Below are 103929 nucleotides of genomic sequence, written 5' to 3'. Positions count from 1 at the left end.
ACCGCATGAGCGTCGACAACCTCGCCGACTGGATCGCCACCCGCGGCTACACCGCCTGACCAGCAGCCCCGCACCACGCAACGACGACAAGGGCCGACCCCCACCCGGGGGGCCGGCCCTTTCGTCATACCGTTGTCGGGCGTCGAGCTAGCCGGAGGCGCCACGCCGCCGAGCCGGGACGTTGCGCCGAGCCCGGGGACCAGCCCTCTCGCCATGCAGCGCCAGCCCTCCCGCCCGGGTCGACCCCGTCCGGGCACCCGCCGCCGGTCGCTTCCCGGGTCCCCCGTTCGCTGCTCGTCCGGCTCAGGACCGGCGGTTGCGCTCCTGGATGAGCCGCTCGTCGAGCCGACCCAACTCGTAGATCGCGTTGAGTTCCGTCGGCAGGTGGGTCACGTTGTCGGCCACGGGTTCCTCGTACGGGTCCGGGGTGAGGGCCGCCGGACTGGCCGCGCCACTCGCCGACCCGGCCGCGCCGGTCGCCGGGCCAGCCGTACCGGTCGCTGCGACGGCAGGCTGGCGACGCCGGGTCAGGACGAGCAGCACGGACAGCACCAGGACACCCAGCGCCAGGCAGTAGACCAGCCACCGGTCCACTCCCCCGTCGTCCTCGCGGGGCGGGGCCGCGACCGTCGAGGGAGCGTCGGAGGCGGCGCCCGGCCCGTTCGCGGGCGGCGCCTCACCCTCCCGTGCCGCCGGGCGTCCGGCGGTCCCGTCGCGGGAACTCACGGGTGCGGATCCGGCGACGCTGGCGCTGGCGGGCGCGGACCGGCCGGGCGCCACCGGGGCGACCGAGGGGCCGACCGGGCCCGGGGCGGGCGCCGTCGAGTGGGACGGGACGGGCGTCGGGGAGGCGCCCGGGGTGGCCTTCCCACCGCCGTCGAGCAGGTCGTCGACGACCCGCCCGACGCCGTCGAGCAGGTCACCCACCGGGCCGCCGGAGGGCGTCGGCGCGGGAGCCAACGCCAGGGTCAGGGCGAGCGCGGCCACGACACGCATGGTTCACCTCGGAAGGGGTCGATGTGCCAGGCACCGTACCGCACTCCGGGTGGTCGCCGCGTGACGCCCCGGCGGCACGGCCCCCGAAGACAGACGTACGGGGGACGCCGTCAGCGGCGTCCCCCGTACCGGGGTGGGTCAGACCGGCAGGCCACCGACCTGGGTGTTGATCCAGGTCCGGATGGACGGCAGGTCCACGTAGATGGACGGGCCGGTGGCGCAGGTGGAGTTGTTGTTGCCGGCCCGGCTGGTGGCGCCGATCAGGGCCCACGCCCCGTTGATCCGGCGCACCTGCGGGCCGCCCGAGTCGCCGTAGCAGGCGCCCGCGTTGCCGTTGGTGTTGTTGGTGCAGATCTCGTACGGGCCGTTGATGCCGAGGCAGCGGCTGTCCGCGACGATCGAGGTGTCCAGCTCGTGCGCGACGGTCGGGGCGCTACCGCAACCCCGGGGGGCGCAGGTCTGGCCCCAGCCGATGATCCGGGTGGCGGTGCCGACCGCGCCGGAGGTGCTCGGGATCGGCGCCGGGGCGTAGCTGACCGAGCTGGACAGCTGGAGCAGCTTGACGTCGACGCTCGGGTGGTTCACCGCCCGGATCACCGAGACGACGGTGCCGCCGCTGTTGCGGTAGATGCTGCCGACCCGCACCGAGGAGGGAGTCCCGCAGTGCTTGGCGGTGACCGCCCAGTTCGCCTTGATCAGCGTGCCGGTGCAGCCGGAGACGTACACCATCCACGGGTAGTTCTCGGTGGCCGGCCGGCCGTTGACCACCAGCGGCGAGATGTCGTCGGTGTCGTTCCACGTGAAGGTGCCGGTCGGCGCCTCCGCCGCGGCGAGACCGCCGGCGAAGAGCTGGTCCACCCGGGACGCCTCGGCGGCGCTCGGGTAGGCGTTGGTGCAGGAGACCGGCGCGCTGCTGCCGGACATCAGGTCGGAGCAGAGCCCCGTACGCCGGTCGGGCAGGCCGAGGATGTGGCCGAGCTCGTGGGTGGCGATGCGGGTGCGGTTGTACCCCTGGTTGACGGCGGTCCAGCCCATCCAGACCCGGCCGGCGCCGAGGCTGGTGACCTGGGCGCGCGGCCAGCCACTGTCGACGTAGATGGTGACGTTACCCGGCGTGCGGGGGACCAGCCGGACGTTGCTGACCTGGCTGTTCCAGATGGTCGCGGCCTGGTCGAAGTTGGTGCGGAACTCGCCGGCGCGGCTCGCGTCGTAGTAGACGGTGCGGGCGGCGGCGGACGCGCTCGTGTCGGTGGCGACCTGCATTCCGGTTGCGGCCAGCACCGCCGCCAGCGCGGCGGTCGCCGCGCGCAGCAGTTGTCGTCGGAACATACACGCACTCCCTGAGTTGGCCGGCGGCGTGCCACCGCCGGTCATCGATGTACGTGAATGCTAGAGCGAGGGCCGTCGATATGCGGCATAACGGAATCGTCATACCGGCCGCACCGCCGCGCGCCGCACGGACCGGATCGGCGCGCAGTCGCGGCGGGCCGCATCGGGCCCGGCCACGCGGCTCGGCCCCGACCGCCGCCGGCCCGGCCGCAGCCTGCTCCGGCCGCCGGGAGGACCGCCCTCCGCCCCCCTCGGCGCCGCGAGCGGATCGCCCCCGGCGCCGGCGCTCATCCGGCCGACGACGCGGCGGTCCGCTCCGACGAGCGGACGGCCCGGCCGACGTCGCCGGCCGCCAGCGCGAACAGCGCGAGTGCGCCGGCGAGGGCCGCGTCCACCCCGATCACGAATCCCCGCTCCGACCCGGCCGGCGCCACGGCGACACCGGTGGCAAGCGCCACCGCCGCCGCGAGCGCCATGCCCAGGCGGGCCGACGCCTCCCACCTCACGGCCCACCGGCTCCCCGACGACCGGCCCGCCGCGAGGCCCGCGCGCAGTCGCCACGCGGCGGCGGCGATGAGCAACGCACCGAGCGCACCGGCGGCCCCGATCACCAGCCACGGCACGGCGAACGCCCCCGCCCGCCCGGCGGGCGACGACACGCCGCCCGCCGCGAGCAGCGCGAAGCCGACCGAGAGCCCGACATGCACGAGGATCACCCGCGACAGGCGACGCCGCAGCTCACTCAACTCGGTGACGGGTGTCGACACTGCCGCCTCCAATGCTCGGGTCCACCCCGCATCGTGCCACGTCGCATGCCACCCCACCCAGAGGTGACCGGCCTCGACGTTTGACAGCCAATCGACGCACTGCTATCTGTTAATACAGTTTCCTGAAGCTCCCGGTGGCCGTCCGGCCGTCGTACGGGGCCGCGGGGCCCACCGACCGGAGGCGGCGCGCCGCCATCCCACCCGAGGAGCGCCATGCCTCGCAAGCGGACAGTCGCCCAGCTCTCGGGGGCACTCGCCGTCACCGTCGCCGCGATCGGCTACGGCCTGCCCTCGGCCAGCGCCGCGGCGGCCGGGACGGTCACCGGCCTCGGCGGCAAGTGCGTCGACGTCGCCGGGGCCAACCCCGCCAACGGCACGCCGATCCAGCTCTGGGACTGCAACGGCACCGCAGCCCAGGTCTGGACGGTCGGCAACGCCGACGGATCGGTCCGCGCGCTCGGCAAGTGCCTGGACGTCACCGCCGCGTCGACCGCCGACGGCGCCAAGGTGCAGCTGTACGACTGCAACGGCACCGGCGCACAGAAGTGGACCGCCAGCAACGGCGCGCTGGTCAACTCCGGCGCGGGCAAGTGCCTCGACGTCACGGACTGGAGCACGGCCAACGGCACCCGGTTGCAGATCTGGAGCTGCTCCGGCACCGCCAACCAGCGGTGGGCCCTGCCCGGCGGCGGCGCCACGCCCACCCCGTCCGCCCCGGCCGGCGCTCCCCTCGACGACCCGGCCAAGAAGGACGTCGCCATGCAACTCGTGTCGGCGGCGGAGAACTCCTCGCTCGACTGGCGCGCGCAGTTCTCCTACATCGAGGACATCGGCGACGGGCGGGGCTACACGGCCGGCATCATCGGCTTCTGCTCCGGCACCGGCGACATGCTCGAACTGGTGGAGGCGTACACGCGGACCAAGCCCGGCAACGTGCTGGCCGGCTACCTGCCGGCGCTGCGCGCCGTCAACGGCAGCGACTCGCACGCCGGCCTCGACCCGTACTTCCCCCGCGACTGGCGCACCGCCGCCGCAGATCCCGTGTTCCGGGCCGCGCAGGAGGCCGAGCGGGACCGCGTCTACTTCAACCCGTCCGTCCGCGACGGCAAGGCCGACGGGGTGCGGGCGCTCGGGCAGTTCGCCTACTACGACGCGGCGGTGATGCACGGCTACGAGGGCATGCGCGCGATCCGCAGCCGCGCCCTGGCCCGGGCGAAGCCCCCGGCCCAGGGCGGCGACGAGCGGACCTGGCTGCACGCCTTCCTCGACGAGCGGGTCGCCGAGATGAGGAAGGAACCCGCCCACTCGGACACCTCCCGCGTGGACACCGCGCAGCGGGTCTTCCTGAACAACGGCAACTTCAACCTGAACACGCCGCTGGTGTTCGCCGTCTACGGCGACCAGTACCGCATCGGCTGACGTCCCCGGTCACGACTCCGATGCGACGCCGGCGGGGGCGGCGGTCTCCCGCAGCCGGCCGTCGGCGAGCCGCAACCAGCGGTCCACACCGATCGACGCGAGGAACCGCGCGTCGTGGCTGACCACCACGAACGCGCCCTCGTACGCGTCGAGCGCGCTCTCCAACTGCGCGACGCTGACCAGGTCCAGGTTGTTGGTCGGTTCGTCCAGCAGGAGCAACTGCGGTGCCGGTTCGGCGAACAGCACGCAGGCCAGGGTGGCGCGCAGTCGCTCGCCGCCGGAGAGCGCCCCGACCGGAAGGTGGGCGCGGGGGCCCCGGAACAGGAAGCGGGCGAGCAGGGTCATCCGCTGCGCCTCCGGCGTCGTCGGGGCGTACGCGGCCAGGCTCTCCGCCACCGTGCGCTCGGGGTCGAGCAGGTCCAGCCGCTGCGACAGGTACGCGATGCGGCCGTCGGCCCGCCTGGTCCGGCCCCCTTCCGGCTGCACGTCGCCGGTGACCAGGCGCAGCAGGGTGGACTTGCCGGCGCCGTTCGGGCCGGTGAGCGCGATCCGCTCGGGCCCCCGGATCGTCAACTCCAGCCCGTCGCCGGCGAAGAGGGCACGCCCGCCGTAGCGCACCTGCATCCCCTCGCCGTCGAAGACCGTACGCCCGGCCGGAACGTTCGTGCCGGGTAGCTCCAGCGTGATCCGCTGCTCCTCGCGCAGGGCTCGACCCGCCTCGTCGAGCCGGGCCTTGGCGTCGCCGACCCGCGCGGCGTGCGTTTCGTTCGCGCGGCCCGCCGACTCCTGCGCGCTCCGCTTCATCCCACCGGCGACGATCTTCGGCAGACCGGCGCTCTTGAGGTTGCGGGCGGCGTTGCCGGCCCGCCGCTCGGCCCGCTCGCGGGCCTGCTGCATCTCCCGCTTCTCCCGCTTGACCTCCTGCTCGGCGTGACGGACGTTCTTCTCCGCGACCTCCCGCTCGGCGCGCACCGCCTCCTCGTACGCGGTGTAGTTCCCGCCGTAGGAGCGGATCTCGGCGCGGTCGAGTTCGAGGATGCGGTCCATCCCGTCCAGCAGCGCCCGGTCGTGGCTGACCAGCAGCAGGCAACCGGTCCAGTCCGCCAGCACGGCGTGCAACGTGCGGCGGGCGTCGAGGTCCAGGTTGTTGGTGGGCTCGTCGAGGAGGAGGACGTCGGGGCGCCGCAGCAGTTGCGCCGCCAGGCCGAGGGAGACCACCTGCCCGCCGCTGAGGGTGTGCAGCCGGCGGTCGAGGGACACGTCGTCGAGGCCGAGGCGGTCCAACTGGGCGCGGGTGCGCTCCTCGACGTCCCAGTCGGTGCCGATGGTGGTGAAGTGCTCCTCGTCGGCGTCCCCGGACTCGATGGCGCGCAGCGCGGCGAGGACCGGCGCGACACCCATGACCTCGGCAACCGTCAGGTCACCGGTCAGCGGGAGGCTCTGCGGCAGGTAGCCGAGCACGCCGTCGACGGTCACGGAGCCGCCCGTGGGCCGACATTCACCGGCGATCAGCCGGAGCAGCGTGGTCTTGCCGGCGCCGTTGGGCGCGACGAGGCCGGTGCGGCCGGCGCCCACGGTGAACGACAGCCCCTCGAAGACCGGGGTGTCGTCCGGCCAGGAGAAGGAGAGGCGCGAGCAGACGATGGAGGGTTGCGACATGGGGAGACCCTTGCGGTGACGTGGGCGCGCCCGGCGCCCGGGAGACGGGATGCGGCAACGACGCCCTGGGCCCACGGCGGCGGTCGAACGCCTGCCGGTGGCCGGGCACCATCCGGTGTCACCCGGAGATGTCGTCGTCACCCGCCATGTCTGGTCTCCCTGTCCCGATCACTGCCGCCCATCCTAACAGCGCGTGTCCGACGCGACGGGTACGCGCGCCGGCGTCAGAGACCCGCGCAGGGCGCGTCGCCCAGCGCGCAGTCCTCGGGCGCCCTGGTGAGCGGGTCGACGTCGCGGACCGCGAACGTGAACGTGCGGGAGCGACCGGCCGGCACGGACGGCCCGGTGAAGGTGACGACCTGCCCCTCCTGCCGCCAGTCGGCCCCGCTGACGTCGGTGAGCGAGCCGCCCTCGGCCAGCGTGACGACCACCTTCCAGCCGTTCACCGGCGCGCCGCCGGGATTGTCGACGACCACCTCGCCCGTGTAGCCGAGCAGCCGCGTCGACACGGTCTCGTAGCGGGCGGTCAGGGCGGGCGCCGACGGCGCGCCCGAGCTGGGCGTACGCGACGGCGTGGCCGAGGGGGTCGCCGACGGCGTGCGGCTCGGGCGGGACGGGCTCGGTGAGGCGCTGCGCGTGGGGCGGGCGGAGGGCGTCGGCTGCGGCGTACGGCTCGGGGTGGCCGTGGCGGTCGACGACGGTGCCGGAGCCGGGCCGGCGACCGGCTCCGGGTCGGCGGGCGGCACGGCCCACACCGCCGCCCCGGCGACCAGCACGACGCCGACCAGCCCGCCGACCAGCAGCGGCCAGCGGCGGCGGCCCGGGGCCGGCTCGTCGTCGACGCCCTCGGTCACGGGCATCTCGGCGGTCATCCCCGCCTCGCCCCGGCGCAGGTCGACCTGCCGGAAGGCCAGCCAGTCGAGGATCGCCGGCAGCCGCCCCGTCAGCGCCTGCCGGTAGGACTCCTCGCGGCCCTCGCGCTGTTCCTCGGCCCAACCGCCGTGCTCCAGCACCTCACGCACCGACAGCCGGCAGCCCTCGGCGGTGGGGGCGACGACACAGGTCAGCCGGCTGCGTCGGCCGCCCTCGAGGCACCGCAACGCGATCAGCTCCGGCTCCCGCCGGTCGGTCACCTCCGCGTCGACGGCGGCGTCGAACCCGGGCAGGCCCGCCGTGAACAGCAGCAGCCGGCCGCGCGCCCCGGCCATCGGCTCGACCTCGGTGAACCACCGGGCGAGCAGGGTGCGATCCGTCAATGCGTGCCACACCCGGTCCGCCGGGTGGAACAGGTCGACCTGTACGTCGATCTCGGTCACGGCGAGACTCTACGGGTATCGATCGGGGGCCGGCCCGGACGGGGGGATCCCCACCGGACGCCGGCCGCGCCGCCCGGGCCGTACGACCGGCGCCCGCCCCCGTCCGGGCGCCGGTCGACGCTCAGCCCTTCACGCAGACCACCTGCTTGAGGTGCGCGACCACCTCGACCAGGTCCTCCTGCTGCGCCATCACCTGGGTGATGTCCTTGTACGCGCCGGGGATCTCGTCGACCACGCCGGCGTCCTTGCGGCACTCCACGCCGGCCGTCTGCGCGGCCAGGTCGGCGGTGCTGTACGTGCGCTTCGCCTGCGCCCGCGACATGCGCCGCCCCGCCCCGTGCGAGGCGGAGCAGTACGCGTCCGGGTTGCCCTTGCCCCGCACGACGTACGAGCCGGTGCCCATCGAGCCCGGGATGACGCCCAGGTCCCCCCGGCCGGCCCGGATCGCCCCCTTGCGGGTGACCAGCACGTCGACGCCGTCGTAGCTCTCCTCCGCCACGTAGTTGTGGTGGCAGCTGATCGGCTCGTCGTAGCCGACCTGCGGGAACTGCTCCCGCACCACGCCGCAGAGCAGGGCGAGCATGACCGCCCGGTTGCGCCGCGCGTACTCCTGCGCCCACCACAGGTCCCGGCGGTAGGCGTCCATCTCCGGCGTGCCGGCGAGGAACACCGCGAGGTCCCGGTCGGGCAGGTCGGCGTTGTGCGGCAGCCGCCGGGCGACGGCGATGTGCCGCTCCGCCAGCTCCTTGCCGATGTTGCGGGAGCCGGAGTGCAGCATCAGCCACACCCGTCCGTCGTCGGCGCCGCCCTGCTCCAGGCAGACCTCGATGAAGTGGTTGCCGCCGCCGAGCGTGCCGAGCTGCCGCTGGGCTCGCGTCTCCAGTTGCGCCACCCGCCGGTCGAGGTCGGCGAACCGGCGCCAGAAGTCGTCCCAGCCGGCCTGCTCCAGCCCACGGATCCGGCGCGGGTCGACCGGCTTCTCCCGCTGGTTGAACCCGACCGGGATGGTGGCCTCGATCGCCGAGCGCAGCCCAGCCAGGTCGTCGGGGAAATCGGCGGCGGTCAGCGTGGTGCGCACCGCCGACATGCCGCAGCCGATGTCGACGCCGACGGCGGCCGGCGAGACGGCCTGCCGCATCGCGATGACCGAGCCGACCGTGGCGCCCTTGCCGAAGTGCACGTCCGGCATGACCGCGACGCCCTGCACCCAGGGCAGCGCACCGATGTTGCGCAGCTGCTGGGCGGCCTGCGGCTCGATGGCGTACGGGTCGGTCCAGACCCGTACCGGCGCGCGGGTGCCCGCGAGCGGGGTGTAGCTCATCGTCGTCTCCTCGTGTCGTCGGCTGGTCGTCGCCGTAACGGCGGAACCGGAAGGGATCGACGGCCGCCCGGGAGTCGAACCCGGTGGGAGTGGCCGCTCGGCCTCTCCCGCGCCCGGCGCGCGGCCGGCCCGAAGGGCGGGGCCCGACGGGTGCGGCGGTCGACCTGACTCGCACCGGGTGGACGAAAGAGCCGCCCGTTCCCCGGTGGGGTGGGCGGCTGCGCGTATGCGTCGGCGCTAGCCGCGCCACCACCCCTGTCGCCGGCCCCGTTCGGGGCGGCGCCGCCAGTGGGCCCGTCCGCCTGTGGACAGCGCGGCCCCACCACGCGGCGTCGGCCACGTGGCGTCGGTGCGGGTGCGCTGCGACACGGCGTACTCCCCTGGGGTGGTTCGGTTGACCTTGCGCCGATGACGGTAGGCGGGCCGCAGGGGCCGCGCAATGGATATTCGGGGACACACGTGCCCGGCGGCGAGGATGAGAACTTCCCTAAACTTCCCTATGGGGGCTAGATTGGGTGCCGATGAGTGAGGAAATGTTCTCAGTCGAGCAGGTGGCCGAACGGTTGGGACTGCACGTGCGCACCGTGCGTGGCTACATCCGCGCCGGTCGGCTCAGGGCGGTGCGGATCGGCAAGCAGTACCGGATCGCCCGCGCCGACCTCGACGCGCTGACAGGCCGGCCGGCGCCCGCCGGCGGCGCGGCGGTGGAGGTGTCGAGCATCCTGCAGATCGACGGCGTCGACCGGGCCGCGGCCGACCGGCTGGCCACGCTCGTCCTGGCCACGGCGAACACCAACCACCAGCCCGCACACCCGCTGCGCATCCAGACCGTCCACGACGAGGAGCGAAACCGCATGAAGATCGTGATACTGGGCGGCGCCTCGGCCACCGCCGACGTGCTGCGTCTCGTCGACGCCGTGCTCGACGGCGACAACGGCCTGCTCACCGGGGAGGCCGGCGGTGCCTGACGTCATCCAGGAGCGGGCCGGGGTGCCGGTGCTGGTGTGCGACCCGGACGGTCCCCCCGTGGCCACCGAGCAGGACGCGCTGGACCTGATCGGCGCGGCCTTCCTCGGCGCCCAACTGGTGGCCGTGCCGGCGAGCCGGCTCGACCCCTCCTTCTTCGCCCTCGGCACCCGCTTCGCCGGCGAGGTCATGCAGAAGTTCGTCAACTACCGCATCCGCCTGGTCGTCGTCGGCGACATCGCCGCGCATCTCGCGGCCAGCTCGGCCCTGCGCGCCCTCGTCCACGAGTCGAACCGGTCCGGGCACGTGTGGTTCGTCCCCGACCTCGACGCCCTCGACGCCCGGCTGGCGCCGGCGGCGGGGCGCGGGCCGGACGGGGCACCGACGCGCGGCTGACCGCCCCGGGGTTGCCGGCCGGCGGGGCGGGTAACCGGCGCGGATGAGGCCCGGGGCAGAGCCCGTGGACGTCGACGAGCCGCTGGCCGTCGACGTACCGCCCGCACCGCACGACGCCAGCGGCGAACGCGTGCCGACCCGCGACCTGGCCGGGCTGGCGCCGGCGGCGCGCCCGGCGCGGCGGTGGACGCCGCGCCGGGTGGTCGCCACGCCGGCCGCACTCGCCCATCCGCACGGCCGGCGGATCGCCGAGCGGGTCGAGGCCCTGGGCATCGAGGTCGAGCGGCTGCGCGCCAACCGGCTCACCGGTGTCCGGGGCGACACGGAACGGCAGACGTACGCGCGGGCGAAGGCGACCATGGCGATCGTGGTCAGCCCGCCGTCGCGCCGCAGGCTGCAACCCATCGCGCCCAGCGCCGACTGGCGCTTCGACCTGGCGGAGGGCTGCCCCGCCCACTGCCAGTACTGCTACCTGGCCGGCTCGCTGTCGGGGCCGCCGGTGACGCGGGTCTACGCCGACCTGGACGACATCCTCGCCGGCCTGGCCGACTACGCCGGGCGGGGCACGGTGACCAGCCGCAGCACCGCGCGGGCCGGCGAGGGCACCACCTTCGAGGCGTCCTGCTACACCGATCCGCTGGCCCTGGAGCACCTCACCGGCAGCTGGCGGCGGGCCGTGGAGCACTTCGCCGGCTGGGACGCCCCGGTGCAGCTGCGCTGGACCACCAAGTACGCCGACGTCGACACGTTCGTCGGGCTGCCGCACGCCGGCCGCACCCGGGTGCGGTTCAGTGTCAACTGCCGCCCGGTCAGCGAGCGGATGGAGGGCGGCACCGCCACGGTCGCGGACCGGCTGTCGGCGCTGCGTCGACTCGCCCTCGACGGCTACCCCGTGGGCCTGACCGTCGCGCCGATCATGCCGCTGCCCGGCTGGCGGGAGCACTACGGCGAACTGCTCGACGCGGTGGCCGGCGCCGTCGCCGGAGTGCCCGGGCTCGACCTGACCGCCGAGCTGATCACCCACCGCTTCACCCCGGGCAGCAGGGAGGTGCTGCTGGGCTGGTACCCACGTACCCGGCTGGAGATGGACGAGTCCGCCCGCACCCGCAGGTACGGCAGGTTCGGCGCGGTGAAGTACGTCTACCCGCGCGACACCATGGCGGAGCTGCGCTCCTGGTTCGAGCGCGAGCTGGCGGCCCGGCTGCCGGCCTGCCGGGTCCTGTACTGGACCTGACGATCCGCTACGGTCGACGACCGTGGCCCTGACGCGTGTCGACCTCTACTCCGAGGTGCTCGGTCTCAGCACCTCGATGACGGTGATCCTGCCCCAGCAGACCACCACGCAGATCGGCATGTCCGGCAGCGCCGGGCAGGGCGACCCGCCCGTGCTCTACCTGCTGCACGGCCTGTCCGACGACGACACGATCTGGCTGCGCCGCACCTCGATCGAGCGGTACGTGGCGCCGCTCGGCCTGGCCGTGGTGATGCCGCAGGTGGGGCGCAGCTTCTACGCCGACGAGGAGCACGGCAACCGGTACTGGACCTTCCTCACCGAGGAGTTGCCCCGGCTGTGCCACGGGTTCTTCCGGCTCTCCGCGCGCCGGGAGGACACCTTCGTCGCCGGACTCTCGATGGGCGGCTACGGCGCGCTGAAGTGGGCGCTGCGCGAGCCGGGCCGCTTCGCGGCGGCGGCGAGCCTCTCCGGCGCGCTCGACGTGGCCGCCCGCCGCCACGCCACGACCGCGCCCCTCGACCCCGCCGTCTGGCACACCGCCTTCGGCGAGCGCACCGTCGCGGGCAGCGACGACGACCTCCTCGCCCTGCTCGGCAGGGCCACGCGCGACGACCTGCCCGCGCTGCGCGTCGCCTGCGGCACCGAGGACTTCCTGTACGAGGACAACCTGACCTTCGTGGCGGCGGCCCACGAGCGGGGCGTGCCGCTCACCGTGGACTTCTCCCCCGGCGCGCACGACTGGGCGTACTGGGACGCGAAGATCCAGGACGTGCTGGCCTGGCTGCCGCTGCGCACCGGCGGCTGAGCGCACGGGGCGCGGAAGCCGCCAGCCGGCTCAGGCGCCGACAGCGCCGTCGATGCCCTCGCGCAGCAGGTCGGCGTGACCGTTGTGGCGGGCGTACTCGTGGATCAGGTGCAGCATCACCAGCCGCAGGGACACGTCCTCGCCGGACCTGGCGTGGCGGCCGGTCACGTCGAGCGACTCGGCCGCGCGCTCGATGCGGCGGGAGTGCGCCACCTCCCGCTGCCAGGCGTCGAAGGCATCGGCGCGGGTGGCGCCGCTCGCGTCGTACGCCACCTGGAAGTCACCGGAGTCCGACCAGACCAGCGGCACGTCCTCGCCGTCGATGGTGCGGCGGAACCAGGCCCGCTCCACCTCCGCCATGTGCCGGACCAGGCCGAGCAGCGACAGGGTGGACGGGGGCATCGACTGCCGGCGCAGGTCCTCGTCGGACAGGCCGTCGCACTTCATCGCGAGGGTCGCCCGGTGGTAGTCGAGGAAGGCGCGCAGCATCTCGCGCTCACCCCCGGTGACGGGCGGCCCGATCCGTTCGGTGGCCACGGCCCACTCCCCCTCGCGTGACGGCACACCCGCCGTCCGACGGTCGCTCGGCTGCGCGGCGGGACCCCGCCGCAGGGTGATCATGCCGGACGTCGGCGGGGACGCGGTACGCGGCCGCCGCCCTCCGACCCGTGGCACCCCGAAGGTCCCGACCGGACGCGCCACGACCCCGTGATCAGGCCAGGAGCAGAAGGCCATCCTGTTTGTCCGGTAGTGCTCCCGTAGAACGACTGATGACCTGCGAATATGACGAAATTCGTCGCTCAGAGGCGATAATTTGACGAGTTAGCCAGGATCTATGGACATGAACCGCCGGCACTCGTAGGGTCTCACCATCTTCCGATGATCCTGGAGATGACGTGAACACTGCCGCCACGGAAATTCCCGCCAACTTGGCGACCGACCTCCACGCCGCCGCCACCGTGGTGGACGGGAGCACGGTCATCGAGCTCAGCGACGCCCACCTCGACCGGATCCGGCGAGGCGGCGTCACCGCTGTCAACCACACCGTCACCAGGCCGTACGCGGACACGGTCACCGCCCTGCGGGAGGTGAACCGGTGCCGCAGGTGGATCGACGAACACTCCGACGACGTGCTGCTCGCGCTGACCGTCGCCGACATCGAACGGGCCAAGGCCGAGGGCAAGGAGGCCGTCATCTTCGGTCCGCAGGACACGGAGATGATCGGCGTCGATCTCGACCTGCTCGGCACCTTCTACGATCTCGGCGTCCGCATCCTGCAACTGACCTACCAGCGGCAGAACCTGCTCGGCGCCGGCTGCGGCGAGGAGACCGACTCGGGTCTGACGCACCGGGGTCGCCGCTTCGTCCAGGCGATGGACGAGCTGGGCATCCTGGTCGACGTCTCGCACTGTGGCGAGCGCACCGGCCTGGACGCCATGGAGGCGTCCGCCAAGCCGGTCGTCGTCACCCATTCCTTCTGCGACGCGATGTCGCCGCACATCCGGGCCAAGTCCGACGGATACCTGCGCAGTCTCGCCGAGCAGGGCGGCGTCATGGGCATCACCACCTTGTCAGGTTTCCTGTACTACCCGGAGGACCCGTCCCGGCGTCCGGATCTCGCCCGCTTCGTCGAGCACGTCAGCCGCGTGGTGGAGGTGGCCGGCATCGACCACGTCGCGATCGCCACCGACTACGACGAGACGTGGACCGAGCCGATGCGGATCGCGCAGTTGAAGTCCATCGCCCAGTCGAAGTCCAAGGAGCACCAGAACCTCCTCGGCGACTTCGGCTGGGCCGAGCGTCGGGCGATCGGGATGGACGACGCCGCGGACTTCCCCAACTTCACCCAGGCGCTGCTGGACGGCGGCTTCTCGCCGGCGGACGTGACCAAGGTCCTCGGCGGCAACTGGCTCCGGGTCTACGGACAGACGTGGAAACCGGCCTGACCTGTAAGTGCTGATCGTGATACCAGCCAAGGAGACCCATGCGAACTCGTGTTTTGACCAAGGTGCTGGCAGTGGGCGTCATCTCGGCGCTCGCCGCCGGCTGCGGAGGCGGTGAGCCTCCGTCCAAGAACAGCGGCAGCAGCTCCAACGACGGCCTGAGCGGCAACGTCCGCCTTCAGGACGAGTCGCAGCCGGCAGGCACCCCGAAGTCCGGCGGTCGGCTCCGGGTCATGATCCGGCTGGACGCGAACGAACTCGACCCGCACCGCATGTCGGAGACCTCGGCCTTCGTCATCAACGAGCAGATCTACGAGTCGCTGGTGCAGTCGTACCGGGGCGAGATCAAGCCGGCCATCGCGGAGTCGTGGACGCAGAGCACCGACGGCCTGTCGGTGACGTTCAAGCTGCGCGACAACGCCGTCTTCCACAGCGGGCGCAAGGTGACCGCGGCGGACGTGAAGTACTCGATCGAACGGACCAAGGACCCGGCGACCCGGGCGCCACGGGCCCGTAGCTACGAGGGCATCACCTCGGTCACGGCGCTCGACGAACGTACCGTCGAGATGAAGCTGGCCAAACCGAACGCCGCGATCCTGACCCTGCTCTCCACCGCCGCCTCGTCGATCGTGGACCGCACGGTGGCCGAGGCGGGCGGCCTCAACGGCAGCGTCGACGGCGGCAGCGGCCCCTTCAAGATGGCCTCGCGGGTCACCGGCCAGGCCATCAAGCTCGACAAGCACGCCCAGTACTGGGAGCCGGGCGTCCCCTACCTCGACGGGATGGACTTCACGTTCAACCCGGACGACAACGCCCGCGCCGCGGCGGTTCGCAGCGGCACCGTCGACTTCCTCTGGCGTCCCGCGCCCGAGTTCATCGACGCGCTCAAGCGCGACGAGAAGCTCAAGTGGTACGGCGGCTCCGGGTCGCTCTCGCTGCACCTGCGGCTCAACACCTCCAAGGCCCCGTACGACAACGTCAAGGTCCGGCAGGCCATCTTCCTCGCGCTCGACCGCCAGGAGATCCTCAACGTGGCCAACTCCGGCTTCGGGACCGCGCTCAACGCCGGATACCTGCCACCGGACCGGTTCGGCGCGGTGCAGGAGCCGATCTACGGCAAGGCCGACATCGAGAAGGCCAAGGCGCTGCTGGCCGAGGCCGGGTACCCGAACGGCTTCGAGGCCAAGCTCATGGTCATCGCCACGTCGGCGTTCCAGGTGCGCTCGGCCGAGGTGGAGCAGCAGCAGCTCGCCAAGATCGGCATCAAGGTGACCATCGAGTCGGTCGAGTCGACCATCGCCGACACGAAGACGAAGTCCGCCGACTTCGACATGTACCAGTCCGGCTTCGGTCTGACCTACGACCCGGACGAGCGGTTCACCGCCAGCTTCCTCTCCGGCGGCGGCCTGAACTACGGCAACTGGACCGATCAGGAGTACGAGAACCTCGTCGTGCAGGCCCGCTCGGAGATGGACAAGGACAAGCGCGCCGCGCTCTACCAGCAGGCCGAGAAGATCCTGGCCGACCGCGGGCCGGTGGCCATGACCTTCCTGAACGCGGACTTCGACGTGGTGCAGAAGGACGTCATGGGATACCAGGGCGACCCGACACCGACGTACCGCTTCTACCGGCACATCTGGCTCGACCGCTGACGCCGTGGCGGGGACGCCGGCCTCCCGGCGCCCCCGCCACCCCCGCAGGACGACGAAAGGCAGGCCCATGACGGCTGTACCGCTGACCGACCGCTACGTCATCGCCGCCCGGCTCAAGGGCTATCTCAACAAGCACGGCGAGTCGGTGGCGCTGCTGACCGAGGCGCTCGAGCTGGAGCCGGGCAGCGCACGCCTGCTGCGCTTCCGTGGGCACCGGCGCATCTCGATCGGCGACTACGCCGGCGCCATCGCCGACCTGCGCGCCGCGGCCGACCAGCTGCCCGGCGTCGAGGACGAGTACGAGATGTACCAGCCCGAGGTGGAGAAGGACGTCGTCAGCCTGATCCTCGGCAGGCCCGAGCAGGTACGCCCGCAGCACCTCACCGACACCATGGCCGCCCAGGACCCGCAGGCCCTCGGCCGGTACCACACGACGCTGCACGCCGGCATCTGGTACCACCTCGGGGTCGCCCAGTACCTGAGCGGTGACTTCGAGGGCTGCCTGCCCAGCTTCCGCGCGGCCGAGGAGTCCTCCCGGCACCAGGAGGGCACCGTGGCGTCGCAGGACTGGCAGTACATGGCGCTGCGCCGCCTCGGCCGGCCGGCCGAGGCCGAGGAGGTGCTCGACCGGTTCCGCAAGATCGCCCTGGTCCAGGAGGACCACCTGGTCGGCTACGAGGGCCGGATGCAGCTCTACACCGGCGACATCACCCCTGAGCAGCTGTGGGCCATGTGTGACGGCAACGACCTGAAGACCGTCACACAGGGCTACGGTCTGGGCAACTGGCACTACTACCAGGGCGACATCGAGAAGGCCCGCGAGGTCTTCGACGGGGTGCTGCGGACCGGTGTCACGCACGCCTTCGCCTACCTCGCGGTCAAGGCCGAGTACGCCAACAATCCCGACTTCGCCGCGGCGGCGACGACAAAGGAGAACTGAGGACGATGGCAATCATCCGTGCCGAGATCGGCAAGCGTGACCAGGAGACCAAGAACGCGATCATCGCCGAGCTGACCGACGTGCTGGTCAAGTACGGCTCCCCGCGGGAGAACACCCACGTCCTGCTGTACGAGGTCTCGTACGACAACTGGGCCAAGGGCGGCCTGACCTACAACGAGCGGAAGAAGCAGGCGCAGGAGTCGTCATGACCACCGCCACCGGGGGACCCCACGTCCTGATCACGCCGAACCTGGCCGAGCTGCTGCCGCAGCTGCGCGAGCGCTATCCACAGTGCCGGTTCACGTCGGTGCCGGAGGACGAGCCGGTACGTGCGGAGTACCTCGACGCCGAGGTGATCCTACGCAGCGCGATGAACGAGGACACCTTCGACGAGCTGCTCAGCAAGTGCGACGGCCTGCGCTGGGTCCAGATCACCGCCGCCGGCTTCGACTGGGTGGGCGGCGACATCATGCGCCGCCGCCTCGACGAAGGGCTGGTCTACACCCGATCCGGGAACTCCTACAACGTGCCGATCGCCGAGTACGTCATCGGTGCGGTGCTGCTGCACCAGCGGGCGTTTCCCGAGCTGCGCGAGGCCCAGGAGCGCCGGGAGTGGGTGCGCATCGTCGGCCGGGACCTCATCGGCAGCACCATGCTGGTCTTCGGCACCGGCGGGATCGGGCGCGAGGTGGCCTGGCGCGCCAGGGCACTGGGCGTCACCGTGATCGGGGTCAACCGTGCGGGTACGCCCGCCGAGGGCTTCGACCGGGTGGTCTCGTTCGCCGACCACCTCGCGCAGCTGCCCGAGGCCGACTCCGTGGTGCTGGCCATGCCACTGACCAGGGAGAACCGGTACTTCTTCGACGCTGAGCACTTCGCGGCGATGAAGGAGACCGGCATCCTGGTCAACGTCGGGCGGGGTGCGCTGGTCGTCGAGGACGCCCTCGTCGACGCCATGCGGCAGGGCCGGATCGCCGGTGCCGTGCTCGACGTGTTCGAGGAGGAGCCGCTGCCCCCGGAGCACCGGTTGTGGGGGCTGCCCCGCACGACGCTCACCCCGCACACGTCGTTCCGGGGTTCGGGCAACCTGCAGCGGCTCTACGCGGACTTCTGCGCCAACTTCGACCTGTACCTGGCCGGTGAGCCGTTGACCGGCACGAAGCGTCAGCCCGAGCTGGGGTACTGACCGACCCGTCCGCGTCGTGAGGCGGCGGAGCACCTGGATACGGATGCTCCGCCGCCTCACGTCGTGCCCGGCCGCTGCCGCCCGGCGTCCGGGGGGACGCGGCGCCTGATGTCGTCAACGACTCAGCTCGACAGGGCGGACACGCCGTACGCGTCCCGCAGACACGCCGGCGGCCGACCCGGTCGATCGGGTGGGCCGCCGGCGTCCTGCGGTCCTGCCGGGGATCACCCGAGCAACGAGCGGGCCGCCGCCAGCACGTCGTCCTCGCCCAGCAGCACCTGGTCGGCGGCCGGGCCCAGGGGAACGTAGCTGTCGACGCTGTTGACGCGCGAGATCGGGCCGGTGAAGCCGCGGTCAACCAGCGCGGCCACCACCGCCTCGGAGACGCCACCACTGGTGCGGCTCTCGTCGACGACGAGCACCCGCGAGACCCCGGCGAGCGCGGCGCGCAGGCTCACGGCCGGCAGCGGCGACAGCCACTGCAGGTCGATGACCCGGGTGCTGACCTGTCGTTCCCGGGCCAGCGTCGCGGCCACCCGCAGGCTCATCGGAACGCCGTTGCCGAAGGTGACCATCGCCAGGTCCGTGCCCTCGCACACCGTCCGCACCTGGCCGAGCGGGTTCTCCGTCGCCGCCCAGTCGGCCGGCTCCGGATAGTCGGCGAGCCAGCCGCCGTCGCCGTCGGTGTGCAGGTCACGCCGATGGTAGAGCGCGATCGGCTCCAGGAAGACACACACCCGCCCCTCCTGCTCGGCCAGGGCGAGACACTGGCGCAGCAGGGCGGGAGCGGTGGCCGGGTGTGCGGCGACCGCGAAGGCCAGCCCGGGGATGTCCCGCAGCACCGCCACCGAGTTGTCGTTGTGGAAGTGCCCGCCGAACCCCTTCTGGTAGGCCAGGCCGGCGATCCGCACCACCATGCCGTTGGAGTACTGCCCGTCGGAGAAGAAACGCAGCGACGCGGCCTCACCGCGCAGCTGGTCCTCCGCGTTGTGCAGGTAGGCCAGGTACTGGATCTCCGGGATCGGCAGCGTGCCGGCCAGGGCCCCGCCGAGCGCCACCCCGAGGATGGTCTGTTCGTCGAGGAGGGTGTCGAAGACCCGGCTGGCCCCGAAGACCTTCCGCAGCCCCCGGGTGACGCCGTAGACGCCACCCTTGCGCGCCACGTCCTCGCCGAAGACCTGAGCCTGCGGCCAGGTCAGCAGCGCGTCGTGCAGGGCGGCGTTGATCGACTGGGCCAGGGTGAGCGGGCCGCGGGACTCGGGGGGTCTGCCGCCGAACGCCCTCTCCCGTCCGGCACCGGCACGGCGCGCGGCGGCGCCGACCCGGTCCACCCGCCGGGCGGTCAACGGTGCGGTCACCGCCGCCGGGTCGTCCAGTCGCCCGACCCGGCCCAGCATCAGCTCGGCCTGCTCCATCACCCGCTTGCGGGAGTGCTCGTAGCGGTCGAGGGTCTCGGCCGGGCTGAGTATCCCGCGCCGCGCGAGCAGGGCCGCGGTCGCCAGGATCGGATCGCGGGCGTGGTCGGCGAGGATCTCCGCGCGGGCGCGGTAGGCAAGTTCGGCGTCGGAACCGGCGTGGCCCATGAACCGTACGGTGCTCAGGTGCAGCACGGCGGGCCGGCGCCGGGTACGCACCTGGTGCGCCACGTCGGCCGCGGTGGCCAGCAGGCCTGCGGGATCGGTGCCGTCGGCGTACGCGTAGTCGATGCCGGGCAGGGCCGACAGCATCCGGCGCACCCAGCCCCGCGGGGAGCGGGTGCTGATGCCGATGCCGTTGTCCTCGCAGACGAACAGCAGCGGTACCGGGATGCCCTGGTGGGCGCTGTAGCCCACCGCGTTGAGGGCGCCCGCCGCCGTGGAGTGGTTGGCAGAGGCGTCGCCGAAGCTGCACACCACCACGGCGTCGGCCGGGTATCCGGTGTCGGTGACGCCCCGGTCGAGCGCGAACGCCAGGCCCATGGCCCGCGGCAGGTGGGAGGCGATCGTCGACGTCTGCGGGATGATGTTCAGGTCCCGGTGGCCGAAGACCTTGTGCCGACCACCGGAGATCGGGTCCTGCCGGGACGCCGCCGCCGAGTGCAGCACGTCCGCGATCGGCGTGGAGCCGGCGACCTGACCGGCCCGCGCGGCGTAGAAGCCGCCGGAACGGTAGTGCAGCAGGGCGGGATCGGTCGGGCGCAGCGCCAGCGCGACGGCGGCGTTGCTCTCGTGCCCGCTGGAGCCGATCGTGTAGAACCCCTCCTGCCGGGCCTGCAACCAGCGCAGCGCGAGGTCGAGGTGCCGGCTCTGGATCTGGGCGTCGAGGTAGTCCAGCAGCAGGCCGGGGTCCACGTCGACGTCCGGGGAGGTCTGCTCGGGCAGCGACTGACCCGCGGACCACTCGGTGAGGCGGCGGACCAGATGCTCGTCGATGGATTCCACGCGGTTGTGCTCCTTGCGGGTCAGCGACTGGAACGGCCCCGCAGCCGCGGGTCCAGAACGTCGCGAAGGGTGTCGCCCAGGAGGTTGAAACCGAGAACGGCGATCATGATGCAGACCCCTGGTACGACCGACGGCCAGATCGACATCTCCATGAAGGACTTGCCGTTCGAGAGCATCGAGCCCCAGGACGGTTGGGGCGGCTGCACGCCGAGCCCGAGGTAGCCCAGGGACGCCTCGATCAGGATCGCGTAGGCGATGCTCGTGGTGAACTGCACCGCGATCGGGGCGACCGAGTTGGGCAGGATGTACTTGAGGATGAGCCGGGTGTTGCTCAGCCCGACCGCCTGGCCCGACTCCACGTACGGCTCCCGGCGCACCGACATCGCGGTGCCGCGCACGATCCGGGCGAAGCTGGGGATGAAGACGATGACCAGGGCCAGGACGAGGTTCTCCGTGCCCGGCCCGCGGGCGGCCACGACCGCGAGGGCCAGCAGCAGGGTGGGGAAGGAGAACATGATGTCGGTCGCCGGGGTGATGATCGCGTCGAGTACGCCCCGGTAGAAGCCGGCGAGCAGCCCCAGCAGGACGCCGATGGCCCCGGCGCAGGTCACCACGATCAGGCTCACCGTCAACGAGGTGCGCGCGCCGTAGAGCGCCCGGCTGAGCAGGTCGCGCCCGGCCTCGTCGGCGCCGAGCGGGAAATCGCCCCCGGGCGGGGCGAGCCGCTGGTCGGACATCGCGGTCGGGTCGTACGGGGAGATCAGCGGGGCCAACGCGGCGGCCGCCATCATCAGCACCACGATGACCAGCCCGACCAGGCCGACCTTGTCACGCGTCAGCAACCTCAGCAGGTGCCCGCCACGACGCCCGACAGACTTCAGGGAGGCGCCCTCCTGCTGCTTGCCGGGACGTTGGCGGGGGCCGGGAACGACTTCAGTGACCACTGCGCAACCTCGGATCCAGGTAGGTGTAGAGCAGGTCGACGAGGAGGTTGACCACGACGTAGAAGAAGGCCAGGAAGAGCAGGGTCCCCTGGACGACGGGGTAGTCACGCTGGCTGATCCCACGGATGACCATGGTGCCGAGCCCCGGCCAGGCGAAGACCTGTTCCACGATGACCGTGCCGCCCAGCAACGCCCCGGCCTGGATGCCCAGCACGGTCACCACCGGGATGAGCGAGTTGCGCAGGGCGTGCCGGACCATGACCCCGCGTTCGCCCAGCCCCTTGGCGCGGGCGGTGCGGACGTAGTCCTGGTTGAGCACCTCCAGCATGCTGGACCGGGTCATCCGCATGCTGATCGCCGCGAGACTGGCGCCGAGGGTGACCGAGGGGAGGACGAGGTACTTCAGGCTGCCCAGGAAGCCCTCGCCCTCCCCGGCGCCCTGTGACGGCAGCCAGCCCAGCGAGACCGAGAAGATGTACACCAACAGGATGCCGAGCCAGAAGTTCGGCAGCGACAGCCCGATCAGCGACGCGACCCGGGTGCTGGCGTCGAGCAGGCCGTTGCGCTTGGTGGCGCTGAGCACACCGAGCGGGATCGAGATGAGGATCGAGACCAGCAGCGCCGAGACGGCCAGCAACAGCGTGGACGGGAAGCGCTGCATGATCTCTTCGAGCACCGGCTGACCGGTGCGCATCGAGGTGCCGAGGTCGCCCTGCAGGAGGGCGCCCAACCACCGCACGAACTGTTCGTACACGGGCATGTCCAGCCCGAAGTAGCGGCGCATCTCCGCCTCGATCGCGGGGTCGCCGAAGTCCTGCCCCATGATCGAGCTGATCACGTCGCCGGGGATCATGCGGATCACCAGGAACGAGATCACCGAGATCCCGAACAGGACCGGAATAACCGATACAAGGCGGATCAGCGTGATGCGCAGCATGTCTTGCCTCTTTCGGTCTGGTCAGACTTCAGAACCGGGCGCGCCAGGATCCGAGCTCGCGTCCCAGGCGGACTCCTCGTCGCCGGTGACAGCGATGTCGCGGGCCCACTCGTGCGCACGCTTGGCGACCCGCAGCACCATCACCGAGCGGCTCTCCATCACCCCGTCGAGGTGGCCCAGCCGCTCCGTCCAGAACCGGCGCATGGCGTTGCTGGAGGCGAAGTAGCCGACGGCGATGACGTCGAACTGCCCGGTCACGTGGTAGACGTACGCGATCTCGGGCATGCCCGCAAGCTTGTCGATGAGCTGTTCGGTGCTGCCCGGCGCACTCTGGATCTCGAAGAGTGTGTGCACCGGACGCCCCATGAACGCGGCGCTGGGAATCGCGGCGAACTGCAACTGCCCGTCCGCGATCAACCTTTCCATCCGTCGTCGGACCGACCCTTCCGACAGACCGACCTTGGCGGCCAGCGCCACGTTCGTCTGTCGCGGGTCCTGGACGAGTTCCCGGATGATGCTGCGATCTTTTTCGATCGAGCTCTTGGATGCCAACGTTGCTCCAACTTCACTGGGTGGCGGTATTCGTCGCTGCCGGGAGCCTAGACGACGAACATCGTCTGTGCAACACTCCTGGTTGACGAATGGCGACGTTCAAGCGTCCAGACTGCGGGGTGGGTTCGATGGCCTTGTTGGAGGTGCGGGACCTGCGTACCGAATTCCGTGCGGCACGGGGTTCGGTGACGGCGGTCGACGGGGTCTCGTTCACCGTCGACGCCGGCGAGACGGTGGCACTGGTGGGCGAGTCCGGCTGCGGAAAGTCGGCCACCGCGCAGTCCATCATGGGCCTGATCGTGCCGCCGGCCGGACAGGTGACCGGCGGACAGGTCCTCTTCGAAGGACGGGACCTGGTGCGCCTGCGCCCTCGCGAGCTGCGGGCCGTCCGCGGCAAGGGCATCTCGATGATCTTCCAGGACCCGATGACCTCACTGAACCCGGTGCTGACCGTGGGGAAGCAACTCACCGAGACCCTGGAGCTGCACCTTGGACTCAGCCGCAGGGCTGCGCGTACGCGAGCCGTCGAACTGCTGGAGATGGTGCGCATCCCGGCCGCGGAGACCCGGCTGAGTTCCTATCCGCACCAACTCTCCGGTGGCATGCGGCAACGCGTGATGATCGCGATGGCCCTCTCCTGCCAGCCCCGGCTGATTCTCGCCGACGAGATCACCACCGCACTCGACGTGACCATCCAGGCGCAGATCCTGGAACTGCTACGGGAACTGGCCCGGGAGACCCGGACCGCCGTCCTGCTCATCACCCACGACCTCGGGGTGGTGGCCGGCATGGCGGAACGGGTCAACGTGATGTACGCCGGGCAGATCGTGGAGCGGGCCGAGACGGTCGACCTGTTCCACCGTCCGCAGATGCCCTACACGTGGGGGCTGCTGGGGTCGGTGCCCCGGCTGGACCTCGTCCGTGGCGGCAAGCTGCGCCCGATCGCCGGGCGCCCGCCGGAGCTGTCGGAGATGCCCCCCGGCTGCCGGTTCGCGCCCCGCTGCGCGCACGTCCGGGAGACGTGCCAGGGAGACGCACCCGACCTCATCACCACGTGGGAGAAGCCGGACCGGGGCCAGCTGACCCGCTGCTGGGGCATGCGACCGGAAAGCGAGGGCGGCTGGCTCTCCACCCAGGACCGGCACCCCTATCTCTCGACAGAGGAGAGCTGATGACCGAATCCCCTGTCGCCGCTTCCGAGCACGCCCTGCTGCGGGTGCGCGACCTGGCGGTCGACTTCAAGGTGCCCGCGCGTGGCAAGCTGCGTCCGGCCCGCCTGCGCGCCGTGTCCGGGGTGGACCTCGACGTCCGGCGGGGCGAGATCATCGGAGTGGTTGGTGAGTCCGGCTGCGGCAAGTCCACCACCGGGCGGGCCATCCTCCAGCTCCTCAAACCCACCAGCGGAACGGTGACCTTCGACGGCACCGAGCTGACCACCCTGAGCCGGGGCCGGATGCGGGCGATGCGCCGGCGGATGCAGATGATCTTCCAGGACCCGTACGCGTCGCTGAACCCGCGCATGACCATCGGCGAACTCATCGAGGAGCCGCTGCTCGTGCACGCGGACCTCTCCGCCGCCGGGCGGCGGGCCAAGGCGGTGGACACCATGCAGCTGGTCGGGCTCAGCGAGCAGTGGCGCGACCGCTATCCGCACGAGTTCTCCGGCGGCCAGCGACAACGGGTGGGCATCGCGCGGGCGCTGGTCAGCAACCCGGACTTCATCGTCGCCGACGAGCCGGTCTCCGCGCTCGACGTCTCGGTCCAGGCCCAGATCGTCAACCTGCTCGAACAACTGCAGGAGGAGCTGGGTCTGACGATGATGTTCATCGCCCACGACCTGGCCGTCGTGCGGCACCTCTGCGACCGCATCGCCGTGATGTACCTCGGCACCGTCGTCGAGGTGGGCGAGTGCGAGGACATGTACCGCAGGCCGCAGCATCCCTACACCAAGGCACTGTTGTCGGCGGTGCCGATCCCCGATCCGCTGGTCGAGACCGAGCGCCAGCGCGTGATCCTCACCGGAGACGTGCCGAGCCCGCTCAGCCCACCCAGCGGATGCCGCTTCCGCACCCGGTGCTGGAAGGCGCAGGAGATCTGCGCGGTGCAGGAGCCGGTGCTCACGACGGCAGCCGGCAGCGGCCACCAGGTCGCCTGCCACTTCCCCGAGGAGCCCGGCCCGATGGACCAGACCCTCGCCGCCGCGGCCGGTGGCCGATGAGCGTGACCGTGCATCTCAATCTCGTCGACGGCGAGTGGGTCGACGGGGAACGCCGGTCCAACGGCAACCCCGCCCGCCCCGGCGAAGTCGTCAGCGAGTACGCCGTGGCCGACCGGGACACCGCCCGCGCGGCGATCGAAGCCGCCCGCCGTGCGCAGCCCGGCTGGGCCAGCCAACCCGTCGGGTCCCGCATGGCCGTCCTGGACGACATCGGCACCACCATCCTGCGCCGCACCGAGGAACTCGCGGTCCTGCTCTCGCGGGAGGAGGGCAAGCTGCTCAGCGAGGCGCGCGGAGAGGTCACCCGCGCCGGCCAGACCTTCCGCTACTACGCCCACCAACTGCTGCAACCGCAGGGCGAGGTCTACTCCTCCACCCGCCCCGGCGTCCACGCCGAGGTCCGGCGCCGCCCGCTGGGCGTGGTCGGGATCATCACACCCTGGAACTACCCCCTCGCCATCCCGGCCTGGAAGGTCGCGCCCGCGCTCGCCTACGGCAACGCGGTCGTGCTCAAACCCGCCGAACTGGTCACCGCCTCGGCCGGGGAACTCGCCCGGATCATCGCCGGATCCGCGCTGCCGCCCGGCGTGTTCAACCTCGTCATGGGCGCCGGGCGGGTCGTCGGCGAGGAGCTGCTGACCTCGACCGGGATCGACGGCGTCTCCTTCACCGGAGGCACCGGCACCGGCGGCCACGTGGCACGGCAGTGCCTCGCGCACGGCAACAAGCGGTTCCAGCTGGAGATGGGTGGCAAGAACCCCCTCGTCGTGCTCGACGACGCCGATCTGGAGGTCGCGGTGCGCTGCGCCCTGGACGGCAGCTTCTTCAGCACCGGCCAGCGCTGTACGGCGTCGAGCCGGCTGATCGTGCAGGCGGGCATCCACGACCGGTTCGTCGACGCGCTGGCCGCGGCGGCCGGCGCGCTACGGGTCGGCGACCCACTCGACCCCCAAAGCGAGCTGGGCCCGGTGGTGAGCCCCGAACAGCTCGCCCAGAACCTCGACTACGTCCGGATCGGGCGCGACGAGGGCGCGAGGGTGGTGGCCGGCGGGACGCACCACCCGGACGAGGGGCAGTTCATGCGGCCCACCCTCTTCGCGGGCGCACGCAACGACATGCGGTTGGCCCGGGAGGAGATCTTCGGCCCGGTCTCCTGCGTGATCGAGGTCGACGACCTCGACGAGGCGATCAGCGTCGCCGGCGACACCGACTACGGGCTCTCCGCCGGCATCGTGACCACGTCGCTGTCGGCGGCCGAACGGTTCAAACGCGACGCCCGCGCCGGCATCGTCTCGGTCAACCTGCCCACCGCCGGGACCGAGCTGCACCTGCCCTTCGGCGGCACCGGCGCCTCCAACCACGGCCCCCGGGAGCAGGGCGGCTACGCGCGGGACTTCTACTCCGTACCGGTGACCTGCTACACCGGCTGGTGAGGACGCCATGACACCGAAGATCCTGCTCACCGAGCCGATCGCCACGCCCGGCATGGAGCTGCTGCGGGCGGCGGGCGAGGTGCACGTCGCCCACGCCACCGACCCGGCGACACTCGCCGCCGGGCCACTGACCACCGCCGACGCCCTCGTGGTGCGCTCCTCACCGGTGACTGCCGACATGCTCGAAGCGGGCCGCCGGCTCAGGGTCGTCGGCCGCCACGGCGCCGGGCTGGACGGCATCGACCTCGCCGCCGCCGACCGCCTGGGCATCCCGGTGGTCAGCACGCCGGGCGCCAACGCCGAATCGGTCGCCGAGTTCGTCATCCTGGCCGCCCTCACCCTCGCCCGGCAGGCGCCGTCGGCCGCCGCGTCGTTGACCCGGGGCGCCTTCCCGGCCGGCCGGTCGCTGCCGTCCGCGGTCGTCGCGGCCGGGCTCACCGGGACCATGCTGGCCGGCCGCACGCTGGGCCTCGTCGGGCTCGGCGCGATCGGCCGGGGCGTCGCGGCCCGCGCGCAGGGCCTGGGCATGAACGTGATCGGGTACGACGTCGCGACGGCCACCCCGCCCCCGGGCGTACGCCTCGTCGCGCTGGACGACCTGCTGCGCGAGGCCGACGTGGTGAGCCTGCACGTGCCCCAGACCCCGCAGACGACCGGCCTGATCGGCGTCGCCGCGCTCGCCCGGATGCGGCCGGACGCCCTGCTGGTCAACACCGCGCGGGCCGGGGTCGTGGACAGCGGGGCCGTACTCGCCGCGCTCGACGCCGGGCGACTGCGGGGCTACGCGGTCGACGTCTTCGCGCCCGAGCCGCCCCGCCCCGACGATCCGCTCCTGCACCATCGGAGGGTCTTCGCCACCCCGCACATGGCGGCGATGACCCACGACGCGCTGGACGCGATGGCCGTCGCCGTCGCGCGTAGCGTGATCGCGCACCTGCAAGCCCCGGGAGGAAACCAACCGTGACCCTGTCCATCCCCTCGCCCGCGCTCGCGTACTTCGGCGTCGACGCCCTGATCGACGACGACACCCGGGACCTCCAGGCCGCCGTCCGCGGCTTCGTCGACCGGCGGATCCGACCGGAGATCGCCACCTGGTACGAGCAGGGCCGCCTGCCCGTACGGGAGCTGGCCCGCGAACTCGGCGAACTCGGCGTGCTCGGCATGCACCTGAGCGGCTACGGCTGCGCCGGCACCTCCGCCGTCGCGTACGGGCTGGCCTGCTTCGAACTGGAGGCGGGCGACTCGGGGCTGCGCTCCCTGGTCTCGGTGCAGGGATCGCTCGCCATGTACGCCATCTGGCGCTTCGGCTCCGAGGAGCAGAAGCAGCAGTGGCTGCCCCGGATGGCCGCCGGCGAGGCGATCGGCTGCTTCGGCCTGACCGAACCGGACTTCGGCTCCGACCCGGCCGGGATGCGCACCAGGGCCCGCCGCGACGGGGACGACTGGGTGCTCAACGGCACCAAGATGTGGATCACGAACGGCTCCGTCGCGGACGTCGCCGTGGTGTGGGCCCGCACCGACGAGGGCGTACGCGGCTTCCTCGTCCCCGCCGGCACCCCCGGCTTCACTGCCCCCGAGATCACCCGCAAGCTCTCCCTGCGCGCCTCGGTCACCTCGGAACTCGTCCTCGACGACGTGCGGCTGCCCGCCGACGCGATGCTGCCGGAGGCCGCCGGCCTGTCCGGGCCGCTGACGTGCCTCAACGAGGCCCGCTTCGGCATCGTGTTCGGGGCGCTGGGCGCGGCCCACGACTGCCTGGAGACGACGATCGCGTACGCCCGCAGCCGGCAGATCTTCGACAAGCCGCTGGCCGCGTACCAGGCCACCCAGCTCAAGCTCGCCGACATGGGGCTGGAGTTGGGCAAGGGAATGCTGCTGGCGTTGCAGATCGGTGCGCTGAAGGACGCCGGCACGCTCGACCACCGGCAGATCAGCCTGGGCAAGCTCAACAGCGTGCGGGAGTCCATCGCCATCGCCCGCGAGTGCCGCGCGATCCTCGGCGCGGCCGGGATCACCCTCGACTACCCGGTCATTCGGCACTCGGCCAACCTCGAGTCCGTGCTCACCTACGAGGGCACGTCCGAGGTGCATCAGCTGATCATCGGGCAGGTGCTGACGGGTCACGCCGCCTTCAAGTGAGCGGGGCGCGCAGGCACCTCGTGTCGCCTCGTCGCCGGCGATGGGTGGCCACGAGGTCTCCGGTACGGGTTCTTCCTGGTCGTTGAACCACCTACCGGAGACCCCGTGGAAGGCGCGTGAGGCTGATGAACCACTGTCGCCGTTTATGAAACAGACCGTAGTCGGCGTGGTGCGGCGCGACCACGGCAGCCGTCACGCCGGCACGCCCGACACGACGTCCGCGACATTGCCCTGGTAGCAGGTGGTGGTGGAGATGCTGGGGGCGGTGACCACCGGGCCGTAGACCACGTATCGCTGGCCTGTCTGCGCGTTGCGGCACTGGATCTGGACCCGGTAGGTGCCGGTGTCGCACTGGGCGGTACCACGGCCGTAGTAGTGGTTGCTCCCCTGGTGGACCCACTCCGCCCAAGAGACGCAACCGGTGACGCCGGCCGTGGGCAGTGGGTCCTCGACGGGGTACACGCCCTCGGCGACGTTACCGCTGTAGCAGGTGGCGGTGGCCGTGCCCGGCGCGTTCACCGCATAGCCACCGTAGATGACGTAGCCCACGCCCGTCTGCAGGTTGCGGCACTGAAGCTTGACCTTGTAGCGGCCGGTGGCGCACTGCACGTTGCCCCGACCGTAGTAGTAGCTGTTGCCGCCCTCCTGCACCCACTGCACCCACGTCGTGCAGCCGGTGGGGGCGACCTGGACGCCGAGGTCGGATTGCGCCACCACGTGGGCCGGTGCCGGGGCGGCCTGCGCGGGTGCGGCCACGGCGGAAAGGCCGAGGACAGCGGCTGCGACCAGCGAAAGCGGATGCCTGATCAAGTCTGTCTCCTGATTAGGGATAGAGGGGTCTTGCCCGCACGGCAGGGACAATATCAGGAAAAGCTTCGAACAACGTCTATGCGACGTCACCGTAGTTCGTCGAGGACTCGAATCTTGGCGTAGTGCCGGTCGACCTGTCTCTGACGGCGGGACAGGCGGTGCGGCGGCGTTTGAACGGAGTCCGGACGGCGCCGCGTGTGACGGGGCGGGACCCTAGCCGCCCGCCGGCTCGGCCGAGGAGCGGGCCACGGGCACGTCGAAGTAGGTGTCCGGCCAGGGTTCGTCGCGGTAGCGGTAGTGCCACCACTCGCGGTCGTAGTTGACGAAGCCCCCGTCGGTCATGAGCTGCCGCAGCAGCCGCCGGTTGTCCCGGGCCACGCCGGTGACCTGCGGCGAGTCGGTGTGCGCGAGCGGGTCGAAGCAGTCGAAGCCGGTGCCCATGTCGACGCCGTTGTCGGCGAACCGCTGGCCCTTCGGGGCGGTGCAGGAGACCAGGGGCTGGCCCGGGGCGTACGGGGGCTGGGTGGGGGTCGGCACGTCGACCAGGGTCAGGTCGAGCGTGCTGCCCCGGCTGTGGGCGGTGGGGGCGCCGATGTAGCCCTCGTCGAACAGCTCGGACTTGGCCACCCGGGGATAGAACTCGGCCTTCATCCGCTGCTCCCCGGGCTGCCCGGCCCACTCGACGAAGTCGTCGGCGGCCCGCCGGGGGCGGTAGCAGTCGTACACCTTCAGGCTGCGGCCCCGGGCCAGCGCGGCGTCCTGCACCCGGCGCAGCGCCTCGGCGGCCGGGCGGCTGAGCAGGCAGAGGGGTTCGGCATAGCCGGCGACCGGGCGTCCGACGAAGTTGTGCGCGCCCGCGTACCGGATGTCGGTGCGGATGCGCGGGTCGACGTCGGTGAGGACGACGAGGCCCGGCCCGCGCGGCGTGACCGCCGACGCCGACGTCCGCGGAGCGGACGATGGCGGGGCGGACGGTGGCGGCGTCGGTGAGGCGGCCGGTGGCGGCGCGGCGGACGGCGACGGCGACGGCGCGGGCCGGGTGCAGCCGGGCGCGAGCGCCACGATCACGACGGCCGCCGCGACGGCCCGCCCACGGGCGGTCGCGGTTCGCCGGCGGATCCGCGCTGGGCTGGCCACGCCCCCTGTCTATCAGGCTGCGGGCCGTCGGGCGCCCGGTCCGGCGACAGGTGTACGCGCAGGAAGCGCACGGCCGCCTCGTCGTCGTCGATCCCGCCGGCCTCGTGACCGTTGTACCGCCAGACCGACACCTCCGTCGGCCCCCGCCAGGCGTTGACGGCGGCGAAGACGGTCGACGGCGGCACGATCTCGTCCATCAGCGCGACGGAGAAGCGGCCCGGCAGGTGGCACCGGCGGGCGAAGTTGACCCCGTCGACGTAGGCCAGGGTGGCCAGCACCCGCTCCTCGGCGTGCCGGTGGATCGCCAGGAAGTCACGGACCTCCCGGTAGGGGTACGCGTCGGTGACCGTGATCGCGCGCGGGATGTCGCACAGGAAGGGCACGCCCGCCACGACGGCCCGCAGGTCGGGCCGCAGCGCCGCCACGGCCAGCGCCGCCGCCCCGCCCTGGCTGTGCCCGAGGACCGCGACCCGCGCCGGATCGACCGCCGGCAGGGTCCGGGCCGCGTCCACCGCCCGCACCGCGTCGGTGAGGAACCGCCGGTAGTAGTACGTGCGGGGGTCCGTCACGCCCCGGGTGAGCACCCCCGGCGCCTCGGGGCCGGCGGCGGCCGGATCCGGGGTGTCCCCCCGGGCCCAGCCCGCCCCCTGCCCCCGGGTGTCCATCTGCAGGTGTGCGAAGCCGGCCGAGGCCCAGAGCAGGTTCTCCAGCGGGTGGCCCCGGCCGCCGCCGTAGCCGGCGTACTGCACGACGGTGGGCAGCGGCGGCTCGACGCCGCGCGGCAGCCGCAGCCAGGCCCGCACCGGCTGCCCGGCGAACCCGGGGAAGGTCACGTCGTGCACGTCGATCGTGCTCAGCCCGGTGGGCACCGGCTCGACGCGCACCGGCCAGCCGCACTCGCGCGCCTCGGCGATCGTGTCCGCCCAGAACCGGTCGAAGTCCGCCGGCTCCGACACCTGACCCCGGTACGCCCGCAACTGCTCCTCGGGCAGGTCGGTGAGGGCCACCGCTCAGCCGGCCGACGGCGTGACGGCGAAGCGGGGGTGCAGCCGCCGGGTGTGGTCGACGTGCCGGGCCGGACCACGCAGCGCGACCGCCGCCACGAGCCGGTGGTCGGTGCTGGACGCCGCCAGCCGCAGCTCCAGCTCGCCCGGCTCGACCACGCGCCGTCCGTCGCGCCCCGTGAACGAGAACAGGTCGGCCGGCACCGCCAGGTCGATCCGGCAGGCCGCGCCCGCCTCCAGCGGCACCCGCAGGTAGCCGACGAGGCGCTGCACGGGCTGGACCACCGAGGCCACCGGGTCGTGGGCGTACACCTGCACCACCTCGCTGCCCCACCGGGAGCCGGTGTTGCGCAGCGTGAAGTGCAGCCGCAGCTCCCCGTCGGTCGCCGCGACCGGCTCGTCGAGCACCAGGCCCGACCAGTCGAACGTGGTGTAGCCGAGGCCGTGCCCGAAGCCGTACGCGGGCGTCGGGTCGACGTTGGAGACGTCGCTGGCCTGGCCCAGCCGCGCCGACAGGTAGGTGGCCGGCTGCGCGCCCGGCCCGCGGGGCACGCTGACCGGCAGCCGCCCCTGCGGGTCGACCCGGCCGCCGAGCACGCCGGCGATGGCCGGGGTGCCCTCCTCGCCGGGGAAGAACGACTGAACGATCGCCGCCGCCTCGGTCACCGCCCGGCCCAGCGCGTAGGGGCGCCCGGCGAGCAGCGTCACCACCACGGGCGTGCCGGTGTCCAGCAGCGCGTCGAGCAGGTGCTGCTGCGCCCCGGGCAGGGCCAGCGACTCGGCGTCGCAGCCCTCGCCGCTGGTGCCCCGCCCGAACAGGCCCGCCCGGTCGCCGAGCGCGGCGACCACCACGTCCGCGCCCCGCGCCGCCTCGACCGCCGCCGCCACCCCGGCGGTGTCGTCGCCGTCGACGGAGACGCCGGGCACGGTGTCCACGACGCTGCCCGCGAACTCGGCGCGCAGCGCCGCCGCCAGGGTGGGCAGCTCGATGCCGACGGGCACCTCGGGGTGGCGGGAGCCGACGTGGGCCGGGAACGAGTAGCAGCCGAGCACCGCCGTGGGGCTCTCCGCCTGCGGGCCGACCAGCGCGATGCGGGCCGGCCGGTCGAGCGGCAGGATGCCGTCGTTGGCCAGCAGCACCACGGATCGCTCGGCGACCTCGCGAGCCAGCGCCCGGTTGGCCGGCGGGTCCAGGTCGACGGTGCCGCGCAGCGCGTCCGGGTCGGACAGGTCGGCGCCGGCCAGCGCGGCCGGCACCGGGCTCCAGTCGGCGTCGAGGAGGCCCAGCTGTGCCTTCTGCGTCAGCACCCGGCGGACCGCCCGGTCGATCAGCGCCTCCGGCACCGCACCGGCCGCGAGCGCCTCGCGCAGCGGCTCCCCGAAGGTCTTCACGGTCGGCAGCTCGACGTCCACGCCGGCGGCCAGGGCCTCCGCCGCCGCCTCGGCCCAGCCGGCGGCCACCCCGTGCAGGGTGTGCAGGAAGGCGATGCCGAAGTAGTCGGCCACCACGGTGCCCGAAAAGCCCCAGGCCTCGCGGAGCAGGCCGGTCAGCAGCTGCTCGTCGGCCGCCGACGGCATCCCGTCGGTGTCGGTGTAGGCGTGCATCACCGACCGCGCGCCGCCCTCGCGTACCGCCATCTCGAACGGCGGGAGGATCACGTCCGCGCGCTCGCGGGGGCCCATCGGCACCGGCGCCAGGTTGCGCCCGCCCCGGGAGGCGGAGTAGCCGGCGAAGTGCTTCAGCGTCGCCACCACGCCAGCGGACTCCAGCCCCCGAACGTACGCGGTGGCGATGGTGCCCACCAGGTAGGGGTCCTCCCCGATGGTCTCCTCCACCCGCCCCCAGCGCGCGTCGCGCACCACGTCGAGAACCGGCGCCAGCCCCTGGTGCACGCCGACGCGGCGCAGGTCGGCGCCGATGGCGGCGGCCATCCGCCCGATCAGCTCCGGGTCGAAGGTGGCGCCCCAGGACAGCGGCACGGGGTACGCGGTCGCGCCCCAGGCGGCGAAGCCGGCCAGGCACTCCTCGTGCGCCATGGCCGGAATGCCGAACCGGTTGGCGGCGGCGACGCGCTGCTGGGTCCGCAGCAGCGACAGCGCGCCGAGCGCGGGGTCGACGGGCGCGGTGCCGAACGGGCGGGTGAGCTGGCCGAGGCCGGCGTCCAGCAGGTCGTCCAGGTCGACCGCTTCCTCCATGTCGTGCTGGTACGGCGCGACCTCTCCCCCGTCGGCGGCGGCGCCGACCCAGACGCCATAGAGCTGGGCCACCTTCTCCGGCAGGGTCATCGCGGCGACCAGGGCGTCGACGCGGGTCGCGAGGTCGAGGGTCGGGTCGGTCCAGGTCGCGGTGCCGGGGGCGATGTCGAGGGTCACGTTGTCGGTCACTTTCCTCCGACGCCCATCAGCCCCTGCACCAGGGCCCGCCGGGCGAACAGATAGACGAGCAGGACGGGCACCATCGACAGCACGACCGCGGCGAGCAGGCCGGGAATGTTGATCCCGTACTGCGTCTGGAAGTTGTAGAGGCCGAGGGTGATCACCTTGGTGGAGTCGGACTGGGTGAGGATCAGCGGGAAGAGGAAGCCGTTCCACGCCTGCAGGGCGGAGAAGACCGCGATCGTGGCGATCCCGCCGCGCGACAGCGGCAGCACCAGCTGGCGGAACACCCGGGCGGGGCCGGCGCCGTCGATGGCCATCGCCTCGTACAGGTCGGGGGTGATGTCGCGCATGACGCCGCTGAGGATCAGCGCGCACACCGGCAGCGAGAAGGCGGCGGTGGGCAGGATGACGCCGACGAGGTTGTCGTAGAGCCCGGCCTTGCTGATCAGGTAGAAGATCGGCACGATGACCGCCTGCGCGGGGATCGCCAGGCCCAGCAGGAACAGCCGGAACACGCCGGAGGTGAGCCGGCTGCGGCTGCGCACGATGGCGTACGCCAGCGGTGGCACGAGCAGCAGCACGATGGCCACCACGCTCGCCGTCACCACCAGGGTGTTGAACAGGTAGCGGCCGAAGCCCTCGTCGAAGGCGCCGGTGTAGTTGTCCAGGGTGAAGGTGTCGGGCAGGGCGATCGGGCCGTTGCGGCCGTACCCCTCGCGGGTCTGCACGGTGATCGCCAGCATGACGTAGATCGGCAGGCCGACCAGGAGCAGCCAGGCCACGGCGCCGATGCCGGCGAGCCAGTTGGGACGGTGCCGCTTCACAGACCCTCCATCGTGGAGCGCATCCTGTCGTAGCCGGAGACCCGGACCACGATCAGCGAGATGACGGTGGCGACGACGACGAGCAGCAGGGCGATGGCCGCGCCGGCGCCGAAGTCGAAGCTGCGGAACGCCTGCTCGTACATGTGGTAGGCGGTGATGGTGGTGTCGGTGCCCGGCCCGCCCTGGGTGAGGATCAGCACGGTGTCGAAGGTGGTCAGCCCGCCGACGACCATGAGCACCACCGAGGTGATCATGGCGTTGCGCAGTTGCGGCAGGGTGACGTGGCGGAACTGCCCCCACCGGCTGGCCCCGTCGACCTCGGCGGCCTGGTAGAGCACCGCCGGCACGGCGCGGGCCGCGCCCTGGTAGATCAGCGCGTGGAACGGGATGAACTGCCAGCTGCTGACGAAGACCAGCACGGCGATCGCGCCCGTGCGGCTGCCGAAGAGGTTGCCGTCGCCGAACAGCCACGGGGCCTGGCCCGGCACGCCGAAGTTCGGGTCGAGCAGCGCCCGCCACAGCACCGAGACGGCGGTCGCCGACAGCAGCAGCGGGAGGAAGAAGATGGCGGACAGCACGGCCCGGTTGCGCTGCGGCCCGGCCGCCCACACGCCGATCAGCAGGCTCAGCGGGGTCTGCACCAGCACGCCGAGGGCGGTGAGCAGGACGCTCAACCAGAGGCTGTTGATCATGACGGGGTCGCGGGCCAGCCGCTGCCAGTTGTCCAGCCCGACGAACTCCGGCGAGCCGAGGCCGGCCCAGCTGGTGAAGCTGAGCACGACCACGAGGACCAGCGGGGCGAGCGCGAAGAGCCCGAAGAACAGGGTCGCGGGCAGGGCCCAGGCGAAGCCCGGGCGGCTGAGGGTGGGGCCGCCGCCCGGGCGTCGTCGGGCCCGTCGCTGCTCCGTCACGGTGGGGGCGGCGAGGGTGGTGGTGGACATGGTCGCGCTCAGCCCGCCTGGAGGGACTGCATGGCCTTGATGAAGCCGGCGGCGTCCATCCGGCCGTTGCAGTACTGCTGCACCGCCTGGTGGATGGTCGTGGTCGCGGCCGGCGGGTACGCCTGGTCCCAGGAGAGCTGGAAGCTCGGGGCCTCCTTGACCAGGGTGAACTGGTACTTCAGGTAGTCGGGGTTGGTGGCGCCGTCGAGGAACTTCTCGGTGTTGGTGGTGGTGGGCAGGTTGCCGATGGCGAGCTGCGCCTGGACGAACTCGTCGGAGTACTGGAGCTTGAGGAACTCGGCCACCGCCTCCGGGTGCCGGGTCTTCTTCAGCACGGAGTAGAAGTTGTTGGTGTTGCCGACCACGTTGCGCGGGTCGCCCTTGCCGCCCGGGACGCTCGGGAAGGCGCTCCAGCCGAGGCCCTCGGCGGCGAAGGTCGGGTTGGCGTCGTTGTGGGTCGAGTAGTTCCAGGAGCCCATCAGTTCGAAGCCGGCCTTGCCGCTGGACAGCAGCGCCGGAGAGCCGCCGTCGGTGAACTTGACCGAGTCGAAGTTGGTGCCGAACGCCCCGGCGTCGGTCAGCTGCCGCAGCAGCTCCAGGGCGCGGCGGCTCTCCGGGCTCTCCCAGGCGCTCTTGTCGCCGCCGAGCGCCTTGGCGAACAGCTCGGGGCCGGCCACCCGGTCGTAGAGGTACTGGTACCACATCTGGGTGGGCCACTGGTCGCCGCCGCCGAGGGCGATCGGGGTGATCCCCTTGCCCTTGAGGGTCTTCACGGCCGCCAACAGGTCGTCCCACGTCTTCGGCGGGGTGATGCCGGCGTCGGCGAGGACCTTCTTGTTGTGGAACAGCAGCACCGGCTGGGTGCCGCGCATCGGCACCCCGTACGCCTTGCCGTCGACCACGGCGGTGTTGAAGACCGAGGGCAGGAAGTTGGCCTTCAGCCCCGGGTCCTTGGCGATCATGTCGTCGAGCGGCAGCAGCAGGTCGGCCTTGACGAACGGGGTGATGCTGCCGCCGCCCCAGTTGAAGAAGACGTCCGGCGCCTGCTTGGTGTTGATGATCGTCTGGAGCTTGGTCTGGTAGTCGGCGCCGGGAATGGTGTCCAGCACCGCCTTGACCTTCGACGTCTTGTTGAACGTGTCGACGAGCTGCTTCTCGACCTTGTTGGTGGCGTCGCCGTACACCAGGATGCGGATCTCGTCCTGGCCGGCGGCCGAGTCACCGTCGCCGCAGGCGGTCAGTGGCAGCGCCAGCGCCAGGGCGGCGCCGAGCGCGACGACGCGGGCGAGCCGCGTACGTACAGTCATGATCGACCTCTCGTGGTGGGGGTGTGGTGGGGGACGTCGCCGCCGGCGCGACGACCGAAAGGTGTCCGACAAGTTTCCGGAATACTTCCGTAACTCGTCCGAACGCTAGAACCGACCTGCCGTGTCGTCAACCCCCGATCGTGGGGCAAGATGGGCCGGTGGAGCGGCCCCGCCGTTCCGGACGTTTTCCGGTGGTGACGGGTACGGTCGGCCTTCCGACCGGTGAAGGAGACGCGGGTGGACGGCGACGACGGGCGCAGGATCACCATCACCGCTATCGCGCGGGAGGCCGGGGTCTCGGTGCCGACCGTGTCGCGGGTGCTCAACGGGCGCTCGGACGTGGCGCCCGACACCCGCGAGCGCGTGGAGGAGCTGCTACGCCACCACGGCTACCAACGCCGGGGCAGCCGCACGGTCAGCCACGCCGGCCTGGTCGACCTGGTCTTCAACGACCTGGACAGCCCCTGGGCGGTGGAGATCATCCGGGGGGTCGAGGACGTGGGGCACGGCGCGGGCGTCGGCACGGTGGTCTCCGCGATACACCGCCAGTCGACCGCCGCCCGGCAGTGGTTGCAGAACCTGCGGGCCCGCGCCACCGACGGCGTCATCTTCGTGACCTCGCACCTGAGCCCGCCGCTGCACGCGCAGCTGCGCCGGCTCAACGTGCCCGTGGTCGTCGTCGACCCGGCCGGCGTGCCCGCCACGGACGTGCCCACCGTCGGGGCCACCAACTGGGCGGGCGGGCTCGCCGCCACCGAGCACCTGCTGTCGCTCGGGCACCGGCGGATCGGCTTCGTCGCCGGACCGACGCACCTGCTGTGCAGCCGGGCCCGCCTGGACGGGCACCGCGCCGGGCTGGAGGCGGCCGGGGTGCCGGTGGAGGACCGGCTGGTGCACCCGGGCGACTTCTACCACGCCTCGGGCTTCGCCGCCGGTACGGCGCTGCTCGACCTCGAAGACCCGCCGACGGCCATCTTCGCCGCCAGCGACCAGATGGCCTTCGGCGTCTACGAGGCCGTCCGGCGGCGCGGGCTGCGGATCCCCGACGACGTCAGCGTCGTGGGCTTCGACGACCTGCCCGAGGCCCGCTGGGCCTCACCGCCGCTGACCACCGTCCGGCAACCGCTGGTGGAGATGGGCCGGCTGGCCGCCCGCACCGTGCTGCGGCTGGCGCAGGGCGAGAGCATCGACTCCCCCCGGGTGGAACTCGCCACCAACCTGGTCGTCCGCGACAGCACGGCCCCACCCCGGCTGCCGTGAGGCTCCCCACCCCTCGACGGCGCTCCCGGTAGCGTTCCGGAAGTTCCGATCACCCCCGCCGGCCCGGAGCACCCGGAGGTCCGGCACGGCCTGCCGCTCCCCGGCCGCCCGGGGCCGGCCGGAGGTTCCGGCAACAGCGCCACGGGCGGCGGGGTCGAACGGATCTGCGATGCCCGGGGCGCCGTCGACGGCGGGCGGGGAGGTTCAGCGGTGCTGGTGGTGGTGCCGGACCGCGCGCCGGATGTCGACCGGCAGGGCGGGTGCGCCGTCGACCGGCGCGGGATCCTCGACGGTGGGGGCGATCCCGCCGGCGGCGATCCGGTCGAGGGTGGCCAGGCCGGCGGCGTCGATCGAGCCGAAGACCGTGTAGTTGGGGCGCAACGCCGAGTCCGCCTGGACCAGGAAGAACTGGCTGCCGTTGGTGTCGGGGCCCGCGTTGGCCATGGCGAGCGTGCCCCGCGCGTAGAGCCGGCGCACGCCGGTCGGATCGGTCGGCGCCGGCGGCAGGTCGGTGGGCAGTTCGTCGGCGTAGCGGTAGCCCGGCCCGCCGGAGCCGGTGCCGGACGGGTCACCGCACTGGAGCACCCGCAGCGTCGGGTACGCCGTGAGCCGGTGGCAGGAGGTCCGGTCGTAGAAGCGGTGGCGCACCAGGTGCAGGAAGCTCTGCACCGTGCAGGGGGCGGTCTCCCGGTCGAGGGTCAGCCCGATCGGCCCCTGGTTGGTCCGCAGCGTGACCCGCACGGTGCCCAGGTCGGGGGTGCGCCTCGGGTCGGGCGGCAGCGGGACCGGCCGGGCGGCCGGGTCCTCGGGCGTCTCGGTGTAGGCGCACGGGCCGGGGGTCACCCGGGGACCGCCGGCGGCGTCGGCCGGGGACCCGCCGGGCGCGGCGAGCGCGGCGGCGCCGCCACCGGTCACCAGCGCCCCCACGACCAGGGCCACCCCGGCGAGGCGGGACAGCGTACGGGCCGGTCGACGGCGTGCCGCGATGGGCGGCGCGACGGTCTGCGGTCGGGGTTCGCTCGACACGGGGATCCTCCCTGCACTGATGGCGCCAGAAAGACCGGAGTCTATGGACCCCGTCGTCGGTTGTCGATCCGCGACGCCTCGGGCCGGGTCGACCGGGCGACCCCGACCGCGCGGAGGAGCCCTGCCGCTAACGGCGCCGCCCCGTGCGGCGACGCCACAGCAGGGCCGCCCCCAGCAGCGCGACGGCCGTCGCCACGGCCACGGCCACGGGCCAGCGCGCGATCAGCCCGTCCTCGAGTGGGCCGCTGGCCGCGGCCGGGCGCGGATCACCGGTGGCGGCGAGCGCGGGCGGCGGGGCGGCCGCCGAGGCGGTCAGCTCCCCCGGCTCGACCAGCCGGCCGACGGCGGAGCCCCGCGGCAGCGAGAAGCCCCAGTCGAGCAGGGCGGCCCCCTGCTCCCAGCCCCGCGCGGGCTGCGGATCGGCGCCGAGCAGGGTCACCACCAGCCGCCGCCCGTTCCGCTGGGCAGCCCCGACGTAGGTGTGCCGGGCCAGGTCGGTGAAGCCGGTCTTGCCGCCGAGCGCGCCCGGGTAGCGGTAGATGAGCTGGTTCTCGTTCTGGATCTCGAAACCCTTGGTGCGCTGCGCCGGCTGGGCGGGGATGCGGTGCGTCTCGGTCAGCGCGTACCGGCGGAACGTCGGGTCGGCGAAGCAGGCCCGGGCGATCAGCGCCAGGTCGTACGCGCTGGTGAACTGGCCCCGCCCGTCGAGGCCGGACGGGGTCACCGCGTGGGTCTGGAGGGCGCCGAGGCGGTGCGCCTCCTCGTTCATCGCCCGTACGCCGCCGGCCATCCCGTCCGCCCCGCCGCCGAGGCGGGCCAGCACGTTCGCCGCCTCGTTGCCGGACTGGAGCAGCAGCCCGAGCCAGACGGTCTCGACCCGGTAGCGCCCGCCGGCGACCAGCCCGACGGCCGAGGAGCCGGGTTCGATGTCCATGTCCCCGTCGGTGACGGTGACGACCTGCCGTGGGTCGAGCCGGGGCAGCATGGTGGCCGCCAGCAGCAGCTTCTGCACGCTGGCCGGGGTGCCGTACTCGTGCGGCCCGCAACCGCCCAGCACCTCGCCGGTGTCCAGGTCGGCGACCAGCCACGAGATCGCGGTGACCGCCGGCGGGCGCGCGGCCCCCGGCGGGACGACCAGGCCGGCGGTGTCCAGCGCCGGGCCGCCGACGGTCCGCTCACTCGGCACGGCCGGCGGCGGCGACGGACGGGGTGGCCGGGACACCCGGGGCGCGGGCGCCTTCGGGCAGGGCGCGGGCGGGACGACGCCGGGCGTGGGCGCGGCCACACCGGACGCGGCGGCACCGGGAGTCGCCGGTACGGAAGCGGATGCCACCGGCACCAGGGCGGGCGCGGCCGGCGCGGCGGGACCGGCCGCCGCGGGAACGGGCACGCCGGTGCCGAGGAGGACGGCGGTCGCCGTGGCCGCCAGCAGCCGAACCTTCATGCCCCGCACCCTAGTCGGCCCGGTTCGCGGTCCGGGCCGGGTTCCCCAGGCCCGGGAGGGCGGGACGGGCTTCGTGGTCCGCGGCCGCGACGTCGCCCAGCTCGCCGACCGGGTGGCCACGGGTGTGTCGCCGGCGCCCGGAGGCCCGCCGGCGCACGCCGCCGACGGTGGCGGCGCGGGCCACGGCGACTTCGGGACCATCGGCCCTGCCCGCCGGGCGGCACCGCGACGGAAGCTGGGGACTGAAAACGGTAGACGATCTTCCGGTTTGCGCGATGATCCGCCGTACCGGCGGCCCGCCGCGCGGCCCGGACGACACCGACGAAGGGACGACCATGGAAGCCCTCTCGCTGACCCGCCTCGCCGACGAGCAGCTCGCCGCCGCGCGGGAGGCCGACAGCGGACGCAGTGCCCGTTCCCTGCACCACGGGCGGGACCGCCGGCTGCGGCAGACCCTGCTGGCCCTGCGCGGTGGCCGCTCCCTCGACGAGCACGACAGCCCGGGCGAGGCGACGTTGCAGGTGCTCGCGGGGCGGGTACGCCTGGTGGCCGGGGACGAGGCCTGGGAGGGCGACGCCGGCGACCTCGTGGTCATCCCGCCGCTGCGGCACGCGCTGCACGCCGTCACGGACGCCGCCGTCCTGCTCACCGTGACGCCGCGGCCGTGACCACCGTCCCGGCCCACCGCCGCCCGGCCGCCGGCCCGGCCGGGCGGACCACGGTCGGCGCCACCGGCCACGCGCCGGGCCGGGGCAGGTCGCCGGGGTGGATGCCGCCGCAGCACGGCGCGTGGGCGATGCTGCTGCTGCCCGTCCTGGCGGCGCTGACCGTCACCGGTCCGCACCCGCTGCACCTGCCCCTGCTCGGCGCCGCGCTCGCGGCGTACCCGCTGTCGTACTTCGGGTTGCAGGCGGTCAAGACCGGGCGGTTCCGCCGCGTACGCCCGCAGCTCCTCGGATACGGCCTCGCCACGGTCGCGCTGGCCGCGCCGGTGCTGGTGGCCCGGCCCGCGTCGCTCGCCTACGCGCCCCTCTACGCGGCCCTCGCCGCCGTCAACGCCGGCCACGCCCGCCGGCGCCGGGACCGGGCGTTCGTCAACGACCTCGCCTTCGTGCTCCAGTGCGGGTTGCTCGGTCTCGTCGTCGCCACCGTCGCCGAGGTGCCGTGGACGCGCGTGGTCGGGGTGACGGTCGTGGCGCTGGGTTACCTGGTCGGCACCGTCCTGTACGTCAAGACGATGATCCGGGAGCGGGACAGCGTCCGGTACCGGTGGGCTTCGTGGGCCTACCACGCCGTGGCCGCGCTCGCCGCGGTGCTCTGGGCGTCGGTGCCGGTCACCGTCGTCTTCGCGCTGCTGCTCGCCCGGGCGGTCCTGCTCACCGGACGCCGCGTCGCTCCGGTGCGGGTGGGGCTGGTCGAGACGGCGTGCGCCCTGCTGGTGCTGGCCGCGGTGGCGCTCTGACCGGCCGGCGCGACGCCGGCGCGGGCCGCCCGGCCCTGCGGCCACCGGGCGGCCGTCGAGATACCTTCAGGGCACCTCTGTTCGGTCGGACATGGACGGTGTCGGCATGCGTTTCCTCTTCCTGCTGGGCAGCTCACGCTCGGGCGGCAACACCGAACTCCTGGCCCGGCGCGCCGCGGCCGCGCTGCCGGCCGGGACCGAGCAGCACTGGCTGCGCCTGGCGGACCATCCCCTGGCGCCCTTCCGCGACATCCGCCACGACGAGCAGCGCTACGCGCAGCCGACCGGCAACGAGGCGCTGCTGCTGGCCGAGACGCTCGCCGCGACCGACCTGGTGGTCGCCTCCCCGCTCTACTGGTACAGCGTCAGCGCCGCCACCAAGCTCTACCTCGACCACTGGTCGGGCTGGCTGCGGGTACCCGGCGTCGACTTCCGCCAGCGCATGCGGGGCCGCCGGATGTGGGCGGTCAGCGCCCTCAACGACGAGGACCCGGCCACGGCGGAACCGCTGGTGACCACCCTGCGGCGAAGCGCCGACTACCTCGGCATGCGGTGGGGCGGCGTGCTGCTCGGCCACGCCAACCGGCCCGGCGACGTGCTCCGCGACGCCGCCGCGCTGCGCGCCGCCGACACCTTCTTCGCGCCGCCGTCCGAGGGCGGCGAACAGGACGGGTGCCTGGCGCAGCCCGCCTCCTGCTGACGCCCCGGCGCACCCCGGTCCCGGGCGTCCCGCGTCGACGGAGCCCGCTCGACGGGCCGGGCCGCCCGCGTCGGATGGCTCACAAGCCGTTGCCTCCCGCCTGCCGCACCAACTAGAACCGGGGAACGATCGCCCGGACCTCCCGGCGACGGTGGCGAGGTGATGGCCGTGGCGCTGATCCCGTACGACGACACCGACTCGGCGGCCTTCGCCGCGACCCGGGAGCTGCCGCGCAGCGGGCTGGAGCGGTGGCGGCACGCCGTGCAGCAGCACCTGCGCCCGCGTGCCGGCGCCACCGTGCTCGACGTCGGAGCCGGCACCGGCGCCTGGGCCACCGCCTTCACCGACTGGTTCGGCGTCCGGGTGGTGGGCGTGGAGCCCGCCGGGGCGATGCGCTCGCGCGCCACCCACCGGCCGCTGCTCGCCGGCGACGCCGTCGCGTTGCCGCTGCGCGACGGCACGGCGGACGCGGCGTGGCTGTCCACCATGATCCACCACGTCCCCGACCTCGACGTCGCGGCGCGCGAGCTGCGCCGGGTGCTCCGGCCGGGCGCCCCCGTGCTGATCCGCTCGCCGTTCCCCGGCCGGCACCGGCGGATCACGCTGTTCCGCTGGTTCCCCGAGGCCATACGGGTCCTCGAGACCTACCCCGACCTGGCGCGGGTACGCGCGGCGTTCGCCGCGGCCGGGTTCACCGTCAGCACGGTCGAGCCCGTCGCGCAGACCACGGCGGCGTCGCTGGCCGAGTTCGCCGAGCGTCTCGACCGCCGGGCCCACACCCCGCTCCAGTTGATCAGCGACGAGGAGTACGCCGCCGGCCTGGCCCGGCTCCGGGCCGCCGCCGACGCGGTCACCGGCCCGGTCGTCGACCACCTCGACCTGCTGGTGCTGCGCTGAGTCACCCCGGCAGGGCCGGGTCGAGGTGGCGCAGGTAGTCGTGCAGCGCCGCCGAGGCGCCCAGCCGGCGCAGGCTGCGCCGGTGCAGCTCCTGCTCCCGCTTGGCCAGCTCCGCGCGGACCCGCTGGGCGCTGCCGGTGGTGCGCATCTCGTCGAGCACGGCCGCCACGATGTCGAACGGGTACGCCCCCCGGCGCAGCAGCGCGACGACCTGCGCGGCGCGCACCTCGGCCGCGTCGTACACCCGGTAGCCGGTGCCGCGCTCGCGGACCGGACGCACCAGGCCGCGCTGCTCCCACAGCCGTAGCTGCGAGGTGCGGACGCCGACCAGGTCGGCGACCTCGCCGATGCGGGCGCCACGCCGGGGCGCCGGCAGGACGGCGGCCGGGCTGGCCACCACGGTCTCGAACGCGCCGAGCACCCGCCGGATGTCGGCCCGCTCGCGGTCCAGCTCGGCGTGGCCGGCGTCGAGCGCCGCGAGCGCCGCCGCCAGGTCACCCTGGTGCACCGCGACCATGACCTCCCGGGTACGCGCCCAGCCGTGCCCCTCGGCCATCCGCCGCACCACCGCGAGCGCCCGCACGTGCTCGTCCGTGAAGACGCGGTAGCCGGCGGGGGTGCGCTCGACCGGCGGCAGCACGCCGAGGTCCACGTAGTTGCGTACCTGCTGCACGGAGATGCCGGCGGTCTCCGCCACCTGCGCTCCCCGCCACCGCCCGGCCCGTCGCCCCGGATCCACCACGCGGGCCACCCTACCGGTTTCCACGTAGTTTGAGACTTCGCCCCCTGATTCGGATGGCCAGCACTGGTGAACGACGTGAAACCCTCCACGGGAGCTTCAATGAGACGATTGAAGGCGGCCTGGCCCCCCGTAGATGTAGTCCGGGCGGAACTCCGCCCACGATCACGCGAAGGGTTCGCATGCAGCAGCCAGCACGGTCCGCCGCCGACAGCCACGACATGATCGAGGTACGCGGCGCCCGGGAGAACAACCTCGCCTCCGTCTCGGTCGACATTCCCAAGCGCCGGCTGACCGTCTTCACCGGGGTCTCCGGCTCCGGCAAGTCCTCCCTGGTCTTCGGGACCATCGCCGCCGAGTCGCAGCGCATGATCAACGAGACCTACAGCGCCTTCCTACAGTCGTTCATGCCGAACCTGAGCCGCCCCGACGTCGACTCGCTGCGCAACCTGAGCGCGGCCATCGTGGTCGACCAGGAGCGGATGGGTGCCAACTCGCGCTCCACCGTCGGCACCGCCACCGACGCGTACGCGATGCTGCGCATCGTCTTCAGCCGCCTCGGCACCCCGCACGTGGGTGGGGCCGGGGCGTTCAGCTTCAACCTCGCCGAGGGCATGTGCCCGACCTGCGAGGGCCTCGGGCGGGTCTCCGACCTCGACGTCGACGAACTGGTCGACCGCGAGCGCTCGCTCAACGACGGGGCGATCAAGGTGCCCAACTTCGCCGTCGACTCGTGGTACTGGCAGACCATCGTCCACTCCGGGCTGTTCGACCCCGACACCAAGCTGCAGGACTACACGCCGCAGCAGTGGGAGGACTTCCTCCACAAGCCGTCCACGAAGATCAAGGTGGGCAGCAACAACTGGACGTACGAGGGTCTGGCCGTCAAGGTGCGCCGGCTCTACCTGGCCAAGGACCGCGAGTCGATGCAGGCGCACATCCGGGCGTTCGTCGACCGGGCGGTCACCTTCACCACCTGCGCCGACTGCGGCGGTGCCCGGCTCAACCAGGCGGCGCTCTCCTCCCGGATCGCCGGGCGCAACATCGCGGAGTGCTCGGCGATGCAGATCAGCGACCTGGCCGGGTTCGTACGCGCGATCGACGACCCGTCGGTCGCCCCGCTGGTCGGCAACCTGCGCGACCTGCTCGACTCGCTGGTCGAGATCGGCCTGGGCTACCTCAGCCTGGACCGCGAGTCCGCCACCCTCTCCGGCGGCGAGGCGCAGCGGGTGAAGATGGTCCGGCACCTCGGCTCCAGTCTCTCCGACGTCACGTACGTCTTCGACGAACCGACCGTCGGCCTGCACCCGCACGACATCGCCCGGATGAACGACCTGTTGCTGCGCCTGCGCGACAAGGGCAACACGGTGCTGGTCGTGGAGCACAAGCCCGAGACGATCGCCATCGCCGACCACGTGGTCGACCTCGGGCCCGGCGCCGGCACGGCGGGCGGCCGGATCTGCTTCACCGGCGACGTCGCCGGCCTGCGCCGCTCCGACACCCTCACCGGGCGGCACCTCGACCACCGGGTACGCCTGCGCGAGCACGTGCGCCGGCCGTCCGGCCGGCTGTCGATCCGCAACGCCGACCTGCACAACCTGCGCGCCGTCGACGTCGACATCCCGCTCGGCGTGCTGACCGTGGTGACCGGGGTGGCCGGCTCGGGTAAGAGCTCGCTCATCCACGGCTCGCTGCACCGCCGCGAGGGCGTGGTGGTCGTCGACCAGTCGCCGATCCGGGGTTCCCGGCGCAGCAACCCGGCCACCTACACGGGCCTGCTGGACCCGGTCCGCACCGCCTTCGCGAAGGCCAACGGCGTCAAGGCCGCGCTGTTCAGCGCCAACTCCGAGGGCGCCTGCCCCACCTGCAAGGGCATCGGCCTGGTCTACACCGACCTGGCGATGATGGCCGGGGTCGCCTCGGTCTGCGAGCGGTGCGAGGGGCGACGCTTCACCGACGAGGTGCTCACCTACCGGCTGCGCGGGAAGAACATCAGCGAGGTGCTCGGGATGTCGGCCACCGAGGCGAGGGACTTCTTCCCCAGCGGCCCGGCCCGGGTGATCCTCGACCGGCTGGTCGACGTCGGGCTGAGCTATCTGACCCTCGGGCAGCCGCTCAACACGCTCTCCGGGGGCGAACGGCAGCGGCTCAAGCTGGCCATCCGCATGGCCGACAGCGGAAGCACGTACGTGCTGGACGAGCCGACCACCGGGCTGCACCTGGCCGACGTGGACCAGTTGCTCGCCCTGCTGGACCGGCTGGTCGACGCCGGCAACACCGTCGTGGTCATCGAGCACCACCAGGCGGTGATGGCGCACGCCGACTGGCTGATCGACCTCGGGCCGGGGGCGGGGCACGACGGTGGCCGGATCGTCTTCACCGGCACGCCGGCCGAGTTGGTCGCCCACGGCGACACCCTGACCGCACGGCACCTGCGCGAGTACGTGGCCACCTGAGCCCCCGGGCCGGCCGGGCAGCGCCGGCAGCCGCCGCCGGTACGTGGCGGACCGTAGGCGGCGGCGGTGCCGGCGGGCGCGGCGGTACCCGGCGGCGGCCCGCGGGCGGGCGGTGGCGGCGGGTCAGACGAGGCGGCGCAGCCAGCGACGCTGCCAGGGCGTCTCCACCGCCCGCGGCCGGTAGGTGGATCGCACCCAGTCCACCGCCCGCTCCGGCGGCAGCCCGTCGAGGATCGCCAGCGCCGCCAGCGCCGTGCCGGTGCGCCCCGTACCGCCCCGGCAGGCCACCTCCACCCGCTCGCCGGCGTGGGCGCGGCGCAGGGCCTCGCTCAGCGCGTCGATCGCGTCCGCCCGGTCGACCGGGACCCAGAAGTCGGGCCACCGGATCCGCCGGTGCGGCCAGGCCGGCACCGGCCCGGGCGCCAGCAGCAGGGCGAAGTCGGCGGGCGACGCCGCGTCCGCGACCCGCCGCCCCCGCACCCGCGCCCCGCTCGGCAGTACGACGATCCCCGCCTGCTCGCCCCACACCCGTACATCACCCATCCCCCTATCCTTCCGTCCACCCCGCTCCCCCGCTGCCCCGCCCGCTCACCCGCTCACCCGCTCACCCGCTCACCCGCTCACCCGCTCACCCGCTCACCCGCTCACCCGCGTCGATCATGAGGTTAGCGGCGATGTCGATCTCCGCTGGTGCCGTCAACCTCATGATCACCGGGTGCAGGAACGGGAGGGAGGGGACGGGTCAGCTGTGGGTGGAGGGGGTGGGTGGGGGTTGGGTCCGGGGGCGGGCGCGTAGGTGGGCGCGTTCGCCCTGCCGGCCGAAGAGGCTGAGGAACTCCACCGGCTCGGCGTCGGCCGACCCGAACCAGTGGGGTACGCGGGTGTCGAACTCCGCCGCCTCCCCCGGCGTGAGTACGAGGTCCTGGTCGCCGAGGACGACCCGCAGCCGCCCGTTGAGCACGTAGAGCCACTCGTAGCCCTCGTGGGTCTGCGGATCGGGTTCGGCCCGGCGGCTCCCGCCCGGGATCACGAGCTTGTACGCCTGGATGCCGCCGGGTCGGCGGGTCAGGGGCAGCATGGTCATCCCGTGGCGGGTGACCGGGCGCAGGTGGATGCGCGGGTCCCCGGTGGAGGGGGCGTCGACGAGTTCGTCCAGCGTGACGCCGTGCGCCCTGGCCAGCGGGAGCAACAGTTCGAGGGTGGGCCGGCGGACACCGGACTCCAGCCGGGACAGCGTGCTCACCGAGATGCCGGTCGCCGCCGACAGGTCGGCGAGGGTGGTCTCCCGCTGCCGGCGCAACGCGCGCAGCCGGGGCCCGACCGCGCCGAGCGTCTGGTCCAGTTCGTCGTCCATGCCGCCATATTGCCACTTCGGCAACAATGTTTGCCACCATGCTCGTCGCGACCGCACTGTGGTCGCGGGAGGTGGTCACGGTGACCGATCAGCTGGACAGCGGCTACGACGTGGTGGTGATCGGAGGTGGCGCCGCGGGGTTGAGCGGGGCGCTGACCCTGGCCCGGGCGCGGCGGTCGGTGGTGGTGATCGACGCGGGGGCTCCGCGCAACGCCCCGGCCGAGGGGGTGCACGGGCTGCTGGCCCGGGAGGGGATCCGGCCGGCCGAGCTGCTGGAACGCGGCCGGGCGGAGGTACGCGGATACGGCGGCCGGGTGGTGACCGGCGAGGTCGAGGCGGTGACCCGCGCCGACGGCGGGTTCACGGTCGCGCTGGGCGACGGCCGTACGGCGCGGGCGCGGCGGCTGCTGGTGGCCACCGGGCTGGTGGACGAGCTGCCGGACGTCCCGGGGCTGCGGGAGCGCTGGGGCAGGGACGTGCTGCACTGCCCGTACTGCCACGGCTGGGAGGTCCGCGACCGGGCGATCGGGGTGCTGGCCGGCGGGCCGCTCTCGGTGCACCAGGCGCTGCTGTTCCGGCAGTTGAGCGCCGACGTCACGTACTTCCGGCACACCTCGGCGCTCTCCGACGAGCAGGCGGAGCAGCTGGCGGCCCGGGAGATCCGCGTGGTGGACGGCGAGGTCGCGTCCCTGGAGGTCGTCGGGGACCGCCTCGTGGGCGTACGGCTGGGCGACGGCAGGGTCGTCGACCGCGACGCGCTGGCCGTCTCGTCGCGGATGGTGGCGCGCGCGGGTTTCCTCGCGGCCCTCGGGCTCACGGCGGCGGACCACCCGGCGGGGGTCGGCGAGCACGTCCCCGCCGACCCGACGGGCCGCACCGACGTGCCCGGCGTGTGGGTGGCGGGCAACGTCACCGACCCCGCCGCCCAGGTCGGTGCCGCCGCGGCGGCCGGCGTGGTCGCCGCGGCCCAGATCAACGCCGACCTCGTCGCCGAGGAGACCCGCCGGGCGGTGGCCACCCGGCGCGACCCGTTCTCCGCGCGCTCGGAGGCGGCGCTCTGCGAACAGGTGGTGGGCGACCGGCGCCACGGCCTGTGACGGTCACGACAGGCTGGGCGGCGGGCGGGCGGGGCGGGCCCAGCTGGGCGGCGGGCCGGCGGGGCGGGCTCAGTCGGGCGGCGGCCCGACCCGGGCACGGACCTTCCCGGCGCACGCGTCGAGCGCGCCACGGGCGTCCAGCCCGAGGCTCTCGATCGCGACCAGCGCGGTGAACGCCACGTCCGCCAGCTCCGCCGCCACGTCCTCGCGGCTGTGCGTGACCCCCTTGCGCGGGTTCTGGCCGAGCAGCCCGATCCAGGCGCCCGCCGCCTCCCCCGCCTCCTCGGTCAGCTTGAGAATCCGGCAGGTGAGTTCGGTCTGCCCGGTGCCGTTGGCGGCGTCCAACCAGCCGCGCGAGGCCCGGACCGCGTCCCAGATCGGCTCGTCCATCGGACCAGTGAACCGGACGCGGGTCACGGTCCGTATCGCGGGACGGTTGGCGGGTAACCGGGTCCGGGTGGTAGCAACAGGGACTACCAGCGCAAGCGAAGGGACGTGTCGTATGCCGGAGACCGTGGAGACGGTGTTCACCAGCGTGGTCGCCCGCAATCCGGGTGAGCCGGAGTTCCACCAGGCGGTACGCGAGGTGCTGGAGAGCATCGGCCCGGCGCTGGCCCGACACCCCGAGTACGCCGAGGCGCGGATCATCGAGCGGATCTGCGAGCCGGAGCGGCAGGTCATCTTCCGGGTGCCGTGGGAGGACGACCGCGGCCGGATCCAGGTCAACCGGGGCTTCCGGGTGGAGTTCAACAGCGCCCTCGGCCCGTTCAAGGGCGGGCTGCGCTTCCACCCGTCGGTCTACCTCGGGATCGTGAAGTTCCTCGGCTTCGAGCAGATCTTCAAGAACGCGCTGACCGGGCTGTCGATCGGCGGCGGCAAGGGCGGCGCGGACTTCGACCCGAAGGGGCGCTCGGACCGGGAGGTGATGCGCTTCTGCCAGAGCTTCATGACCGAGCTGTACCGGCACATCGGCGCGGAGACCGACGTGCCGGCCGGGGACATCGGCGTGGGCGCCCGGGAGATCGGCTACCTGTTCGGCCAGTACAAGCGGATCACCAACCGGTACGAGTCGGGGGTGCTCACCGGCAAGGGCCTGGCGTACGGGGGCGCGCAGGTGCGCCGGGAGGCGACCGGCTACGGGGCGGTCTTCTTCGCCGACGAGATGCTGCGGCAGGCCGGCGACAGCCTGGACGGCAAGCGGGTCGTGGTCTCCGGATCCGGCAACGTGGCGATCTACGCGATCGAGAAGGTGCACCAGCTCGGCGGGCGGGTGGTCGCCTGCTCCGACTCGTCCGGCTACGTCCTGGACGACAAGGGCATCGACCTGGAGCTGCTGCGGGAGCTCAAGGAGCAGCGCCGGGCCCGGCTCGACGACTACGCCCGGCACGTGCCGCACGCGATGGCGGTCTCCGGTCGTACGGTCTGGGAGGTGCCCTGCGAGCTGGCGCTGCCGTGCGCGACGCAGAACGAGATCGGCGGTGCGGAGGCCGCGGCGCTCGTGGCCGGCGGCTGCGTCGCGGTGGTCGAGGGCGCGAACATGCCCACCACGCCGGAGGCGGTACGCATCCTCGGCCGGGCCGGCGTCCGGTTCGCGCCGGGCAAGGCGGCCAATGCCGGCGGCGTGGCGGTGAGCGCGCTGGAGATGCAGCAGAACGCCAGCCGCGACTCGTGGACGTTCGCCGAGTCGGAGCAGCGGCTGCGCGACATCATGCGCGACATCCACGACCGCTGCTGGAGCACCGCCGAGGAGTACGGGCTGCCCGGTGACTACGTGGCCGGAGCCAACATCGACGGGTTCCGCCGGGTGGCGGAGGCGATGCTGGCCCACGGCCTGATCTGACCGGGCGGCCGGTCCGCCGCGACAGCGCCGGCGGCCGACCGGGGGGCGACGCGCATCGCGCCCCGGCGGCGCCGGCGGGCTCAGAAGCTGCTGACCAGCTTCACGAACGCCTCGTCGATCATGGCGGGATCGGTGGCGTCGAACGCCTTGCCCGAGGACGCCTTGGCGATCTTGTCCAGCGTGGCGAAGTCGGAATCCCGGTCGAAGGCGATGCAGAAGACCTTCACCGGGCGCCGCGGGTCGAGGGTGATGTCGGCGAGCAGCCGGGCCAGGTCGTTGTCCCGGGCGTACTCGTTCTTGCCGTCGGTCAGCACGACGACGGCGTTGATCCGCTGCGGGTCGTACCGCTCGAGGACCTGCTTGTGGGCGGCCCGGACGGTCGCGTAGAGCGCGGTGTCGCCCGCGACGTGCAGGCCGGCGATCCGGCTGTCGATCCGCTTCTTGTCGAAGTCGCCGAGCCGGACCTCCTCCCGGTACGGGCCGTCGGGCCGCTTCGACGTCTCCGAGGAGAACGACCAGAGCCCGACCCGGTCCTCGGAATTGAGCAGCGCGAGACCCTTGGCCGCCGCCGCCGAGGCGACCTGGAAGCGGGTGCGATCCCCGACAGGGGCCTGCATCGACCCGGAGGTGTCCAGCGCGATCAGGATGTTGGCCTTCTTGCGCAGCGTGCTCCAGCCGTCCAACATCGCCTCGACCACCGCCGGGTGCGGCGGCGCGAAGTACGCCAGCCCGCCGGCGGGCTCGGCGCCGACGCTGGCGAGCAGCTCCGCCGAGGCCTGCCGCTCGTGGTCGCGGAAGCCGAGGCGGGCGAAGCTCGCCTGCTGGTCGTCCTCGGTCAGGAAGGCCAGGAAGTCGTCCGCGGCCACGCGCTGCCGCTCGTCGGCGGAGGGGAGCACCACGAACGGGTGGTCCAGGTTGAAGGTGCCCTCCTTCGGGTGCACGGCGACCAGCGGGACCTTCGGCCGGTGGCCCCGCTCCTGGCCCTCCTGCCGCGGGCTCAGTCCCCCCTCGTTGTAGAGGTGGACCAGTTCCTCCTGCATGACCATGGCGCTCATGTCGCCGGCGCTGGCGCCCCCGCCGGCCAGGTCGGCCTCGGCGAGGTCGCGGAGCAGCTCCACCGAGTCGTCGCTGTAGTGCGACACGTTGGCCTCGATCTGCCGGACGAACCGGGTCACCTTCGGATCGGCCAGGTCCGACGTGGTCAGGTCGCTGGAGCGGTTCGCGGCGGCGTAGTAGGTGGCGATGGTCGCCGCCAGACCCGAGGTGGAGATGTTCGGGTTGTCCTTGCCGAAGGTGAAGCGGCCCCACTCCGGCCTGCCGAAGCCCGCCCAGCCCTGCCGGCCGGAGAGGCCGAGGATCTCCCCCCAGCCCAGCGGACCGCGCTGGCGTACCAGCTCACCCTTGGGCTGGGGCATCGCGATGACCAGCGGGCTGTTGGCGATCGACGGGTAGCGGTCCGGGGTCTGCGGCGCCCGCCCGGCGGCCTCGTCGAGCAGCCGGAGCTGGCCCGTCCACAGGCTCGACGTCGGCAACCAGACCTGCGGCTGCGGCAGGCCGGTGCCGCTCCAGCCGGCGGCCAGCACCTCGGTGGCCCGGCCCGAGTTCAGGGCGCTGACGTGCACCTGGGCGCAGCCGCCGCCGTCGAGCGTCCGGCCGCTGTCGTTGTACCGCTTCGCCAGCTCGACCAGCAGCGCCGCCTTCTCGGTCGAGGAGTTGACGTCCAGGCGCAGGGCGCAGTCGGCCCGGGGCCGGTCGGTGCCCGCGTCCCGCTGCCGTACGAGCACGAACGCCCCGACGATGACCAGCAGCCCGGCGGTGACGGCCGCGGTGTACGGCAACCACTGTCGTGCGCGCGGCGGGGCTGGGGCCATGGGACGTCCTCCTCGCGGGTCGACTGACGGCAGTCAACCTATCGGGGCGGTGCCACGGGCGGCGGCGGGCCCGGCGCCCCTCGGTCAGGGGCGCTCGCCCCGGTCGCCGAGCGCCACCGCGACCAGCAGCCGGACCACGTAGACCACGCCGAAGGCGCTCGCCCCGGTCGCCGCGGCCACGCCCACCCCGCTCGACGCGACGTAGCCGGCGGCGGCACCGACCGAGCCGAGGAAGATCGCGGTCGAGATGCCCCAGGCGTCGACCGACTCCCGGCGCAGCCGCCGCCCCCAGCCGCCGCCCGCCTCAGCGACGGGGGCGAAATCCGCAGACCGGCTCTGCGCACCTTGTGTCGGTTCCGCCCGGCCCACCGGTGCCGTGCCGACTCGGGTCGGCGACGTCGGTTCCGGTGGTGCCGTCGGCGCATCCGACGCGGGACGGGGCAACGGCAGCGGCTGGTTCGGCGTGGGCGCGCCGGCGGTCTCGTTGCCCAGGCGGAGCACGCTCTCGTGGCGCAGCGGGCCGGGTGCCCCGACGTCCTGCCCGAGCAGCCGCATCAGCACCTGCTCGGCCTCCGGCCGGTCCGCCGGGTCCTTGGCGAGGCACTGCCGGACCAGCTCGTCGAGGCCCGGCGGCAGGGGCGGCAGGTCGGGCGGGTCGTTCAACACCCGGTGCATCACCGCGAAGAGCGAGTCGGTGCCGAACGGCGGGCGGCCCCCCGCGGCGAAGGCGATGGTGGCGGCCCAGGCGAAGACGTCGCAGGGCGGCCCGACCGAGTCGTCGTTGCGGAACCGCTCCGGAGCCATGTACGCGGTGGTCCCCAGCACCCGGCTGGTCACCGTCTCGGTGACGCCCAGCGCGCGGGCGATGCCGAAGTCGATCACCCGGGGGCCGTCCCGGCCGAGCACCACGTTGTCGGGCTTCAGGTCGCAGTGCACGACGTCGCAGCGGTGGATCGCGGCGAGCGCGGTGGCGGTGCCGACCGCCAGGCGGTGCAGCGCGTTGCCGGTGACCGGGCCGTGCTCGCGTACGTGCCGGTGCAGCGTGGGACCCTCGATGAACTCGCTGACCACGTACGGTCGTTCGCCGTCGACGTCGGCGAAGAGCACCTGCGCGGTGCAGAACGGCACGACGCGGCGCGCCGCCGCGATCTCCTTCATGAACTGCGAACGCGCCCGGGGATCACTCAGGTCGATGTTGATCATCTTGACCGCCACCCGGTGGCCCTGCTCGTCCTCGCCGAGGTAGACCACTCCCTGGCCGCCCGAGCCGAGCCGGCCGACCAGCCGGTAGGGACCGGCGGTGCTCGGGTCGTGCGTCCACAGTGGCGCCAGCCCCGGCACCGGCGCGCCGGCCAGTCCTGTCATTCCGACTCCATCAGATGTCGTGTCCCGCCCACCCGGCGGGCAGGACACGGTCATGGTGCCATGCCCTCGCCTGCCGGCCGAGGACGCCCGCAAGGCCGGTCGCCCCGGCGTGGCGGGCCCGCCACGGACCGGGCGACCGGGGCCGGGCAGGCGGACGGCTGGCGCCCGCCGGAGTTGTCCGACGGGCGCCAGCCGTTTCGCGGTGTCCGGGCCCTGCCCGGAGGGAGTCACACCGTCAGCGCGCGGCTCCCATGCCGAAGCGGTGACGCTTGCGCCAGACCAGCGACAGCAGCAGGAGCACCGCACCGGCGCCGACGAGGCCGCCGCCGAACTTCATCGGGGTGCTCAGGCTGTCGCCCGTGACGGGCAGCGGCGGCGCGTGCTTCTTGAGCACGGTCAGCGTCGCGGTCGCCACCTGGCCCGACGTCTGGCCGACGGCCCGGAAGGTGTACCTGCCCGGGTGACGCGGCGTGTAGGTGGTGCGGAAGTTGCCGGCCCCGTCCGCCGTGACCACGATGGTGCTGGGGCTCGGCTGGGGCGCCCGCTGCAACGAGACCGGCGCCATCGCGACCATCTCGCCGTTGCTGCGGCGCGCCTGCTCGGCGCCCGGTACGGCGGCGGCGAGCGGCGACGTGCTGACGGTGATGATGACCGTCTCGCCCGGCGTCCAGCCGCTACCGATCAGGGTGGCGGTCTGGCCGACGAAGACGGTCGGCGGGCTCACCGCGAGCGTCGCGGGGCCGGGCGGGTAGACCGGTGGCTGTGGCGTTCCGGTGCCGGGCGCCGGCTGCGGCTGGGCCGCCCCCGCTGCGGTCGGCGCGGCCAGCACGGCCATACCGACCGTGAGCGCCATGATGATGCGGGATAGCCGCATGATTGGTTCCCTCCTACTGATCACAGCTTGGTGCGGAAACAACTTGGGTGGTCCATGGGGTGGCGGTGGGGGTCAGCCACAGCTCGGCGGTACCGACGCCGGTGGTCGCCGTCAGCACGGTGACCTCCAACGTGCGCGACTGCCCCGGGCCGACCTCGACGTTGACGGTGCCGACCTGGCGGCGCCGTTCGGTGCCGCTGCCGACGGCCGTCTCGGCGCCGTCCAGACGGGCGGCGAGCACCGCCCCGCCGGCCGGGCTGTGCACCGACACCAACGTGCGGACGGTGTACGGGTCGCCGGCCAGACCGAGACCGAGGACCGACTCGCTGAGACCCGACCTGGGCGCCGACGAACGCAGGGTGACCCGGAGCCGGAGCTCCCGGCGGCCGTCGGGCCGGCAGTCGCCGACCGCCAGGGTCGCCGACGGCCGGAGGTAGTAGCCGAGCTTCGCGCCGCTGCCGTCGTTGAGGAACACGCCGACGGTCGGCACGGTGTCCTTCTCCGGGAGCGTCCCGGCCATCCGGCTGTCGCCGATCGTCCGTTGCTCCTCGGGTCGGGCACTCCAGAACAATATCCGGCGTTCAGTGACAGCACGGTCAAATGAGGACAATAACGCCTTCGGGTCAATATTCTTCGTGACCAGCGCGTCGAACACGGCGGCGGCGGACGCGGCGAAGAAGGCGTCCTGTTTCTCGTTGTCCATCCGCTGGTAGCTGTCGCTGAGCACCGTCTGCACGACCTTCTCGGCAGCCAGCGGGACCCCGCCGGGCACCATCACCGGGCCGGTGGCCTTGAGCAGGTACGACAGCACCACCGGGTCGACCGCGAGCACCCCGTCCACGGCGGTGCCCGTACGCCGCCGGAACATCTCCCGGTAGAGGGCGGCGGCGGTCGGGAAGTGCGGGGTGAGGTTGACGTCGGCCGGGTAGATCCCCGGCAGGTCGGCCCAGATCCCGCGTACCTCCGCGGGCACCTTCAGCGGCGGCACGAACCGGCCCAGCGCGCTGCTGCTGCCCTGCCGCCCCATCCGGACCCGACCGTCGGCCGCGTGCACGACGGCGTACGCGCCGATCATGCCGCCGGTGGCGCGCAGCTCGGCGGGATTCTGGGAGACCACGAGGTAGGTGCGGCGGCCGTCGGCGCCCAGTAGCGGCGGAAGCAGTCGGCTGGCCTGGTCGGCGGCGGCGGTCAGCCCGGCCAGCCGGTCGATCTCGCCGCGCAGGTCGGCCAGCGCCTGCCGGACCTGGGCGACCAGGCCGTCGGTGGGTACGGTCGCGAGGCTGTCCCGGGCCCCCCGCACCGCCGAGTTGACCCTGGCCAGCTCGGCCGACAGGGCCCGCAACCGCGCCACGTCCAGGCGCCCGCCCGCGGGTACGAGACTGGTCAGGTCGGCGCGCAGCAGCGGCGGGAACGCCTGCCGGGCCAGATCGTCGATGGCCACCGAGATCTGCCGGACCGCCGCCAGGTTGTCGCCGGCGTACGGGGTGCGCCGACCGACCCACCAGCCGGGGTCACCGGTCGCCGCCCGGGCGCTGCCGGACTGCTCCTGCAACGCCGCGAGGGTGCGCTGGGCCCGGGCGGTGTCGCCCCCGAGCACCTGCGCGCTGAGCTCCCGGGCCAGACCGGCGGCGTTGAGCAGGTGGGCGCGGGCCTGCCAGCCCCGGAAGCCCACCCAGCCGGCGGTGAGCAGCAGCAGGGAACCCACCACGAGGGTGGCGAGCAGGGCCCGGCGCACCTGCCGCCGCCGGCGGGAACGACCACGCCGTCGACGCGGTCTCGCGCTCTCCGTCACACCACACGTCCTTCCTGGAAGACGGCCACCGGGCCGCATTCCGCTGCCGTTGCACACTGCTAACGATCGGTTTCACCCGGTGATGACGCGGTCGCTCCCTACGCGGGCTCCGCTCGTCGCTCACCGCACGCCGGCGCGCCCGGCGGCCGCCTCGTACAGCAGCTGTTCGATCCGGTCCACGCCCGCCGACATCGACATGTCGCGCAGGTACGCCTCGCGCCCGCGCCGGCCCATGTCGGTGCGGGCGGGCGGCGGGATGGTCGCGGCCAGCCAGAACCGGTCGGCCAGGCTCGCCCAGTCCTCCGGCGGGCAGGAGAGCCCCGCCCGGGCCCGCTCCACCACCTCGGCGGTGTCGCCGCCGGCGGAGGCCACCACGGGCGCGGCGCACGAGAACGCCGCCTGGAGCTTCGCCGGCAGGGTGCTGCGCAGCTCGGGCAGGTCCCGCAGCATGACGAGCTGGTAGTCGGCGGCGGCGTACAGGTCCGGCATGTCCGGCGGCGACCGCCGCTCGACGAAGCGAACGTTCTCGGCGCGCAGTTCGGCGGCGAGCCCCCGCACCCGCCGCTCGTCCGCGCCCGATCCCACCAGGACGAGGTCCACGGTGTGGTCCAGCGCCGCCGCCGCCCGCACCGCGGTCTCCAGTCCCTGCCGGGCACCGATCGTGCCGGCGTGCATCACCACGCAGCGCTCGTCGCGCCGCACCAGCCTGCGGGCCGCCCGGCTGGGCCGTGCGGGTTGGAAGATCCGCTCGTCGGTCCAGTTGAGCACCACCCGCACCCGGGCCGGGTCGGCGCCCGCCGCGACTACCCGGCCACGCAGCGACGGCGCGGCGACCGCGACCCGGTCGGCGGCCCGGTAGGCCCGCGTCATCGCGGCGGCGATCCGTGCGGCCCACCGCCCGTTCTCGGCCCCGACGGGCTCGTCCTCCGCCCAGACGTCCTGCACGTGCACGACGGTCGGCACCCGGCCCAGCACCCGCGGCAGGGCCGCCGCCGCGAAGGCGTTCGCCGGCGGCAGGTGCACGTAGAGGGCGTCGACGTCGGCCAGGAACGACCGCCCGGTCAGCGTCGCGCTGCCGGCGAACGACAGGTGCCCGGCCATCCGGGTGCGCACCGAGCCGTCGCCCGCCGAGTAGCGCGGCACCCGCCGTACGGTCAACCGCTCGCTGCGCGTCTCGTGCCGCCAGCGCTGCCGCCAGCCCGGATAGACGTGGCCGCCGGGATAGTCGGGGAAGCCGGTGAGCACCTTCACCTCGTGCCCCCGCACGGCGAGCTCCTCGGCGAGGCTGCCCGGGATGAACGCCGGCTCGGGCGGGAAGTGGTACGACAGGATCCCGACCCTCACCGACCCGCCTCCGTCCGGACAGCCCCGCTCGGCGCGGCACCGTGACGTCGGGGCGTCCGGCCCGCGTACGATGCCGACATCCCCTCCACGACCGGCCGGCTCCGACGGCCGGCGACCGGCGCGGCGCCACCGTCCGCGACGGCACCGACGAGAGGGGTCCGCATGGTCGACCGGGTGCTGTTCGTCTGCCACGCCAACCTGTGCCGCTCACCGATGGCCGAGTACATCGCCCGCCGCCTGCTGGCCGGGCGGGCGGTCACGGTCGCCAGCGCCGGCACCGACGCCGTCGACGACCTGCCGATGCACCCGTACGCGGCGGACCTGGCGGCGGAGACCGGCGGGGACCCGACCGACTTCCGCAGCCGACGGCTGCGCCCGGAGCACCTGGTCGGGGCGACGCTGGTGCTCGCGGCGACGCGCCGCCAGCGCTCGGTGTGCACCGCGCTCGCGCCGGCCGCGCTGCACCGGACGTTCACCGTCCGGCAGTTCGGCCGGCTGGCCGCAGCCGCCGACCCGACGACGGACCCGGCCGGGGCTCCCCTGCGGGCGGCGGTCGAGGCGGCCGCCCGCGCCCGGGGGCGGCTGCAACCCGCCACCCCCGACGCGGACGACCTGCGGGACCCCATCGGCGGGACCGTCGCCGACTTCCGGCGCTGCGCGGAGGAGATCGAACGGTCGATGCGACCCCTCGCGGCGCTCATCGGGACAGCCGGGTGAGTTCCTGCGTACGGTCGCTGACGACGTCGACGCGCTCCGCGTGCCGGGCCACCGGGGCCGAATCGGCCGGCAGGTCCGGCGTCGCGGCGCCCGCGACCACCCGGTAGGCCTCGTACTGGTACGCCTCCGCCTTGGCCACCTTGGCCATGTTCAGCACGCAGCCGAGCAGCCGTACGGAGACCGAGTTCAGGGCGCGGGCCGCCTGCGCCACCTGGCTGCGCGAGGTGCGGCCCTGCTGCGAGACCAGCAGCGCGCCGTCGGCCTGCACGGCCACCACCACGCCGTCGGTCACGGCCAGCAGCGGGGCGGTGTCGATGATGACGATGTCCGCCGACTCCCGCAGGGCGAGCAGCAGGTCCGCCATCGCCTTCGAGCCGAGCAGCTCGCTGGGGTTGGGCGGCGCCGAGCCGCTCGGGAGCACCAGCAGGGACTTGTCGCCCCAGCGCTGCACCACGTCACCGACCTGGACGTCGCCGACCAGCACGTCGGTGAGCCCGATGCCGGCGTCGAGGCCCAGGTAGTCGGCGACCTTCGGCCGGCGCAGGTCGGCGTCGACCAGCAGCACCCGCCAGCCGGCCTCGGCCAGGGCGATCGCGAGGTTGCAGGAGAGCGTGGTCTTGCCCTCCCCCTGAAGGGCGCTGGTGACCGCGATGACGCGGGCGGGCTCGTGCACGTCGACGAAGCGCAGATTGGTACGCAGCTTGCGCACCGCCTCGGCCCGGGCGGAGTTCGCCGCCTCGCCGACGATCAACGGTTGCGACTTCGCGGTGCTCTCGAAGGGGATCTCGCCGAGCAGCGGGCTGCCGGTGGTGCGTTGGAGACCGGCGGCGTCGCGCAGGCGGACGTCGGCGACCCCACGCAGGATCGCCAGGCCCACGCCGGCGAGCAGGCCGAGCAGGGTACCGACGGCGAAGTTGCGCACCGGCTGCGGCGAGACGGGCGTCGGGGTGACCCGGGGCCCGCTGACCACCTCGATGCGGATGGGGCCGGCCTTGCCGTCCTGGGTCGTCTCCACCTTCTGCACCAGCTCGACGAACTTCGCCGAGAGCAGTTCGGTGACCTTCAGGGCCCGGTTCTGGTCCGTGTCGGTCACCGACGCGCGCAGCAGCACGGTGCCGGTCTCGGTCGAGGTGCTGACCCGGCGCTGGATCTCCTCGGCGGTGAGCCCGACGGAGTTCTCGGCGACCACGCTCTGCGCGAGGCGGTCGCTGGTCAGCAGTTCAGCGTACGACTTGACCCGCTGCTGGAGGAAGAGGCCGCCCTGGTAGGCGTCCGTGACGCCCTGGCTGGGCGTGGTGACGAAGAAGGTCACCGACGCGACGTAGCGGGGCTGCGCCCGGACGGTGACGAGGGCGGTGACGCCGAGCGCGACCATGACGGCCAGGAGCACGATCCACCAGTGCCGGCGCACGAGGCGGAGTTGGCGGTACACGTCCATCAGGCGCGCCTCCGTACCGGGCCGGTAACGCCAAAGAACTTCACGAAAACCCCCAAGGTCGACTTAATCTCGTGAAACCATTAAAGCGACTCATACGCCTTATGTCCCGAGTTACGTATTTTCGGCCCTTGACATGTGCGCCCGACCCACCACCGGACAAACGGGCGGACGGCGTTCCGGGTGGCGGGAGAAACCGACCGGGCGTGACCTCGGCAGCAATGGGCCGTCCCGACTCGCCGGTCACGCCGCCGCTGGATAGGGTCGGCAACGGTGTGCCGGGAAGCCTGGTCGGCGTCGTTCCGTGCTGCCCAAGACCGAGGTGGATCCGCGCATGACCGACCGCACCCCGCACGCCGACCGCCCCCGCCCGAACCGGCGGTTCTTCTCGCGTACGTCCTGGCCGGAGGCCCGGTTCCTGGCCGATGTGCTGCGCACCGAGACCGTCGGCGGCGGGCTCCTGCTGCTGGGCGCGATGATCGCGCTCACCTGGGCGAACTCGCCCTGGGAATCCTCCTATGCCGCCCTCCGCGCGTGGGTGCCCTGGTCGGGCGGCGCGGCACTGCACCTGGACCTGGACCTGGCCGCCTGGGCCGCCGACGGTCTCCTGGCGATCTTCTTCTTCGTCGTCGGGCTGGAACTCAAGCGGGAGTTCGTCGCGGGCGAACTGCGCGACCCCCGCCGGGCGGCCCTGCCCGTGGTCGCGGCGGTCGGCGGCATGGCGGCGCCCGCCCTGATCTACCTCGCGGTCAACCTCGGCGGCGACGGGCTGCGGGGGTGGGCCATCCCCACCGCGACGGACATCGCCTTCGCCCTGGCCGTGCTGGCCGTCATCGGCTCGCACCTGCCGCAGGGCCTGCGCGCCTTCCTGCTCACCCTCGCCGTGGTCGACGACCTGCTCGCCATCACCGTCATCGCGATCTTCTACACCGACGACTTCAGCCCGCTGCCGCTGTTGGCCTCCCTGGTCCCGATCGCCGTGTTCGGCCTGCTCGTGCAGCGGCGCAAGACGTGGTGGTGGGCACTGATCCCGCTCGCCGCGACCGCCTGGACCCTCATGCACGCCTCCGGGGTGCACGCCACCGTGGCGGGCGTCCTGCTGGGCTTCACCGTGCCCGTCCTGCGGGGCAAGACCGGCGACTCGCACGGGCTCGCCGAGCACCTCGAACACCGCTGGCGTCCGATCTCCGCCGGCCTCGCCGTACCCGTCTTCGCGTTCTTCGCGGCCGGTGTCTCGCTGCGCGGCGCCGACCTGGGCGCGATCGTCACCGACCCGATCGTGATCGGCATCGTCGCGGGCCTGGTGCTCGGCAAGGTCATCGGGATCTTCGGCTCGACGTACCTGCTCGCCCGGTTCACCCGCGCCCAACTCGACGAGGACATCACCTGGACGGACCTGCTCGGGGTGGCGCTGCTCGCCGGGATCGGGTTCACCGTCTCCCTGCTGATCGGCGAACTGGCGTTCGGCTCCGGCACCGCAGCCGACGACAACGTCAAGGCGGCCGTGCTGACCGGCTCGGTGGTCTCCGCACTGCTCGCCACCGTCGTGCTGGTACGGCGCAACGCCGCCTACCGGCGCATCGCACAGGCGGAACAGGTGGACGCCGACCGCGACGGCGTTCCGGACGTCTACCAGCGCGGAGAGGGCTGACCGGACCGGCTCGTCCGGCGCCGGCCGCCCGGCGCCGACAGGTCACCGCGCCGCGCCGGGGTCGCGACAGGCGGGCTCTGCAGGGCCGGGGCGCACCCCGGCAGTCGGGACGCGCCGCGCCGGGCCGGGGCGCACCGCTGTTCATCCGGGCGCGTCCGGGGCCCGCTGCGGCGGGTTGTGGGCACGCCCGTGCGGCGCGCCGGCGGTGAGCGCGGCCCAGAGCAGCCGGCGCAGCAGCACGATCGCCGCCGCGGCGGCCAGGTCCGGCCAGTCCTGACCGCCGGCCAGCCGCAGCAGGCCCGCGGCGGTGAGCAGGTCCAGCAGCACCCGCATCGCCGAGCGCCAGGAGCCCGTGCCGACCAGCACCGCCAGCCCGGCCAGGGCGGCGGCCGCCGTGACGGCGGTGACCAGGTCCCGGATCACCCGCCGCGCTCCGCCCCCCGCACCTGCTGCTGCTCCTGGCGGATCTCCCGACCCAGGAAGTAGTTCAGCGCGGTCCGGATCGCGGCGATGGCCGCCAACTGCCCGATCTGGGCGAAGGTCGGCGACACCGCCGTACGCAGGATGTCCGCCGCGAGCTGGAACTCCAGCCCGAGGGTGAGGAACCGCCCCAGGGAGAGCCGGATCGGGGTGAACACGGCGGCGCTGCGGTGCCGCAGCCCCTCGACCACGAACCGCAGCGCCGCCCACGCCGCCCCGACGAAGATGACCACCGCCCCGGCGACCTCCACCGCGGTGACCAGGATCTGGTAGCCGTGGCGCAGGATCTCCTCGACAGCCATCCGCTGGCGTTACCCGGCCAGCGGGGCGGTAGTCGGCCGCCAGCGCGGCAGTGGCCGACGGGGCGATAGTCGGCCGCCCAGCGCGGCAGCGGACGGCGGGAGGTAGCGGCCGGTAGGGCGGTGGTCGGATGGTCGGCCGTCAGGTGAGCTGCGTGACGGCCTCCAGGATCAGCCAGAGCCCGCAGATCGCGAAGAGCACCGCGGCGCCGTACTTGATGGTCTTCTCGGGCAGCCGCCGGCCGAGCATCCGCCCGACGAGGATGGCGAGCGCGTCCGCCGCCACCATGCCGATCGTGGAGCCGAGCCAGGTGCCGAACCAGCCGTACTGGGTGGCGAGGGTGATCGTGGCCAGCATGGTCTTGTCGCCCAGCTCGGCCAGGAAGAACGCGACCGACACCGCGACGATGGCGGACTTGCTGGTCTTCTCGGCCTTGCGCTTCTCCTCCTCGGTGAGGGTGTCGCCCCGCAGGGTCCACGCCCCGAAGCCGAGGAACGCCAGGCCCGCGACGAGCGAGATCCACTCCGTCGGCAGGGCGGCACCGAGCCCATAGCCGATCGCCACCGAGGCCAGGTGCACCACGGCGGTGGCGACGGTGATCCCGATCAGGACCGGCACGGTTTTGAAGCGGGTGGCGAAGGTCAGGGCCATCAGCTGGGACTTGTCCCCCAGCTCCGCGACGAAGATGACGCCGAAGCTGACGACCAGCGCGACGAGGAAACCTTCCATGACATCCTTCCGGATCAAGCCGGGAGGAGGTACGGGGGCGCCCTCGACCCGGCTGCTACAGCCTGGGTCGAAGGTCTCGCCCGCCTCGGATGACGAGGCCGCGTGGCCGGATGCGGAACGCACCAGTGTGTCGACCACGACATTGGGGGCTACTCCCCTTCGCGCCGCCCAGCCTAGCCGATCACCGATCGTCCCGGCCCCGGCGGGTGAAGATGCTCACCCGCCGGGACCCGCCACCGGTCGACCGGCAGGCCGGCCGGTCACTCGGCGCGGGCCAGCGTGACGCCGAACAGGCCGTCCGGGTCGGTCCAGAAGTCGTGGGCGGCGAAGCCTGCGGCGCCCAGCTCGGCGGCGACGCCCTCGGGGCGGAACTTCGCCGACACCTCCGTACGCAGCTCCTCGCCCTCGGCGAAGGTGACCGTCAGGTCGAGCACCCGTACGCGCATCGGCCGCCGCGCCCGCAGCCGCATCTCGATCCACTCCCGCTCGGCGTCCCAGAGCGCGACGTGGGCGAACCCGTCCGGGTCGAAGTCGGCGCCCAGTTCCCGGTTGACCACGCGCAGCACGTTGCGGTTGAACTCGGCGGTGATACCGGCCGCGTCGTCGTACGCCGGCACCACCACCGCCGGATCCTTCACCAGGTCGGTGCCGATCAGCAGCCAGTCCCCCGGTTCCAGCGCGGCCCGCATCGCGGCGAGGAACCGTGCCCGCTCGGCCGGCAGGAGGTTGCCGATCGTGCCGCCGAGGAAGAGCACCAGGCGGCGCCCGCCGGTCGGCAGGCGGTCCAGGTGGCGGGTGAAGTCCCCCACGATGCCGCGTACCCGCAGCCCCGGGTAGTCGGCGGCGATCTCGGCGGTGGACTGCCGCAGCGCGCTGACCGACACGTCCAGCGGCACGAACGTGCCGAGCCCACCCCGGCGGGTGAACGCGTCCAGCAGCAGGCGGGTCTTCTCCGACGAGCCCGAACCGAGCTCGATCAGCGTCTTGGCCCCGGTCAGCTCGGCGATCGTGGCGGCCCGCTCGGCCAGCACCGCGCGCTCGGCCCGGGTCGGGTAGTACTCCGGCAGCCGGGTGATCTCCTCGAACAGCTCGCTGCCGCGGGCGTCGTAGAACCACTTGGGCGGCAGCCACTTCTCCTCGGCGGTCAGGCCGGTGCGGACGTCCTCCCGCAGGCTGCGGCCCAGGTCCTGCTCCTCCAGGTGGATCTCCAGCGGCTCCGCGCTCATGTCATCCCCTTCGTCGTCGGGTGGAACGTCCCTGTCGGCCGGCGGTCAGACCTCGGCGAGGGCGTGGACGCGCACCCCCGTCGCGGTGGCCTCCACCAGTCGCCCCTCCGGCACCGCCTGCCAGCCGGGGTCGTCGTCGTGCGGTTCGGACGCCAGCAGCACCGAGGCCGGCGTCGCGCGGATCGACAGCGCGTGCCCGGCCGCGCTCGCCACCACGGTGCGCCCGTCGGTGAGCAGCAGGTTGAGCCGGGAACCGGGTGCGGCCGCCGCCACCGCCGTCACGGTCTCGGCGATGGCGCGCGCCGGCTTCACCCCGGCCCGCAGCCGGTGGCGCACCAGCGTCCACAGCAGCGCCGAGTCGGTGGACGCGTCGAGCGTGAGCAGGTCGCGTACGGGCAGGGTGGCGGCGAGCGGGACCATCGAGTCGGGCCAGCCCCGCACCACCCCGTTGTGGCTGAACAGCCAGCGCCCCTCGGCGAACGGGGCGGCGGCCCCGTCGAGCACCGCCATGCCCACGGTGGCGGAGCGGACGGCGGCCAGCACCGCGCCGGCCGAGGTGACCTCCGCGAGCTGGGCGATGGTCGGGTCGCTCCAGATCGGCTGCGAGCGCCGGTAGCGCACCGGCTCGCCGTCGCCCGGATACCAGCCGACGCCGAAGCCGTCGGCGTTGATCGTCCCTCCGCCGCGCATGTCGCGCGGCGCCCAGGACTGCCGCACCAGGGAGTACGGCGGGTCGAACAGCAGCTCCCGCAGGGTCACCGGCGGCCCCAGGTAGGCCAGGTGGCGGCACATCAGGCGGCACCGCCCCGCGAATCCGTCCTCACGGCTGCGCCTCCTCCGGCCGGGCGTCCCGGGCGCAGCGGAAGCCGCTGAAGATCTGCCGCCGGATCGGGAAGTCCCAGTTGCGGAAGGTGCCCCGGCAGGCGGCCCGGTCGGTGCCGAACGACCCGCCGCGCAGCACCCGGTGCTCGTCGCCGAAGAAGACCTCCGAGTATTCGCGGTAGGGGAACGCGGTGAAGCCGGGGTGCCCCCGGAACGGGGTGGAGGTCCACTCCCACACGTCGCCGATGAGCTGGTGCACGCCCAGCGGCGAGGCGCCGGCCGGGTAGGCGCCCACCGGCGCGGGCCACAGGTGCCGCTGGCCCAGGTTGGCGTGCTCGGCGGTGGGGTCGTCGTCGCCCCAGGGGTAGCGGCGGGAGCGGCCGGTGGCCGGGTCCCAGCGCGCCGCCTTCTCCCACTCCGCCTCGGTCGGCAGCCGCTTGCCGGCCCACGCGGCGTACGCCTGCGCCTCGTGGAAGCAGACGTGCACCACCGGCTCGTCGTCGCGTACCGGCGCCCACTGCCCGAACCGCCGGCAGGCCCAGCCGTCGCCGTCGCGTCGCCAGTGCATCGGCGCGACCAGCTCCGCCTCCCGGCGGTGCCGCCAGCCGTCGGGGCTCCACCAGCGCGGGTCGTCGTAGCCACCGTCGGCGATGAACTCGCGGTAGCGCCCGTTGGTCACCGGTGCGGCGTCGATGACGTACGCCGGCAGGCGCACCCGGTGGGCGGGGCGCTCGTTGTCCAGCGCCCACGGGTCGGTGTCGGTGCCCATGGTGAACTCGCCGGCCGGCACCAGGACCTCGGCGTCGACCCGGACGCGCGGCTCCGGCGGCGGCGGGGCGTGCAGCACCGCCGGGCCGGCGCGCAGCTGGTGGGTGGCGAGCATCGTCTCGTCGTGCTGCTGCTCGTGCTGCACGATCATGCCGAAGGCGAACCCGTCGGCGACCAGCGGTCGCTCGGTGAACGCGACCCGGTCCAGCAGGTCGAGCACCTTGTCCCGGACGGTGAGCAGGTAGGCGCGGGCCTCCTGCGGGGGCAGCAGCGGCAGCGTAGGGCGGTCCCGGCGGGGCTGCTTGAACGCGTCGTACAGGTCGTCGATGTCCCGCCGTACGGGTTCGCGCCCGCCCACGTCCCGGACCAGCCAGAGTTCCTCCTGGTTGCCGACGTGGGCGAGGTCCCAGACCAGCGGGGACATCAGCGGCGAGTGCTGCCGCACCAGGTCGGCCTCGTCGACGGCCTCGGTCAGCAGGGTGGTGCGGGCGCGGGTGCGTGCCAGCTCCGCCGCGATCCGGCTGCGCAACTGCTCCGCGCCCGTCGACTGCGTGGACGTCCCGGTCACCGGTGGCTCCTTCCCGCGGCGTCGCGCCGCCGCCGTACGCCTCGGTCGATGTCGTCGTGCAGGGCCGCCGGCAGGTCGAGCCGGGGCAGGGCCGCGAGGGCCAGGTCGAACAGGTCCGCCGCGGCGGCGGCCAGCGCCGGATCGCGCAGGCCGTGGCGGGCGGCGGGGTACCAGCGGTGCGCCACCGGACCGGCGACGTCGCGGGCCGCGCGGACCGTGGCGGGGTCGGCGAGCAGGACGGCCAGCACCGCGAGCGGGAGCATCCAGCCGCGGCCCGGCTGCGTGTCGAGGTAGCGCAGCTCCAGGTAGCCCCGGGGCCGCACCGGCGGGAAGAGGGTGCTCACGTGGTAGTCGAGGTCGTCGGTGGTGGGCGGCCGGGGCAGCGCCCCGTCGAGCCAGTCGGCGAACGTGATCCCCGGCGGCGGCGTCCAGTCGGGGCCGTCGCCGCGCACGCAGAGCAGCGGCGCGGCGAGGACGTACCTCGTCCAGGCGGTGACGGGGTCCACGTCGGTCGTCGGCGTCCAGACGGGACGGGTGCGGGCCGGCTCGATGCCGTACCAGGCCGCCATCCGGGCGGACGCCCAGCCGGTGCTGCGGCCGGCGTGCCGGTCGGCCGTGGCGAACGCGGCCAGCAGGGGCGGCCCGAGCGCGTGCACCGCCGCCCACCGGTCAGCCAGGTGCTCCGGCTCTCCCGCGTCCAGGCAGACCTGGAGGCCGGCGGTGCTGTACATCATCGTCCGGCCGGCCGGCCCGCGCCGGTCGAAGACGTGGCGCATGGCGCGGTAGCGGGGGCCTTCGACCACCGGCCGGGGCGGCCGGTGCGGATCTATGCCGCTGCGGCCGAGGACCAGCCCGGCGGCGTCGAGCAGGCCGCTCAGCTCGGCGATGTCGCCGTCGGCCGCGTGGATGAGAGTGGCGAGCGAGGAGCGTGGCGCGGTGGAGATCTCCAGCTGCCCGCCCGGCTCCACGGTCACGGTGCCACCGTGCGGGAGCGGATCGGCGGGGCTCGCGCGGTCGAGGGTGCGGGGGCTGTGCCGCCCCAGAGCCGCCCGTAGCCGCTCGCCGTCGACCGGGCGGGCGGGATCGGCGGCGTCGTGCACGGTCCATTCGAGTTCGACGCCGGTGTGTGTCGGCGGACCGGTCTTGAAGCAGATGCGCGCGAGGTGGCCCTCGGCGGCGGTGGACTCCCGCAGAACGGTGGTCCGGTCGAGCTCCGGCGACGTCACCACAGGGCGGTCTCCCTTCCCGGCAGGCTCCCGATCGATGTCACCGTAACGCCACCCACCGTCATCGGCGAGGGCGTCGACGACCCCACCCGTTCCTGTCTAGCAGACGAATTTCGTCCTACCGGCCGGAATGTGCAGCGCAGACGGGCGGCCCCGGCCCGCCGCGACGGCCGGGGAATCGGGCCGCGCCGGCTCAGCCGGTGGCGGCCACCCGGGCTGTCCGGAGAAGCGCGGACGACTCAGTCGGCGGCGGTCGGACCCGGGGTCGGCGACGGCCGCTGCTTCGTCGGCTCGTTTGGCGACTCCGGCGACTCCTTCGCCGCCGCCTCGGGCACCAGGTCCCCGCAGAAGCCCTCGACCTGCCCACGGCCGCCCGCCGCGGTCACCAGGCGGGCGAACGAGGGGGTGTCCAGCGCCCGCTCCCGCTGCGCCGGATTCTTCGCCAGGTACGCCCGGCAGAGGCCCTGCAGCTGCTCGGGGCGCTCCTGCGGCGTCCCCGGGGCGGCGCCCGTGGTGCTTCCGGGGGCGGGTACGCCCGAGTTCGGCGGGGCGGTGGCACCGGTCGGGGTCCCGGTGGGGGCGCCGCCGCCGGTGGCTGCGCTCGGCCCGTCGCGCTGTGGCGTCGAGGTGGTTGGCGACGCGGTGGCCGGTGCCGGGGTGGCGGGGTGTCGCGGCGGGGCCGGGTCGTCGGCCCGGTCGAGCGTGACGGCCGCGAAGGCGGCGCCCGCGGTGGCGGTGACGGCGATCCCCGCCCCCCAGGCCACGGCGCCGGCGGTGAACCGGCGGCGGCGCGGCGCCGGGACTCCCCCGGCGGCGGGTCCGGCCGCGCGAGCCGCCCGGAAGGCGGCCACGGCGGCCTCCTCGCCGGCCAGTTCGCCGGGACGGGCGGGAGCGGCGGCGGCGGCGAGCAGCCGGCTGAGCGGCTCCAACACGTCGGTTTCCGGCGTACGGGGCGCGTCCGCCCGCGCGTCGTCGAGGAGCCGGTCGGCCGCGCCGCGGTCGGCGGGCCGCCCGGTCCGACGGAAGAACATCCTGAATCCCCTCACGTCAACCGTCCGCCGGCTCGACGTGCGACGCCTGCCGCCCGCCGGTACGCGGTCGCGGCGTCACGGCGGCCTCGGGCGCGGCCGGCGACCGGGCCGGGTCGTGGCGTTCCATCAGCGCGGCGAGCCGGCGCAGTCCCCGGTGGGCGGCGGTGCGTACGGCACCGGGCCGGCGGCCGAGCACCCGCCCGGCGGTCTCGGCGTCCAGCCCGACGACCGCGCGCAGCAGCACGGCCTCGGCCTCGCGGGGCGGCAGGGTGGCGATCAGCGCGAGCGCCGCCTCGGTGCCGATCGTCTCGCCGGCCCGTTCGGCGGTGTCGGCGTCACCGGCCAGTTCGGCGAGCGCCTGCACCGGTACCGGCAGCGACGGACGACGGCGTTGCCGGCGCAGGTGGTCCATTGCCCGGTTGCGGGCGATGGTGACGGCCCACGCCCGGAACTCACCGCCGGTGAAGCTGGGCAGGTCACGGGAGATCTGCAGCCAGGTCTCGGAGGCGACGTCCTCGGCGTCCGCGCCGACCAGGGCGGTCAGGTAACGGAGCAGGCCCGGCTGGAGGCTGCGGTAGAGGAAGCGGAAGGCGTCCTCGTCGCCGGCCTGCGCCGCCACGACGGCCTCGTTCAGCTCACCCGCCATGCGGCTGCCGCTCTCGTCCCGGGGACACGTGCAGGCGGCGCACGCCGACGTGGGCGTGCGCGAGGCAAGCACGGTCCGGCAACCGGAACTGATCCCGCACCCTCAGCCCCCCGCTGACCTGATCACGCCCGGGACCGCGTCGCCCGGACGGCACGTCCGGACTCTGCCGTGGCGGCACGGCCTGTGGCGCAGGTGCCGCGGCGGCGCCGTGGGGCGGGCCCGAGACGGGCTAACGCTAGGAGCGCCGGGTCGATCGGGCAAGCCCAGTCGGCGGGCAAAAGAGTGAGAATTATCTAGCCGTTCGGCCGGCCCGTCGCTGTAACGGTGCGGCGACCCGCGACGCTGCGCCGATCGGCGGTCGCGGGCGGCGGCGCGTTCATCCAGCGTAAGGCCGTCCTGGGCGGATCGGCGTCACGCACGGTCCGCGACCCGTCACAGGGTATCCGAGGCGGGTCGGGTTGCGCTGCCCCCGCGTCGCGGCCGGCGCGGGCCGGGCCGGGGGCGGGCGGCGAGCCGATCCCGGTGGGTCTGGGTACGGTGGTGCTGTGTTGTCATCGGAGGTCGTACTCAGCGGTCGCTACCGCCTGGACGAACGTGTCGCCACGGGCGGCATGGGCGACGTCTGGCGGGGCAAGGACCTCGTCCTCGGCCGGCAGGTCGCGGTCAAGGTCCTGCTGCCGGCGCTGGTCTCCGACCCCGACTTCATCGCCCGCTTCCGCGCCGAGGCCCGGATCATGGCCGCGCTGCGCCACCCGGGCATCGTGCAGGTCTTCGACTGCGGCGAGGACGACCTGCCCGACGGGAGCCGGGCCGACTACCTGGTCATGGAGTTCGTGACCGGCCAGCCCCTGTCCAAGCGGATCGAGGCCGCCGGGCATCTCGACGTGGCCGAGACGATGGCGATCGTCGCGCAGGTCGCGCAGGCGCTGCACGCCGCGCACCTCGGCGGGATCGTGCACCGCGACGTCAAGCCCAGCAACCTGCTGGTGCAGGAGGACGGCAGCGTCGTGCTGGTCGACTTCGGCGTCGCCCGGTCGACGAACGTCACCAGCATCACCAGCACGAACGCGGTGCCCGGCACCGCCCTCTACATGGCTCCGGAGCAGGCCGCCGGCCGGCCGGTGTCCGGCGCGACCGACATCTACGCGCTCGGCGCCGTGGCCTACTGCTGCCTCAGCGGCAGCCCGCCGTTCACCGGCGACAACCCGTTGCAGGTCGCCGTGCGCCACCTCGACGACGAGCCGCCGGAGCTGCCGCACGAGGTCCCGGAGGCGGTCCGCGCGCTGGTCTCCCGCGCCCTGGCCAAGGACCCGGCCGACCGGTTCAGCAGCGCGGCGGCGATGGCCGAGGCCGCGCGGGCCGCCGTGTCCGACCCCTCCGCGGCCACCGCCATGGTGCCCGCCGCCGCGGCCGTGGGCGGCGTGGACCCGGGCACCCGCACCGACATGCCGGCCGTCGCCGGCGTGGCCCGTCGGAGGCGCCGCGGCACCCTCGTCGGCGCCGCGGCGGCCGTGCTGGTGGCATTGGCCGGGCTCGGCGCGGCGCTCGGCGCCTCGGGCGAGGCCGACGCGCCGGCGGTCAAGGTGCCGCAGGCGACCACTCCGGCCGCGGAGCCGAGCGGTGACGCGCAGGCGCCCGCGGAGCAGGACGACGAACCCGCCAACCCGGGCCGGCCGTTCCGGCCGACCGGCTCCACCTCCAGCCCTTCGCCGTCGGGCACCGCACCCCCGGTCTCCCCCCAGCCCAGCGGGTCGGACGCCCCGGAGTCCCCCGAGCCCAGCGGCACCACCGAACCGCCGCGCCCGTCGCCCAGCACCGCCGTCCCGACGCAGAGCCCGCCGCCGCCGGTGGAGCCGACCGAGACGCAGACCACGCCGGTCGAGCCCGCCAACCCCCCGGCGGGCTGACCGCACACCGCGCTCCCGGCACAGCGCCGTCCCGTCCCCGCCACCGCGCCCGCGCACCGGCCCAGGGGGCCGGCCGGTCCCGCCGTCGCGGTGGCGGCGGGACCGGGCAGCGGATGTCACTGGTCGCCGAGCGCCTCGACCACCGGCCGCGACAGCGCGCGGCGGGCCGGCAGCACCGAGGCGACCAGGGCGGCCACCACCGCCACCCCGAGGATCAGCCCGAGCTGCCCCACCGGCAGCACCACGGCGAAGTCGCCGCTGATCCGGGCCAGCAGGGCCATCGCGGCGGCGCTGACACCGGTGCCGAGACCCACCCCGAGCAGCGCGCCGACCAGTGCCATCAGCACCGCTTCGACGGCCAGCATGGCGCGCATCCGTCCCCGGGTCAGCCCGACCGCGCGCAGCACGGCGTTCTCCCGGGTCCGCTCCACCACGGACAGGCTCAGCGTGTTGGCGACCCCCACCAGCGCGATCACCACGGCCAGGCCCAGCAGCGCGGTGACGAGGGCGAGCAGCATGTCGACGGTGGCGGTGAGCATCTTCTTGTAGGCGCCCTGATCCATCAGGTTGGCGGTCGGATACCGGGCGACCACCGCCTCGATGGCGGCCCGGGCCTGCGCGGCGGAGACCCCGTCGGCGGGGTCGATCTCGGCCAGGTAGCCCCGCTCGTCGGGAAAGAGGGTGGCGAAGTCGGCGTCGACCACCTCGATCACGTGACCGGCGGGTACGGGGCTGCCGGCGAGCGTCGGCCCGTCGGCGGTGACGACCGCGGCCACCCGCAACGGCCGACCGCGTACGGTCACGGTGGAGCCGGTCGTCCAGCCCCGGGCCTCGGCCAACTCCCGGTGCACCAGCACCTGTCCCGGACCCAGCCGATCGACCTGCCCCGACACGACACCGGTCAGGGTCCGGCCGACCAGGGCGGGGTGCGCGACCTGGATCCGCACGTCGGCGGCGACGGCACCCCGCTGCTCGTGCACCACCGCCAGCTCGGGTCGCGCGCGCAGCTCGGCCACGAGCGGTGCCGGAAGATCCCCGCCGATCCCGGTGACCAGCCAGTCCACCCCGATCTCGGCGTCCACGCTGCGCTCGATGCCGTCCTTGGTGCTGCGGGCGCCGACCACGAAGGCAGACACCAGACCGATCCCGATCACCAGGGCCGTGGCGGTCGCGGCGATCCGGCGCGGATTGCGTACGGCGTTCGCGACGGCCAGCCCGGCGGTGGCACCGAACAACCTGCGGGCCGGCCACCCCAGCACCCGGACCAGCGCCGGCACGAGCACCGGGCCGAAGAGCACGATCCCGAAGAAGGTGAGTACGCCGCCGGCGGCCACCAGGACCACCTGCACGGCGTACGCGGCGGCGAGCAGCGCGGCGATCCCGGCGGCGAAGACCACCGCGCCGGCCGTCAACCGGAGCCGGCCGGCGCCCCGGGCGGGCTGGACCGCCGCGTCGGTGAGCGCGGCGACCGGGGCGACGCGGGTGCCCCGCCATGCGGGCAGCAGGGCGGCGCCCATCGTGATCGCTGTGCCCAGGAGCAGGCTGACCAGCACGGTCGACGCGGTGACGGTGAGCCCGCCGGGGACCGGCGCGTCGAGCCGCGTCATCACCTGGTTCATGCCGCCGGCCAGGGCCACGCCGATCAGCACGCCGGCGGCGGAGGCGACCAGCCCGACCAGCGCGGCCTCCAGCAGCGCGGCGCGGAACAGCTGGCCCCGGGTCGCGCCGACCAGCCGCAGCAGCGCGGTCCGCCGCGTCCGCTGGGCCAGCACGATGGCGAAGGTGTTGGCGATGACGAAGCCGGCGACCACGACGGCGACGCCGGCGAAGGTCAGCAGCACCATGTTGAACTGCTCGAGGTCGCGGACCGCGTCGGTCACGGCGTCGTCGAGGATGCGCTGCCGGGTCTTGACGGTCGCGCCGGCGCCGACGGCCCCGGCGGCCCGCTCGACCAGTGCCCCGTCGGCCGCGCCGGGCCGGGCCGCCACCATGATCCGGTCGTAGCCCCGCTGGCCGGTGACCGCGAGGGCGTCCGCGCCGACCAGGCCGATGAACGGGCCGCCGACGTCGCGGGCGGTGCCGGCCACGTCGACCGTGCCGACCAGGGTGTACGGGCGGGCGGCTCCCCCGCCGCCGCCGACGCGTACCCCGCTGCCGAGGGCGAAGCCCTCCTGCTCGACGGTCGCGGCGTCCAGCACGACCTCGCCCGGGCGGTCGGGCAACCGGCCGGCCACCACGTCGTACGAGCGCAGCGCCTCGTCGACGGGGATCGCGGCGAGGACGGCGTAGCCGAGCACGGGGCGCCCGTCGGCGCCCACGATCCCGCCGGAGCCGAGCAGCTCGCCCTCGGCGGCGGCGACCCCGTCGAGGGCGCGCACCTTCTCGACCAGCACGGCCGGCAGCGGGTCGTCCGTGGCGGAGTAGACGGCGAGGTCGGTGTGCCGGTCGAACGCCCCGGCCCGCTCGTACGCGCCGGCGCGCATCCCGTCGACGAAGATCAGCGTGCCGGCGATGAACGCGACGCCGAGCACGATGGCCAGCGACGAGAGCATCAGGCGCAGCGCCTCGGCGCGCAGCTGGCGCAGGGTCGTACGGATCATCGGGTCACCGCCTCGCGGTCGGCGCCCGGTGCGCGCGCCGGGTCGAGGCCGGCGAGCGCGTCGAGGACCCGCTCGGCGGTCGGCGCGGTGAGGTCGCGTACCGGCCGGCCGTCGGCGAGGAAGACGACCCGGTCGGCGTGCCCGGCGGCCGACGGGTCGTGGGTCACCATGACCACCGTCTGGCCGAGGGTGTCGACGGCCTCGCGCAGCAGGCGCAGCACCTCGGCGCCGGAACGCGAGTCCAGGTTCCCGGTCGGCTCGTCGGCGAAGATCACCCATGGTTTGGTGATCAGCGCGCGGGCCACCGCCACCCGCTGCTGCTGGCCGCCGGAGAGCTCGGCGGGGCGGTGGCGCAGCCGGTCGGCGAGCCCCACCGCGGCGACGACCTGGCGCAGCCAGGCCCGCTCCGGTCGCCGGCCCGCGATGGCCAGGGGCAGCACGATGTTCTCCTCGGCGGTCAGCGCCGGCAGCAGGTTGAACTTCTGGAACACGAAGCCCACCCGGTCGCGGCGCAGCAGGGTGAGCCGCTTGTCGTCGAGGCGGGCGAGGTCGGCGTCGCCGATGCGCACGCTGCCGGAGGTGGGCCGGTCCAGGCCGGCGAGGCAGTGCATGAGCGTGGACTTGCCGGAGCCGGACGGGCCCATGATGGCGGTGAACCGGCCGGCGGCGAAGTCGACGTCGACGCCGTCGAGGGCGACGACGGCTGCCGGGCCGGTGCCGTACCGCTTGGACAGGCCGTGGGCGGCGACCGCGACGCCGGCGGTGGCGTGCGCGGGAGGTGCGACGGACACGTGGAACTCCCCGTGGAGATCGTGGCTGGGACGTCTCCGACGCTATGGGCGCCGCCGGTGCGACCGCGTCCACCCGCGCGGGGTGGCCCCGCTGCGACCTGGGGCGCCCCTGACGGGGTGGGCCCGTACGACCTGGGTCGTATCCGGTCTCAGCCGCCGGGGGTGACCAGCCCGGTCTCGTACGCCAGCACCACGGCCTGCACCCGGTCGCGGAGCTGGAGCTTGGCCAGGATCCGCCCGACGTGCGTCTTCACGGTGGCCTCGGCGACGTGCACCCGGGCGGCGATCTCCGCGTTGGAGAGGCCCTGCGCCACGAGCAGGAGGATCTCCCGCTCGCGTTCGGTGAGCTGGCCGATCCGGGGGTCCTCGGCGGGCCCGGGACCGAGCCGACCGGCGAAGCGGTCGAGCAGCCGGCGGGTGATGGACGGGGCGACGACCGAGTCACCCTGGGCGACCACCCGGATGGCGGCCAGCAGTTCCTCCGGCGGCACGTTCTTGAGCAGGAACCCGCTGGCGCCGGCCTGGAGCGCGGCGAAGGCGTCCTGCTCCGTGTCGAAGGTGGTGAGCACCAGCACCCGGGGCGAGCCGGCGGGCCGGTCCCGGCAGATGCGGCGGGTGGCCTCCACCCCGTCCATGGTCGGCATCCGGACGTCCATCACCACGACGTCGGCCTCGACGCGGGCCAGCAGCCGCAGGGCGTCGGCGCCGTCGATCGCCTCGCCGACCACCTCCAGGTCCGCCTGGGAGTCCAGCACCATCCGGAAACCGGCGCGGACCAGCGCCTGGTCGTCCACGATCACCACGCGGACCGTCATGCCGCCGTCACCTCCGTCGTCGCGGACGTCGACGGTAGCGGTAGCCGCGCCTCGACCTGCCAGCCCCCGGCCAGTCGGGGTCCGGCGGTCAGGCTGCCGTCGTACACGCCCACCCGCTCGCGCATGCCGACCAGGCCGTGCCCGCCGGAGGGCGCCGGGCTGACCGGGGGGCGGCCCTGGCCGTCGTCGACCACCCGCACCACCACGGCGTCGCCCGCGCAGGCGACGGTGACCTCGACGCCGGCGCCGACCCCGGCGTGCTTGAGCGCGTTGGTCAGCCCCTCCTGCACCACCCGGTAGACGGTCAGCTCCAGCCCGGGCGGCATCGGCGCCGGCTCCCCGGTGACCGTGTGCCGGGCCCGGAGGCCGGCGGCGCGGAAGCGGTCGAGCAGGGCGGGCAGCTCCGTCAGCGCCAGCCGGCGGTGCGCCGGGTCGGCGGCCGCCCCGGCGCCCTCGGGCGCACCCGCCGCGCCGGGCCCGGCCTGCGCGTCCGGCGCGCTCGGCTCCCGCAGTACGCCGACCAGCCGGCGCATCTCCTCCAGCGCCTGCCGGCCGGTGTCGGCGACCACCTTGACCGCCTGGCGGGCGGTCTCCGGGTCCCGGTCGAGCATGAACCGCGCCCCGTCGGCCTGCACGATCATCACGGCCATGCTGTGCGCCACCACGTCGTGCAGCTCGCGGGCGATGCGGGTGCGTTCCCCGGCCACGGCGGCGCGCGCCTCCGCCTCCCGTTCCCGCTCCAGGGTGGCGGCCCGTTCCTCCAGGGTGAGCACGTAGAGCCGGCGGGTCCGCACGTTCAGCGCGACCAGCCAGACGGCCCCGGTGACCAGGCCGTAGTAGATCGCCGTCGCCCACCAGGCGATGACGCCCTGGGTCTGCAGGCCGGCGAGCACCACCCCGACGGCCGCCCCGACACCCGCGAGGATTCCGTCGCGCAGCCGGTCGGCGTACTTGACCACGCTGTAGAGGGCGATCAGCACGGCGACGTCGAAGGCCAGCGGCCCCCACCCGGCGACCACCTGCACCAGCGCGAGCGCCGCCACCGCCACGGCGACCGCCGACGGGTGGGCCCGGCGGAACAGCAGCGCCACCGCCATCCCGGCGCTGACCAGGGTGGCCTTCCATCCGCCGGGCTGGTTCGCCAGGCCGGCGAGGCCGAGGAGCACCACCACGGCGGCGACGAGGACGTCGAAGGCGACGCCGCGCCACCGGCGGCCGAGGATCGTGCGGTTCACGGTCACCCAGCGTACGTGCCGCAGGTCAGGGGTCACCCGCCCCGGGCCGGGTCGGGTGGCCCGCCCGGGTCACGCCAGCAGCTCGCGCATCCGGTCGATCTCGACGGTCTGCTCGGTGGCGACGGAGTTGGCGAACTCCGACAGGGTGAGGTCGGAGCCGACCTTGAGCAGGTCGGTGGCCATCTGGACCGCGCCCTGGTGGTGCTCGGTCATCATCCGCACGAAGAGCCGGTCGAACTCGGCGCCCCGCGCCGCCGCGAGCTGCCGGATCGCCTCGGGCGTCTGCATGCCCCGCATGCTGCCGTGGTCGTGGTCGGCCACGTCGGTGGAGAGCCCGCGCGCCTGCAGCCAGCCCCGCATCATGCCGATCTCGGGGCCCTGGCTGGCCCGGATCCGCTCCGCGAGGGCGCGCAGGGCCGGGTCGCCGGCACGGTCGCCGGCCAACTCCGCCATCTCCAACGCCTGGGCGTGGTGCGGGATCATCATCCGGACGAACCAGACGTCCATCGAGTTGTGCCGGGACGTGGCCGCGTCGCGCAGTTCCTCGGCGGGCCGGACCGCCGCGGTCTCGCCCGGCCGACCGGGAACGATCACCGCGGGCCGGCTCGGGCCCACCGGGGCGGACGTCGTGGCGGGGGCGGCGACCTGTCCCGCCGGAGCCGTGGTCGGGCCGCCGGAGCGCAAGACGGCGACGACGACCACCGCCAGCAGCGACGCGGATATGACGACGGCCAGGGTCCGCGCACGGCGGTTGGTCATGGGCCACTCCCCCCGGTAGAGGTCATGGCGATGCTATCCATCGACCGACGCGCATTCATGTGATCTGCATCACATCGATGGAACTCATCGGACTGTAGGGTGTGGCCAATCGCCATCCCCTTGCGAAGGGCGTCGCCGATGACCAGTTTCCGCACCCTGCGGGCCAGGCGGCTCACCACCGTGAGCCTGGCCGCGGCCGGCCTTCTCCTCGCCAGCGTCGCCACCGCCACACCCGGAAGCGCCGGGGTGGCGGCGCGGTCCGCCCCATCGGGCACCGTGGACACCACCAACACCATTCCGGGCGTCGACGAGATCGTCAGCAGCCCGAACCTCCGGCAGATCGCCAACCTGCCGAAGCAGGCGCCGCTGGACGCCACCAACAGCGACCTGGCCTTCCAGGGCCGCTACGCCTTCGCCGGCAACTACAACGGCTTCGTCATCTACGACATCTCCCGGCCGAGCACGCCGAGCGTGGTGTCGCAGGTCTACTGCCCCGGGTCGCAGAACGACATCTCCGTCCACGGTGACCTGCTGTTCCTCTCCACCGACTCCTCGCGCAGCGACGACTCCTGCAACAGCACCAGCGCGCCGGCGACGGAGAAGGCGTCCTGGGAGGGCATCAAGGTCTTCGACATCAGCGACAAGGCCAACCCGCGCTACGTCAAGGCGGTGGAGACGGCCTGCGGCTCGCACACCCACACCCTGGTGCCGGGCAAGGACCGCAAGACCGTCTACCTGTACGTCTCCTCGTACAGCCCGCGGGCGGAGTTCCCCGACTGCCAGCCCCCGCACGACTCCATCTCCATCGTCAAGGTGCCGGTGAAGTCGCCCACCGACGCGGCGGTGGTGGCCTCGCCGAACCTCTTCCCGGACGGCGGCTACGAGGGCCGGCCCGGCGGTTCGGCGACCACCGGCTGCCACGACATCACCGCCTACCCGGAGAAGAACCTCGCCGCGGGCGCGTGCATGGGCGACGGCATCCTGATGGACATCTCCAACCGGGAGGCCCCCCGGCTGATAAACCGGGTCCGGGACACCGTCAACTTCGCGTTCTGGCACTCGGCCACGTTCAACAACGCCGGCACCAAGGTGGTCTTCACCGACGAGCTGGGCGGCGGCGGCGCGGCCACCTGCAACGAGGCCATCGGCCCGGAGCGGGGCGCCGACGCCATCTACGACATCACCGGTCGCGGTGACGCCCGCAAGATGGTCTTCCGCAGCTACTACAAGATCCCCCGGATGAACGCCGACACCGAGAACTGCGTGGCGCACAACGGCTCGCTGATCCCGGTGCTCGGTCGCGACATCATGGTCCAGGCGTGGTACCAGGGCGGCATCTCCGTCTGGGACTTCACCGACTCGGCCAACCCCAAGGAGATCGCGTTCTGGGAGCGGGGCCCGCTCTCGGCCGACCGGCTCGTCGGCGGTGGCACCTGGTCCGCGTACTACTACAACGGCTACATCTACTCCAACGACATGGTCAAGGGCCTCGACGTCCTGAAGCTGACCGACTGGCGCACCTGGTCGGCGAACCTCGTGCGGTACCGCGAACTGAACGTGCAGACCCAGCCCAGCTACCTGAGCTGGTAGTCGCCCGACGCGCCGACGGGCCCGACCCCGCAGGGGGTCGGGCCCGTTCGTGTCCGGATCGGACGCGGCGGCGCTCAGCCGGCCGGCGGGTACGGGTCGTTCTGGTACGTGTACTCCGTCTCGATCTTGCCGTCGGAGGTGTGCACGACGAGCTGGCTCGGCTCGTTGTCGTGCGCCGCCCGGCGTCCCGCCTCGACGGCGAGCTGCTTCGTGTCGAACGTGCCGACGACCTGGCTGCCCTGCTCGACCTTCCAGCCGCCGCCGTTCGGCACGACGTGGTATTGATTGCGCTTCATGTCAGTCACCCGCCTCTCGGTCAGGATCTCGGGATACCCGGGCCCCGGGGACGGAAAACCCGCCTTCGTGCCCGACCGTCCACAATCGTCACCCCGTCCGGCGGTCGCGTCTCGGCGAGTGCCGGTCACCCGGCCGGTATCCGGTCGAGCTGCGCGCGGATCGCCTCTGGCGTCAGCGCGGGCCGACCACCCGGATGACCGACGGTGGCGCCGGCAGCGGCGACGGCGTACCGGGCGACCCGCTCCCGGGACTCGCCCCGCAGCACGCCGAGGGTCAGCGCGGCGACGAAGGCGTCCCCCGCGCCCGTGTCGTCCACGGTGGGCGTCTCGCTCAACGGCAGGAAAAGCTCGCCGTCCGGCCAGACGAACGCGTTGCCCTTCCCGGCCACCTCGACGGCCAGCAGCGACGGGCCGCGGCGCAGCAGCGCGCGCCCGGCGGCGAGCCCCGCCCCGGCGTCCTCCGGCGCGACGCCGGTGATCAGCTCGACCTCCCGCGCGTCGGCCCGCAGCACGTCGGCGAGGGCGAACAGCGCGTCGGCGTCGGCCCCGTCGGCGGGGGCCCCGTCGAGCACGACCAGCCGGCCGGCCTCCCGGGCGGTCCGGGCCGCGGCCAGCGCGGTCCGCGCGGGCTGCTGGAGTTGGATCAGTACGGCCCGCGCGGCCCGCAGCGCGGGCGCCGCCCCGGCGACGTCGTCGGGGGTGAGCAGGGTGGCCTCCGGCAGGTCCTCCAGGTAGCGCCAGTACGCGTCGGCGTCGACCACGTCGACGATGAGCCCGGTCGGGGTGCCGGGCCGCCGGCGTACCCACTCCACGTCGACGCCGTCGGCCCGCGCCAGCGCCAACAGCCGGTCCCCCACCTCGTCGTCGCCCACGACCCCGAGCAGACCGACGGCGGCGCCGAGCTGCGCCAGCCCGACGGCCTGGTTGGCCCCCTTGCCGCCGAGCAGTTCGCGCCGCCGCCGTACCGGGGCGCTCCCGCCGGCGGCCGGCACCTCGTCCACCAGCAGCACGAGATCCCGGGCCACCTGCCCGAGCACCATCACGTCCAGTTCCACCATGCCCGCAGCACTACCCGCGACCGCACCGGTTGATCCGCGCCGGGCGCGAGGCGTGTCCGGTCGCGAGGCGCGCCCCGGCCGGCGCCGCGAGGGGTGCGTGCCGACCGGTCACCCGGGCAGCGGCGCCTCGTCGCCCCGCGTGCGGCGCGGCCCGACCAACCGACGAACCATCGGGGCGGCGTTCCACTTCGCCGCGCCCACCAGGTCGCGGGCGTGCTCCAGCACCGTGTAGTCGGGCCGGGCACGGCCGTCGGCGATGGCCCGGTCCAGGTCGTTGCCGCACCGGGTCAGCACGTTGTCGAAGTCGCGGCGCACCGGTTCGAGCAGGTCGTAGCCGAACGAGCGGTGCAGCCGGGCGAAGAGCGGCTTGTAGAGCCGGGCCCGCTCGTGCAGCCCCGAGGAGTACGACATGGGGTTCTTCGGCCGGCGCCGGACGTAGTCCGGCAGCAGGTCGGCGAAGGCCCGCCGGACGATCCACTTCTCCTGCCCCTCGCGCATCTTCAGCCCGATCGGCAGCCGCATCGCCAGCTCGACCAGGCTCAGGTCGAGAAACGGCACGCGCGCCTCCACCCCGTGCCCCATGCCGGCCCGGTCGACACGCTGCAACTCCGTACGGCAGAGGTTGCGGATCTTGTGCAGGAAGAGCCGGCGGGACGCCTCGGGACCGACCTCGTGGTACATCGGGTAGCCGCCGAACAGCTCGTCCGAGCCGTCGCCGGTGAGCGCCACCTTCACGCCCAGCTCGCGCAGCCGGCGGAACAGCGGCAGGGTGACCACCGCGTTGATGATGTCGCCGTACTCGGTCAGCTCGGACATCCTGATGGTCTCCCGGATGTCGGCCAGCCGGATGTCGCGGGGGCGCAGCTCGACCACCTCGTGCGGCACCCCGAGGTCCTTCGCGAGCCGCCGCGCGTACGCGACGTCGGGGCTGTCGGGCACGCCGACCGTGACGGCGACGCAGTCCGGGTGCATCTCGCGTACGTGCAGCAGGGCCAGCGAGCTGTCGAGGCCGCCGGAGAGCACCACCCCCACGGTGAGGTCGGTGTCCACCCGCATCCGGATGCTGTCGGTGAGGGCGGCACGGACGAGCAGGGCGGCCTCGTCCGGGTCGTCCACCACCGGCAGCCCGTCGCCGAGGGTGAGCAGGTCGACGTACGCGCGCAGCCGGACCGAACCGTCGGGCTCGGCCCAGCCGTGGTGCCCGGGCGGCACCTCGGCGATCGGGGCGCGGTGACCGACCAGTGCCTTGACCTCGCTGGCGACGTGCAGGCAGCCGGGCATGCGGCACCAGTACAACGGCTTGACGCCGAGCGGGTCCCGGACCAGGTAGGCCCGGCCGGTGGCCCGTTCCACGACGGCGAAGGCGTATTCGCCGCGCAGCCGGGTCACCATGCCCTCGCCCCAGCGCAGGAACGCCGCGAGCACCACCTCGGTGTCACTGGTGCCGCGGAAGCGGTGGCCCAGCCGGACGAGTTCGGCGCGCAGCTCGTGGTGGTTGAAGACCTCGCCGTTGTAGCAGAGCAGCCAACGCTCGTCAGCGGAGGCCCACGGCTGCACGGCGCGTTCGCGGTCCACGATCGGCAGCCGGCGGGTGCCGGTGAGCAGGCCGTTCTCGTAGCGGGTCTCGGTGACCTCGCCGCGTGGGGCGAGGGTGGCGAGCATCCGCCGGAAGATCGTCGGATCGGCCTCGGGGCCGAGGCTCAACGCGATGCCACACATCGGGCTCAGACCCCCATCTCGGCTTCGTACGCCCGGCGCAGCCCCCGCCGCGCCGCGGGCGCGAGGCACACGTGCCAGGCCTGGCCCTCGTCGACCACGTTGACCTCGCCGGCCCGCTGCCGGGCCAGCAGCAGCTCGGCCAGGGTGTCCCGGACCCCGAACCTGTCGAACCACTCCATCTCCAGGTCGACCGCCCAGCCGAGGCAGTGGCCGCTGGGCACCATGGCGGCGTACCCGAGCCGGCGCAGTCGGTGCTGGTGCTCGGCGCTGCGGACCAGGCTGGTCACCCACAGCGGCGGCGTGCCGGCCGGGGTGCTGGCGGCGAACTGCCGGGCGATGTCGTTGAGCAGCGCCACCACCTCCCGGCGGGCCCGCCGGAAGCGCAGTCCGGCGGTACGCGGCGTGGCGGCGGGCAGCAGCCGGCGTCGCACCGCCCGCGCGCCGCGTCCCAGCAGCGTGCGGGGCTGCTCGGTGTAGCGGAAGCGCAGCAGGTCCCGCCTGCGCAGCCACTCCAGGTCCACCAGGTCCGGGCTGGCCTCGACCTGGGCGTCGGTGAGGAAGGTGGGGGCGTCGCGCCACCACATCACGTCGACGCGGGAGAGCAGGTAGATCCGGACCAGCGCGGTGAGGTCGGCGGCGGAGCTGCGCGCGTTGGGCTGGTACCGGGCCATCTCCAGCAACAGCGTCTCGCGGGCCCCGACGGGCCCCTGCGGGGTGGCGTCGAGCACCGCGGCGATCGCGGGCTCGCGCAGCCGGTCGTCGATCAGCATCTGCCGCGCGTTGGTGCAGGACTCACCGGCGAGCGCGCCGACCTCGACCAGCAGGTCGGCCACGGCCGCCCGGTAGGCGTCGAGATCCGGTGCCGCGGGCCGCGTCGGCGTGGCGAACGCGCGCCGCCGCGTCGGGGCGGCGGGTGTGACGGAGGAGCCGGGCCGCTGTCCCGGGCTTCGGCTGGGCACTCGCATGGTCGGGTCCTCTCTCCCGTCACGGCAGCACTGTGCATCGCCCTGAACACACCGTAATCGGGCCGGACGGGAGGAGTCCGAACAATCCTCCTATCTACTCCTTCGGGGCTCCCCTGCCGCCGCCAGGCACGAACGGCCACGGCCGGGACACCGCCGCCCAACCCGCTGCACCTCGGCCCACGACGGCAGGTGGTACGCGCACCGCGGCGCCGCACCGCGCCGCACGCAGCGCCCCGAGCCCCGGGGAGCCCTGGAGCCCCGGAGGCCAGGGTGGCCCTGGCGACTCACTGCCTCCCAGAGGGCGCGGGTGATGCTGGCGCGGCGGGGGCGGCGGCTGCGGCGTCCATCAACGCGAAACCGCCGCCAGCGCAACCGCCGCAGCCGGCCACGCCAGCCAGCTCCAGCTTCACGAGGAGTAGTTGTCCGGTCGCCCGGCCACATCCCCCTCACCGCCCTTTGCTCTGCATCCACATACGCACCAACTACTTAGAGTCAGGCGCACTCAAGCCTCCGGCCGGGCCAGCAAATACAAAATCCCAGCTCATAGGAGTGGTGCGGGGAGAGATGCAGAGCAAAGGGGCGAGAGAGCCATCAGCGGCCGAAGCGTCAGCCGTGACACACGGTGACCACCGCTCGCCATCACCGTCCGTAACAAGCTTCGGGACGGGCCTCTTGTTTTCCGCCGCCCGGAAGATCGGTTTTGAAAGCGACCGCCGGGCGGAACGGGCGTCCGCGAAGCGCCGACCGACGGGCGCGAGGCGCGCACGGCGGCGGAACGCCGACCGGCGGCGAGCACGGCAGCGGACGCGGGGGCGGACGCGGAGGCGGACGCAGGGACGGAGGCGGGGCAGGGACGGGGCCGGGGACCAGCGCGCCGGATCAGCGCCAGGACCAGCGCGCCAGACCGCTGCGGACCGGCTGCAGACCACCGCGCCAGACCGCCGGCGGACCGGCGGCGGACCGGCGGCGGACCGGCGGCGGACCGGCGGCGGACCGGCGGCGGACCGGCGGCGGAGTGGCCACGGACCCACGCCCGGGGCACGGGTACCTCGCAGCGGACGCTGACGTGCCGTCACTCCTTTACAACGTTGTATCCAACGTTGTAGAAACGGACACGCACCGATCCTGATCGACATCTCGCACCCGAGGCAGGTCTGATGGGACATCTCCGCCGCGCCGGGGCGCTCGCCGCCGTCATCGGTCTGGTCCTGGCCGGGACGGCGTCCGCGCCGGCCGCCGCCGTACCCGACCTCCGCTACCACAATCCCGTCTCGGCCGGGTTCGCCGACACCTTCGCCGACCCGGTGATCGTCCGTGGTGAGGATGGTTTCTGGTACGCGTACGGCACCACCGACCCGCTGCGCGAAGGCGAGGGGGTCTTCCACCGCGTCCCCACCGCCCGCTCGGCCGACCTCGTCGACTGGACGTACGTCGGGGACGCCTTCGGCGCCGATCAGCGCCCGGCGTACGCGGCGCCGGGCGCCGGCTTCTGGGCCCCCGACGTGCGCCGGGTCGGCGACCGCTGGGTCATGTACGTGACGGTCACCGACACGACCGTCTCCCCAGACGGGGGCGACTTCGCCGTCGGCGCGGCCACCGCACCCACCCCGACCGGCCCGTGGACCTTCGCCGACGAGCCCGTGGTCGCGCCCCGCCCCGGCGGTGGCGGGGGCTGGTTGTGGACCATCGACCCGAGCCAGTTCACCGACGTCGACGGCCGGCACTACCTCTACCACGGCAGCTACTACGGCGGGATCTCGGTGACCGAGCTGTCCCCCGACGGGCTGCGCGCGGTCGGCACGCCCACCATGGTCGCCATCGACAACAAGTTCGAGGGCAGCCACGTGGTGCGCCACGACGGCTGGTACTACCTGTTCGCGTCCACGGCCAACTGCTGCGCCGGCCCGGCCACCGGCTACTCCGTGCAGGTCGGCCGGTCCCGGAGCCCGCGCGGGCCGTTCGTCGACCGCGACGGCATCGCGCTGACCGCCTCCCGGGCCGGCGGTACGCCGGTGCTCACCCAGAACGGCAACCGGTGGATCGGGACCGGCCACAACGGCTTCCTCACCGATCTGTCGGGCCAGGACTGGATCGTCTACCACGCGATCGACCGGGCCGACCCTTACCTGGACGAGCCGTTCGGCGTCAACGAGCGGCCGATGCTGCTGGACCGCCTCGACTGGATCGACGGCTGGCCGACGGTGAACGCCGGTGCCGGCCCGTCCGAGGGCGCCCGGCCCGCGCCGGTCACCACCGGGCGGGTGGACGAGCGCTTCGACGCCGGGCTGGACGGCTGGCGGCGCGGCGCCGGGGACTGGCGGGTCACTGACGGCCGCCTCACCGGCAGCGGCGCGCTGACCAGCCGTACGACCGTGGGTGGTGACGTGCGGGCGGAGGCCGACCTGCGGCTCTCCGCCGCCGGGGCGGCCGGGCTCACGCTCGGCGGCCGGGTCTCGGTGCGGGTGGACGCCGCCGCCGGCCGGTTGGTCGCCGCCGACGGCGGGCGTACCGTGAGCGCGCCGCTGCCCGCCGGCTTCGACGCCGCGGCGGGGCACCACCTCGCCGTCGAGGTACGCGGCCGGGACCTGGTGGCCGAGCTGAGCCCGGCCCGCCTCGGCGACCAGCTGGCGGTCGTGTCGCTGCGGCTGGCGCGGCCGGTGGCGGGGCGCCTCACGCTCACCGCGACCGGCGGGTCCGCCGGGTTCGACAACGTCAGCGTCGCCCGGCTGCACCGACCGGTGCGCCACGCCGTCGCCGAGCCGCGGGCGGGCCGACTGCTGCCCGCGTTCTCCGACGAGTTCACCGGCGGGCTGGACCCGGCGTGGCGGTGGCTCCGGCCGGACCCGGCGGCCACCGTGTCGGGCGGGGCGCTGCGCTGGCCGGTGCAGGGTACCGACCTGACCGGCACCGGCAACACCGCCGGCGTGCTGCTGCGCGACGCGCCGGGCGGCGACTACGTCGTGGAGACGAAGGTGACCCTCGACCTCGGCGAGGAGACGGTCCGCAACTACCAGCAGGCCGGGCTCGTCGCCTATGTCGACGACGACCGCTTCGCCCGGCTGTCGCAGGTCGCCATCTGGAACACGCGGCAGGTGGAGTACGGCTACGAGCTGCCCTTCGCCGGTCGGCCGGTCTACGGCGGCACCATCGTCGGCACCCCGGCGACCACCACCTGGCTGCGGCTGGCGCACCGGGTCGACCCGGTCTCCGGCGAGCACGAGTTCCGCGCCGGCTCCAGCCGGGACGGGCGCAACTGGACGTGGGGCGGGGTCTGGACGTTCCCGGCCGACACCACTCCCCGGATCGGGCTGGTCGCGCACGGCGGCGCCGACCCGGCGGTCACCGCGCACTTCGACTACCTGCGCTTCCACCGCTGAGCCCCGCTGAGCCCTTCGACCGGGCCGGGCCCCCGCCGGACGGTGGGGCCCGGCCCCGTCTCCGGGCGGCGGGGCCGGCGCGGCGGCGGGGCCGGTCAGCCGCGGCGGTCGTCGCCGCCGAGCGGGCTGACCGTCCGGGTCGACCCGTCGTAGCTGCGGGCGGCGACGAAGGTACCGCCGGGGCGCTCGACGCCGGCGACCGCGCGGGCCAGCCGGCGGTCGGCGTCGCGGAAGCGCAGCGCCAGACTCAGGTGCGGCCGCCAGCGCCCGGGGGCGTGCCAGGGGCGCTGGCCCGGCGCCGCCGCCAGGACGTCCCACACCGACGCGTGCAGGGCGGTCAGCTCCGGCGACGGGCGCAGCAGCCACACCAGCGGGGCGCTGCCGTCGAGCACCGCGATCCGGTCCAGCCGCACCGGCAGCGGCAGCGCCGCGTCGAACAGTGCGGCCAGGCGCGGCCGGGCGCCGGGCGGGAACTCGTCGACGGCGGCGAGGGTCAGGTGCGGCCGGTTGGTCGGGTGGGCGTTGCGGGCCAGGCTCGGCAGGCCCGACGCGGCCAGCCGCTCCCAGGCGCCGCGCACGGCCGCCTCCAGCTCGGGCGAGCAGACCAGTTCGACCGTACGCACGCCGCCAGGCTAGCCCCCGGGGCACGGCGACGGGCCCGCCCGGGTCACGGTTGTGCCGGTCGGCGAAACGGCGTCGCGGCGGTGATGAAAAGCTTGACGGCATGAGTTCCGCACCCGTACGGCACGACCCGCCCACCGAGCCCGCCCCCGCCGCCCTCGACGACACGAGCGCCTTCGCGGATCTCGGACTACGCGCCGAGTTGCTGGGCGCGCTGACCGCCCTGGGCTACGAGGAGCCCACTCCGATCCAGCGGGAGGCCATCCCGCCGCTGCTGGCCGGTCGGGACCTGCTGGGTCAGGCCGCGACGGGTACGGGCAAGACGGCCGCCTTCGCGCTGCCGCTGTTGCAGCGGATGCCCGACGACCGGCCCGGCGGCGCCCCGGTGGCGCTCGTGCTGGTGCCCACCCGCGAGCTGGCGGTGCAGGTCTCCGAGGCGTTCCACCGCTACGGCAAGGACCTGGGCGCGCGGGTGCTGCCCATCTACGGCGGGCAGCCGATCGGCCGGCAGTTGCGCGCCCTGGACCTCGGCGTCGACGTCGTGGTCGCCACCCCGGGCCGTGCGTTGGACCACATCGCGCGGGGCACGCTCGACCTGGGCGCGCTGGCCACGGTGGTGCTCGACGAGGCCGACGAGATGCTCGACATGGGCTTCGCCGAGGACATCGAGGCGATCCTGGAGCACGCGCCGGAGCAGCGGCAGACGGTGCTCTTCTCGGCGACGATGCCGGCGCGCATCGACGGGCTGGCCCGCAAGCACCTGACCGACCCGGTACGCATCCTCATTGCCCGCGAGCAGCCGGTGGCCGGCGAGGCGCCCCGGGTGCGCCAGAGCGCGTACATCGTCGCCCGGGCGCACAAGCCGGCGGCGCTGGGCCGGGTGCTGGACGTCGAGTCCCCCACGGCGGCGATCGTCTTCTGCCGCAGCCGCGAGGAGGTCGACCGGCTCACCGAGACGATGAACGGCCGGGGCTACCGGGCCGAGGCGCTGCACGGCGGGATGAGCCAGGAGCAGCGTGACCGGGTGATGGGCCGGCTGCGTACGGGCACCGCGGACCTGCTGGTGGCCACCGACGTGGCCGCGCGCGGTCTGGACGTCGAGCAGCTCACCCACGTGGTCAACTACGACGTGCCGTCGGCGCCCGAGTCGTACGTGCACCGCATCGGCCGGGTGGGCCGGGCCGGGCGGGAGGGCGTGGCGATCACTCTCGCCGAGCCGCGCGAGCACCGGATGCTCAAGACCATCGAGCGGGTCACCGGTCAGCGCATCACCATCGACAAGATCCCGACCGTGGCGGACATGCGTACCCGGCGGCTGGAGCTGACCCAGGGCGCCCTGCGGGAGAGCCTGCTGGAGGACGACCTCGACCCGTACCGGGCGATCGTCGAGTCGTTGACCGACGAGTTCGACCTGGTCGAGGTGGCCCTCGCGGCGGTGAAGCTGGCGCACGAGGCGACGTCGCCGGGCTCGGACGACGAGGAGGAGATCCCCCAGGTTCCCGTCCGGGGCCCGCGCGAGGGGCGACCGGAGGCCGGCGGCCGGGGCGAGCGCCGGGGCGGTGCCCGGCCCCGCACCGGCGGCACCACCCAGGTCTTCATCGGGCTGGGCCGGCGCGCCGGGGTCCGCCCGCAGGACCTGGTGGGCGCGATCACGGGCGAGACCGGGATCAGCGGTCGGGACATCGGCTCGATCGAGATCGCCGACCGGTTCTCGCTGGTGGAGGTGCCCCAGGGCGTCGCCGACGAGGTGATCGCGGGGCTGCGCGGCAGCACCATCAAGGGTCGCAAGGCGACCGTACGCCGGGATCGTGACGTCGACGGCGGCGGCGAGCGCCGCTTCGACGGGGCCGACCGGCGCGAGCGCCGCGACCGGGACTTCGACCGGCGCGACCGCCGCTGACCCCGCACGTCAGGAAGGGCCCCCTGTCAACGCCTCGCGCGTAGCAGGGGGCCCTTCCTGACACCTCAGGCGGCGGTCAGCGCCGGGTCGGGGCGGGTGTCGGCGTCGGCCGGACGCAGCGCCAGGGCGAGCACGTCGGCGACGTCGGCCAGGGTGTGCACGGACAGCGCCTCCCGCACCTCGGCGGGCAGGTCGTCGAGGTCCGGCTCGTTGCGGGCCGGGATGATCACCTCGGTCAGGCCGGCCCGGTGGGCGGCGAGCAGCTTCTGCTTCACCCCGCCGATGGGCAGCACCCGGCCGGAGAGGGTGACCTCGCCGGTCATCCCGAACTCGGGCCGCACGGGCCGGCCGCTGGCCAGCGACGCCAGGGCGGTCACCATGGTGATACCGGCGCTGGGGCCGTCCTTCGGCACCGCGCCCGCCGGCACGTGCAGGTGGATCCGCCGTCCGGCCAGGGCGTTCGGGTCGAGCCCGAGGCGGCGCCCGTTGGAGCGCAGGTACGACAGCGCGATGTGCGCCGACTCCTTCATGACGTCGCCGAGCTGGCCGGTCAGGGTCAGCCCCGGCTCGCCCTCCATGCTGGTGGCCTCGATGAAGAGCACGTCGCCGCCCGCGCCGGTGACGGCCAGGCCGGTGGCGACGCCGGGCACGGCCGTCCGCTCCGCCGATTCCGGGGTGAACTTCGGCCGCCCGAGGTAGGTGGCGAGGTTGCCGGTGTCGACGCGGACCGGCGCCGGGTCGGTGGCCAGGGCCACCGCGACCTTGCGCAGGATCTTCGCGAGCGCCCGTTCGAGCTGCCGTACGCCGGCCTCGCGGGTGTACTCGCCGGCGATCCGGGCGAGGGCGTCGTCGGCGACGTCGACCTCCTCGGCGGTGAGCCCGGCCCGTTCCCGCTGCCGGGGCAGCAGGTGGTCGCGGGCGATGGCGACCTTCTCCTCCTCCGTGTACCCGTCGAGGGTGACCAGTTCCATGCGGTCCAGCAGCGGGCCGGGGATGGCCTCCACCACGTTGGCGGTGGCCAGGAAGAGCACGTCGGACAGGTCGAGGTCGACCTCGAGGTAGTGGTCGCGGAAGGTGTGGTTCTGCGCCGGGTCGAGTACCTCCAGCAGGGCGGCGGCCGGGTCGCCGGAGTAGCCGGCGGCGAGCTTGTCGACCTCGTCGAGGAGCACGACCGGGTTCATCGAGCCGGCCTCGCGCAGGGCGCGCACGATCCGGCCGGGCAGCGCGCCGACGTAGGTGCGCCGGTGGCCACGGATCTCGGCCTCGTCGCGTACGCCGCCGAGGGAGACCCGGACGAAGTTGCGGCCGAGCGCGCGGGCGACCGACTCACCGAGGCTGGTCTTGCCGACGCCGGGCGGGCCGGCGAGGGCGAGCACCGCGCCGGAGCCCCGGCCGCCGACGACGCCGAGGTTGCGCTCGGCGCGCCGGTTGCGCACGGCGAGGTACTCCAGGATGCGGTCCTTGACGTCGGCCAGGCCGGCGTGGTCGGCGTCGAGCACGGCGCGGGCGGCGGCCAGGTCGGTGTGGTCCTCCGTACGGGTGCCCCACGGCATCTCCAGCACGGTGTCGAGCCAGGTCCGGATCCAACCCGCTTCCGGGGAGGCGTCGCTGGCCCGCTCCAGCTTGCCGACCTCGCGCAGCGCCGCCTCGCGGACCTTGTCGGGCAGGTCGGCGGCCGCCACCCGGGCCCGGTAGTCGGCGGAGCCGTCCGGCTCGTCCTCGCCGAGTTCCTTGCGGATGGCGGAGAGCTGCTGGCGCAGCAGGAACTCCCGCTGGGACTTCTCCAGCCCCTCGCGGACGTCGGTGCTGATCTGCTCGGCGATCTCCTGCTCGGCCAGGTGGTCCTTCACCCAGCCGACGAGCAGTTCCAGCCGGGCGGTGACGTCCGGCGCGGCGAGCAGTTCGGTCTTCTGGGCGAGGCTGAGCCAGGACACGTAGCCGGCCGAGTCGGCCAGCTCGGAGAGGTCGGTCATCCGCTCGATGGCGTCGATGACCTGCCAGGCGCCGCGCTGCTGGAGCACGGACGTCATGAGGGCGCGGTACTCGCGGGCGAGTTCGCGGGCACGCCCGGCGGGAGCGGGTTCGTCGAGTTCGGTCGCCTCGACCCAGAGGGCGGCGCCGGGGCCGGGCACGCCGGAGCCGATCCGGGCGCGGGACAGGCCGCGGACGACGGCGGCCGGTTCGCCGCTGGGCAGCCGGCCGACCTTCTCGATGGTGGCGACCGCGCCGACGGGGCCGTACTCGCCGTCGAGGCGGGGCACGGCGAGCAGCGTGCCCTCGCCGGTGGCGCGGGCCGCGTCAACGGCGGCCTGGGTGGTCGGGTCGAGGGTCACCGGGATGACCATGCCGGGCAGGAGCACGGCGTCGGTCAGGGGAAGTACCGGGAGAGTTGCCATCGAACACCTGCTATCGCGTTGAGTTGAGCGTGTCCAACTCAAGTAACAAAGCGTTCCCCTTGTTCCGAACTGTGACCCAGACCACCGGCCGCCGCCGCGCTGCGCCCCGGACGCAGCAGCTCCCGCACGCCGCCGGCGCCCCCGGCGACCGCCACCGCGAGCGGGATCGCCACGCAGGTCAGCGCCAGTGCGGCGACGGTCCAGCCCGGCAGGCCGGCCACCGCGGCGACGCCCGTCAGCACGGCGAAGACGAGGAGCTTGCGACGGGTGCGGGCGATCGGGATCGCGACGGACATCGGGATCTCCCCTCCGTACGGGATCAGAGCAGGACGAGCAGCGCGGCGCCGACGGCCGCCGCCGGGACCGTGGTGACGACGGTGGCGAGCGCCGCCGAGTGCCGGCGCAGCGCGGCGAGCGGGATCAGCGCGTCCCCGTCCTGGCTGATCGCGTTGGCGACCAGAGTGGGCAGGGGCAGGCCGCCGCTGACGTACAGGCCGGTGAAGACGATCTGCACCGCGCACCCGGGGATCAGGCCGATGCCCGCGCCGACCAGCACGCCGACGAGGCCGGTGAGGGCGAGCTGGGAGCCGTCGAAGCCGGTCGTGGTCGTCACCACCTGCCAGCCGAGGTACGCCACCGCGACCCAGACGGTGACGAAGGACGCCTCGTGCGCGCTGTGCCGCAGCGTCTCCCGCAGCGAGCGGGGTTGCGCCGTCTCCAGGCTGTCGTCGGCCAGCCGTCCCCGGCCGGCGGCGAAGATCAGCGCGGCGGTCAGCGAGCCGAGCACCCCCAGCGCCAGGTACGGGTCGACGCCCCCGAAGGACCGGCTCAGCGCGCCCGGGTCGACCAGTTGGAAGACCACCGGCACCGAGACGGCGAACGCCGGCGTGGTCAGCCCCCAGAACGCCGTGGACGCCGGTACGCGCGGCAGCAGCCCGCCGAGCAGCCGTCGCGCCCCGGCGAGGTCCGGGCCGCCCACGGCCGCGAGTCCTACCGGCGTGGGTGCGGCGGCGACCCGGCGGTTGACCGCGCGGGCCGGATCGATGCCGAGCGCGTCGACGACGTACCCGGTCACCAGGCCGACCGCGAAGAGCAGTACGTGGATCTTCAGGGCGAACACGGGATTCCAGGCGAGCACCACCCACGACGAGTCCCCCATGGTGGCCGCCAGGGCGGCGACCACCGTGCCGAAGGAGACCTTCCCCCGGGCGTAGAGCGGCATCAGGACGATCGCCCCGCCGCAGCCGGGGCTGACGCCCAGCAGCGCACCGACCAGCGGGCCGAGCCGGGGCCGGCTGGTGAGCCCCTCGGTGACCCGGTCGCCGTAGCGCCAGCGCAGCCAGCCGAAGAGCGCCACCATCACGGCGACGTACACACCCACCTGCATGAACGCGTCCGCGAGCGGGCGGAGCACGAGTTCGGTCACGGCGCACCTCCTCGGGGTACGGCGTCGCCGGGGCCGCCCGCCGCTCGCGGACGCCCCCGGCACGACGGCGTCAGGTGAGCTTGCTCTTGACCTTGTTGACGGCGCCCTTGGCGAGGCCCGGGTTCGTCCCGTAGAGCCTCGGGTCGCCGGGCGGCAGGACTGGCTCGGGCGCGTGCGCGCGCGGGCTGTGGTCGTAGCGGAACTCGCCCTTGCCGTCGGGCGCCGGCCCGGACGCCCAGCGCCCCTCCGACGCGTCGGTGCCCGGCGAGAAGTCCAGGTACGTGTAGCTGAACTTCTCGGTGAACTCCTTGGAGTCCGGGAAGGCGTCGGGCACCGGCATCTCCTCCAGGCCGTCCTCCTTGAGCTGCTCGATGGCCGCCATCCACATGTTCTGGTGCATGGTGTCGCGGGCCAGCAGGAAGCGCAGCATGTTCTTGACCCCGGGGTCGTCGGTCATGTTGAACAGCCGGGCCACCTGGAGCCGGCCCTGCGCCTCGGCCGTGACGTTGAGCTGGAAGTCGGCCATCAGGTTGCCGCTGGCGGTGATGAAGTTGCCGTTCCAGGGCACGCCGGCGCTGTCCACCGGCAGCGCTCCGCCGCCGCCGTGGATGAAGTGCGCCGGGTTCGAACCGCCGTAGATCGCCCCGACCATCGGGTTGTCGTCGGCGGCCTCCTGCAACGACAGCGGGGCGTTCTCCAGCAGCCGCGTGATCATCGTGGCGATCATCTCGACGTGGCCCATCTCCTCGGTGCCGACGTCGAGGAAGAGGTCCTTGTACTTGCCGGGCAGGCGGCAGTTCCAGCCCTGGTAGAGGTACTGGTTGGCGACGGTCATCTCGCCCCACTTGCCGCCCAGGATCTCCTGGAGCCGGCGGGCGAACGCGGCGTCCGGGCCGTCCGGCTTGGCCTCGAACTGAAGGTCCTTGATGTGGCTGAACAACGTGTCCTCCTCGGTGCGGTCGGGCTGTCACCGAGGCGGTTCCCCCGACGGCCGGCCCTATCGGGCCAACCGGTGGCCCCGCGGGGACGGCCTACCGGCGCCGGGCACGGGCAGCACCACCTCGAGGGCCACTCCGCGCGGTCGCAGCCGGTGCAGGCGCAGCCGTCCGCCGTCGGCGGCGAGCAGCCGCCGGACGATCCACAGCCCGAGCCCGGAGGCCCCGGCGCCGGGGCCGGGGCGGCTCAGGGCCTCGACGAGGGACGGGTCGATCTTGCCCTCGTCGGTGACGACGATGCTCAGACCCCGGGGGCCGAGCGCGGCGTGGATGCCGATCCGGCCGGCGGCCGGGCCGTGCCGCAACGCGTTCTCCACCAGGTTGGTGACCACCTGCCGGGTCCGCCGCCGCGGCACCGGGCAGCCGCCGGCCCGCCGGGTCACGTCGATCAGCCGCCGGCCCGGCGGCACCAGGGTCGCCGCGCCGCGCAGGATCTCCGCCAGCGGCGCCGCCGGGTCCGCCGCCGGGGCGAGCGCACCGGTGCCGGCAGCCGCGTCCCGCAGCAGGCCCTGAAGGTGTACGGCCTGCTCGTGGGCCAGCGCCGTGATGGCGCGCCGGTCGTCGCCGGTGAGCGCGAGCCGGTCGTCCGCGAGGGCGCGGGTGAGCGAGGTGAGGGCGCTGACCGGGGTGCGGAACTCGTGGCAGAGCACGCGGAGCAGCAGTTCCGGGTCGGTGTCCAGGGCCCCCGGATCGGCGGGACCCGCCTCGGGTCCCGCCCACCGGAGCACCCGCAGCGGGCCTCGCCACCCGTGCCGTGCGCGCATCCGCCCGACCTCCCTCGTTAGGCCGCATGATCGGTACCCGCTCGGGAACGGACCAGGCATGCCCGCTCCCCCCGTCGTCCGGTTGGCCGTGGTCGACGACCACCCGCTGTTCGTCCGCGGGCTGGAGCTGCTGCTGCCGGCGACGACCGACGGGCGGGCCGAGGTGGTGGGCTCCACCGGCGACGCCTCGGCCGCCGCCTCGCTCGTCGGACGCTGCCTGCCCGACCTGGCGCTGGTGGACCTGCACATGCCGCCGCCGGGCGGGATCCGTGCGGTGGCGGCGATCCGGCGCACCACGCCCCGCGTACGGGTGGTGGCGATGTCGGGCGGGGAGGACCCGGCGCCCGCCCTGGAGGCGCTGCGCGCGGGCGCGGAGGCGTACCTGCCGAAGACCGCCGAGCCGGAGGAGTTGCTGCCCCCGCTGCTGGCCGTCCTGGACGGCTGGGCGGTGCTGCCGGGACACCTGCTGCGCGCGCTGCTGCGTTCCGGCCGGCCGGCACCGGTCGACCTCGACGACGAGGAACGGGTCATGCTGCGTGCCATCGCGCGGGGATGCAGCACCGTCGAGATCGCCGAACGGATGCATGTCTCGGAACGCACCGTGAAGCGGATGACGGCCGCGCTGCTGCGGAAGTTGCGAGTATCCACACGGGCCGAGGCGGCGGCGCTCGCGGGTCACGCCGGTCTGCTCGGCGACTGAACGCCGGGCTTTGCGCCGACCCGTTTTCCCGCCATAACACGACTCGCCGAAATGAGGACGACGCGCATTGTTGCGGATTCACCGTGGGATAGGTCAAACTTTGACCACACCCCGCCCCACACAGGGAGTAATTGACGATGGCGAGAAAAGTAATCACGGTCCTGACCGACGACCTCGACGGTGGAAAGGCCGACCGGACCGTCGAGTTCAGTCTGGACGGCGTGGCCTACACCATCGACGTCTCCGACGAGAACGCGGGCGTGCTGCGCAAGGCCCTCGACCCGTACATCAACGCTGGCCGGCGGATCGGCCGAGGGTCCGTCGACACTGGGCGGCCCCCTCGGCGGGCGGGCGCGTCGGGCGGCTCGGGAATGGACCGGGAGCAGAACCGGGCCATCCGGGAATGGGCCACCAAGAACGGCTACAAGATTTCCGAGCGTGGCCGCATCCCGGTCGAGGTCGTCGAGGCGTACAAGAACCGCTGACCGCCGGGCTCACGCTCGGGCTCGTGCGGGGTCACGCTGAGGAATCAGCGCGGCCCCGCCGGTCTTTTCCCACGGCGGACCATTCGCGGGGCCCGCACCCACCGGCGGGTCCATTCGCGGCCCGCTCCCATTGCACGCATCGGCCATCGGCGACGCCGGGGCGCTTCGAGTCGTCCCAGAACGCGCGTTCGCCGACCTCCCGGCCGTGACCATCGCCACGATCACACCGAGGCGCCCCGCGATCGTCACCCTTCCCGAGTGTAATGAGCGACAGCTTTGTCGAGCATTACCTGCTCGGATCTCGGGGGTGGCGGATGACGCGATGGTGGAGCCAGACGGCGGGCGGGTTGCCCCGCACCTTCTGGTACCTGTGGACGGCCACGCTGATCAACCGGCTCGGCAGCTTCGTCGCCATCTACCTCGGCGTCTACCTGGTCTCCGTACGTGGCCTCAGTCCCGCGTACGCCGGGATCGTGATCGGGCTGCACGGGGCCGGCAGCGCGGCCGGGGGCGTGCTCGGCGGGATCGTCGCGGACCGGTGGGGGCGGCGGCCCGCCATCTTCACCGGCAACGTGGCCGCCGCGGCGGCGGCGGTGGCGCTGGGCCTGAGCGGGCACCCCGTGGCGATGGCGGCCCTGACCCTGCTGCTGGGGCTCTTCCTGGGCGTCGCCCGGCCGGCCTTCACGGCGACCGTCATCGACGTCGTCGGCGAACGGGACCGTCTGCGCGCGCTGACGCTGAACTACTGGGCGATCAACATCGGGTTCGCGGTCGCCGCGACCGTGGCCGGCCTGCTGGTCCGGGCCGACCCGCTGCTGCTGTTCGCGATCAACGCGGCGGTGCTGCTGGGCACGGCGGCCCTGATCGGGCTCAAGGTGCCCGAGTCGCGGCCCGCCCCGGTGACCGTCGCGCAGTTCGCCCGCGCCGACTCCGCCGGGCTCGGCACCGTGCTGCGGGACCGGGTCTTCCTGGCGTTCACGGCCCTCACCGGCCTGGCCTGGCTCTGCATCCAGGGCAGCGTGATGCTGCCGGTGGCGTTGCAGGCCGACGGGCTGCCGACGTCGGCGTACGGGCCGGTCATCGCGGTCAACGGTCTGATGATCGTGCTCGGGCAACTCTTCGTGCCCCGGCTGGTGGGGCGCTTCGACCGCTCCCGCACCATCGCCGTCGCCGTCGTGGTGGTCGGCGTCGGCTTCGCCCTGACCGCCCTGGCCGACGCCGTCTGGTTCTACGCGCTCACGGTGGCCGTCTGGACGCTCGGCGAGATGTTGATGACCCCCTCGAACTCGGCGCTGACCGCGGACCTCGCGCCGGCCGCCCAGCGCGGCCGGTACCAGGGCGTCTATTCCCTCGGCTACGCGTTCGCCAGTTTCGCCGGGCCGACGGTGGGCGGGCTGGTCGCCGCCCGGTACTCCACCGACGTGCTCTGGCTGGGCCTGTTCGGGCTGGCTCTGCTGGTGGCCGCCGGCAACCTCGCCGCCGTACGGCCCCGGGCCCGGCGGATCAGCGCCCTGCGCGCCGCCGCGGCGCCGGCCGTCCCGCGGGAGGCGGCGACGCTGGCGTGAGCGCACCGTCCGGAGCCGGCGGGTACGTCCGCCGGCCCCGGGACGGCGGTCAGCCGACCTCGATGCGCACCACGTCGAAGGCCGGGGTCTGGTTGGCCCGTTCCATCATCGGCACCCGGTGCGAGCCGTCGCCGGCCCAGACCGCGCACTGGGCGGTGCCGGATCCGGGCAGGCCGGGAACCTGGATGGTGACGTCGTCGGGTTCGGCGCCACCACGGCTGTCCTCGGTCGCGACGAAGAACGCCGGCACCTCCTGCGGCTCCGGCGGCTGCCGGAGGCTGCCCAGCATCCGGCAGGCGGTGTGGAAGTGGCCGCGCACCAGCCCCTGGTCGTTGAGCAGCGAGCTCTCCACGTAGTACCCGCCCTGCCCGGCCGCCAGGAAGCGGTCCCGGACGAGGTTGCGGGTGGAGACCCGCAGGGTGAACGGCTGGTTGGCGCCCACCCGCTCGGGGAATTCGGTGATCAGCAGCGACGGATTGTTCGCGGCGGCACCGACCTCACCGAACGCGGTGCTGACGCAGCGGTTGCCGTTCTGGAAACCGTCGTGCGGCTGCAACCGGCTGTCGTCGCAGTCGTTCGCGATAACGCCCAGCCCGGAACCGGGACCGCCGTTGTTCCCACCGCCGTTGTTGCCGCCATTGTTCCCACCACCGTTGTTCCCACCGCCATTGTTCCCGCCGCCGTTGTTCCCGCCGCCGTTGTTGCCCGTCGGGGCGACCCGGCACTCCGCGAGCCGGGCCAGGCCCTGCGGCCGGGGGCCTGCCCGGTCGATCGCGATGGTGATCCGCTCCAGCGTGGCCCGCCGCTTGGCCGCCAGCGGCTGGAGGATCGAGGTACGCACGAACTCCGCGCCCCGCCGCCCCTCGGCGGCCAGCCGCCGGTCCGCCTCGGCGATCTGGGCCTGCAACAGGTTCAGGTTCCGGTCGACCTCGGCACGGGCGCGATCGGGCACCCGCGGGAGCTGGCCGGCCACGTCGGGGCAGGCCACGGCCGAGCCGCCGTTGTCGGCGCCGCCGCCGCGCGTCTGCTCGCACTCCGCGACCGTCTGCTGCCCGTCGCCCCAGTGGTTGCGTACCCACCGGCCGTCCTGCCAGGTCCGGCTGGTGCCGCGCCCGCTCGGCGCGGTCGCGCCGGGGCTGGGCTCCACGCAGGCGGCGGAGGCCGGCCGGGTGGTGGTCGACCGCCGGTCCTCGGCGGACGAGATCTGGGTGACGGCGACGATCCCGCCGAAGACGGCGAGGGTGCCGACGACGGCCAGCAGCCGCTTGCTCCGGGCGGTGCCGGACGACCGGCGCGCCCGTGTGGACCTGCGCATCGAATTGCTCTCCTTCGCGATCCGGTAGTTGATTCGAGACCTCGGCGGACCGACGGAATCGAGGGGGCGCACCCGACGGGAACCGTCGCGGCGAACCGGCGGCACGTCGATGACCGACGATGCCCTTTCCGCACCGTCTACCGCGTCACGGGACGCGGTCGGGGAGATCCTGTCCATTCCCGCAGGAGTACGGGACGCCCGGCGCGAAGGTTCAACGCGTTCCCGGGATTCCGGAAGGGGCTCTGCGCCGACCGCCGTCGGCGGAGGCCCGACCCGTGGCGCCCTCCGGGCGGCCGTGTCGCGCGGACCGGCCGCCGCCTCCGGGCGCTGGGCGGTGCCGTCCGCCCGGGGTGAAGCCGGTCAGTCCGCGCAGAGGTGGGCGAACGCGAAGCCGCCCGTCATCTCGTCGTGCCGCGACTGGAGCCGCCGGATCTCGGCGAACAGCTCGTCGCGGGGCGTCAGCACCGGCTCGGCCGCGTCCAGCGCGCGCAGGCGCTCGCCGACGGCCACCGCCGCCAGGTCCTCGGCCAGCCGCCCCGGGTCCACCCCGGCGGAGACCCGCCGCTCGCGCACCGTCACCCGCTCCACGAGGCAGGCGTCGGGGCGTACCTGCACCCAGCTCCATCCCTCGGCGGGTCCGTCCGCCCAGCGCACGTGCAGGCCCCGGACGATCGGGTCGGCCAGCCGCCGCGCCACGTACGCCTCGACGGCGGCGGCCCGGGCCAGGGCGCCGAGGTCGTTGACAGGACCGGTCCGCCCGTCGGGCAGCCGGCCGAGGATGTCGCGGAAGCCGACCGGCGGTGCCCCGGCGTCGTCGGGCTCCCCCGCGCCGAGGGCCGCGTACGCGCGCGCGTCGATCACGTACGCCACGATCCGGCGCCCGTGGGCCTCGGCCCGCAGCGTCGGCGACCCGATCCGCAGCACCGCCAGGCCGACCGCCTCGGCGACCGCGTTCTTGAGCCGCTCGACCCGCTGCCCGGCGGAGTTGGGAGGCGCGACGGGGCCGATCTCGACGGCGAAGACGGGCCGGGCCGTGTCGGCGGCGCAGACGACGAGGTCGTAGCCCTGTCGGCTGGCCGTGCTCCACTGGTTGCCGGTGACGCCCGGCGGGCGCCCCTGCACCAGCTCGCCGAGCCGGCGGGGACCGTGCACGAGCTGGTCGCCCCGGACGAGCAGCGGGCCGCGCCCACCGTCCCCGGCGACCGCGCGCAGCCAGGAGTCGCCCCCACCACCGGTGCCCGTCATCCGCCTGATCCGTCCGTCCCGCCGCCGGTCCCGGCCGACGCGTCGGCCGGGGCGAGTCTAGGCGGTCGATCATGACCGGCGTGGTGGCGGTGTCCCTCGGGCCGCAGGCCCGGAATTCGATTGAGGCTGCGCGCCCGTGCCGCTGGGATGGGCGGGTGAGCGTCTTCCTGAGCACCCCGCGGCTGGTGCTGCGCGAGTTCACCGCCGATGACGCCGACCTCCTCGTCGAGCTGGACGGTGATCCCGAGGTGATGCGGTACCTCACCGGCGGGCGCCCCACCCCGCCCGAGGCGGTCCGGGAGCGCGTCCTGCCCCGGATCCTCGCCCATTACCGACGGGCGCCCGGCCTGGGCTGGTGGGCGGCGCAGGACCGGGGCTCGGGCGCCTTCCTGGGCTGGTTCGAGTTCCGTCCGACCCGCGACGGCGACGCCCGGGAGGTGGAGCTGGGCTACCGGCTGCGCCGGGCCGCCTGGGGCGCCGGGCTCGCCACGGAGGGCTGCCGGGCGCTGATCGACAAGGGCTTCGCCGAGCTCGGCGTGCGGCGGGTCACCGCGAACACGATGACCGTCAACGCCGCGTCGCGCCGGGTGATGGAGAAGTCCGGGCTGCGGCTCGTCCGGACGTACGTCGGGGACTGGCCGGAGCCGATCGACGGCGCGGAGCACGGCGAGGTGGAGTACGCGCTGACCCGCGAGCGCTGGCTGCGTCGCGACGCCGACTAGGTGCGGCGCGGGCTACTCAGCGCCCATCACCAGGCCCTCGATGGTGTGCTTCTGCCGGATCGGCGTCAGGGCGTCGACCACCGGGCAGGGCAGGTGCGCGCGCACCTGCTCGGGCAGGCCCGCCCAGTACTCCCGGGTGACCGCCATGTCGTGGTGCTCGGCGTTGCCGGCTCCCGGCGCGTCGACGCCGAGCACCAGCACCGGTCGCGACAGGGTGGAGACGTTCGGCGTGCCGCGGTGCACGGTCAGCGCGGACCGGGCGGAGATGTCGCCGCGCCGCGGGTACTTGCGGACCGCCCGTTGCTCGTAGCGGGGGTAGCGCCCCCTCGGCGGGAACATCTGGTGGTCGAAGTCCCGCCCGTCGTCCCACTGGGTGCCCGGGGCGATCTCGAACGGCCCCATCTCCTCCACCGTGTCCACCATGGTGAGGTTGAAGGCCAGCGACGTCAGCCGCCGCTGCCGGCGGGTGTCCTCCGGCATCGGGAAGTCCCGGTGCCACGGCTGCATGACCGCGCCGGGGAACGGGATGTCGAAACCGAGCTCGACGATCTGGTAGTCGGAACCGAGCACGGCCCGGCACACCGAGACCACCCAGGGGTGGGTCACCAGGTCGACGAAGCCGCGCAGCTGCTCGGGGTGGATCTCCACGTACCACCGCTGCGGGCCGCGACCGACCGCGCCGTCGGGGCGGGAACGGGCCTCCCGGAAGGCGGCCTCGACGTCCTCGCCGACACGGTCCACCCAGTCCACCGCGAAGGCGCCCCGGCAGGCGGTGATGCCGTCACGGTAGAGCTCGCCGAGCGCCACCAGGGGCACCTCCTCCTCGGCGGGGGCGGCGGGCGGCGCGGGCGGGGTGGCGTGGGGCCTCATCGAACCTCCTGAGGGGACCAGGCGAGTATTACAACGTTGTAGAGCCGTCGCAAGGGACGCCTGTCCGGCGACCGGAACGCGGGTCAGGGCATGATCGACCGGTACGCCGGCGCTCGGCGTACCGGACCGGGGAGGTGCGCGGGCGTGCGCGTCGTGTCGTTGGTGCCGTCGCTGACCGAGGCCGTCGCCCTGACCCTGCCGGGTCTGCTGGTCGGCGCCACCGACTGGTGCACCCACCCCGCCGGACTGGAGGTGACGCGGGTCGGCGGGAGCAAGTACCCCGACCTCGACCGGGTGCTCGCGCTGCGCCCCGACCTGGTCCTGCTCAACGTCGAGGAGAACCGCCGCGAGGACGCCGACGCGCTGGGCGCCGCCGGCGTGCCGGTGCGGGTGACCTACCCGCGTACCGTCGACGAGGCGCTGGCCGAGCTGGCCGACCTGATGCGCGACCTGGGCGCCCCGGCCGAGCCGGAGTGGCTCGCCGTGGCCCGCCGGGCGTGGGCCGACCTGCCCGCGGCCCGGCCGGCCCGCCGGGCGGTCGTGCCGGTCTGGCGGCGGCCGTGGGTGGTGCTGGGCGCCGACACCTTCGCCGGCGACGTGCTGCGCCGGCTCGGCGTGACCAACGTGTACGCCGACCACGTCGAGCGCTACCCCCGCCCGGGCCTCGACGAGCTGCGCGCCCGCGCGCCGGAGCTGGTCGTGCTGCCCGACGAGCCGTACCTCTTCACCGCCGACGACGGGCCGGAGGCGTTTCCCGGCACCCCCTGCGCCCTGGTCTCCGGCAGGCACCTGACCTGGTACGGCCCGTCGCTCGCCGAGGCGCCCGCCGTACTCGCCGCGCAGCTCGCCGACCCCGTCGTGCGACCGAACTGACCCGCCGGGCCCCCGGCCTCGGCCGCGTTCGCGCCGTCAGCCCCCCGCGCGCCGACGCCGTTCGCGCCGCGCGTCGACGAGGCTCCACCCGATCGCGACCGACAGCGTCAGCACCACCACCGCGAGGGTCAACCAGATCGGCAGCTTCCCGACCGGCGTCTCGGCCAGGATCAGCTTCACCCCCGCGAAGGCCAGCAGCACGGCCAGCCCGTACCGCAGGTGGCCGAAGTGCCGCAGCAGGCCGGCCAGGCAGAAGTAGAGGCTGCGCAGGCCGAGTACGGCGAACGCGGTCGCCGTCCAGACGAGGAACGTGTCGGTGGTGATGGCGAGGATCGCCGCCACCGAGTCGATCGCGAAGATCACGTCGGTGGCCTCGATCGCGACCAGCGCCACCAGCAGCAGGGTGGCCCTGCGTCGGCCGTCGACCCGGGCGGTGAACCGGCCGCCGTGGTAGCGGGGCTCGGTGGGCACCAGCCGCCGGAACGCCCGGACCGCGACGTTGCGGTCGGGGTCGACGTCCGGCTCGCCGCGTACCGCCAGTCGCCACCCCGTCCAGATCAGGAAGGCGCCGAGCACGACGCCGGCCCAGGTCAGCCGCTCCAGCAGCGCCGCGCCGGCGAAGATGAACGCCAGCCGGAACGCGAGCGCACCGACGACGCCCCAGAAGAGCACCTTGTGCTGGTACGCGGCAGGCACCCGGAAGTACCCGAACAGCAGCGCGAAGACGAAGACGTTGTCGACGGAGAGCGCCTTCTCCAGCAGATAGCCGGAGAAGTACGCCCCGGCCGGCTCGCCGCCGCGCCACAGCCAGACCACCAGACCGAAGGTGAGCCCGGCGGTGATCCA

92 protein-coding genes (1 of these 92 cut by a window edge) are annotated in these 103929 nt (G+C 73.8%); 34 read left to right on the top strand and 58 right to left on the bottom strand.

Annotated features, from left to right (window positions below; all coding sequences use genetic code 11):
• Positions 1 to 303: 303 nt before the first annotated feature.
• From AC5L34_RS21190 to AC5L34_RS21180, 3 genes are all read right to left on the bottom strand, one after another.
• Positions 304 to 996: a hypothetical protein gene (locus AC5L34_RS21190; RefSeq protein WP_494826603.1), complete on the bottom strand. Its 693-nt coding sequence runs from the start codon at positions 994 to 996 to the stop codon at positions 304 to 306.
• Between the two features lie 138 nt (positions 997 to 1134).
• Positions 1135 to 2259, bottom strand: coding sequence for a snapalysin family zinc-dependent metalloprotease (locus AC5L34_RS21185; RefSeq protein ID WP_494826613.1), 1125 nt, complete (start codon positions 2257 to 2259; stop codon positions 1135 to 1137).
• A 353-nt stretch (positions 2260 to 2612) separates the two neighbouring features.
• The gene (locus AC5L34_RS21180) at positions 2613 to 3092 is read right to left on the bottom strand and encodes a hypothetical protein (RefSeq protein WP_494826601.1); all 480 of its coding nucleotides are present in this window, start codon (positions 3090 to 3092) and stop codon (positions 2613 to 2615) included.
• 213 nt (positions 3093 to 3305) lie between these two features.
• Between AC5L34_RS21180 and AC5L34_RS21175 the strand changes: the two genes are divergently transcribed.
• On the top strand, positions 3306 to 4511 hold the full coding sequence (locus AC5L34_RS21175; protein WP_494826599.1) for a chitosanase: 1206 nt from the start codon (positions 3306 to 3308) through the stop codon (positions 4509 to 4511).
• 9 nt (positions 4512 to 4520) lie between these two features.
• On the opposite strand, the gene abc-f is transcribed toward AC5L34_RS21175, so the two are convergent.
• The 3 genes from abc-f to AC5L34_RS21160 all read right to left on the bottom strand — a co-directional run bounded on the left by abc-f (position 4521) and on the right by AC5L34_RS21160 (position 8807).
• On the bottom strand, positions 4521 to 6170 hold the full coding sequence (abc-f, locus tag AC5L34_RS21170) for a ribosomal protection-like ABC-F family protein (RefSeq protein ID WP_494826597.1): 1650 nt from the start codon (positions 6168 to 6170) through the stop codon (positions 4521 to 4523).
• A gap of 224 nt (positions 6171 to 6394) precedes the next feature.
• Positions 6395 to 7486 carry an SRPBCC family protein gene (locus AC5L34_RS21165; RefSeq protein ID WP_494826595.1) on the bottom strand — a complete coding sequence of 364 codons (1092 nt, stop codon included), beginning with the start codon at positions 7484 to 7486 and terminating at the stop codon, positions 6395 to 6397.
• 121 nt (positions 7487 to 7607) lie between these two features.
• A complete protein-coding gene (locus AC5L34_RS21160) occupies positions 7608 to 8807 on the bottom strand; it encodes an RtcB family protein (protein WP_494826593.1) in 1200 nt (399 codons plus the stop codon).
• A gap of 521 nt (positions 8808 to 9328) precedes the next feature.
• Here AC5L34_RS21160 and AC5L34_RS21155 point away from each other — a divergent pair.
• The 4 genes from AC5L34_RS21155 to AC5L34_RS21140 all read left to right on the top strand — a co-directional run bounded on the left by AC5L34_RS21155 (position 9329) and on the right by AC5L34_RS21140 (position 12208).
• Positions 9329 to 9775, top strand: coding sequence for a helix-turn-helix domain-containing protein (locus AC5L34_RS21155; protein ID WP_363904600.1), 447 nt, complete (start codon positions 9329 to 9331; stop codon positions 9773 to 9775).
• Positions 9768 to 10169 (top strand): DUF4180 domain-containing protein, encoded by a 402-nt coding sequence (locus AC5L34_RS21150; protein WP_441176505.1) that lies wholly within the window; start codon positions 9768 to 9770, stop codon positions 10167 to 10169. Before AC5L34_RS21155 ends, AC5L34_RS21150 begins: the two co-directional genes overlap by 8 nt.
• 64 nt (positions 10170 to 10233) lie before the next feature.
• Positions 10234 to 11403: a spore photoproduct lyase family protein gene (locus AC5L34_RS21145; protein ID WP_441176506.1), complete on the top strand. Its 1170-nt coding sequence runs from the start codon at positions 10234 to 10236 to the stop codon at positions 11401 to 11403.
• Between the two features lie 22 nt (positions 11404 to 11425).
• Positions 11426 to 12208 carry an alpha/beta hydrolase gene (locus AC5L34_RS21140; protein ID WP_441176507.1) on the top strand — a complete coding sequence of 261 codons (783 nt, stop codon included), beginning with the start codon at positions 11426 to 11428 and terminating at the stop codon, positions 12206 to 12208.
• A gap of 30 nt (positions 12209 to 12238) precedes the next feature.
• Here the strand turns inward: AC5L34_RS21140 and AC5L34_RS21135 are convergent, their stop codons facing one another.
• Positions 12239 to 12745, bottom strand: a complete 507-nt coding sequence (locus tag AC5L34_RS21135) for a DinB family protein (RefSeq protein WP_441176508.1) — start codon at positions 12743 to 12745, stop codon at positions 12239 to 12241.
• 359 nt (positions 12746 to 13104) lie between these two features.
• On the opposite strand from AC5L34_RS21135, the gene AC5L34_RS21130 reads away from it, so the two are divergent.
• The 5 genes from AC5L34_RS21130 to AC5L34_RS21110 all read left to right on the top strand — a co-directional run bounded on the left by AC5L34_RS21130 (position 13105) and on the right by AC5L34_RS21110 (position 17929).
• Positions 13105 to 14154, top strand: coding sequence for a dipeptidase (locus tag AC5L34_RS21130; protein WP_494826590.1), 1050 nt, complete (start codon positions 13105 to 13107; stop codon positions 14152 to 14154).
• A gap of 38 nt (positions 14155 to 14192) precedes the next feature.
• The gene (locus AC5L34_RS21125; RefSeq protein ID WP_494826588.1) at positions 14193 to 15803 is read left to right on the top strand and encodes an ABC transporter substrate-binding protein; all 1611 of its coding nucleotides are present in this window, start codon (positions 14193 to 14195) and stop codon (positions 15801 to 15803) included.
• A 67-nt stretch (positions 15804 to 15870) separates the two neighbouring features.
• Positions 15871 to 16743 (top strand): tetratricopeptide repeat protein, encoded by an 873-nt coding sequence (locus AC5L34_RS21120; protein WP_441176512.1) that lies wholly within the window; start codon positions 15871 to 15873, stop codon positions 16741 to 16743.
• A 5-nt stretch (positions 16744 to 16748) separates the two neighbouring features.
• On the top strand, positions 16749 to 16952 hold the full coding sequence (locus AC5L34_RS21115; protein ID WP_089000078.1) for a tautomerase family protein: 204 nt from the start codon (positions 16749 to 16751) through the stop codon (positions 16950 to 16952).
• Positions 16949 to 17929 (top strand): D-2-hydroxyacid dehydrogenase, encoded by a 981-nt coding sequence (locus AC5L34_RS21110; RefSeq protein ID WP_494826585.1) that lies wholly within the window; start codon positions 16949 to 16951, stop codon positions 17927 to 17929. Before AC5L34_RS21115 ends, AC5L34_RS21110 begins: the two co-directional genes overlap by 4 nt.
• A gap of 224 nt (positions 17930 to 18153) precedes the next feature.
• Here AC5L34_RS21110 and AC5L34_RS21105 read toward each other — a convergent pair whose 3' ends face one another.
• The 4 genes from AC5L34_RS21105 to AC5L34_RS21090 all read right to left on the bottom strand — a co-directional run bounded on the left by AC5L34_RS21105 (position 18154) and on the right by AC5L34_RS21090 (position 22782).
• The gene (locus tag AC5L34_RS21105) at positions 18154 to 20289 is read right to left on the bottom strand and encodes a thiamine pyrophosphate-dependent enzyme (RefSeq protein WP_494826612.1); all 2136 of its coding nucleotides are present in this window, start codon (positions 20287 to 20289) and stop codon (positions 18154 to 18156) included.
• 80 nt (positions 20290 to 20369) lie between these two features.
• Positions 20370 to 21293 (bottom strand): ABC transporter permease, encoded by a 924-nt coding sequence (locus AC5L34_RS21100; protein ID WP_441176514.1) that lies wholly within the window; start codon positions 21291 to 21293, stop codon positions 20370 to 20372.
• Complete coding sequence (nikB, locus tag AC5L34_RS21095; protein ID WP_250102417.1) at positions 21283 to 22230, bottom strand: nickel ABC transporter permease; 948 nt, start codon at positions 22228 to 22230, stop codon at positions 21283 to 21285. The genes AC5L34_RS21100 and nikB overlap by 11 nt, the downstream gene beginning before the upstream one ends.
• 21 nt (positions 22231 to 22251) lie before the next feature.
• Complete coding sequence (locus AC5L34_RS21090; RefSeq protein ID WP_101410296.1) at positions 22252 to 22782, bottom strand: Lrp/AsnC family transcriptional regulator; 531 nt, start codon at positions 22780 to 22782, stop codon at positions 22252 to 22254.
• A gap of 128 nt (positions 22783 to 22910) precedes the next feature.
• Here AC5L34_RS21090 and AC5L34_RS21085 point away from each other — a divergent pair, with 128 nt between their 5' ends.
• From AC5L34_RS21085 to AC5L34_RS21065, 5 genes are read left to right on the top strand one after another with little or no spacing between them, the layout of a single operon-like run.
• Positions 22911 to 23954, top strand: coding sequence for an ABC transporter ATP-binding protein (locus tag AC5L34_RS21085; protein WP_441176516.1), 1044 nt, complete (start codon positions 22911 to 22913; stop codon positions 23952 to 23954).
• Positions 23954 to 25000, top strand: coding sequence for an ABC transporter ATP-binding protein (locus AC5L34_RS21080; RefSeq protein ID WP_494826583.1), 1047 nt, complete (start codon positions 23954 to 23956; stop codon positions 24998 to 25000). Before AC5L34_RS21085 ends, AC5L34_RS21080 begins: the two co-directional genes overlap by 1 nt.
• Positions 24997 to 26433, top strand: a complete 1437-nt coding sequence (locus AC5L34_RS21075) for an aldehyde dehydrogenase family protein (protein ID WP_494826581.1) — start codon at positions 24997 to 24999, stop codon at positions 26431 to 26433. Before AC5L34_RS21080 ends, AC5L34_RS21075 begins: the two co-directional genes overlap by 4 nt.
• Positions 26434 to 26440: 7 nt before the next feature.
• Positions 26441 to 27397, top strand: coding sequence for a hydroxyacid dehydrogenase (locus AC5L34_RS21070; protein ID WP_494826579.1), 957 nt, complete (start codon positions 26441 to 26443; stop codon positions 27395 to 27397).
• A 47-nt stretch (positions 27398 to 27444) separates the two neighbouring features.
• Positions 27445 to 28572: an acyl-CoA dehydrogenase family protein gene (locus AC5L34_RS21065; RefSeq protein ID WP_441176684.1), complete on the top strand. Its 1128-nt coding sequence runs from the start codon at positions 27445 to 27447 to the stop codon at positions 28570 to 28572.
• 192 nt (positions 28573 to 28764) lie between these two features.
• On the opposite strand, the gene AC5L34_RS21060 is transcribed toward AC5L34_RS21065, so the two are convergent.
• The 7 genes from AC5L34_RS21060 to AC5L34_RS21030 all read right to left on the bottom strand — a co-directional run bounded on the left by AC5L34_RS21060 (position 28765) and on the right by AC5L34_RS21030 (position 36974).
• On the bottom strand, positions 28765 to 29382 hold the full coding sequence (locus tag AC5L34_RS21060) for a hypothetical protein (protein ID WP_441176519.1): 618 nt from the start codon (positions 29380 to 29382) through the stop codon (positions 28765 to 28767).
• 213 nt (positions 29383 to 29595) lie between these two features.
• Positions 29596 to 30519 carry a M15 family metallopeptidase gene (locus tag AC5L34_RS21055; RefSeq protein WP_494826577.1) on the bottom strand — a complete coding sequence of 308 codons (924 nt, stop codon included), beginning with the start codon at positions 30517 to 30519 and terminating at the stop codon, positions 29596 to 29598.
• Entirely contained in the window at positions 30447 to 31526 is a 1080-nt protein-coding gene (locus tag AC5L34_RS21050) for an acetylxylan esterase (RefSeq protein WP_494826575.1), read from the bottom strand. The genes AC5L34_RS21055 and AC5L34_RS21050 overlap by 73 nt, the downstream gene beginning before the upstream one ends.
• Positions 31527 to 31529: 3 nt before the next feature.
• On the bottom strand, positions 31530 to 33908 hold the full coding sequence (locus AC5L34_RS21045) for a beta-xylosidase/alpha-l-arabinosidase (RefSeq protein ID WP_494826573.1): 2379 nt from the start codon (positions 33906 to 33908) through the stop codon (positions 31530 to 31532).
• Positions 33905 to 34726: a carbohydrate ABC transporter permease gene (locus AC5L34_RS21040; protein WP_441176524.1), complete on the bottom strand. Its 822-nt coding sequence runs from the start codon at positions 34724 to 34726 to the stop codon at positions 33905 to 33907. The genes AC5L34_RS21045 and AC5L34_RS21040 overlap by 4 nt, the downstream gene beginning before the upstream one ends.
• Positions 34723 to 35667 carry a carbohydrate ABC transporter permease gene (locus AC5L34_RS21035; protein ID WP_089000068.1) on the bottom strand — a complete coding sequence of 315 codons (945 nt, stop codon included), beginning with the start codon at positions 35665 to 35667 and terminating at the stop codon, positions 34723 to 34725. The genes AC5L34_RS21040 and AC5L34_RS21035 overlap by 4 nt, the downstream gene beginning before the upstream one ends.
• 8 nt (positions 35668 to 35675) lie before the next feature.
• Positions 35676 to 36974: an ABC transporter substrate-binding protein gene (locus AC5L34_RS21030; RefSeq protein WP_441176525.1), complete on the bottom strand. Its 1299-nt coding sequence runs from the start codon at positions 36972 to 36974 to the stop codon at positions 35676 to 35678.
• 237 nt (positions 36975 to 37211) lie between these two features.
• On the opposite strand from AC5L34_RS21030, the gene AC5L34_RS21025 reads away from it, so the two are divergent.
• On the top strand, positions 37212 to 38234 hold the full coding sequence (locus AC5L34_RS21025) for a LacI family DNA-binding transcriptional regulator (RefSeq protein WP_441176685.1): 1023 nt from the start codon (positions 37212 to 37214) through the stop codon (positions 38232 to 38234).
• A gap of 204 nt (positions 38235 to 38438) precedes the next feature.
• Here the strand turns inward: AC5L34_RS21025 and AC5L34_RS21020 are convergent, their stop codons facing one another.
• The gene (locus AC5L34_RS21020; protein ID WP_494826570.1) at positions 38439 to 39260 is read right to left on the bottom strand and encodes a peptidylprolyl isomerase; all 822 of its coding nucleotides are present in this window, start codon (positions 39258 to 39260) and stop codon (positions 38439 to 38441) included.
• Between the two features lie 127 nt (positions 39261 to 39387).
• Positions 39388 to 40704, bottom strand: a complete 1317-nt coding sequence (locus AC5L34_RS21015) for a D-alanyl-D-alanine carboxypeptidase family protein (protein WP_494826568.1) — start codon at positions 40702 to 40704, stop codon at positions 39388 to 39390.
• A 275-nt stretch (positions 40705 to 40979) separates the two neighbouring features.
• On the opposite strand from AC5L34_RS21015, the gene AC5L34_RS21010 reads away from it, so the two are divergent.
• The 4 genes from AC5L34_RS21010 to AC5L34_RS20995 all read left to right on the top strand — a co-directional run bounded on the left by AC5L34_RS21010 (position 40980) and on the right by AC5L34_RS20995 (position 43763).
• Positions 40980 to 41372, top strand: a complete 393-nt coding sequence (locus tag AC5L34_RS21010; protein WP_231926077.1) for a cupin domain-containing protein — start codon at positions 40980 to 40982, stop codon at positions 41370 to 41372.
• Positions 41369 to 42166 carry a YwiC-like family protein gene (locus AC5L34_RS21005; protein WP_494826566.1) on the top strand — a complete coding sequence of 266 codons (798 nt, stop codon included), beginning with the start codon at positions 41369 to 41371 and terminating at the stop codon, positions 42164 to 42166. The genes AC5L34_RS21010 and AC5L34_RS21005 overlap by 4 nt, the downstream gene beginning before the upstream one ends.
• Positions 42167 to 42272: 106 nt before the next feature.
• Complete coding sequence (locus AC5L34_RS21000) at positions 42273 to 42866, top strand: NAD(P)H-dependent oxidoreductase (RefSeq protein ID WP_494826564.1); 594 nt, start codon at positions 42273 to 42275, stop codon at positions 42864 to 42866.
• A gap of 168 nt (positions 42867 to 43034) precedes the next feature.
• Complete coding sequence (locus tag AC5L34_RS20995) at positions 43035 to 43763, top strand: class I SAM-dependent methyltransferase (RefSeq protein WP_494826563.1); 729 nt, start codon at positions 43035 to 43037, stop codon at positions 43761 to 43763.
• A gap of 1 nt (position 43764) precedes the next feature.
• Here the strand turns inward: AC5L34_RS20995 and AC5L34_RS20990 are convergent, their stop codons facing one another.
• A complete protein-coding gene (locus tag AC5L34_RS20990; RefSeq protein WP_441176531.1) occupies positions 43765 to 44460 on the bottom strand; it encodes a MerR family transcriptional regulator in 696 nt (231 codons plus the stop codon).
• A gap of 224 nt (positions 44461 to 44684) precedes the next feature.
• Here AC5L34_RS20990 and AC5L34_RS20985 point away from each other — a divergent pair, with 224 nt between their 5' ends.
• Positions 44685 to 46958, top strand: a complete 2274-nt coding sequence (locus AC5L34_RS20985; RefSeq protein WP_494826561.1) for an ATP-binding cassette domain-containing protein — start codon at positions 44685 to 44687, stop codon at positions 46956 to 46958.
• A gap of 123 nt (positions 46959 to 47081) precedes the next feature.
• On the opposite strand, the gene AC5L34_RS20980 is transcribed toward AC5L34_RS20985, so the two are convergent.
• Both AC5L34_RS20980 and AC5L34_RS20975 read right to left on the bottom strand, forming a co-directional pair.
• Positions 47082 to 47501 carry a protein-tyrosine phosphatase family protein gene (locus AC5L34_RS20980; RefSeq protein WP_494826559.1) on the bottom strand — a complete coding sequence of 140 codons (420 nt, stop codon included), beginning with the start codon at positions 47499 to 47501 and terminating at the stop codon, positions 47082 to 47084.
• Positions 47502 to 47700: 199 nt separating this feature from the next.
• Positions 47701 to 48312, bottom strand: coding sequence for a helix-turn-helix domain-containing protein (locus AC5L34_RS20975; RefSeq protein WP_357660873.1), 612 nt, complete (start codon positions 48310 to 48312; stop codon positions 47701 to 47703).
• Between the two features lie 80 nt (positions 48313 to 48392).
• On the opposite strand from AC5L34_RS20975, the gene AC5L34_RS20970 reads away from it, so the two are divergent.
• On the top strand, positions 48393 to 49409 hold the full coding sequence (locus AC5L34_RS20970) for an NAD(P)/FAD-dependent oxidoreductase (RefSeq protein WP_494826610.1): 1017 nt from the start codon (positions 48393 to 48395) through the stop codon (positions 49407 to 49409).
• A gap of 69 nt (positions 49410 to 49478) precedes the next feature.
• Here the strand turns inward: AC5L34_RS20970 and AC5L34_RS20965 are convergent, their stop codons facing one another.
• Positions 49479 to 49799: a MazG-like family protein gene (locus tag AC5L34_RS20965; RefSeq protein WP_441176534.1), complete on the bottom strand. Its 321-nt coding sequence runs from the start codon at positions 49797 to 49799 to the stop codon at positions 49479 to 49481.
• A 112-nt stretch (positions 49800 to 49911) separates the two neighbouring features.
• Between AC5L34_RS20965 and gdhA the strand changes: the two genes are divergently transcribed.
• Entirely contained in the window at positions 49912 to 51249 is a 1338-nt protein-coding gene (gene gdhA / locus AC5L34_RS20960) for an NADP-specific glutamate dehydrogenase (RefSeq protein WP_441176535.1), read from the top strand.
• An 80-nt stretch (positions 51250 to 51329) separates the two neighbouring features.
• On the opposite strand, the gene AC5L34_RS20955 is transcribed toward gdhA, so the two are convergent.
• The 5 genes from AC5L34_RS20955 to AC5L34_RS20935 form a co-directional block, all read right to left on the bottom strand.
• A complete protein-coding gene (locus AC5L34_RS20955; protein ID WP_494826556.1) occupies positions 51330 to 53120 on the bottom strand; it encodes a vWA domain-containing protein in 1791 nt (596 codons plus the stop codon).
• Between the two features lie 84 nt (positions 53121 to 53204).
• Positions 53205 to 54485 carry a serine/threonine-protein kinase gene (locus AC5L34_RS20950; RefSeq protein ID WP_494826554.1) on the bottom strand — a complete coding sequence of 427 codons (1281 nt, stop codon included), beginning with the start codon at positions 54483 to 54485 and terminating at the stop codon, positions 53205 to 53207.
• A 235-nt stretch (positions 54486 to 54720) separates the two neighbouring features.
• On the bottom strand, positions 54721 to 55359 hold the full coding sequence (locus AC5L34_RS20945) for a hypothetical protein (protein WP_089000057.1): 639 nt from the start codon (positions 55357 to 55359) through the stop codon (positions 54721 to 54723).
• Between the two features lie 13 nt (positions 55360 to 55372).
• Positions 55373 to 57151, bottom strand: a complete 1779-nt coding sequence (locus tag AC5L34_RS20940) for a DUF4012 domain-containing protein (RefSeq protein ID WP_441176538.1) — start codon at positions 57149 to 57151, stop codon at positions 55373 to 55375.
• Between the two features lie 120 nt (positions 57152 to 57271).
• On the bottom strand, positions 57272 to 58495 hold the full coding sequence (locus AC5L34_RS20935; RefSeq protein ID WP_441176539.1) for a glycosyltransferase family 4 protein: 1224 nt from the start codon (positions 58493 to 58495) through the stop codon (positions 57272 to 57274).
• Positions 58496 to 58657: 162 nt separating this feature from the next.
• Between AC5L34_RS20935 and AC5L34_RS20930 the strand changes: the two genes are divergently transcribed.
• Positions 58658 to 59212 (top strand): arsenate reductase/protein-tyrosine-phosphatase family protein, encoded by a 555-nt coding sequence (locus AC5L34_RS20930; protein ID WP_441176540.1) that lies wholly within the window; start codon positions 58658 to 58660, stop codon positions 59210 to 59212.
• Here the strand turns inward: AC5L34_RS20930 and AC5L34_RS20925 are convergent.
• A complete protein-coding gene (locus tag AC5L34_RS20925) occupies positions 59193 to 60650 on the bottom strand; it encodes a tyrosine-protein kinase domain-containing protein (RefSeq protein WP_441176542.1) in 1458 nt (485 codons plus the stop codon). The genes AC5L34_RS20930 and AC5L34_RS20925 overlap by 20 nt on opposite strands.
• 331 nt (positions 60651 to 60981) lie before the next feature.
• Here AC5L34_RS20925 and nhaA point away from each other — a divergent pair, with 331 nt between their 5' ends.
• Positions 60982 to 62298, top strand: coding sequence for a Na+/H+ antiporter NhaA (gene nhaA / locus AC5L34_RS20920; RefSeq protein ID WP_494826550.1), 1317 nt, complete (start codon positions 60982 to 60984; stop codon positions 62296 to 62298).
• Positions 62299 to 62439: 141 nt separating this feature from the next.
• Here nhaA and AC5L34_RS20915 read toward each other — a convergent pair whose 3' ends face one another.
• The 9 genes from AC5L34_RS20915 to AC5L34_RS20875 form a co-directional block, all read right to left on the bottom strand.
• Positions 62440 to 62721 (bottom strand): hypothetical protein, encoded by a 282-nt coding sequence (locus tag AC5L34_RS20915; RefSeq protein ID WP_441176545.1) that lies wholly within the window; start codon positions 62719 to 62721, stop codon positions 62440 to 62442.
• On the bottom strand, positions 62718 to 63080 hold the full coding sequence (locus tag AC5L34_RS20910; protein ID WP_494826548.1) for a DUF1622 domain-containing protein: 363 nt from the start codon (positions 63078 to 63080) through the stop codon (positions 62718 to 62720). The genes AC5L34_RS20915 and AC5L34_RS20910 overlap by 4 nt, the downstream gene beginning before the upstream one ends.
• Positions 63081 to 63219: 139 nt before the next feature.
• Positions 63220 to 63807 (bottom strand): TMEM165/GDT1 family protein, encoded by a 588-nt coding sequence (locus tag AC5L34_RS20905; protein ID WP_441176546.1) that lies wholly within the window; start codon positions 63805 to 63807, stop codon positions 63220 to 63222.
• Between the two features lie 260 nt (positions 63808 to 64067).
• Complete coding sequence (egtD, locus tag AC5L34_RS20900; RefSeq protein ID WP_494826546.1) at positions 64068 to 65033, bottom strand: L-histidine N(alpha)-methyltransferase; 966 nt, start codon at positions 65031 to 65033, stop codon at positions 64068 to 64070.
• 45 nt (positions 65034 to 65078) lie between these two features.
• A complete protein-coding gene (gene egtC, locus AC5L34_RS20895) occupies positions 65079 to 65825 on the bottom strand; it encodes an ergothioneine biosynthesis protein EgtC (protein ID WP_494826544.1) in 747 nt (248 codons plus the stop codon).
• A gap of 28 nt (positions 65826 to 65853) precedes the next feature.
• Positions 65854 to 67191 (bottom strand): ergothioneine biosynthesis protein EgtB, encoded by a 1338-nt coding sequence (gene egtB / locus AC5L34_RS20890; protein ID WP_494826542.1) that lies wholly within the window; start codon positions 67189 to 67191, stop codon positions 65854 to 65856.
• Positions 67188 to 68420 (bottom strand): ergothioneine biosynthesis glutamate--cysteine ligase EgtA, encoded by a 1233-nt coding sequence (gene egtA, locus AC5L34_RS20885; protein WP_441176550.1) that lies wholly within the window; start codon positions 68418 to 68420, stop codon positions 67188 to 67190. Before egtA ends, egtB begins: the two co-directional genes overlap by 4 nt.
• A 236-nt stretch (positions 68421 to 68656) precedes the next feature.
• On the bottom strand, positions 68657 to 69448 hold the full coding sequence (locus AC5L34_RS20880) for a hypothetical protein (protein ID WP_494826540.1): 792 nt from the start codon (positions 69446 to 69448) through the stop codon (positions 68657 to 68659).
• Positions 69449 to 69464: 16 nt separating this feature from the next.
• Positions 69465 to 70094 carry an RNA polymerase sigma factor gene (locus tag AC5L34_RS20875; protein ID WP_441176552.1) on the bottom strand — a complete coding sequence of 210 codons (630 nt, stop codon included), beginning with the start codon at positions 70092 to 70094 and terminating at the stop codon, positions 69465 to 69467.
• Between the two features lie 545 nt (positions 70095 to 70639).
• Here AC5L34_RS20875 and AC5L34_RS20870 point away from each other — a divergent pair.
• Complete coding sequence (locus AC5L34_RS20870) at positions 70640 to 72001, top strand: serine/threonine-protein kinase (RefSeq protein WP_494826538.1); 1362 nt, start codon at positions 70640 to 70642, stop codon at positions 71999 to 72001.
• Positions 72002 to 72117: 116 nt separating this feature from the next.
• Here the strand turns inward: AC5L34_RS20870 and AC5L34_RS20865 are convergent, their stop codons facing one another.
• The 5 genes from AC5L34_RS20865 to AC5L34_RS20845 form a co-directional block, all read right to left on the bottom strand.
• Positions 72118 to 74601 carry an ABC transporter permease gene (locus AC5L34_RS20865; protein WP_494826536.1) on the bottom strand — a complete coding sequence of 828 codons (2484 nt, stop codon included), beginning with the start codon at positions 74599 to 74601 and terminating at the stop codon, positions 72118 to 72120.
• On the bottom strand, positions 74598 to 75392 hold the full coding sequence (locus AC5L34_RS20860) for an ABC transporter ATP-binding protein (protein WP_441176555.1): 795 nt from the start codon (positions 75390 to 75392) through the stop codon (positions 74598 to 74600). Before AC5L34_RS20860 ends, AC5L34_RS20865 begins: the two co-directional genes overlap by 4 nt.
• 149 nt (positions 75393 to 75541) lie before the next feature.
• Positions 75542 to 76207, bottom strand: a complete 666-nt coding sequence (locus AC5L34_RS20855; RefSeq protein WP_358167407.1) for a response regulator — start codon at positions 76205 to 76207, stop codon at positions 75542 to 75544.
• Complete coding sequence (locus AC5L34_RS20850; RefSeq protein ID WP_494826533.1) at positions 76204 to 77448, bottom strand: sensor histidine kinase; 1245 nt, start codon at positions 77446 to 77448, stop codon at positions 76204 to 76206. The genes AC5L34_RS20855 and AC5L34_RS20850 overlap by 4 nt, the downstream gene beginning before the upstream one ends.
• A 63-nt stretch (positions 77449 to 77511) precedes the next feature.
• Positions 77512 to 78201 carry a DUF305 domain-containing protein gene (locus AC5L34_RS20845; RefSeq protein ID WP_441176558.1) on the bottom strand — a complete coding sequence of 230 codons (690 nt, stop codon included), beginning with the start codon at positions 78199 to 78201 and terminating at the stop codon, positions 77512 to 77514.
• A 138-nt stretch (positions 78202 to 78339) separates the two neighbouring features.
• Here AC5L34_RS20845 and AC5L34_RS20840 point away from each other — a divergent pair, with 138 nt between their 5' ends.
• On the top strand, positions 78340 to 79791 hold the full coding sequence (locus AC5L34_RS20840; RefSeq protein ID WP_494826530.1) for an LVIVD repeat-containing protein: 1452 nt from the start codon (positions 78340 to 78342) through the stop codon (positions 79789 to 79791).
• Between the two features lie 74 nt (positions 79792 to 79865).
• Here AC5L34_RS20840 and AC5L34_RS20835 read toward each other — a convergent pair whose 3' ends face one another.
• The 4 genes from AC5L34_RS20835 to AC5L34_RS20820 form a co-directional block, all read right to left on the bottom strand.
• A complete protein-coding gene (locus tag AC5L34_RS20835) occupies positions 79866 to 80087 on the bottom strand; it encodes a DUF2188 domain-containing protein (RefSeq protein ID WP_441176687.1) in 222 nt (73 codons plus the stop codon).
• Positions 80088 to 80212: 125 nt separating this feature from the next.
• Positions 80213 to 81145 (bottom strand): PfkB family carbohydrate kinase, encoded by a 933-nt coding sequence (locus AC5L34_RS20830; RefSeq protein ID WP_494826528.1) that lies wholly within the window; start codon positions 81143 to 81145, stop codon positions 80213 to 80215.
• Positions 81146 to 81253: 108 nt separating this feature from the next.
• Positions 81254 to 82864: an asparagine synthetase B family protein gene (locus tag AC5L34_RS20825; RefSeq protein ID WP_494826526.1), complete on the bottom strand. Its 1611-nt coding sequence runs from the start codon at positions 82862 to 82864 to the stop codon at positions 81254 to 81256.
• A 5-nt stretch (positions 82865 to 82869) separates the two neighbouring features.
• A complete protein-coding gene (locus AC5L34_RS20820; protein ID WP_494826524.1) occupies positions 82870 to 83829 on the bottom strand; it encodes a DUF5715 family protein in 960 nt (319 codons plus the stop codon).
• A 1157-nt stretch (positions 83830 to 84986) separates the two neighbouring features.
• Between AC5L34_RS20820 and AC5L34_RS20815 the strand changes: the two genes are divergently transcribed.
• On the top strand, positions 84987 to 87206 hold the full coding sequence (locus AC5L34_RS20815; protein ID WP_494826522.1) for a glycoside hydrolase family 43 protein: 2220 nt from the start codon (positions 84987 to 84989) through the stop codon (positions 87204 to 87206).
• Between the two features lie 95 nt (positions 87207 to 87301).
• Here the strand turns inward: AC5L34_RS20815 and AC5L34_RS20810 are convergent, their stop codons facing one another.
• Positions 87302 to 87829, bottom strand: coding sequence for a 2'-5' RNA ligase family protein (locus AC5L34_RS20810; RefSeq protein WP_441176565.1), 528 nt, complete (start codon positions 87827 to 87829; stop codon positions 87302 to 87304).
• A gap of 101 nt (positions 87830 to 87930) precedes the next feature.
• On the opposite strand from AC5L34_RS20810, the gene AC5L34_RS20805 reads away from it, so the two are divergent.
• Positions 87931 to 89727: a DEAD/DEAH box helicase gene (locus AC5L34_RS20805; RefSeq protein ID WP_494826519.1), complete on the top strand. Its 1797-nt coding sequence runs from the start codon at positions 87931 to 87933 to the stop codon at positions 89725 to 89727.
• Positions 89728 to 89792: 65 nt separating this feature from the next.
• Here the strand turns inward: AC5L34_RS20805 and lon are convergent, their stop codons facing one another.
• The 5 genes from lon to AC5L34_RS20780 form a co-directional block, all read right to left on the bottom strand.
• Positions 89793 to 92123 carry an endopeptidase La gene (gene lon / locus AC5L34_RS20800; RefSeq protein ID WP_494826517.1) on the bottom strand — a complete coding sequence of 777 codons (2331 nt, stop codon included), beginning with the start codon at positions 92121 to 92123 and terminating at the stop codon, positions 89793 to 89795.
• A gap of 38 nt (positions 92124 to 92161) precedes the next feature.
• The gene (locus AC5L34_RS20795; protein WP_494826515.1) at positions 92162 to 92419 is read right to left on the bottom strand and encodes a hypothetical protein; all 258 of its coding nucleotides are present in this window, start codon (positions 92417 to 92419) and stop codon (positions 92162 to 92164) included.
• A 23-nt stretch (positions 92420 to 92442) separates the two neighbouring features.
• Positions 92443 to 93549: a putative manganese transporter gene (locus AC5L34_RS20790; protein ID WP_494826513.1), complete on the bottom strand. Its 1107-nt coding sequence runs from the start codon at positions 93547 to 93549 to the stop codon at positions 92443 to 92445.
• 70 nt (positions 93550 to 93619) lie between these two features.
• The gene (locus tag AC5L34_RS20785) at positions 93620 to 94489 is read right to left on the bottom strand and encodes a manganese catalase (RefSeq protein WP_357720787.1); all 870 of its coding nucleotides are present in this window, start codon (positions 94487 to 94489) and stop codon (positions 93620 to 93622) included.
• A gap of 57 nt (positions 94490 to 94546) precedes the next feature.
• On the bottom strand, positions 94547 to 95308 hold the full coding sequence (locus AC5L34_RS20780) for a sensor histidine kinase (RefSeq protein ID WP_441176572.1): 762 nt from the start codon (positions 95306 to 95308) through the stop codon (positions 94547 to 94549).
• A 58-nt stretch (positions 95309 to 95366) separates the two neighbouring features.
• Between AC5L34_RS20780 and AC5L34_RS20775 the strand changes: the two genes are divergently transcribed.
• From AC5L34_RS20775 to AC5L34_RS20765, 3 genes are all read left to right on the top strand, one after another.
• Positions 95367 to 96008, top strand: a complete 642-nt coding sequence (locus AC5L34_RS20775) for a response regulator (RefSeq protein WP_441176573.1) — start codon at positions 95367 to 95369, stop codon at positions 96006 to 96008.
• Between the two features lie 137 nt (positions 96009 to 96145).
• Positions 96146 to 96493 (top strand): histone-like nucleoid-structuring protein Lsr2, encoded by a 348-nt coding sequence (locus AC5L34_RS20770; RefSeq protein WP_441176574.1) that lies wholly within the window; start codon positions 96146 to 96148, stop codon positions 96491 to 96493.
• Positions 96494 to 96807: 314 nt separating this feature from the next.
• Entirely contained in the window at positions 96808 to 98058 is a 1251-nt protein-coding gene (locus tag AC5L34_RS20765; RefSeq protein ID WP_494826510.1) for an MDR family MFS transporter, read from the top strand.
• 49 nt (positions 98059 to 98107) lie between these two features.
• Here AC5L34_RS20765 and AC5L34_RS20760 read toward each other — a convergent pair whose 3' ends face one another.
• A complete protein-coding gene (locus AC5L34_RS20760; RefSeq protein WP_494826508.1) occupies positions 98108 to 99373 on the bottom strand; it encodes a hypothetical protein in 1266 nt (421 codons plus the stop codon).
• A gap of 360 nt (positions 99374 to 99733) precedes the next feature.
• Positions 99734 to 100618 carry a hypothetical protein gene (locus AC5L34_RS20755; RefSeq protein ID WP_441176578.1) on the bottom strand — a complete coding sequence of 295 codons (885 nt, stop codon included), beginning with the start codon at positions 100616 to 100618 and terminating at the stop codon, positions 99734 to 99736.
• A 155-nt stretch (positions 100619 to 100773) separates the two neighbouring features.
• On the opposite strand from AC5L34_RS20755, the gene AC5L34_RS20750 reads away from it, so the two are divergent.
• Complete coding sequence (locus tag AC5L34_RS20750) at positions 100774 to 101340, top strand: GNAT family N-acetyltransferase (protein WP_441176580.1); 567 nt, start codon at positions 100774 to 100776, stop codon at positions 101338 to 101340.
• 12 nt (positions 101341 to 101352) lie between these two features.
• Here the strand turns inward: AC5L34_RS20750 and AC5L34_RS20745 are convergent, their stop codons facing one another.
• Positions 101353 to 102210, bottom strand: coding sequence for a phytanoyl-CoA dioxygenase family protein (locus tag AC5L34_RS20745; RefSeq protein WP_494826506.1), 858 nt, complete (start codon positions 102208 to 102210; stop codon positions 101353 to 101355).
• A 144-nt stretch (positions 102211 to 102354) separates the two neighbouring features.
• On the opposite strand from AC5L34_RS20745, the gene AC5L34_RS20740 reads away from it, so the two are divergent.
• Positions 102355 to 103083, top strand: coding sequence for a helical backbone metal receptor (locus AC5L34_RS20740; protein ID WP_441176582.1), 729 nt, complete (start codon positions 102355 to 102357; stop codon positions 103081 to 103083).
• A gap of 36 nt (positions 103084 to 103119) precedes the next feature.
• Here AC5L34_RS20740 and AC5L34_RS20735 read toward each other — a convergent pair whose 3' ends face one another.
• Positions 103120 to 103929 carry the 3' portion of a TerC family protein gene (locus AC5L34_RS20735; protein ID WP_441176688.1) on the bottom strand. 78 nt of this gene lie beyond the right edge of the window, so only the last 810 of its 888 coding nucleotides appear in the window; the start codon falls outside the window, past its right edge — the gene reads right to left on this strand; it ends in the stop codon at positions 103120 to 103122.

The organism is Micromonospora sp. ZG13 (assembly GCF_059359355.1).
This window is presented reverse-complemented; position numbering and strand designations above follow the sequence as displayed.

What these genes read in the sequence shown, in the direction of transcription:
- AC5L34_RS21115 (WP_089000078.1), top strand. Translation starts at nt 16,749, where the DNA reads ATGGCAATCATCCGTGCCGAGATCGGCAAGCGTGACCAGGAGACCAAG.
- AC5L34_RS21085 (WP_441176516.1), top strand. Translation starts at nt 22,911, where the DNA reads ATGGCCTTGTTGGAGGTGCGGGACCTGCGTACCGAATTCCGTGCGGCA.
- AC5L34_RS20840 (WP_494826530.1), top strand. Translation starts at nt 78,340, where the DNA reads ATGACCAGTTTCCGCACCCTGCGGGCCAGGCGGCTCACCACCGTGAGC.
- AC5L34_RS21175 (WP_494826599.1), top strand. Translation starts at nt 3,306, where the DNA reads ATGCCTCGCAAGCGGACAGTCGCCCAGCTCTCGGGGGCACTCGCCGTC.
- AC5L34_RS21080 (WP_494826583.1), top strand. Translation starts at nt 23,954, where the DNA reads ATGACCGAATCCCCTGTCGCCGCTTCCGAGCACGCCCTGCTGCGGGTG.
- AC5L34_RS20760 (WP_494826508.1), bottom strand. Translation starts at nt 99,373, where the DNA reads ATGCGCAGGTCCACACGGGCGCGCCGGTCGTCCGGCACCGCCCGGAGC.
- AC5L34_RS20830 (WP_494826528.1), bottom strand. Translation starts at nt 81,145, where the DNA reads ATGGTGGAACTGGACGTGATGGTGCTCGGGCAGGTGGCCCGGGATCTC.
- AC5L34_RS20755 (WP_441176578.1), bottom strand. Translation starts at nt 100,618, where the DNA reads ATGACGGGCACCGGTGGTGGGGGCGACTCCTGGCTGCGCGCGGTCGCC.
- AC5L34_RS21125 (WP_494826588.1), top strand. Translation starts at nt 14,193, where the DNA reads ATGCGAACTCGTGTTTTGACCAAGGTGCTGGCAGTGGGCGTCATCTCG.
- AC5L34_RS20930 (WP_441176540.1), top strand. Translation starts at nt 58,658, where the DNA reads ATGGTCGACCGGGTGCTGTTCGTCTGCCACGCCAACCTGTGCCGCTCA.
- AC5L34_RS20965 (WP_441176534.1), bottom strand. Translation starts at nt 49,799, where the DNA reads ATGGACGAGCCGATCTGGGACGCGGTCCGGGCCTCGCGCGGCTGGTTG.
- nikB (WP_250102417.1), bottom strand. Translation starts at nt 22,230, where the DNA reads ATGCTGCGCATCACGCTGATCCGCCTTGTATCGGTTATTCCGGTCCTG.
- AC5L34_RS21155 (WP_363904600.1), top strand. Translation starts at nt 9,329, where the DNA reads ATGAGTGAGGAAATGTTCTCAGTCGAGCAGGTGGCCGAACGGTTGGGA.
- AC5L34_RS20975 (WP_357660873.1), bottom strand. Translation starts at nt 48,312, where the DNA reads ATGGACGACGAACTGGACCAGACGCTCGGCGCGGTCGGGCCCCGGCTG.
- AC5L34_RS21030 (WP_441176525.1), bottom strand. Translation starts at nt 36,974, where the DNA reads ATGACTGTACGTACGCGGCTCGCCCGCGTCGTCGCGCTCGGCGCCGCC.
- AC5L34_RS20865 (WP_494826536.1), bottom strand. Translation starts at nt 74,601, where the DNA reads ATGATCCGTACGACCCTGCGCCAGCTGCGCGCCGAGGCGCTGCGCCTG.
- AC5L34_RS20855 (WP_358167407.1), bottom strand. Translation starts at nt 76,207, where the DNA reads ATGACGGTCCGCGTGGTGATCGTGGACGACCAGGCGCTGGTCCGCGCC.
- AC5L34_RS21185 (WP_494826613.1), bottom strand. Translation starts at nt 2,259, where the DNA reads ATGCAGGTCGCCACCGACACGAGCGCGTCCGCCGCCGCCCGCACCGTC.
- AC5L34_RS21000 (WP_494826564.1), top strand. Translation starts at nt 42,273, where the DNA reads ATGCGTTTCCTCTTCCTGCTGGGCAGCTCACGCTCGGGCGGCAACACC.
- AC5L34_RS20805 (WP_494826519.1), top strand. Translation starts at nt 87,931, where the DNA reads ATGAGTTCCGCACCCGTACGGCACGACCCGCCCACCGAGCCCGCCCCC.
- AC5L34_RS20875 (WP_441176552.1), bottom strand. Translation starts at nt 70,094, where the DNA reads ATGGCGGGTGAGCTGAACGAGGCCGTCGTGGCGGCGCAGGCCGGCGAC.
- AC5L34_RS20765 (WP_494826510.1), top strand. Translation starts at nt 96,808, where the DNA reads ATGACGCGATGGTGGAGCCAGACGGCGGGCGGGTTGCCCCGCACCTTC.
- AC5L34_RS20825 (WP_494826526.1), bottom strand. Translation starts at nt 82,864, where the DNA reads ATGTGTGGCATCGCGTTGAGCCTCGGCCCCGAGGCCGATCCGACGATC.
- AC5L34_RS21035 (WP_089000068.1), bottom strand. Translation starts at nt 35,667, where the DNA reads ATGTCCACCACCACCCTCGCCGCCCCCACCGTGACGGAGCAGCGACGG.
- lon (WP_494826517.1), bottom strand. Translation starts at nt 92,123, where the DNA reads ATGGCAACTCTCCCGGTACTTCCCCTGACCGACGCCGTGCTCCTGCCC.
- AC5L34_RS20925 (WP_441176542.1), bottom strand. Translation starts at nt 60,650, where the DNA reads ATGGACGTGTACCGCCAACTCCGCCTCGTGCGCCGGCACTGGTGGATC.
- AC5L34_RS21075 (WP_494826581.1), top strand. Translation starts at nt 24,997, where the DNA reads ATGAGCGTGACCGTGCATCTCAATCTCGTCGACGGCGAGTGGGTCGAC.
- AC5L34_RS20770 (WP_441176574.1), top strand. Translation starts at nt 96,146, where the DNA reads ATGGCGAGAAAAGTAATCACGGTCCTGACCGACGACCTCGACGGTGGA.
- abc-f (WP_494826597.1), bottom strand. Translation starts at nt 6,170, where the DNA reads ATGTCGCAACCCTCCATCGTCTGCTCGCGCCTCTCCTTCTCCTGGCCG.
- AC5L34_RS20745 (WP_494826506.1), bottom strand. Translation starts at nt 102,210, where the DNA reads ATGAGGCCCCACGCCACCCCGCCCGCGCCGCCCGCCGCCCCCGCCGAG.
- AC5L34_RS20880 (WP_494826540.1), bottom strand. Translation starts at nt 69,448, where the DNA reads ATGTTCTTCCGTCGGACCGGGCGGCCCGCCGACCGCGGCGCGGCCGAC.
- AC5L34_RS20910 (WP_494826548.1), bottom strand. Translation starts at nt 63,080, where the DNA reads ATGGCTGTCGAGGAGATCCTGCGCCACGGCTACCAGATCCTGGTCACC.
- AC5L34_RS20945 (WP_089000057.1), bottom strand. Translation starts at nt 55,359, where the DNA reads ATGCGGCTATCCCGCATCATCATGGCGCTCACGGTCGGTATGGCCGTG.
- AC5L34_RS20795 (WP_494826515.1), bottom strand. Translation starts at nt 92,419, where the DNA reads ATGTCCGTCGCGATCCCGATCGCCCGCACCCGTCGCAAGCTCCTCGTC.
- AC5L34_RS21015 (WP_494826568.1), bottom strand. Translation starts at nt 40,704, where the DNA reads ATGAAGGTTCGGCTGCTGGCGGCCACGGCGACCGCCGTCCTCCTCGGC.
- AC5L34_RS20775 (WP_441176573.1), top strand. Translation starts at nt 95,367, where the DNA reads ATGCCCGCTCCCCCCGTCGTCCGGTTGGCCGTGGTCGACGACCACCCG.
- AC5L34_RS20845 (WP_441176558.1), bottom strand. Translation starts at nt 78,201, where the DNA reads ATGACCAACCGCCGTGCGCGGACCCTGGCCGTCGTCATATCCGCGTCG.
- AC5L34_RS20815 (WP_494826522.1), top strand. Translation starts at nt 84,987, where the DNA reads ATGGGACATCTCCGCCGCGCCGGGGCGCTCGCCGCCGTCATCGGTCTG.
- AC5L34_RS21160 (WP_494826593.1), bottom strand. Translation starts at nt 8,807, where the DNA reads ATGAGCTACACCCCGCTCGCGGGCACCCGCGCGCCGGTACGGGTCTGG.
- nhaA (WP_494826550.1), top strand. Translation starts at nt 60,982, where the DNA reads ATGACCGACCGCACCCCGCACGCCGACCGCCCCCGCCCGAACCGGCGG.
- AC5L34_RS20905 (WP_441176546.1), bottom strand. Translation starts at nt 63,807, where the DNA reads ATGGAAGGTTTCCTCGTCGCGCTGGTCGTCAGCTTCGGCGTCATCTTC.
- AC5L34_RS21190 (WP_494826603.1), bottom strand. Translation starts at nt 996, where the DNA reads ATGCGTGTCGTGGCCGCGCTCGCCCTGACCCTGGCGTTGGCTCCCGCG.
- AC5L34_RS20955 (WP_494826556.1), bottom strand. Translation starts at nt 53,120, where the DNA reads ATGGCCCCAGCCCCGCCGCGCGCACGACAGTGGTTGCCGTACACCGCG.
- egtD (WP_494826546.1), bottom strand. Translation starts at nt 65,033, where the DNA reads ATGAGCGCGGAGCCGCTGGAGATCCACCTGGAGGAGCAGGACCTGGGC.
- AC5L34_RS21010 (WP_231926077.1), top strand. Translation starts at nt 40,980, where the DNA reads ATGATCCGCCGTACCGGCGGCCCGCCGCGCGGCCCGGACGACACCGAC.
- egtC (WP_494826544.1), bottom strand. Translation starts at nt 65,825, where the DNA reads ATGTGCCGCCACCTGGCCTACCTGGGGCCGCCGGTGACCCTGCGGGAG.
- AC5L34_RS20820 (WP_494826524.1), bottom strand. Translation starts at nt 83,829, where the DNA reads ATGCGAGTGCCCAGCCGAAGCCCGGGACAGCGGCCCGGCTCCTCCGTC.
- AC5L34_RS20980 (WP_494826559.1), bottom strand. Translation starts at nt 47,501, where the DNA reads ATGGGTGATGTACGGGTGTGGGGCGAGCAGGCGGGGATCGTCGTACTG.
- AC5L34_RS20835 (WP_441176687.1), bottom strand. Translation starts at nt 80,087, where the DNA reads ATGAAGCGCAATCAATACCACGTCGTGCCGAACGGCGGCGGCTGGAAG.
- gdhA (WP_441176535.1), top strand. Translation starts at nt 49,912, where the DNA reads ATGCCGGAGACCGTGGAGACGGTGTTCACCAGCGTGGTCGCCCGCAAT.
- AC5L34_RS20780 (WP_441176572.1), bottom strand. Translation starts at nt 95,308, where the DNA reads ATGCGCGCACGGCACGGGTGGCGAGGCCCGCTGCGGGTGCTCCGGTGG.
- AC5L34_RS20950 (WP_494826554.1), bottom strand. Translation starts at nt 54,485, where the DNA reads ATGACAGGACTGGCCGGCGCGCCGGTGCCGGGGCTGGCGCCACTGTGG.
- AC5L34_RS20985 (WP_494826561.1), top strand. Translation starts at nt 44,685, where the DNA reads ATGCAGCAGCCAGCACGGTCCGCCGCCGACAGCCACGACATGATCGAG.
- AC5L34_RS21120 (WP_441176512.1), top strand. Translation starts at nt 15,871, where the DNA reads ATGACGGCTGTACCGCTGACCGACCGCTACGTCATCGCCGCCCGGCTC.
- AC5L34_RS21070 (WP_494826579.1), top strand. Translation starts at nt 26,441, where the DNA reads ATGACACCGAAGATCCTGCTCACCGAGCCGATCGCCACGCCCGGCATG.
- AC5L34_RS21110 (WP_494826585.1), top strand. Translation starts at nt 16,949, where the DNA reads ATGACCACCGCCACCGGGGGACCCCACGTCCTGATCACGCCGAACCTG.